Here is a 115,343-nt window from a genome sequence, read left to right on the forward strand (position 1 = left end):
TATGCCCGTACATGTCCACCACGCCCCCGCGGTGGCCGAAGATGAACTCCCCGGACACTTGGTTTTCCCCGGCAAGGCGCACCATTACTCCGCCCCCGTTCAGCTTCACGTTACGGGCCGCATAGCCGTCCCGGTCCAGGACCAGCAGGCCGCCGCCCCCTACGTTGATGTCCGCCGCGTTATTCCCGTGGCCGCTGACGATCAAATCGCCTTCCCCAATCTTCCTCCACTCGTCCCCGGAGGCTCCGGTCAGCAAGGTGGTGACCGTAGCTCCCTTGTTCACCACAAAGCCAGCCGTGTTCAGGCGGCGGGAAGAATCGCCCCCGTCGCTCAGCACGTAATCACGGTTGAAGGTGAGGGAGCCCGCTCCGGTATCCACGGACCCCTGGAGCACGATCGTGCCGCCGGAGCCGTCAAAAACCAGGTTGGAACACGCGCCTATCTGCGCGTCTGTGGCCCGCGTCCCCTGAGTGGAGGTATCCCCGCGTACTCCGGAAGCCAGGCCTATGTAATCCGTGGAGATGTCTCCCTGCACGAAGGTTCCGTTCCCTTCGGCATCCGTCACGTTCCACAGAAGGTCCCCGCCCCCTTCCGACACGCTGACGGTGCGGTTGAAGCTGTCCACGTAATCGCTGGCCCACTGGTTGCCGGAACGCATCTGGCTGAACTCGCCGTAGCCGCTGCCCCCCTGGGATTGGCCAGCCCCCACCCATTCCCATTGCCCGGAATTCTCATTGAATACATAGCTGGGACTTCCACTGTCCCCGGCCAATACTCCAGTAGGCAATGGGTTGGATTCCGTGGGTTTCTTAAAATTGTACCAGAAACGGTAGGCCGGGTAGGTCTTGGCATTCTCCGGGTCCGGCTCTCCTGTTCCCGGAGCGCTGGCCTGCCCCTCAAAAACAAGGGTTCCCCCGGTCAAATAGGAATAGGCTCCGTTGACCGTGTCCTGTTTGCCGTTGCCCGTGGCAATAGCCTGGGTTCCGGACCCGGCCCGCAGCACCAGGCGCCCCTTCATGTTATCCAGGTATTCCGGATCCGTCAGGTAGGGTGCGTACTCCGCTTCCGTAACGATTTTGCTTAGCCGCTGCACACGGTAGTCATACGTGTAATTCGTCTGGTTTCCCCAGGCATTCTTGATCACCACACTGCGGTAGGCGTCATAAAACGGCGTCCCCTGCGTGGCGCCGAAGCGCTTGGTAAATGTGATGGTCTGGTTATTGTAATCATGTGATACGGTGGCGATGAAGCCGGGACCGCCCACCAGGGCGGCTTCCCCGGCATGGGCATCCGCCACGCCGTCAAAATTCATCATTTTGGGGATAGTCCCCACGTAATTGCCATCCTTGTCGTAAATGGCGACGTCTTTGGCATTCACGTCAAAAATGCCCCGGTTTTCCGCGAAATCACGGTAGGTCTGAACATCAAACGAGTCAGACATCAACCCGCCATAGGCGGGAGTGAGGAGGCAGGCCGCCCCCAACAGGCTGGAGTGATACAAATAATGTAAATGCATGGCAGAACGAGCTTGAGGTTTGAATAATTCAAATCACAAAAAACACAGGTATTCAAAATGTATTTTAAAAGTTCCTGCCGGAATTCAAAAAGGAATCACATTCCTTAAAATTTTAATTATTCTTTATTTTGTTAGAGTTCTAAAACGCTCTTTGTTTTCAACAAACAACTTTACATTCCATTTACAAGAAGAATGGGAATGCCCCACTCTTTTTGTATGACACAGAACATTTCTTCTTTTTCCTTGATTCAAATCAACAAACCTGAAATTCCCGGCTTTCCGCCCTCCCGGTTCACTCCTTCAACATACCGCAGAACTGGTAATCTGTTTAGTATTGTGAAATACCCCCGGCCTCCTATAATTAAAGGCAACCCATTTCAATATGGCAAACCACACTACCACTCAAAAACTCTGCAACTGGTTCATTCAGCAGTCAACTACAAAAGGGCGCCTGCTCACGCCCGTCAAACTGAACCACCTGGTGATTCTGGCGGACTGGTGGCACCTGCACCGGAACGGCGGCTTCCTGATCAATGAAAGGGCGGAAGCATGGACTTCAGGCCCCGTGCTCCCCTCCATCTATCACGAATACAAGGACCAGCCGCCCTACTCCGCCATTGAACATCCCAGCCGCCGCCAGCCTCCCCTGGAAGAGGAAACAGACATCATCCCTTTCCTGGAACACATCTGGAACGTGTACGGCAAATACACGGCCCAGCAGCTTGGCCGCATCAACACCGCGCCGGACTCTCCCTGGCACCAAGTGCAGGGAAGGCACGGAGAAGCGGAGCACCAGCAGATCACCAGGGAGCATGTGGAAGCCTACTTCCAGTCCCTAACCGACTGACCCGGCGGAAAAGCCGGGCAGTTCCTTTTCCCCCGCATCATTTTTTCCGCACAACCGTACATTTGAGTGAAAAAAAACTTGCAAAGAATGGCCGCTTCCGCTTTAATTCGCCCGCACCGCAAAGGTGCCCGTTACATAGCCCTATAGTGTAATCGGTAACACAGCGGATTCTGGTTCCGTATTTTGGGGTTCGAGTCCTCATAGGGCTACCATTTTAATAAAAATCCCGTCTCCAATGAGGCGGGATTTTTTCTTCTTTTGTCCTGGGCAGGAACAGTCTAGAGGGCTTATTCCCCCTACCCATCACACTCTGGTAATATTTGCAATAAACGCGCAAATGGCATCCTTGCCATCCGTCACGATAAGACGCAGCAAGGAATCCTCCCCCCTTCCGGAAACGGCAAATGGAGCGGCAAGACGCACTGTAGTAATACCCGGCTGCCCGCTGGCGGGAGTAACCGTGAATCCCGGCATGGCGCCAGGCAGCAGGTACCACTCATGATCACACTTGATTTCCAGCTCACGCTCACCGCCTTCCCGGGGGACCTTGATTGTAGCCGGAGTAATGGAGCCACTGACCCCCTTCCCATGCTGGTGCCAGGTTACTTTACCCAGGCTGCAATACTGCTCCGCATCAGGCTCGCACGCATAAAGTTCAAGATTGAGCCAGACCCGTTCAATGGAGGGATTGGGCTCCACGGAAAAAACAAGGCGGTCCGGCTTTTCTTCCGTCAGAGCGGCATAGGGAGGGATGCACACGTCCGTGGGGTCAAAACCTTCCCGCACAAGCCTGCGGCCGGATAAGGAAACGTTGGTATCAATGGCAAGCTCCACCCTGCCTCCCTCAGCCGGAATGTCCACAGCCTCCGGAGAAATGCGTTTGATCATGATGCCTGCATCATATAGCCTTTTGTCAACGACGGCTTGAACTTCACCTTCCGTCAGCTCTCCGGACGGCCCGACCTGTACCAGTCCGGCATCCCATCGTTCACGTTCCTCTTGCGTAATATGAACCGTTGCATTCCCGGTGTGCCCGGTTAATTCATTTCGGGATGCCGCAAGACTCCCGTTGATGATATTAATTTTATTCATGTTTTTTAAATCATGCGGCAGCTCCGGAAAAAATCATTCATTCCAGGACGTTGAAAACCGGGTAATTCCTCCGCAATATGGAAAGACTCGTTCCCGCACATAGGGCTATGCCAGGCCATTCCCGCGAGGCCGCGGCAACTCATGGGTTCTCCACTCCTCCGGCAATTTTTCTTTCCATCGGAAATTCCCGGAAAATCCAGAGCTGCCGCCTGGTATGGACGGCACAGGCGATATTTCTTGATAGATTTTTACCCGTCAGGGCGTTATATATAAAATATGACAAGGCTCTTTTCCCTGCTGGCCGGAATACTTCTGTTTCCCTCCCTTGCTGCGGCTGCCGCGGATAAATACAGCATCATCCCTGAACCGGCCCGGACGGAACTAAAGCAGAATACCACCAAAACGCTCAAGCTCCTTTCCGACAAGGCCGCTCCTTCCCTGGGCAGGGACGCCTACCAGCTCACCGTCACCCCGCAGGGCGTGCACCTCTCTTCCGGCGGGAAAGAGGGGCGAATCTATGGACTGGTAACCCTCCAGCAGCTCCAGGACCAGCTGGCGGCACATCCGGAGGGCATTCCCTGCGGCGTCATCAAAGACAAGCCCCGCTACCCGTGGCGCGGCCTGATGGTGGACCCCGCCCGCCACTTCATCCCTATGAAGGACCTGAAGAAATTCGTGGACATGATGGCCTACTACAAATTCAACAAGCTCCAGCTCCACCTGACGGACAACCAGGGCTGGCGCCTGCCCGTGCCCGGCTACCCCAAATTGAAAAGCATCTCTTCCAAACGGGCGGAAAGCTTTGGAGACGGCCATCCCCATGAAGGAATGTACACCAGGCAGGAGCTGAAAGACCTGGTGGCGTATTGTGCGGAGCGCGGCATCCAAGTCTTTCCTGAAATAGACGTGCCGGGCCACAACCAGGCCCTGCACGCCGCCTATCCTGAATTCTTCTGTTTCCCCCAGAAAGACATGAAAGTGCGCACAATAGCCGGCAACACCAAGGAACTGGTCTGTCCGCAAAAGCCGGAAGTGTGGAAATTCTATGCCGCCGTCTTCAAGGAGCTCAAGGACATCTTCCCCTCCGGCATTGTTCATCTGGGCGGTGACGAAGCCCCCACGGAACTCTGGAAAAAATGCCCCTTGTGCCGGGAAGCCCGCGCCAAGGCAGGCCTGAAGGACGAACAGGAGCAAATGAAGGCTTTCTTTGCAAAAATGACCTCCCTTCTCGCCAAAAACGGGCAGACGCCTCAATTCTGGTATGAAGGCAATGCCGGCATCTACCACCCGGGGGAAACGGTTTATGCATGGAGGGCGGACCAGGCGCGCAAATCCGTGGAAAAAACGAAACAGGCCGGGCTGAAGCTGATTATGGCCTCCAACGAATACTGCTACCTGGACTTTCCGCAGTTCCAGGGTCAATACAACTGGGGCTGGATGAAAACAACCACGCTGAAAAAAAGCTATGAGCTGGACCCCGCCTTCGGCAAAACCGGACGGGAAGCCGATCACATCCAGGGCGTGCACGGCGCGATATGGGGAGAGCATCTGCCCAGCCTGAAACACATCCTTTACCGTACTTACCCGCGTGCAATGGCCCTTGCGGAAGCAGGATGGTCCCCCATGGAGGCCCGCTCCTGGGAAAACTTCCAGCAAAAGGTGAAAGACCACGGCGCCTTTGTCCTCAAACGCTTCAATTACGACCTGGAGCGCACGAAGGAAAACGAACCGCCCTTCCCCTGGGAAAACAAAAAGTAATTCCGCTGTTTTTCCTTACCACATGAACCTTGCCATGATAAACTGTTTTCCGAAAAGACGTCCCGATGCTTAAACTGCTCAACATTCTGGCCTGTGCCGCGCTCTCCGTACACCTGGCGGCCGCCCAGCAGGCGGCTTACAGCGTGATTCCGGAGCCCGCCAAAACCAACCTCACCCAGGGAACGGCCAGGACGCTCAAGCTCCTTTCCGATAAAGCTTCCCCTGCCCTGGGCAAGGACGCCTACCAGCTCACTGTCACCCCGCAGGGCGTGCACCTCTCTTCCGGCGGGAAAGAGGGGCGAATCTACGGGCTCGTCACCCTCCAGCAGCTCCAGGACCAGCTGGCGGCGCATCCGGAAGGCATTCCCTGCGGAGTCATCAAGGACAAGCCGCGCTACCCGTGGCGCGGCATGATGGTGGACCCCGCCCGCCACTTCATCCCCATGAAGGACCTGAAGAAATTCGTGGATATGATGGCCTACTACAAATTCAACAAGCTCCAGCTCCACCTGACGGACGACCAGGGCTGGCGCCTGCCTGTGCCGGGCTACCCCAAACTGAAAAGCATCTCTTCCAAACGGGCGGAAAGCTTCGGTAACGGCACTCCCCACGAAGGAATGTACACCAGGCAGGAACTGAAAGACCTGGTGGCGTACTGCGCCGCGCGCGGCATTGAGGTCATCCCGGAAATAGACATGCCGGGCCACAACCAGGCGTTGGCCGCCGCCTATCCGGAATTCTTCTGCTTTCCAGACCACAACACGAAAGTCAGCACGACCGGCGGCGTAGGCTTGTACCTGGTATGCCCCCACAAACCGGAAATATGGAAATTCTATGCCGCCGTCTTTGACGAGCTCAGGGACATCTTTCCGTCCACCATGGTCCACCTGGGCGGCGACGAAGCCCCGCTGGAAAAAACCTGGGAAAAATGCCCTCTCAGCGTCAAATACCGCCAGCAGAAGGGAATGAAGGACGTCCACGAGGAACTGAAGGAATTTGAAGCGAAAATGGCCTCCATGCTCGCCGCCCGCGGCAAAAAGCCCATCTTCTGGTATGAAAAGCCGTGGGCCCAGGCCAGCGTTTACCGCAAGGGAGACACCGTCTTCACCTGGCGCATGGGCCTGACGCCCTCCACCATCACGGAAACAAAAAAGCAGGGCCTTCCCCTCATCATCGCCGCCGGGGAACACTGCTATCTGGACTACCCGCAGATTCCCGGCCAGGACAACCGGGGATGGATGCCCACCACCACGCTGGAACAAAGCTACAAGCTGGACCCCGCCTACGGCAGGCCGGAGCAGGAAACAGACCATATCATCGGCGTTCAGGCCACCATGTGGGCGGAACAGCTCTCCACCCTGAACCACCTGCTTTACCGCACCTACCCGCGCGCCTGCGCCATTGCGGAAGCGGGCTGGTCACCAATGAACGTGCGTTCCTGGGAAAACTTCCAGCGCAAGCTGGCCGATCAGCGCCAATTTGTCCTCAAGCGTTTCAACTACGATATGGAGCGCACCAAGGAAAACGAACCCCCTTTCAAATAATCCGCATTCTCTATCCATGAGCAGCACTAAATTTGTACGTCCGCACCGCCCCTCCGTAGAAGAACTGGCCCAGGGAGTCCTGGCCGGGAACCGCGCCCTGCTGGGGAGGGCCATCACCCTGATAGAAAGCAACGCCGCTAAAGACCAGGAAGCTTCCCGTGCGCTCATCTCCAAGCTCCTGCCCCATTCGGGCAACGCTGTCCGCATCGGCATCACGGGCGTTCCCGGCGCGGGCAAATCCTCCTTCATTGAAGCCTTCGGCACCTACCTGTGCAAAAAAGGCTTCAAGGTGGCCGTGCTGGCCATTGACCCGTCCTCTTCCGTTTCCCGCGGTTCCATCATGGGGGACAAAACCCGCATGGAAGAACTCTCCGGGGAGGAAAACGCCTTCATCCGCCCTTCCCCCTCCGGCGGTTCCCTGGGCGGCGTAGCCCGGAAAACGCGTGAAACCATGATCGCGTGCGAGGCCGCGGGCTTTGACATCATCCTCATTGAAACCGTCGGCGTCGGCCAGTCGGAAACCACGGTCCGTTCCATGGTGGACATCTTCATGCTCCTGCTCATCACCGGAGCCGGGGACGACCTCCAGGGCATCAAGCGCGGCATCATGGAGCTGGCGGACATCCTGGTAGTCACCAAGGACGACGGCGACAACCGCCAGCGGGCGGCGGCCCACTGCCAGGAACTGAAAATGGTGCTCCACTACCTGCAAAGCCCCACCCCCGGCTGGACGCCCTCCGTCCTCACCTGTTCCTCCCTGGAAGGGCGCGGACTGGACACCATTGAAGAAACGCTCTTTCGCTTCCGGGACAGCATGAAGGAATCCGGCTTCTGGTACAACCGCCGCCGGAACCAGTCCCTCTCATGGGTTCAGGCCCTGGTGCATGAAGCCCTGCTCACCGCCTTTGAACAGCATCCCGCCGTGGCGTCCCGCATGCCTGTTCTGGAAAACATGGTGGCGGGGGACAAGATGGACCCCGTCTCCGCCGCGCACGACCTGCTGAGCCACTTCACTTATCCCGTGCCCGGACATTGAAAAAATCCGCCAGCACCCTGGCGTACACCTCCTTCTTGAACTCCGGCAGCCACTCCAGCCTGAACTCGGAGGGGGCTATCCATTTGCAGGCGCAGAACTCCCGGTGGTCCAGGCTGGGCTCCGGGGCGTCCGCACGCAGCCGGCACAGGAAATACTCCTGTTCCTGCCCCACAAAAGGCTGCTGCCGCTTCTCGCGGACGTAATCCAGCACCTCCGGCGGATAATCGTAACGGTACCCGCCCCGGGACTCCACAAGATCATACTGGGACGGCAGGAACCCCACTTCCTCCCGAACTTCCCGCTTCACTGCCTCCGTGGCTGTTTCCCCCGGATCAATCCCCCCCTGAGGGAACTGCCAGGCCCCTTTCTGCCTAGAACGTTCGCAAACCAGCAGCTTTCCGTCCTCCCGGACCAACAGCCCCGCCACATTGGGACGATACAATCTTTCCATGCCCTCTTACCTAGCACAACGTCCCCTGCATTTCCAGCCATGTTCTTCCACAAATTTGCTACAGACATGTAAAAATGACTCGGATACAGACACTTTATTCTCCCCTCCAAACAACTCCGGATGTAAACCACCACCCCTAAGCAGGATAAAACAAAAGACACCCTCCCTGATGAATGGAATTTCCTGTTACCCGCCCGGAAAACTCTGGTAATCAAACACTAACATGCTTCCATTTTCCGAACATTGTTCTTTAGCCGCAAGTCTATTTCCTGCAAGGTGAAAACTGGCTGACTGGCCGCTCTTTTACTTTTCACGTCCCGTTAATAAAAACTGATCATGAAAACAAAAATCAATTATTTCGCTGCCATGTTGCTGGCAATGTTCGCAGGGGGAGGCATAGGTGCCCAGGGCGCGGAGCAGCCCAAAAAGGCGACAAGCCATACTATTGAATACAACCAAAAATTTCTCGGCGCTCATGGCCTGGACGAGAACGACAAGCAAGACTTTCAGGATGCTGAAAAGGGATTCATGGCAACCCTAAAGGACCCGAACATTAAAAACAAGGAGGGACGGACGGTCTTTGACATCTCTGCCTTCGACTTTACCAAGGACAAACCGGCTCCTGATACCGTGAACCCGAGTTTATGGCGCGTCTCCCAGCTTAATGCCAAAAGCGGGCTGTTCAAGGTCATGGACGGCATTTACCAAATTCGCGGGTTTGATCTTTCGAACATGACTATTATTGAAGGAAAGGAAGGCCTCATCATCATTGACCCCCTCATCTCGGAAGAAACCGCAAAAGCGGGGCTTGACCTCTACTATCGGGAAGTGGAACAGCCGGAGACGGGGAAACGTCCGGTCAAGGCAGTTGTATACACGCACTCCCATGTCGACCACTTTGGAGGGGTCAAGGGAGTAGCAACGGAGCAAGACGTCAAATCCGGTAAAACGCAGATACTGGCGCCGGAGGGATTCCTGAAAGAAGCCGTTTCCGAAAACGTCTATGCCGGCAATGCCATGGGGAGGCGCTCCACGTACATGTATGCGGCGCCCTTTAACAAGGGGCCGGAGGGTACCGTAGGCTCCGGCCTGGGAACCGCTAGCTCCAGCGGAACCATTACAGTCATTCCGCCTACTGATACAATCACCAAAACGGGTGAAACAAGAACGATAGACGGAGTGGAGATGGAATTCATGATGGCTCCCGGAACAGAAGCCCCTTCTGAAATGCTGATGTATCTCCCTCAATTCAAGGCGCTTTGCAGTGCGGAGGACGCGACCCATACCATGCATAACCTTTATACCCTGAGAGGAGCCAAGGTTCGGGACGCAAGCAACTGGTGGAAGGCTCTTGATGAAGCCATTCAGCGTTATGGAGACAAAACGGAAGTCTTATTCGCACAGCACCACTGGCCGAGATGGGGGAAAGAACGCATCAGCCAGTTCCTGGCCAAGGAACGCAACGGCTACAAATACATGCACGACCGGACGTTGAACCTGATTAACAAAGGGTATACTCCTGTAGAAATTGCGGAAATGATCAAGCTGCCGCCGGAAATAGACAAGCAATGGTACTTCCGGGGCTATTACGGTACGCTGAACCACAACGCCAAAGCCATCTATCAACGGTACATGGGCTGGTATGACGGCAACCCGGCCAACCTGTATGCCCTGCCGCCCGTGGAAGCGGCCAGGCGCTATGTGGAACTGGCGGGAGGGGCCGACAAGATGATAGACAACGCCCAAAAGGCCTTTGACAAGGGAGACTACCGCTGGACTGCCGAAGTATTAAAGCACGTGGTTTTTGCCGATCCCCAAAACAGCAAGGCAAGAAATCTGGCGTCGGACGCTCTTGAACAGCTCGGCTACCAGGCGGAATCCGGCCCCTGGCGCAATGAATTTCTCGTCGGCGCCTACGAACTGAGAAACGGCCTGCTTCAGAACCCTCTGGATCTTGTATCCAGGGATATTCTGTCCAACCTCACGCCGAAAATGCTCTTTGACTACATGGGCATCAGTCTCAATGCCGAGAAATCCAAAGGGAAAAAGCTCGCTTTCAACTGGATAGACCAAAATGGAAAACCATACGGCTTCTGGGTTGAGGACGAAGTACTGATGTACCGCGAAGGAAAACCGGTCGATCATCCTGATGCAGTAATTACCGGAGACAAGCTCAACTTCACCCTTATTGCCATGCAGGCCATGCCCTTGAAGGAAGCCCTGGACAAGAGCATGATCAAGATCGAAGGCAATACGGACAAATTCAAGGAACTGATCGGATGCATGGACAAGTTCAATGGAAACTTCAACATCATAGAACCCTGACCTTTCATTGTCTTTTTAAAAAACCGCTTTTCCCAGAATTAGGGAAAAGCGGTTTTTTGTGTATGTTCCAGAACAGGGTAAAACACGCTCTTCTGCGTTTTAGTTCCAGCTCGCCAGGACGTAGATACTCCTTTCTTGCACTTCAAGCAACCTATTTCAACCTAACTCGTTTAAAACTCACCTCCTATAGACGTAAAATCCCAATAGCCCAAACTTGATTCCGGAGCATCCGCATGCAGCCGGCACAGGAAATACTCCTGCTCCTGCCCCACAAAAGGCTGCTGCCGCTTCTCGCGGACGTAATTAATCGTAATGGTACCCGCCCCGGGACTCCACAACATCATACTAGGACGGCAGGAACTCCGCTTCCTCCCGGACTTCCCGCTTCACGGCCTCCAGAGCCGTCTCCCTTGGATCAATCCCCCCCTGGGGAAACTGCCAGGCCCCTTTTTGCCTGGAACGTTCGCAAACCAGCAGCTTTCCGTCCTCCCAGACCAACAGCCCCGCCACATTGGGACGATACACTCTTTCCATGCCTTCTTACCTAACACAGCATCCCCGGCATTTCCAGCCATGTTTCACAAAGTTAAGCATTCCCGCCAACAAGAAAAGCATCTAAAACTCATTAGAATGGATGGTGAAGAAATTATGAAAAATACGAACATTCTTTAAATCAGTCCATTTTTTACTTTAAAAGGAAGCTCATCCATGTCATACACTTTAACGCCTTTCACGGCCAAAAGGAAAGGTGAGTGGGTGGATATAGTAAACTGGCACTTGTAGAACCTGTAGAAATCTTCCAAAAAGCACGCCAACTTCTGTTGATTCTCCGCGGACAGGCTGTTCTCCGGTTCATCCAGTAAATACAAGGAATCCTCCGTAATCTTGTGGGAAAAATAATTAAGAGCGGTCTCTCCAGAGACAACCCATGAATATTATCGTTCAACTTACTGGGGACATACTGCGACTTGCTTACCTTCTTGCAAAGATTATTCTCTCTCAACTGTTCAAAATCCTCCAGAGAATTAAGCCGAAACTTTTTCTCCTGTTATCTGAATAACGTTCAAAAAGCACCTCTCTAGTATTATCAATTTCTCCGTTAATCTTGCGAACACTCAGGATATGAGCAAAAATATCGTCACTCGTGATAATACGGCTCTTGCCGGACAGGGAAGCCTTCAATTCATAATCGCAATAATCCAGATAGTCCCCCAGGAAACTAGTTTTATTGAAAAGGGACTCACATCTGAGACGAAGCTTTTCAGCAATGATATTCAAAATCGTTGTTTTCCCGCAACCATTGCCACCATAAAGAATGGTAAAGGGGGAAAATTCGATTTCCTAAACCCTTTTCAGGTAGAACCTTGAAAGGATAACAAGTGTTGAAACACGTCAATTTGATACTATCAAGATAAGACTCTCCTTCGCAACGGGTTGGAAACGAAAATGAACTTAGATACAGCATCGCATTCCTATATATGCAAAAGAGATTTCCTGTCAAACCGGTTTCCAGCAAGAAACATCCTATTCCTGTCTGATCTCAACAATATATAGAGACTCCCATATGAAGGGGATATTTCTCTAAATGCTTCAAAGATGTTTTTCCAAAAAATGATTTTTTTATAAATTAGGGAATAGATGAAACGGAAAAAGAGGAAAGTTCATCTAGACATTTGTAAGGCAAAAATAATGTTAACAGTAATTTTTTAGATTTACGTAGGGCAATATCTATTATTCCTCAAGAATCCTTACAAATGATTCTGGCAATATTCAAAATAAACAACTCCCCATGCCAAGAATAACAGCGCACAATTGAGCGGAAACTCAACACAATTCCTCCATGAAGGTTTTGTACGAAGGCATTTTCTATAAAAATAATTGGAATTAATTAATAATACGCTTTTCGTAGAACTGAGTCGCTAAGAAGATTAACTATAATATAAAAATAAATGTAATTTTATTCAATCGTTTCTATAAAAAAACTATCTCCATCTCTTTGGCTTATTATCTCATTTTTTAATTTTAAAATATCTGATTCTATATCAGTCAAAAACTTTTTGAAAAAACTGATTAAGTATTTACTAGCAACTTCTTCAATCACCTTTTCTTGCTCCTTCTTAGATTTAAAATATCTACCTTTAATTTCTTTATCATTTACATATCTACAACACTTTTCATATATTCTAGATATTTTGTCTGTCGAAAATGCCTGAGAAAAAGATCCATAAAATAATTTTGTATCAAAAAACATATCATTAATATCCAATAATGACATGTTATTAATATCAATAATTTTAGATTTAATATTTTCCAAAAACGGAATTAAACAATAATCAAAAAGAGCAATTCTATCCATTTCTAAGAGAAGTACACATATATTTCCTATTTCTCTTGATCTAACAATCCCTCTCCCAGAAATCGACTTTAATAATCTACCATAACATTTATTCTTTAATGATTCAGATAATTGTGTCATATAGAGCGCACAAAAATATTCTTGAAGTGACCTATGGGGAAATGTATATTCTACTCCATCTTTTGTTAAAACATTGATGGCAATTGTTAAGTCATTTATTACTTTATCATTTTCAAAAATTATTCCTTTAAATTTTCCCTTTATTGAGTTTAGCTTATCTTCTAATTCTGTTTGTGTAAACGAGAATTTTTCTTCAAAATAAGATACAAATGAAAAAATTTTCAAAATATAGATAAATTCATCTTTTCCTAAGCCACTTTGTTTTTCTCTAACGTATGCCATTTTAGAAATGCTATCATGGTAGGAATACAAAGCTTCAAATACTTGTCTATAAAACTCACTCCTTTTCTCTGGTATATTTGAATAAGATTGAAAAGTTAAAATATACATTGAAAGTAGCAATGGATTGCTTAAAAATGATTTATATGATTTATTTTCATCATTATGTACGGATTCAATTATTTTATCAACCAATTCTTTTTCACTAATTTGTTTCTTTATAAATTCGTCAATATCTTTATCATCTAATTTGCAAACTTCATAAACTTTAAATTTGGATAATCCTTCAATTTCAGTAAACGGTCTAGATGTTATGATATAAGAATTTAGTTTATATTTTTTAGATATATCATCTATCTCTTTCGTAATTATATCTTTTTTCATTGACGATATTTCGTCATATCCATCAAAAAACATTACGAAAATACCTTTTTTCAATAACTTTTCTATTATTTCATCATTTTTTGAAATATTCTCTGATTTAAATATTTCATTTTTAATATATGTCATTATAATATTTTTACCATTTGCATCATAATTATTGATATATCTCAATTCTATTTTTAATGGAATCTTATATTTTGATACTATTGAATCCATAAATAAATGCTTTAAAATGGTGCTTTTCCCACAGCCGGCCTGCCCTACTATTATTAATTTATCTATTTTCTCAAATAATTTTTCAATATAACGAGTTGATTCCTTATCACGAAAAGAAGATTTTTGATATAAATACGAACATGGTTTTATGAATAATGGCTGATATATTTCATAAAAATCAACAGGTTCGGATCTATGTATTAATGTCTTTGTTTTGCTATTTTTTTCATATTCATTTAACAAATAATTATATATAGTATCTGATAAAATAAATTTTACGTGTTCAATCATCTTATCTAATGTTTTTCCCACCCCTGTGGTGAGTTTTTCTCCTAAGATGCCTTTTATGAGTTGTGTAATTTCTTTCTCTTGTTCCATATGTTTTTATATTATCAAATACAGAGTTCAAATATCAATGCTATATTTCCAGTTTCCCCCATTTCTTCCTCGTGCTCCTAAAAACAACACACTTATTACAAACATGTTGAACCAAAAATCAATAACGAAACCCTTCCTACAAAGGATTCATATGACAGAAAATAAGAAAAACTTATTATATCTCCAAAATCAAAGAAGCATTAATCCATATGGAATGACGTAGGACGTAAGAAGCATCCCAGTAGATTTTCCTTCACACAGACTGATGGCTGATATTAAATAGGGCTATGAAATGTTTTCTCCTTTCCGCTGTAGCACTCTGTATTTGTGCTACGGCTCCCCTTTCCGCCCAGTCCAAGACGGGGGCTCCTGCTCAGTCTACGGATGATTACAATCAGAGCCAGTTCTGGATCGGCAATTTTCCGGAGGGGCAGTATGTGGTGCATCTCAGCCGGATTGTGGCGGTGGCGCAGCACAAGTACATTCTGGACAATGCGTGCATGGTGTATGAGGTGACGCTGGTCACCATGGGGAATACGCCCACCAAGTTTTATTATCTGGAGACGCTGGGGCAGAATTCCGGCATCAATGCCATTAAGAATGTGACCGACCGGGCAAAGGAACTCGGTTCCGGAGCCGTCAACCGGGCGACGGGAGGAAGCATTGATCCGGATACTACCGTCGCCAAGGCTTACCCGAACACGAATACCGTCGAGTTCCGCGTAGCCACTCTGGAACAACTCAACAAGATGTACGCCTCCCTGCTCAAGGCATGGCAGGACGGGAAAGGGAGGACCTTCAAGCCTTGAAGGTAGTGATGAGAGTTTAGAGAGTAGTGATTAGATTTAAAATTCGCGGACTGCAAGTCCGGATTTTTTACACTAAACTCTAATCTCTCATCACTGTTAAATGTATTTCCTCTCCATCATGTGGGCCTTCAAAGGATCCGCGGCGAAGAGGTGGGTGAGGCCGATCGCCAGGGCGTCCGCGGCATCGGATTCCGGCGTTTCTCGAAGTTCCAGCAGAGCGCGCACCATGAAGGCGACCTGCGCTTTTTGAGCGGCCCCCCGCCCCACGACGGAGAGTTTCACGCTTTTGGGAGAGTATTCCATGATCCGCAGCCCGGCTTCCGCCGCGGCGATGACCACCGCCGCCTTGGCCGCCCCCATCGTGATGGCCGTCTGGTGGGATTGGACGTAGATGATGCGTTCCACCGCCATTTCATCCGGCTCCCATTTATCAATGAGGTTGCCCAGGTGCTGCTTGATGGCAAGCAGGCAGCCGGATTGGGACACGCTGCGCGGAATGGAGAGCGTGCCGTAGTCCAGCGCACACGCCCGGCGGTGGTCGCCCTCCACCACGGCATAGCCCGTGTTGCGGATGGCCGGGTCTATGGCAAGGATGCGCATGGGATGATTGTCATTCCCGCATGGAGAACCGCCGCGCTTTTAGCGCCTGCGGCGCTTGGGTCCGACGGGTTTGGACTTGCGGACGGATTTAACGGGCTTGTCTTCCAGCAGGGCGGTGTACGTGTAGTCAAAGCCGTCCAGCTTTTTGCGTTCAATGGGTTTCCCGATGAAGTTTTCCACAGCCGTGGCAAAGTCCACTTCATCCGCCGTCATGATGGTGAAGGCGTCACCCGTAGCTTCGGCACGGCCGGTACGGCCGATGCGGTGCACGTAGTCTTCCGCATTTTCCGGAACGCGGTAGTTGATGACGTGGGTCACGCCGCTGATGTCAATGCCGCGCGCCGCGACGTCCGTAGCCACCAGGATGTCATATTTGCCGCCCTTGAAGCCTTTGAGGGCTTCCATGCGTTCCTTCTGGGGAATGTCGGAGTGCATGACAGCCACTTCTCCGCGGTAGCCGTTGGTTTTCAGCATGCCGCATACGGAGTCCGCTTCCTTGCGGGTGCGGGTGAAGATCATGACGGAATGGAAGTCCGTTCCCTTGAGGAGGCCCAGCAGCAGTTCGTCCCGCTGGTCCAGGGCCACCGGATAGATGGCGTGGTTGATGGTGGCGGCCACTTCGCGGCGTGCGATGGCCACTTCAGCCGGGTCCGTGAGGCACCATTTGGCAAATCCGGCGATGACCGGAGGCATGGTGGCGGAGAAGAAGAGGGTCTGCCTGCCTTCCCACGGGCAGAGGTTGATGATTTTACGGACAATAGGGAGGAAGCCCATGTCCAGCATGCGGTCCACTTCATCCAGCACCAGGGCCTTGACTTCTCCGAAGCGCATGGTGCCGCGGTAGAAGTGGTCCACCAGGCGTCCGGGTGTAGCCACCACGATGTCCGCCCCGTTTTTCAGGTCTTCCGTCTGCTTCCCGTAACCCACGCCGCCATACAGCAAGGCCACTTTCAGCCCGGTGAATTCACCGTATTCCGCAAAGGCTTCCGCCACCTGGTCCGCCAGTTCGCGGGTAGGTTCCAGCACCAGAATCTGGGGCTGCCCCATGGGCTTCAGCTTGGTCAGCAGGGGGAGCGCAAAGGCGGCGGTTTTTCCCGTCCCCGTCTGGGAGGCCCCAATGAGGTCCCGGCCTTCCAGAATGAGGGGAATGGCCTGCTCCTGAATGGGGGTGGGATGTTCATAACCGCATTTCTCCACCGCCTTCAAGACGGGTTCCGATAAACCTAATTCTGAAAATAACATTGATCTTGTATGCTTGCTAAAAAATAAAGCACGACCACCGCGCGACGGGCGCAGAAGCCGTGGTCAGGAGATGAACGGATTGGTCAGCAGTTCATTCTTCACGGTGGTGTATGGTCCGTGCCCCGGGAAAATCCTGGTGGTGGCGGGCTGGTTGAGCACTTTCGTTTCAATGCCCTGCTTCAGCAGCCGCAGGTTTCCGCCCGGAAGGTCCGTACGCCCGATGGAACCGGCAAAGATGACGTCCCCCGCGAACATGATTCCTTCATCCGGGAGGTCGTAAACGATGCTGTCCGGAGAGTGCCCCGGCACCTGGTGCAGATGCCATAGCAAGCCGCCCCAGTCCGCCGTGTGAATGTTCTGCGTAAGCACTTCATCCACTACAAACGGCTGGACGTTGAGGGGGAGCCCCCAGGCGTCCCGCGCCATTTTTTCCAGCGTCAGGTCTTCACTGTAAGGCTGGCCGGCATGAATGCGGCAGCCGAAGATCTGGCGCATGCGGCAGGCGTCCTCCACATGGTCAAAGTGCTGGTGGGTGATGAGCAGATCCGTAATGATGATATCGGGTTTCTTGGAGTATATCCAGTCCGCGAAGCCGGACGGAGCGTCCACCGCCACGTAAGTGTTATCCTTCGTCTTGAAGAGATAACCATTACAGGAAGCTACTCCACCCGTATAAACGCGAATCCGATCCATGAGCAGGGATTGTAGCCGGATTGTCCGGAATATCCAGTATAAAGACGGTTTCCTGAAAATGCGTTCTGTCATCTTTCCCCGGAGGAGCCCGTCACATCAGGCTCCAGGGAATGACTTCTCCGGCATCCATGGGCACCACTTTCTGGCCGTGCCCTTCATAGGCGTCCGGCACCAGCATTTCCCTCCGCTGCAGGCGCACTGTTCTGGCAGGCGGCGTCAGTCCGTAGGCGGCGCAGGCATGGCCTGAAACGAAGCCCTGAAGCTTGTCCAGGGCACCGTGCTTTTCAAAGAGGGCCGCCAGCTGCGGCAGGGCAATGGGGGCGGTAAATACGCCCGCGGCGCAGCCGCACGCTTCCTTGGCATGGATGGGATGGGGGGCGGAATCACTGCCGAACATGAGGCGCGGGTGCCCGGAAAGAGCCGCCTGCAGCAGGGCTTCCCGGTCTTCCGGCCTTTTGGCGATGGGCTTGCAGAAGAGATGCGGCCGGAGCATGCCGCCGGCCACATCGTCCAGCGTGATGAGCAGGTGCTGGAGGGTCACCGTGGCCGTCAGGTTTTCAAATTCATCCAGCAGATGCACGGCGGACGCGGTGGTGATGTGCTCCATGCAGATGGTCAGCCTGGGAAAGCGCGTGGCCAGGTCCCGGTAAACGTCCAGGAATTCGGCTTCCCGGTCCATCACGAATCCGTGGCTTTCACCGTGCACCAGCAGCGGAATGCCCATTTCCTGCATGATGGACATGGTGGCTTCCGCGTCTTTCATGGCTTTTACGCCTCCTTCGCTGTTGGTGGTGGCTCCCGCCGGGTACAGCTTGATGCCGAATACCAGTTCCCTGAGCCGGGCCAGTTCCTTTTCCGTGTAGGAGCGGAAGAAGGCCGTCATGTACGGGTGGAAAACGTCTCCTTCGCAGGCGTCCAGCACACGCCGGCGGTAGGCCTGCACCGCATCCGCATCCGCCACGGGGGGCACCAGGTTGGGCATAATGACCGCCCCGGCAAAGGAAGCGGAACTCAGGGGGGCAACCAGTTTCAGCATATCGCCGTCCCTCAGGTGAAGGTGCATGTCCAGCGGGGAGTGCAGTTCCAAAATCATGCGGACATCATGCAGGAAGGGGGGTGTGAAATCAAGCATGGTCCCCTGCTCCGCGGGAAGGAGTAATTTTCAGGAGGAATAACAACCTCCGCCCCTGCCGGAATACGCCCTGGAGAAATGGAGTAAACGGACGGGGTCCGGAGAACCGGACAGTCCCGGCGCACAAAAAAAGCCGCCCGGAGGCGGCGATTCTCTTGAACAAGGTGGCGAAGCGGACGGGGCTCGAACCCGCGACCTCCAGCGTGACAGGCTGGCGCTCTAACCGAACTGAGCTACCGCTCCCTGACCTTGGTTGCCGTCCATGCCTTATGGCGAGGACGGGGATGCTTATACATGCCTTTACTCCCAGTGACAAGAGAAAAAGACTTTTTTTGCAACTTTCGCACCCCCCGGCGGTTTGTATGGTAATGGAACAGGAGCTTTCACTTTCCCGATTATTAAAAAACAGTAACAAATCCTCAACATTATTTGTTTTAGTTTGACAACAATTAACAAGTTTTGACATAACAGCCGCATGCTTCAACCTGCCGTGGATATCACCACTTCCGTTCATAAATTTGAAACCATTCTCTATCAGTTTAAAAGAGATAATTTGAATGAAGTGGACCAGAATCACTTCCAGAAGATCATGGGGCTTTCCGTCCGCCAGATGGAAGCTCTGGCAGCCCTGAACCGCCTGATGACGGACCGCCATGAAGGCATCCCCCTGAAAACGCTGGCCCACCACCTCCGCATGAGCGTGCCCTCCACCTCCCTTCTGGTGGACGGCATGGTGAAGAAAGGCCTGTTTGACCGCAAGGAGAATCCGCGGGACAGGCGCTCCCTGTGCATCCGCCTTTCCGAGGAAGGGGAATCCAAATTCCACCAACTCCACAACGGCATGAAAAAACGGCTGGAGTCCCTGTTCAGCATCCTGCCGGAAGAGGACACGGAGAATTTCTGCCGCACGGTGAACACCCTTTACAACCACGTTTACAATAAATAACGCCATATGAAAAAACATACGCACGAACGGAAGGTTCCCCTCCGCCTGCTGGCCGCCTCCGGCCTGCTTTTCTCTCTCCTGACGCCGGGTTATTCCCAGGGCGCTCCGGGAAAAGCCGCCAAGCCCAGCACCGTACTTGTTGAAAAAGCGACCGCCATTGACAGCGCGGTGAACAAGAAATACATCGGCCAGGTGGAGTCCATTGACCGGGTGACCGTACAGCCCCGCGTTTCCGGCAACATCGTCGCCACCCGCTTCCGGGAAGGAAAGGTGGTGAAGAAGGGAGACCTCCTTTTCGAGATAGAGGACACGCGCTACAAGGCGGCCGTGGAGGAAGCGGTAGCCAAGAAGGCTCAGCTGGAAGCCAAGCTGCTTTACGCGAAGAACAGCTTTGAACGCTACAACAGGCTGCTGGCCTCCAAGTCCGTCTCCATGGATACGGTGGAAAACGCCAAGAGCACCATGCACGCCCTGGAAGCGGAAATCCAGTCCGCGGACGCCGCCATCACGGTAGCGAAGGACGACCTCAATTACACCAAACTCACGGCTCCCATCACGGGCCGCACGGGCCGCGTCACTTTCTCCACGGGCAATTACATCACGCCCACCTCCGGTTCCCTGGTGACCATCACGGGCATTGACGAGGTGTACGTGAAGTTCCCCATCAGCGAACGCGATTTCCTTTCCCTGTTCGGCACCCAGGAGAAGATGAAGAAGGAGGCCCTCGTGTCCGTCAACCTCGCCAACGGCAAGGCGTACGACCAGCCGGGTAAAATTTTCATGACGGACAATACTGTCCAGCCGACCACGGACACCCTGAACGTCTGGGCCAGGTTTCCCAATCCGGAAGACGTGCTGACGCCCGGCGGCGTGGTCACGGTGAATCTTTCCAAGAAGAACGTGGACCGCTTCCCGGCGGCCAATATTTCCTCCGTGATGCACGATGCCTACAAGAGCTATGTTTATATAGTGAACGACCAGGGCGTGGTGGAGCGCCGCGACGTCACGCTGGGCAATACGGTCAATAATGAACAGTGCTTCAGCTCCGGCGTGAAGGAAGGGGAAGTCATCATCATTGACGGCATGCACAAGGTGCGTCCCGGCGCCAAGGTGAATCCGGTGTATTCCGCTCAAAACTGATCATCCCATGATTGCGGACCTGTTTATCAAACGCCCCAAATTCGCCATCGTCATCGCCATCCTGATGGTATTGGCGGGCGGCATCTGCCTGAACCAGCTGCCCATTGCGGAGTATCCGGAAATCGCCCCCACCAGCATCAACGTGCAGGCCACCTACACGGGGGCGAGCGCCCAGGTGGTGATGGAGACGCTGGCCTCCCCCATTGAGGAGGAACTCAACGGTCTGGAAAACCTGCTTTATTTCTCCTCCAAGTCTGACAACACCGGCGGTTATTCCCTTTCCCTGACGTTCAAGAGCGGCACGGATTCGGACATCAACATGGTGAACGTCCAGAATGCCTTGAAGCGGGTGGAATACAAACTGCCCAAGGAGGTGACGGACCAGGGCATCAAGATACGTAAGCGCTCCTCGGACATCCTGGGGTTCTTCGCCTTCCGGTCCACCAGCATGAGCTCCCTGGAGCTGAACAACTTCGTCAAGTCCAGGGTGAAGGATGAGATCGCCCGCGTGCCGGGCATCTCCGCCGTCAACCTGATGCCGGAAAAGAATTACAGCATGCGCATCTGGCTGGACGCCCTGCGCATGTCCGCCCTGAACATCACTCCGGATGACGTCTCCAACGCCATTAAGGCGCAGAACGTGCAGGCCGCCGCCGGGTCCATCGGTTCGGAAGGGGAAAACAATTTCATCCAGTACAAGGTGAACGTCACCGGGCGGCTTCAAACCGTGGAGGAGTTCAGCAAGATTATCGTCCGCACCGGACAGGACGGCCATGTCACCCGTCTGGACGACATCGCCCGCATTGAGCTGGGCGCGGAAACCTACACAGGCAGCAGCCGCAACAACGGGGAGGATTCCGTGAACATGGCCGTGTACCGCCTGGACGACGCCAATGCCCTGGAAGCCATGAACGGCGTGAAGGATACGCTGGTGAATTTGAAGGACCGCTTCCCGGACGGCGTGAGCTACGTCGTCAGCTACGACCCCACGCAGTATATTTCCGCCACCATGGCGGAAATCGTGGAAACGCTGATCATCGCCCTGATCCTGGTGGTGGGCATCACGTACGTGTTCCTCCAGGACTGGCGCGCCACCCTCATTCCGGCGCTGGCCATTCCCGTTTCCCTGATCGGCACCTTCGCCATCCTGCTGCCGCTGGGCTTTTCCATCAACGTGCTGACCATGTTCGGCCTGATTCTGGTGATCGGCTCCCTGGTGGACGACGGCATCATCGTGGTGGAGAATACCATGCGCATTCTGGAAACGGAGGACCTGACCCCGGAAGAAGCCACCAAGAAGAGCATGCACCAGATTACGGGGGCCATCATCGCCACCACGCTGGTGACGGTGGCCATTTACGTGCCCATCGCCTTTTTCGGCGGCATGGTGGGGAACATTTACATGCAGTTCTCCGTGACCATGTGCGTGGCCCTCTGCCTTTCCGCCATCAATTCCCTGACGCTCAGCCCTGCCCTGTGCGTGCTGCTGCTGAAGAAGAAGAAAAAGAAGCAGAGCAGGTTCAGCCCCTTCCGCCCCTTCAATGCCACGCTGGAATGGGCGCGCAAGAGCTATATCAAATGCGCCGGCATCATGGTGCGCCGCGCCTGGCTCACGCTGATTCTGCTGGCCGCCGTGCTGGTCGGCAACTGGAAGCTGTTTGAAACCGTTCCCAAGTCCTTCCTCCCCCCGGAAGACAAGGGCACCGTCTTCTGTGACATCCAGCTGGCGCCGGGCGCCACGCTGGGCCGTACGGAACAGGCCATGCGCAGCGCGGAGCAGAAGCTCATGAGCATTCCCGGCGTGCGCCAGGTTTCCTCCACCTCCGGGTTCAGCTTCATGGGCGGCAACGGGGAAAACCTGGGCATGTGCATCGCCCAGCTTGACCCCTGGGACAAGCGCAAGACTCCGGAGCTTTCCCTGGATTCCATCATGCAGAAGGCTTCCATCCTGTGCGACGAGATTCCGGCGGCCAAGGCCACCGTGTTCAGCCCACCCGCCATCATGGGCCTGGGCCTGACGGGCGGCGTCTCCTTCATGCTCCAGGCCAGCGGGGAAGAAACTCCCAAGGACCTGGAACGCGTGACGAACGAACTGCTGGACAAGATCAACAAGCTGCCGGGGGCCATGTACGCCCGCAGCGCGTATGAAGCGAACACGCCCCAGCTTTTCCTGAACATCGACCGTGAAAAGGCGCAGAGCATGCACGTGCCCGTGAACCGCATTTTCACGACGCTCCAGAGCAAGCTGGCCTCCATGTACATCAATGATTTCAACCTGATCGGCTACACGTTCAAGGTGAAGATGCAGTCCGCGGCGGAAGACCGCACCAGCATCAACGACATCATGAACACCTACATCCAGAATGACCAGGGCCAGATGGTGCCGCTCAGCTCCGTAGCCACCCTGTCCTACATGGTCGGGCCGCGGCAGATATCCCGCTTCAACCAGCTCATGTCCGCGGAAGTGACCGCCCAGGCCAGGCCAGGCGTCAGCAGCGGCGAGCTGATGAACCAGATTGAGGCCCTTCCGCTGCCGGAAAATTATTCCATCACCTGGACGGACATGAGCTACCAGGAACGGCAGAATGACGGCAAGATCGTCCTGCTGATGGGCATGGCCCTGCTCTTCGGCTACCTGTTCCTGGTGGCGCAGTATGAGAGCTGGACGGTGCCCATCTCCGTCATCGTCTCCGTCTCCGTGGCCCTGCTGGGCGCCCTGCTGGGCCTGATCATCTGCAACACGCCCCTGAGCATTTACGCCCAGCTCGGGCTGGTGATGCTGGTGGGCCTGGCCGGGAAGAACGCCATCCTGATGGTGGAGTTCTCCAAGATGGAGCGGGAGCGCGGCGTGCCTATCCAGGAGGCGGCCCTGGAAGGGGCCCGGCAGCGGTTCCGCGCCGTGATGATGACGGCCATTTCCTTCATCATCGGTGTGTTCCCCATGGTCATCGCCTCCGGCGCGGGCGCGGCAAGCCGCAAGGCCATCGGCATCTCCACCTTCTACGGCATGATTCTTGCCACGCTGGTGGGAATCCTGTTCATTCCGGCGCTGTACGCCATGTTCCAGCGCTACCGTGAATGGGTGAAGGCCCTGTTTACCGGAAAGGCGCAATAACGGGAGAAAAAATCCCTATTTGGAAGACGGGGCGGCTCTGCCGCTCCGTCTTTTTTGCGCTTCATCCCATATCCGCGGAGAATGCGGAAAAGAAGACGTCCCTTCCCCTATTCGTACAAATACAGGTCAAAGCCTTCAAACCGTTCCTTCAGGGAGGCATGCTCCAGCTTGTCCTCAAACGGCGGGAGGAACGTATCCGCCGGGTATTCATCCTTCACTTTGGAGACCCACATGCGGGACATGAACGGCATCATGAGGGAAAAGATTTCCGCCCCGCCGATGACCATGACCTCCGGGTCCATCAGTTCCAACTGTTCCAGTTCCTCCACGGAATGGATCACCTGCACCCCTTGCGCCGTCCAGGCGGGGTCACGGGTGAGCACAATGTTCTGCCTGTCGGGGAGCGGCTTCCCGATGCTCTCATAAGTCTTGCGGCCCATCAGCACGGGATGTCCCGTCGTGATGCGCTTGAAGATCTTGAGGTCGTCCGGCAGTCGCCAGGGCAACGCTCCCCGGTAGCCAATGCCGCGGCCGGGGGCCATGGCGACTACTCCTGTGTAAGTAACGGGCTGTGACATGATGGATCAAGGGGTGGAATTCTAGACGGAAATGGGCGCCTTGATGTGCGGCAGGGGATCATACCCCACGAGTTCAAAGTCTTCATACCGGAACCCGTCAATGGTTTTCACCTCCGGGTTGAGCTTCATGACCGGCAGAGGGCGGGGCGTGCGGGAGAGCTGTTCCCGCGCCTGGTCCAGATGGTTCCGGTACAGGTGCAGGTCCCCGAAGGTATGGATGAATTCCCGCGCCTCATACCCGCATACCTGCGCCACCATGAGCAAAAGCAAAGCGTAGGAGGCTATATTGAAGGGAACTCCCAGGAACAGGTCCGCGCTGCGCTGGTAAAGCTGGAGGGAAAGCCCGTGCTTCCCTTCCCCCGGCTGGGCCGGAATCACGCAGAACTGGAACAGGGAATGACACGGAGGAAGCGCCATGTCATCCACCAGGGCCACGTTCCACGCGCTGACGATGTGGCGCCGGGACCATGGATTGTTTTTAAGGCCGTCAATCAGTCTGGCAATCTGGTCAATGGGCTTGCCGTCGTTCCCCGGCCAGCAGCGCCATTGCGCGCCGTATACGGGGCCCAGTTCCCCGTTCCCGTCAGCCCATTCATCCCAGATGGTAACGCCGTTGTCTTTCAGGAACTTGATGTTGGTCTCCCCTTTCAGGAACCAGAGCAGTTCGTAAATGATGGAGCGCAGATGGAGCTTCTTGGTGGTCAGGCACGGAAAACCGTCGCGCAGGTCATACCTGCTCTGCCGCCCGAACACGCCGATGGTGCCCGTTCCGGTACGGTCTTCCCTCCCCACCCCGTTGGTCAGGACATCCTCCAAAAGTGCCAAATACTGTTTCATTCCCTTAATTTACGCTTTTCTAATCCCTGGACCCGTGATAATACGAGCATGCGCCACTTTAGTACCATCTCCAGCCTCAAAAGCCAGCCTTTTCACCGCTTCCCGCCGTTTTCCCCCCTCCGCATCTTTTCCGGTTTCCGTTCCATGATCATCCCTGAAGAGCCATACTTGGGATTTGCCGCCCTCTGCCACATTGCAGGCGCCTTCTGCCTCATTCCGGCCCTGCTCCACACGCGTACGCCGCAGGGAACCATCGCGTGGCTGATTTCCCTGCTGGCCTTTCCATATATAGCGGTTCCCTTTTACCTGATTCTGGGGCGGCGCAGGTTCAGCGGGTATGTGGAAACGCGGCGGAAGCAGACGGACCCCGAATCCTCCTGGGGGGAACTGACGGATAAAATCACGAACTGCATGACCCCGTATGCCGTCCAGGCCGCCGATGCGCCCGGAAAAATCATGCACACCCTTTCCGACATCGTGCGGCTGCCCGTATGCCGCGGCAATTCCTGCCGCCTGCTCATTGACGCGGACCACGCCTTCCCGCGCATTTACGACGCCATCATGAACGCGGAGCATTACATCCTGATTGAGTTCTTCATTATCAAGAACGATTCCGTGGGCCAGAACCTGAAAGACCTGCTGATTGAACGGGCCAGGGCCGGCATCCGCATCTACATGCTTTATGATGAAATCGGCTCCCACAAGCTCCCTCCCGGCTACATTTCCGCCCTGAGGAAGGAGGGCGTGAACATTGAGCCTTTCAACGGAAAACGCCACTTCCTGAGCAACATCCTGCGGCTGAACTTCCGCAACCACCGGAAACTGGTGGTGGTGGACGGGGCCACCGCCTTCATCGGCGGCATGAACATCGGGCGGGAGTACCTGGGCAAGGGATCCCTGGGCTACTGGCGGGACACGTTTGTGCAGCTGGAAGGCCCCTCCGTCCAGCAGACGCAGATCAGCTTCCTGGAAGACTGGAACTGGGCCATGCTGAAATCCGGCCCCTCCTCCCTGCCCTGCCTGTGCTGGGAAATTACGCCCCAGCGGGAGGATGAGACCGTGCTGATGCTTCCTTCCGGCCCGGCGGACGTCATCCCCGCCTGGAAAACCGCGATCATCGCCCTGGCGAACAGAGCACGGGAAAGGCTCTGGATAGCCACCCCCTACTTCGTCCCGGACGAAGGGGTCATGGCCGCCCTCCAGGCCGCTGCCCTGCGTAATGTGGACGTGCGCATCCTGCGCCCGGAACGGGCGGACCATATTCTGGTAAAGCTCTCCTCCTTCACCTTCCTGCGGGACCTGGATACGTACGGCATCCAGGTCTGGGCCTATCAGAAAGGGTTCCTGCACCAGAAGGTGATCCTGATGGATGACGACATCGCCACCGTGGGCACCGCCAACCTGGACAACCGCTCCCTGGCGCTGAACTTTGAAATCACCGCCGTCATCCACTCCCCCGCCGTCTGCGCGGAGGTGAAGGAGATGCTGGAGAAGGATTTTGCCTCCTCCAAAAAGGAATCCCTGGAGGATTACAACAACAAATCCCTGGGGTTCAAGATGCTCTGCAACCTGGCCCGGCTGATGGCTCCCGTGCAGTAGTTCTTACGGTGAATCCGCTGTTGTACGCTTGACCTGAAAGGGAGGCTGTGAGAAAATCATCCTCAAGAAGCCACCTCTTCAATTTTTAACAATAGTTAACTAAATAATGAATCCTGTTACATTCAATTGTACCGTTCTGCGCGACGGGCACCAGTCCCTGGCAGCTACCCGCATGAAGACGGAAGACATGCTGCCCATCGCCCCCATTCTGGACTCCATGGGCTTCAGCGCCCTGGAAACCTGGGGCGGCGCCACCATCGACGCCGGACTGCGCTTTTTGAAGGAGTGGCCCTTTGACCGCCTGGACGCCCTGAAGAAGGCCGCCCCCAAGACGCCGCACATGATGCTCCTGCGCGGCCAGAACATCGTGGGCTACACCAACTACGCGGACGACGTGGTGGAAGCCTTCGTGGCCATGAGCGCCAAGCACGGCATGAACATCTTCCGCATTTTCGACTGCGTGAACGATCCGCGCAACATGGAAACCTCCATCCGCGCCGCCAAGAAGGCCGGAGCCCAGGCCCACGGCACCATCTGTTACACCACCTCCCCCGTGCACACCACGCAGAGCTTCGTGGACATGGGCCGGGAACTGGCGGACATGGGCGCGGACGCCATCGTCATCAAGGACATGGCCGGCCTCATCCCCCCCTACGTGACCAATGAACTGGTCACCGCCCTGAAGAAGGACCTGAACATCCCCGTCTGGATCCACACGCATGACACCGCGGGCCTCGGCGCCTCCACCTACCTCAGCGCCATTGACGCCGGGGTGGACGCGTGCGACGTCTCCATCTCCCCCTTCGCCAACGGCACGGGCCAGCCGGACTGCCTGCGCATGCTCGCCCTGCTGAACGGCAATCCCCGCAAGCCGGATTACGACACGGACAAGCTCATTGAGGTGTCCGAAATGCTCAAGCCCGTTTACGACAGCCTGGGCAAGTTCACCTCCCACCGCAACGAAGTGGTGGACTCCGACACGCTCCGCTACCAGGTGCCCGGCGGCATGCTCTCCAACTTCCGCACCCAGCTCAAGGAACAGGGCATGGAAGACAAGTTTGAAGAAGTGTTCGCGGAAATCCCCGTGGTCCGCAAGGCCCTGGGCTGGATTCCTCTGGTCACCCCTACCTCCCAGATTGTGGGCGTGCAGTCCATGCTGAACGTAAAGTTCGGCCGCTGGAAGAACATCACTCCCCAGGCGGCGGACATTGCCCTGGGCTACTACGGCCGCACCCCGGCCCCAGTGGACCCGGAAGTGCAGAAGCTCTGCGCGGAAAAGATGGGCAAGGAACCGATCACCTGCCGTCCGGCGGACCTGATCAAGCCCGGCATGGAAGACCTACGCAAGAAGCTCGCGGAAAAGGGACTGCCTACGGACGACGAACACTGCGTCATTTACGCCATGTTCCCGCAGCAGGTGGAAGACTTCTACAAGAAGCCGGAACCGAAGGAAGAAGCCCCCGTGCAGGTGAACACCGCTCCTGCCGCAGCTCCCGCAGCCGCTGCGCCGTCCATGACCGTCATCGACAACGGCATCACCGCCCAGGTGAGCGGTCCCTCCAGTTCCCGTGACCTGACCATCGTCATCAACGGCCAGTCCCACTCCGTGAAGGTGGAACGCATCGGCTAAAAATCTCCGGCATACCGGATAAAATTACTTGCGGGCTGTCCCATCCATGGAAGGGACAGCCCGCTTTGCGTTTACACCCCCCTGCTCCTTATTTACCCATTCTGCTCTCTCTTGGAGGGAATCACGCCGCCAACCAGAAGGCATGGGCATCTTGTTGTCCAATTTCATCCATATTCAGATATCTGGTTTTTAATAGATTGTCGCTTTGGTACCCCATCTCCCATTGCAGGGTCCATATTCCCGGAATTCCAGCGCGTGGTAACTGGCAAAGGTGTGCCTTAACACGTCCTGTACCCATGGTCGGCATTTATTCCAACCCGCACGGGCACGCACCAGCCGCCACTTGCGTTCCCACCCTGCCGGGCACAACGGTTGTTCCCCGGGACGGGTTCGGAAAGCGCGCAAATACCGCAACGCCGCAGGCCGAAGAGTCACCCGTCGCGCTCCGCCCATCTTGGAATGCTGCGCTGGTATCAACAGAGCTTTTTCTTCCAGCCGGATGTGCTGGAATTGCAGCCTTCTAGCCTCTTGGGGCCCTACCTCGGCATACAACATCAGCGTAGCTGACGGCAGACACTCACCGTCGCACACCTCACATGCGGCCTTCATCAGCCGTCGCTTGTACTCGTCCTTTACGCATCCAGCAAATGAGCAAGGCTTCTTCTGCCGTTAATTCTTGTTTAGTCATGAAGCGAAGATAGGCAACCGGATAGGCTATCCGCAAGATTCGTGTGGGTTGATTTTCTTCAGGGAAAGAGTAACGGGACAAATATTTGCGTGCTTGATCAATGAATGAATATTGCCATTATGCCCTTGTTTCCTTATCGTTTTTTATTGCTCCGACCGTTTTATGCTTGATGCGGATAGCCTATCCGTGCAAAAAGAGGGGACGCAATGTCTCCCTCCACCCAAACTTCTTTTCAGATCAAATCCCGTGAACGGGTAGCGGATCACGGGGAAGTATTTACCCCTGACTGGCTGGTGAATGACATGCTCAAATTGGTGGATCGAGAAGTGGAACGCATTGACAGCCGCTTTCTGGAACCGGCATGCGGAGAGGGCAGCTTCCTGGCTCCCATCCTGTTGAGGAAACTGGCAACCGTCCGCCGGCAATACAGTAAATCCCCGGCAGATTATGAGTTCCGTGCCGTTCTGGCTCTCATGTCTATCTACGGGGTGGAACTGCTGGTGGATAACGTCTGCGCCTGCCGGGAACGCCTGCTGACCTTGTGGCTGGCAGAATATGAACAGCGCTTAAAACGTCCACCCTCTGCGGAATGCCTGGCAACCGTCCACTTTGTTCTGGAACGCAATATTCTTAACGGCAACGCCCTGAGCATGAAAAAAGTGGATGCATCCGCTCAGGATACTCAGGAGCCTATCATCTTTTCCGAATGGTCTGCCGTTACGGGCCCCCTCATCAAACGCCGGGATTTCCGCCAGGATGAACTCCTGCGTGATCAAGACGCCCGGAATTCCCTGGAACAGGCAAAAGGTGAACTTTCCCTGGAATACGTTCCCAAATCCCCGGTAAGAGAATTTCCCCCGACGGATTATCGCAAACTCCCGGAAGCAGAGTCATGAACGACGGCACCCATAACCCCGACGTGTTGAGCTGTCTGGTCAATCTTTCCAATGATGAGGTGCTTACGCCACCGGAGATTGCCAACGCCATGCTGGATCTGCTGCCACAGGAGCTTTTTTCTGACCCATCCGTCACTTTTCTGGACCCCTGCTGTAAGAGCGGCGTCTTTCTGCGGGAGATCGCCAAACGGCTCAACAAGGGACTGGAAGCCAAAATCCCGGATCGTGAAGAACGTCTGGCACATATTTTCAAAAAACAGATCTTCGGCATCGCCATTACGGAGCTGACGTCCCTCCTCGCCCGCCGTGGCGTGTATTGCTCCAAATTCCCCAACGGCCCCTATTCCGTCGTTCATTTCGACAATGCCGAGGGCAACATCCGTTACAAACACCTCCCCCACTCCTGGAGCGGTAGAAAATGTGTCTTTTGCGGTGCCTCCTCGGCCGCCTATGGAGAACAAGCCCGAAAGAAGGGAACGGAAAGCCACGCTTACGAATTCATCCACACAAACCATCCGAGCACCCTGTTTCACATGAACTTTGATGTCATCATCGGCAATCCTCCTTATCAGCTCAGCGACGGTGGCGATACGGAGGAACGACGCAGAGGCGGAGCTATTCCCCTTTATCATCTATTTATTCAACAAGCCAAAAAGCTCAATCCCTGTTATTTGATAATGATTGTTCCATCCCGCTGGTTTTCCGGAGGGAGAGGACTTGATCAATTCCGGAATGAAATGCTGAGTGATAAGCGGCTTGTGCAAATCGTGGATTATTCGGACTCTTCCGAATGTTTTCCTGGGGTAGAAATCAAGGGTGGTATTTCCTATTTCCTTTGGAATCGGGCTCATCAAGGTGATTGTCTAGTTAAAAACATCAGACATGGAGCAATTCAGACCATGCGTCGACCGTTGTTGGAAAAAGACTGTGAAACATTTATTCGCTATAATGAGGCCATTCCGATTTTGAGAAAGGTTCTTCAGGTTAGTCAAAAAAGCATCAAATCTCTTATCAGCAGTCAAAAGCCTTTTGGGTTCAGAACTTATGTGAAAGGCTCCAAAGAAAGGATGCCTGATTCCGTTATTCTTTATGCTAATAACCATGTGGGATTTGTGAACAGGGATGAGATATCTCAAAATACGGCATGGGTTGATAAATATAAAGTTTTCATTTCTAGTGCGTATGGAGCAGGTGAAGATTTTCCTCATCAGATTCTGAACAAGCCCTTTTTGGGGGAACCGGGCAGTTGCTGCACAGAAACCTATCTGGTCATTGGCCCTTTTAACAATAAGGAAGAAGCTGAGCATGTAATGAGCTACATCAGAACAAAATTCTTCCGTTTTATAGTACTCCTAAAAAAGAATACCCAGCACGCTGCTGCTCGGGTCTATTCCTTCGTGCCGATGCAGGACTTCAGCAAGGCGTGGACGGATGAAGAACTCTATGCCAAGTATAGCTTAACAGAAGAAGAAATAAGCTTCATCGAAAGCATGATCCGCCCGATGGAAGGAGACTGAGCCGGATGAATCCTGTAGCCATGGAAAATACTGCCGCGTTTTTTGAACAAAAAACGAATGCGCGTCCGATGATTTATGCCTATGAGGACGCCAACTACCCCGGTTGCCTGAAAGTGGGTTACACTACAGTGGACGTAGCGACACGGGTGGCTCAACAGTATCCCACGCTGAGGCCGGAGGGCGACAAACCCTACCGGATTGTCTTTGCAGAACCTGCGCTGTATGAAGACGGGGGGAGCTTTACGGACCACGATATTCACCGAATGCTGAAAAAAAAGCAGGTGGAACACGTGGGAGGAGAATGGTTCCGTTGTAAGGAAAAAGATGTAAGAGCAGCATGGCTGGCGGTGCGGACCCGGACAGCCAATACGGAAAACCGCACCCGGGATTTTGCCATGAGGCCAGAGCAGGCGGAAGCCGTGGAGAGAACCCGAAGTTATTTTATGGCAGAACGGGCGGACGGACGCACCCCGCGCTTTCTTTGGAATGCAAAAATGCGCTTTGGCAAGACCTTTGCCGCCTACCATCTGGCACGGCAATTAAACGTTAGGCGTGTGCTCATCCTGACCTTTAAGCCCGCGGTGCAGACCGCCTGGAAGGAAGACCTGGAAACGCACCGGGATTTTGAAGGCTGGCAGTTCATCTTCCGTGAAAAAGGGCCGGATGCCCTTCCCATTGACGCACAATACCGAAAGGCGGACGCTGGACGGCCCATCGTTTGCTTTGGCTCCTTTCAGGATTTTCTGGGGGTGAATAAAGAGACGGGCGGCATCAAGCCCCAGCATGAATGGGTGAGGGAAATCAACTGGGATCTGGTCATCTTTGATGAATATCACTTTGGAGCGTGGAAGGAGAACGCCAGAGCCCTGTTTCTGATGGAAGATGAGGAAGAAGAGTACACTGCTGCGCTGAGCGACAACAGCGGCAATACCTGTAATGAACAGGATCTGCCAATCACGGCAGATGGGTACCTTTACCTCTCTGGCACACCGTTCCGGGCCCTGAACTCCGGGGAGTTTATTGAAGAACAAATCTACAACTGGACTTATTCTGACGAACAACGTGCCAAGGACGCTTGGCAGGGAGAAGAGAACCCGTACGCCGCCTTGCCGCGCATGGTACTGCTCACCTACCGCATACCGGATGACATCAGGCAGATCGCCCTAGAAGGAGAGTTTAATGAGTTTGACCTGAACAGCTTTTTCCAGGCAAAAGGCAAAGGGCGTGAAGCCCGCTTTACCCATGAAGAACACGTGCAGAAGTGGCTCAACCTGATCCGCGGCGCCCATCATGCCACGGCGACGGATGAACTGAAGCTGGGCGGCAAAAAGCCCCCGATGCCCTACTCAGACACCCGGCTGATGGGGTTGCTTAACCATACCCTGTGGTTCCTGCCGGACGTGGCAGCCTGCCACGCCATGAACAACCTGCTGCAACAACGTCAAAATACCTTTTACCATGACTATACCGTCATTGTCTGCGCCGGGATGGAGGCCGGAACGGGTGCGGACGCCCTACAGCCCGTACTGGAGGCCATGGGCGGCAATCCGCTGGAAAGTAAAACCATTACGCTCTCTTGCGGTAAACTGACCACGGGCGTTACCGTAAAGCCATGGGCAGGCATCTTCATGCTGCGCAACCTCTCCAGCCCGGAAACTTACTTCCAGGCCGCCTTCCGGGTGCAAAGCCCGTGGACGGTGGACGGTGAACAGAGTAAGAAAGAAATCGTTAAGAAGAACTGTTACGTCTTTGACTTTGCTCTGAACCGTGCCCTCAAACAAATCTCTGACTACAGCTGCCGCCTGAATACAAACCCGGGTAATCCGGAAACCAAGGTGAAGGAGTTCATCAACTTCCTTCCCGTGCTGGCCTACGACGGCAGCGCCATGAAAAAGGTGGAGGCCGCGGAAATACTAGATATGGCCATGGCAGGCACCAGCGCCACTCTGCTGGCCAGACGTTGGGAAAGCGCCCTGCTGGTCAATGTGGATAACGCTACTCTGCAACGTTTGCTTGCCAGCCGGGAAGCTATGGATGCCCTAATGAGCATTGAAGGCTTCCGCAACCTGAACAGCGACATTAAAACCATTATTAACAAATCCGACGCCGTCAAAGGAACACGTAGAGAAAAAGACAAGCTGACGCCGAAGGAAAAGAAAGACCTCTCGCAGGAAGAAAAGGAAATCAAATCCCTGCGCAAGCAGGTACAGCAAAAGCTGATCAAGTTTGCCGCCAGAATTCCCATCTTCATGTATTTGTCAGACTTCCGGGAATACTGCCTGAAGGATGTGATCACCCAACTGGAACCACACCTGTTCCGGAAGGTAACCGGGCTGACGGAAAAAGATTTTGAACTGCTCGTCAGCCTGAACCTCTTTAATGAAGCTTTAATGAATGATGCTGTGTACAAGTTCAAACGGTATGAAGACGCCAGTCTGGTTTATACGGGCATCAATCGTCATGCGGATGAAAACGTGGGTCTGTACGCCACCATCCTGACCCGGGAAGACTATGAATTGATGGCTGGTGTTCAGCAAGATTCCATGACCGGCACCGCGGCGGAAGAAGCCCCTTTTGCTCCAACGGCAGACAACCTCGACGCCTGCCAGGCAGAAGAGGATGACGAGGAAGCGGAAGCCCCGCTCACACCACGCCCGAGCATCCGCAAAGGCATGGCCGTTACCCACCGGGAATACGGCACAGGTACCGTGGTAAAGTTGGATGAAGCCGCTGGTCGAATTACCATAAAGTTTGGAGGAGAAAAAAAACTCTTCCCCTACCCGCGCAGCCTGGAACAAGGCAAACTAACCCCGGTTGAGAGGTAAGCCCGGTAAGGGCTTGGTATTGGCATCACTCCGTAAAAAATAGAAGGCGTGCGCCTTACGGCTCACGGTGGCGGATCATGGCAAACTCCCACCGTGCGGGGCGAGTCACGCGCCAGAGCAGCAAGAGGGCAACGACGGCCAAGCCGATAATGAATCCCGTCCAAATGCCGCGCGTACCAATGGGCGTGAATCCCGGAATTACCGGGGTTGCCTCCAGCATCCACGCAGGTCGGTCCCCTCTGAGACTTGAATTCAATCTTGCCGCCTGCCGGATTAGTAACTGTAATAGACATAATTCAATAATGATAGCGTGGGGATTCATTTCCCTCACGCCGCCATTACAATTCCGAAACGCCGCGGGCGCACCTTCCGCCATGCCTCCGGGCATCTTTACTTTCCGGGACGCCGTATCAACCCGTGGAAAGGAAATGCTCCGGAAGATCAGTTTTCCCGGGGAGACACCATTTTAATATTGGGAATGATCAGGGTAAAGATGACGAAGGCCGCCAGGTAGGCGCTTCCACAGACCATGAAGATGATGTCGTACCCATGGGAGGCATTTCCCTGGGCGGCAAACCAGGACAGGGTCAGGCCCACCGCCGTCTGGAACAGCACGCTGCCGATCTGCCCCGCCATGCCGGAAAGGCCGGTAATGGAGGCCACGTCCGACTTCGGGAACATGTCGGAACCCAGCGTGTACACGCTGGCGGACCACGCTTGGTGCGCGCCTCCCGCCAGCCCCAGCACCGCCACGATGGTCCACATGTCAAAGTACTGGACGAAGATCACCGGAACCACGCAGCAGGCAAAGATGAGCATGGAGATTTTCCTGACCTTGTTCAGGCTCCATCCACGGTTTGCCAGGAATTTGGTCAGGGTGCCGCCCAAAATGCTCAGTACGGTTACCAGGGCGTAAATGACGATCAGCGGCAGGGCGGATTCCTTGATGTTATAGCCAAAGTGCTTGCTGAAGAAATCCGGCAGCCAGAAGAGGAAGAACCACCAGATGGGATCCGTCAGGAAGCGCACGAGGATGAGGCTCCAGGACTGCCTGTAAGCCAGCAATTTCCTCCACGGAATGGAGGCCCTGGCTTCCTCCTTTTCCGCCTGCGCCAGGGCGGCGGATTCCTCCGCCAGCTTCACGCGCGGGTTCTTCGGCATCCGGAGCCAGAATATCACCCAGATAAAGCCGAGAACGCCCGCGGCAATAAAGGCGGACTGCCACCCCCACGCGGCGGCAATGAACGGGATGGTGGCCGGAGCCACCAGCGCTCCCACGTTCGCGCCGGAATTGAACAGGGTGGTGGCGAACACGCGCTCCCCGGAGGAGAACCAGTTGGTCACCGTCTTGATGCTCGCCGGGAAGTTGCCGCCTTCCCCCAGCCCCAGGATAACGCGGCTGAGGCCCATGGATTTGACGCCTACGGCAAAGGCATGGGAAAGCGCGCCCACGCTCCACCAGATGATGGAAATGGCAAAGCCCATCCGCGCGCCGTATTTGTCGATAATCCACCCGAACATGGTCAGGCCCACCGCGTAGGAAGCCTGGAAGATGGACATGATCATGCCGTACTGGGCGTCCGTCCAGCCCAGTTCTTGGTCCAGAATGGGTTTCAGGATGGAAAGAATCTGGCGGTCCAGGTAGTTGATCGTCGTCGCCGCAAAGAGCATGAAGAGAATCATCCACCGGAAGGAGTCCTGCCTTGGTTGTTCCTGGAGCATGGGTAAAATGCAGTTGGTTGTTAAAGGGCGTCTGCCTTCAAGGCTTTCAGGGCTTCCCGCGTGCGCCTGCCTATTTCCTCCCAGTCTCCGGCCTCAATGAGGGGAGATTCGCAAATCCAGGAACCGCCGCAGGCGGCCACTTCCGGGATTTCCAGCCAGGAGCCGATGTTGCCCGCGTTGATGCCGCCCGTGGGCATGATGCGCACGCCCGTATGGCGGAACGCGGCCAGCAGGGATTTAAGCATCCTGACGCCGCCCGCGGCCTCCGCCGGGAAAAACTTCTGGAACAGGCAGCCCAGGGAAAGGGCTTGGCTCATTTCCGAGGCGGTGGAGACGCCCGGCACAAACAGGAAATCCATCTCCGCGGCGGCTTTCACCACCTGCGGGTCAAAGCCGGGAGCCACGCCGAACGAGGCTCCCGCCCGGCAGGCGGCCTGCGCCTGTTCCGGCGTCAGGAGGGTTCCCGCGCCCACCAGCATTCCGGGGACTTCCCGGGAAATGCGGGCAATGGCTTCCGCGGCGGCAGGCGTTCTGAACGTGATTTCCATGCAGGCGCAGCCGTTGTCCAGCAGCGCTTTGGCAAGGGGTACGGCCTTGTCCGCGTCATGGATGACGACGACGGGGACAAGCCTGATGGCGGATAATTTTTCCAGCAGTGTCTTCATGGTTTAAAAGTTGAAATATTGTTTGGCGTTCCTGTAGGAGATGTCCGCCGCCATGGAGCCTACCATCTCCATGTCGTCCGGAACCAGGCCCTGCGCCATGTCACGCCCCAGGACACGGCACAGGATGCGGCGGAAGTATTCATGCCGCGTGTAGCTCAGCAAGCTGCGGCTGTCCGTCAGCATGCCCACGAAGCGGGATAGCATGCCGAGCTGGCTGAGGGTTTCCAGATGGCGGGTCATGCCGTCCATCTGGTCCAGGAACCACCAGGCGGCCCCGTACTGCATTTTTCCGGCCGTGACGCCGTCCTGGAAACTGCCGCAGAGCACGGCCAGGGCGGCGTTGTCCCGCGGATTAAGGTTGTACAGGATGGTGCGCGGCAATGTTCCCTGTTGAGCGGAACGGTCCAGCAGGCGGCCCAGGGGGGAGATGTAGGTGAAATCCGCAATGGCGTCAAAACCCGTATCCGGCCCCAGGTCCCGCAGGGCGGCTCCGTTCGGATTCCTGAGCGCGCCCACATGAAGCTGGCGCACCCAGTTTTTCGCGGAATCCAGCTCCGCGAAGTAACCCATCAGGTAGTTGGAGAAACGGGCCGCATCCCCGGAGGCGATGTCACCGCCCCGGAGAGCGGAGGCGAACAGGGCGGCGGCTTCCTCTCCGGACAGGCTTTCCCCGTCAAACGCTTCAAGTGAGTGGTCCGAGAGCTTGCAGCCGTGACGGGCAAAAAAGTCATGCCTGGAGGCGAGCGCTTCCCTGAAAGCGGCCAAATCACGGATTTCCATGCCGGATGCCTGTTCCAGGCGCGCCACCCACTCCCGCCACGCACTGCCCTGGTGGACGGCGCGCGCCTTGTCCGGGCGGAAGGTGGGGAGCAGTTTGACGGAATCCCCGGAAGAGGCATGCCTCCGGTGGGCGGACAGGTCGTCGCAGGGGTCGTCCGTGGTGCAGACGGTCTCCACATTCATCCTTTTCAGGATATCCAGCGCGCCCATTCCTCCGGACTGAAGCATGGAGGAGGTTTTTTTCCAGACCTCGTCCGCCGTTTCCGGACTGAACAGAATGCCGGAAATGCCGAAGGGGCGGCGCAGTTCCAGATGCGTCCAGTGGTACAAGGGATTGCGCAGCAGGCGCGGCACCGTAGCCGCCCAGGCGTCATATTTCTCCCGGTCCGGAGCGTCTCCGGAACAGAGGCGTTCCGGAATGCCGTTCGTCCTCATGGCGCGCCATTTGTAATGGTCCCCGTCCAGCCAGAGCTGGGCGATGTTGGAGAACTGGCGGTTGTCCGCAATGGCGGCGGGGTCCAGGTGGGAATGGTAGTCGATGATCGGCTGTCCTTCCGCGTACTCATGAAAAAGCGTCCTGGCCTGGGGAGTGTCCAGCAGGAAATCGTCGTTGATAAACATGGCGGCAAACGTTGGCGGTTATACTCCGGAATAGGCCAGAAAGCCCCCGTCCACGGGAATGATGACGCCCGTGACGAAGGAAGCGGAAGGAGAGACCAGGAAGCGGAGCGCCCCGCAGAGGTCCTCCGGCTCACCGAAACGGTGCATGGGCGTCTTGGCAAGCACCTTGCGGCCGCGCGGCGTGGGGGTTGCCCCGTCCTTTTCCATCATCAGGAAGCGGTTCTGCTCCGTGATGAAGAACCCGGGGGCAATCGCGTTCACGCGGACGCCCAGCGGGGCCAGATGCGTGGCGAGCCACTTGGTAAAATTGTCCACCGCGGCCTTGGCGGCTCCGTACGCGCCCACCTTGGTCAGGGGCTGGAAGGCAGCCATGGAGGAGATGTTGACGATGCACCCGCCGGAGGCGGCCAGCAGTTCCCCGAACACCTGGGAAGGCAGGATGGTGCCGATCATGTTGAGGCGGTTCACGTACTCAAAGCCCTCCATGTCCATGCCGAAGAAGCCTTGATCCGCCGGAGTGTCCGGCATGCATTGCTCCGCCGGGCTGGTTCCGCGCGGGTCATTGCCGCCCGCGCCGTTCACCAGGATGTCCAGCCTTCCCCATTCTTCCTTCACGCGGGAACAGGCCTGTTCCAGAGCGGCCTTGTCCAGCACGTCCGCAGCCAGCACCAGCGTCCGGCCCAGACCTTCCTCCGCCAGCTTCCGCTGGAGGTCTTCCAGCTTGGAGCGGGTACGGCCCAGGAGGGCCACACTGGCCCCGGCCTTCAGCAGGTCACGGGCCATCACGGAACAGAGCACGCCCGCGGCCCCGGTCACGACAGCGGTTTTTCCCGCCAGCGGACGGAAGGACTGGAGCCCCATCGCCAGGCCGCGCAGTTCCGCCAGGCCGATCACGCGGCCGCCGTAGGAATACCCGGCATAGCAGTGCTTCTCCAGGTCAATGTCCATCAGCTTCCCGTGGTCCGGGCGCACCGGAATGCGCCAGTCCGGCCATCCCGCGGCCTTGCGGCGGGCTTCCTCGTCCAGCAGGCACTGCATGGCATAGGCCATGTCCGTATGGCCGCAAAGGTGGGAACCGGATTCCCGGAAGCTTTCATGATCCGCGTCAAACACCGTATTGCGGAAATGGGCGAAATACACCCTGTCCGCAAACTCCTCCATCAGCAGGTGCGGCGCATTGGAATAAAGGCCGCCCAGGGAGCCGGTGCAGAGCGTGAAGCCGGAATGCATGGAGGGAACCTCCCGCACCAGTTGGCGCATGTCCTCCTCATCACTCATGATACGGGGAAGGCCGAAGATGGGCCGGGGAGGATCATCCGGATGAATGGCCATGCGGATGCCCGTTTCCTCGCACACGGGCATGATTTCATTCAGAAAGTCATACAGGTTCCGGCGCAATTGCGCATCGTCAATGCCCTCGTAGCGTTTGAGCATCTCCCTGAACTGTTCCGGCGTCAGGTCATCCACCGTGCCGGGCAGGCCCAGCAGGATGGAATCCGCCAGCGCCTTGCGGGCGTCTCCGTCCATGGACTGGAAAAGTTCGCGGGCGCGCGCAACCGTTTCCGGCGCGTAATCATCCGCAGCCCCCGCCCTCTCCAGAACAAACAGGTCAAACGCGGCCACGCGGACGGCGTCATACTTTAAAACGCTGCTGCCGTCCTCCAGCGGAAAAGCCAGGTCGGAACGCGTCCAGTCCAGCACGGGCATGAAATTGTAGCACACCACTTTCACGCCTCCTGCGGCCAGGTTGCGGAGGCTCTGCTTGTAAACCTCCAGATAATGCTTCCAGTTTCCCGAACGCGTCTTGATGTCTTCATGGACGGCAATGCTTTCCGCCACCACCCATTTCATCCCGGCGTCTTCAACCATCCGCGCGCGTTCGGCCACGGCCTCCCGCGTCCAGAGTTCCCCGCACTTCACTTCATGCAGGGCCGTCACAATGCCCGCGGCTCCGGCCTGGCGGATGTCCCTCAACGTCACAGGATCACTTGGACCGTACCATCTCCAGCTTTCAATCATGTCAGGAAGAATTAAAGGGTTAGCGGTCCACGCGGGCGGTTCCGCCTTTCATCACTTTTTCCACTTCCGCCAGCGTGGCCGTGGAGGTATCCCCCGGAGTGGTCATGGCCAGCGCGCCGTGGGCGCAGCCGCAGTTCACGGCGTACTGGGGTCCCTTGCCGGACAGCAGGCCGTAAATCAGGCCGGAGGCAAAGGAATCCCCGCCGCCCACGCGGTCCAGGATTTCCAGGTTCGGGAAGGAAATGGAATCATAAAATTCGCCGTCGTAATACAGCATGGCCGCCCAGTCGTTCAGCGTGGCCGTTCGGGCCACGCGCAGCGTAGTGGCCGCGGCCTTGAAGCCGAACTCCTTGACGGCGCGGCGGATCATCCGGCGGTAGGAGTCATGGTCAATGCGGGAAAAATCTTCCGTGCTCCCTTCAATGGAAAGTCCCAGGGACGCCTGGAAATCCTCTTCATTGCCGATCATCACGTCCACAAAGGGGGCGATGGCCCGGTTCACCTCCTGCGCACGGGCCTGCCCCCCGATGCTCTTCCAGAGGGAGGGGCGGTAATTCAAGTCATAGGAAACGATGGTCCCGTGCCTGCGGGCGGCCTGCACGGCTTCCAGCACCACGGCGCTGGTCGTTTCCGAAAGGCCCGCGTAAATGCCGCCTGTATGGAACCAGCGCACGCCGTGCCTGCCGAACAGGGCGTCCCAGTCCACCTCCCCGGGCTTCATCTGGCAGGCGGCGCTCAGGCCGCGGTCTGAGCAGCCCACGGCGGCGCGCACGCCATAGCCGCGCTCCGTAAAGTTCAGGCCCACGCGGCAATCGCGGCCAATGCCGTCAAACGGCTTCCACGCCACGTAATCCATGTCCAGGCCGCCCTGGAGCATGCAGTCTTCCAGCAAGCGTCCCACGGGATTGTCGCAAATGGCGGTGACGATGGCTCCGCGCATCCTGAAGCAGCGCCGGAGTCCGCGGGCTACGTTGTATTCCCCTCCGCCCTCGCACACGCGGAAGGAACGGGTGGTATGGATGCGCCCTTCTCCGGGGTCCAGCCTCAGCATCACTTCACCCAGGGAGGCAATGTCCCAGCGGCATTCCTGTTCTGATTTAATAGTTAAAGACATATAAAAGCATCAAATGGTACGGTTCTGCTTAGTATAAAAGAACTGTTTTTCTCCACAAGGGAAAACGAAGAAAAAAGACCAGATATAATGTAAAGTTTTGATGTTAAAAAATTTAACTATAAATTTTACCACGGAAGAAACAGCATTGCCTGAAAGTTCCCGAATTTATTCCAACTTAAAAGTCATGTACCCTGACTCAACATTTTTTACAAGTAATTGACGCAGATAATCTTAACCTATATATCAATATCACGATGAAACGGAGCGAGTGTAAACAGACCCCGGAAGAACTGCTGGCCAGCAGGCTCAAACCCGGAGAGCGGATTTTATGGAAAGGCCGGCCTGTGGAACGGAGCTGGACTGGTGGGGATACGGGAAAACTTCTGTTCGGAAGCGCGCTGTTCAGCCTGTGCACAGCCTTCTTCCTGGTGCTGCCGACATTCCTGAATTTGTGTTTTGATGCCAGGATGAGATACTATCGCTTCCCTTCCATATTCGGCATCCTCCTTGCCGTCCTTATCATCACTCCCCTGCTGGTTTCTTCCCTGTATTTGCTGACATCCCCGTGGCGAAAACGAAAAACCAGGCGCAACACCCGCTACGTTTTCACAGGCCAGCGCCTGATAACCATCATTCGGGAAACTCCTTTATTTTTCCCCTCCTCACAAGAGTTCCGCTTCCACTCTTATCCCATTCCCAGGCGAAGGCTCATCCGGACATATTCATGCAAGGATGGTACCGGGAATGTTATTCTGGAGTACCGGAAAGGAGGTTATTTTGTGATGGAAGACATGGAACATCCCCGGAAAGCGGCGGATGTTCTGAAAAAACTGGTGAACCAGCATAACGCCTCTGCTTCAGCAGCATTGACTACATCAGCTGACAGAGATCAATCTGCCATGTCCCGGAGAAGTCCCGATGGAATTGATGCTTCTGAAGAAATTTGGAGCAGAAAACTCAAGCCCGGAGAACAGGTGCTGTGGAAAAGCCATCCCGTGGAACGGTGCTGGACCTTCGTAGTCACAAGGCAATTCCTGTACGGAATCTTCCTGTTTATCTTGCCACTGGCGCTTACTCTAGGGGGCTGGCAACGTGTAACCAGTTTTCCGGCGGACGGCAGGTTCACTCCCGTTTTTTACTTTTTTATTCCGGGATGGATTTGTATCGTCCTTGGAGCCATCTATTATCCCCTGAATGCATTTGCAGCTCCATGGAAGGAACGGAAACGCCACCGCAATACCCTTTACATACTGACGGAACACCGCCTGATGACGATCATCGACCACAGCATCCGGACCTATTCCGTTCACAAAATCAAGGGGATCCGGCACCGTCTGCGCAAAAACGGATCCGGAGACATCATGCTGAAATACGGAAAGAAAAGAGTCTTCAAATTCAAGGACATCATGAATGCCCGTGAAGCAGTCGATATCCTGAAAAGTCTCCGGACGACTCAACCTACTCCGGAACGGGAAAGGTGAATCATTCCCGCTCCGGAGAAAAAGTTATTCTCCGTTTAAGCGCATCCGGGCGAACTCCCGCCTGGTGGTGCGCCTTACCCGCCAGAGCAGGAGCACAGCAGCCACGGACAAGCCGATGATAAACCCTATCCAGATGCCGCGCGCGCCCATGGCCGGAACAATCCAGTTGGTACGGGCCAGGATGTAGCACACCGGGAACCCGACGATCCAGTAGGAAAAGAAGGTGATGACGGTGATGGAAGCCGTGTCCCGGAAGCCTCTCAGCACCCCGACGGAGAGCACCTGCAGGCAGTCCGGAAGCTGGTAGGCCGCCGCCAGAATCAGCAGGACGGAAGCCGTGCTGACAATCATCTCCGAGTCATTGTACAAGTGCACGATCTGCTCCCGGAACAGGGTGATGCCGCCAAAGGTGCACAGGCAGATGGTGAGCACCAGCACATAGGAGGACAGGACGGCGGACTTGGTGCCCGCCAGGTCCTTCCTGCCGTGGTGGTACGCCACGCGGATGGAGGCCGCCAGACCTACGGAGAGCGGAAGCATGAAGACCAGGCCACCCACGTTCCCGGCAATCTGGTGGCTGGCCACCTGCGTTTCTCCCAGCGGGGCCAGTACCAGCGCGGCCGCGCAGAAGAGCATCACCTCGCACAACTGGGAAACGCCGATCGGTACGCCGAGCCGCATGAGGTGGGTGATGACGGAAGGCGTGGGACGCCGCCAGGAAACGATGTGCCTGCGGTACGGCCTGTGCTTGGGATTCAGGTAGACCAGCAGGAACATCAGCAGGAATTCAATGTAGAAGATGACCGCCGTGGCCGCTCCGCATCCCGCTCCGCCCATGCGGGGAAAACCGTACAGGCCGAAGACGAAGATGTAGTTCAGCGGGATGTTGAGCAGCAGGCCGCACAGCCCCACGTACATGGCGGGCCGGGTCATGTTGGACCCCTCGTTCAAGCTCTTGAGGGCCACGAATCCCAGGTTGGCGGGCAGGCCCCACATGATGGCGAACATGTAGGCGGAAGCCATCTGGCACATGGCGACGTCATCGGAAATCCAGCCGAACACGTTTCTCAGCACATAAATGACCGGCATGGAAACCAGGCTGAGCATCAGCGCCAGCCACAAGCCGTGGTTGGTCATGTAACCCACGCGGCTTTCATGGCTTTTCCCCCGCATGTTGGCAATCACGGGGCCGATGATCATCAGCACGCCGCAAGCGAACAGCGCTACAGGCAGGTACACGGAAGACCCCAGCGCCACGGCGGCCATGTCCGTCACTCCGGCGCGCCCGGCCACAATGGCGTCCACCGCTCCCATGCCCACAATGGAGAGGTTGACCACCAGCACCGGGAGGGCCAGCGGTATCAGTTTTTTCATCTCCTTCAAATTCCACGTCTTATTCATTTCTTTCTTTCCTTCCATGCATTCCTCCTTCAAGGAGCCGGAACATGCCGGCAAACAAGCCGGACCGGAGCGGCAAGCTCCAACCCGGCTTCAGGTTAAGGGTATCAACCGGACCGGGGCCTCCTGCCCCGTCCGGACATTCAGCGGTCAAGCACCACACGGGCGCATTGTTCAGCCACCTGGCGGAACGCGGCGGAAACCGGGTTCTGCTCAGGGTCTTCCAGGGCCACGGGGCGGCCTTCGTCCCCGCCGGAGCGGGTGGCGATGTCCAGCGGAATCTTGCCGAGAAGGGGCACGCCCAGCTTGGCCGCTTCCCGTTCGCCGCCGCCTTCGCCAAAGATGTGGTAAATCTTGCCGTCGGAGGGGCACTGGAAATAGCTCATGTTCTCTATGACGCCCAGAATGGGAGTCTTTACTCGTTCAAAGAGGCCGATGGCCTTGCGGGCGTCAATCAGCGCGACCTCCTGCGGGGTGGTGACCACCACCACACCGTCCAGTTCAGCTGTCTGCACAATGGTCAGCTGGATGTCCCCCGTGCCGGGAGGCAGGTCCAGAATCAGGAAATCCACGTCCCCCCACGCCACGTTGCGCAGGAACTGCTGCACGTAGCGGGTAGCCAGGGGGCCGCGCACGGCCACAGGGTCAGCCTCATTGATCAGCAGCCCCATGGAAAGCAGCTTTACGCCATGGGCCGTTACCGGAAGAAATTCGTCATTCTCATTGGCGCCGGGCCGTTCCTTGGTGCCGAACATCAGGGACATGGAGGGGCCGTAAATGTCCAGGTCCACCAGGCCCACGGAATAGCCCAGCTTGCTCAGGGCTACCGCCAGGTTGGCGGAAACGGTGGATTTGCCCACCCCGCCCTTGCCGGAGGCAACGGCGATCACGTGCCTGGCGCCGGGGACGGAGGATTTCCAGGTGGAGGGGTCGTCATTGACTCCCTTCCTGGCTTCCGGAGCCTTGTGTTCGATATTGACGTCACAATGCTTTACGCCGGGAAGATGCTTCATCACGCCATGGACGCCTTCAAAAATGTAACGGGGAATATCCGCATTCTTGCTCTCAATCACCAAATCAATCGTGACGTTGTTTTCAGCGTCAATGTCGATCTTCTTCACCAGCCCGAAGGATACGATGTCGCGGCTGAAACCCGGGAATTTAACCGTGGTCAGCGCGGCCCGTATCAGCTCCGGAGTCAATTCCTGTTGTGTCGTCATGTGTCTGAAATACTAGTGGTTGCCATAAACATTCCGCCCCCGTGCCTCCGGAACGCAGCATGCGCCGGAATACAGAGATAAGGGGACGGCAAAACCGGGAAGCAAAAATACTCCCTTTTTTATTTTTGACAACGCCTAATTCAGACAAAACAACTTTTTGCCTGCCGGATATCCACCCTTCCGGATACCCGGAAAAAGCGGAACAGCCACAGCCCCGCCAGCGTTAAAAAGAAGAAAAAGACAGGGGGACTTATTCCCCCTGCTGCTTCAGCGTTTCCCGGATATCCTGGAGAGCGGCGATGAAATCATCCAGAATTTCCGCGGGAACCATGATCCGGTCCCGGTTGGAACTCACCTTTTCCGTAATACGCACCACTTTGCCGCGCGCATTCTGTTTGAGATCAAGAAAGAACGTCTTGCGTTCCGCAATGATTTTTTCTGTACAAATAATATCGTCCTCCACGGCTGTAATCTTCCTCCGGTTGAATGAGGATTTCAGGATAGAGTTTCCTTTCAAGCGGGTCAATGATTTATTTGCAGGGGAGTGTGCCCCGGAACCTCCGGGCGGGGATAGCCGGAGCGGCATTGCCCGTGCCGCACGCCATCCTCCGTCAACCCGGAAAAAACTCCAAAGAATTAACAGCAACGGCTTAAACCTCCGCTTCCGGACGGACTCCAGCAAATAAAGAACGCCGGGAAAAACACATGAACCCGGTGCTCCATACCCGCCAGGCATTCCCGGAAAATTTGCGGAATCCGGCCCGGTTTCTCTTTTTCTTCCGGAAAACCGTCAAGTTTCCCATTGATTTTCCCCGGATTGGGCAGAGGACGGTTCCCTCCCTTCAGCATAAGATGGCCGTAAGGTATTGTACAAAAACACCAGCACCAAACGGCTTTCAGCTCCTTTGGAGGCGCCGTTCATCAGCATTCTGCGCGCCATCTGGCCTGCTCCGTCTTGTAGAGCTTGTACGTGACGGCGTCCGCCAGGGCTTCCAGGCTGGCCTCAATGATGTTGTAGGAGACGCCCACCGTGGTCCAGGTGGCGACGCCGTCCGAGGATTCAATGAGCACGCGCACATTGGAGCCGGTGCCGTTTTCCTCCGCCGCGTCCGGAATGTTCGTCCGGGTGGGGGAGAGCACGCGCACCTTGTAGTCAATCAGGTGCATCTGCTCCAGTTCCGGATACCAGCGCGTCAGGGCGCGGCGCAGGGCGCGGTCCAGCGCATGCACGGGGCCGAAGCCGCCGGCGGCGGTGTGCTCCACGTTGCCGTGGACGTCCAGCTTGAGGGAGGCTTCCACCATCATGTCCGGGTCCATTTCATGGCGGGAGGTAAGCACCACGGTGCGCAGGATGTTGAAGTACGGCTTCAGCGCGCTGTCCGGCATGTGCCGCAGGAAGAGCAGTTCCGCGCTGGCCGGAGCGGCCACGTAGTCATACCCCAGCGCGGCGTTTTTTTTCACGGCGGCGGAGAGCACGTCCAGAAGCGGGTCCCCTTTTTCCAATTCAAAGCCCAGGGTGCGGGACAGGGAAAGAATATTGCTTTTACCCCCCTGCTCCGTCATCAGCACGCGCTGGGCGTTCCCCACCAGGGAGGGGTCAATGTGCTCGTACAGGGCGGAGTCCTTCATGATGGCGCTCACATGCACGCCCCCCTTGTGGGCGAAGGCGGCGTTCCCCACGAAGGGCTGCCGCCGGAAGGGGGCCAGGTTGGACACTTCCGAAACGAAGGCGGCGGTGGATTTGAGCCGCGTCAGGGAGGCGTCACTGAGGCAGGAAAAGCCCTCCATCTTCAACTGAAGGTTGGGAATGACGGAACACAGGTTGGCGTTTCCGCAGCGTTCCCCGATGCCGTTCACGGTGCCCTGCACCTGGACGGCCCCGCTGTTCACGGCGGCCAGGCTGTTGGCGACGGCCAGTTCGCAGTCATTGTGGGCGTGGATGCCCAGGGGAGCATGCGGCAGGCGCTCCCGGACCGTCCGGATGATGGCGCCGATTTCCTCCGGCATGGTGCCTCCGTTGGTATCACACAGGACCAGGCAGTCCGCCCCGTGCTCATGGGCGGCGCGGAGCACGGCCAGGGCGTATTCCGGGTCCCGCTTGAACCCGTCAAAAAAATGTTCCGCGTCAAAAAAAGCTTCTTCCAGATTCCTTTTAAGGTAGGCAATGGAATTGCCGATGATTTCCAGATTCCGCTCCCGGGAGATGCCCAGCGCCACTTCCACATGGCGGGGGCAGGATTTGCCGAAGATGGCGGCCACCCGCGCGCCGCTGGAAACCAGGGCGTTCAGCGTGGGGTCCGTCTCCGGAGTGTTGGAAGGATGGTGCGTGCTGCCGAAGGCGGCCAGCTTGGCATTCCTGAGTTCCACGTTCCTCATGGCCTTGAAAAATTCCGTCTCCACCGGGTTGGCGCCGGGCCAGCCGCCCTCAATATAGTCCATGCCCAGATAATCCAGCTGCCGGGCGATGCGGACCTTGTCCGTCGCGCTCAAATTGACGTCTTCACTCTGTGCGCCGTCGCGCAGCGTGGTATCGTAGAGAAAGATTTTGGTGGACATCGCCTTTGTTCATACATGCAAATACGGTTCCGTTCAAGACCGGGGCCCGGTTTTTCCCCGGATGCAGACACGAAAAGCATGAAGCTTGAAGGAGTGCGGCCCTTCCGTTAGGATAGCCGCCATGCGGTCTCTGCGGCATTATTTTCTTCTCCTGGTCCTTTTTCTTTCCTGCTCCCTGCCCTCCCCGGCGGATTCCTCCGGCCACCCCTTTCTGGACAATTCCCGCCCTATCCGCTGGAGCCTTCTGACGCCTGACCGGCTGGAACCGGATATCCGGGAAGCCATGCGCCTCACGCAAGCAGCCCTAGACCGGATCAGCCGTCTCCAGCCGGAAGAGATGACGTATGAAAATACCTTCCGGGCGCTGGAAAACAGCAATGCCCCCTTGTTGGAAGGCATGCGCAAGGCCTACGTCCTGAAAAGCCTGTGCGACAGCGGGGAACTCCGCAAGACCATGGATTCCACCGCTCCCCGCGTTTCCGCCTTCCTTTCCTCCGTCACCAAGAACCAGGCCCTCTGGAATGTGCTGAAAACAGCGGAATCCCGGCTGCGGGCGGCAAACCTGAATCCTGAACAAAAACGGTACATGGAGCTCACCATGCAGAGTTTCCGGGACAACGGGGCGGACCTTCCCCCGGACCAGCGTGCGCGGCTTGAAGCTATTGACCGGGAACTTGCCCTCGCTACACAGCGTTTCAATAATTTGTACATGGACGCGCGGAAAGCGTGGTCATGGACGGTGCAGGACGCCTCCCTGCTGGAAGGGATAAGCCGGGCAGCTCTTCAACAGGCGCAGGATGAGTTTAAAAGACGGAATCCCGGCCACTCCGGCCCCGGCTGGACCTTTACCCTGGATTCCGCAACGGCGGCCCGTGTGATGGAGAAGGCGCGCCGTGAGGAATGCCGGAAGGAGCTGTGGGAGCATCTCCAGACCGTCGCCACGGGGGCCTGTGACACGGAGCCGGTCATCCGCGGCATTCTTGCCCTGCGCGCTGAAAAGGCTCATTTGTGCGGGTATGGAACGTATCCGGCCTACGCCCTGCGGGAGAGCATGGCGGGAAACGGAGAGAACGCCATGAAGTTTATCAATGAACTGCTGGACAAGGTGAAAGCCCCTTTTTTCCGTGAAATGGAAAATCTGCGCCAGCTCAAGGGGCGCCTCACGGGCCGGAAAAACGCCCGCCTGCATCCCTGGGACGTGGCGTATTACGCCAGTCTTCAGGCAAAGGAACAGTTCCGGCTGGACCCGGAGGAACTGCGCCGCTACTTCCCCCTCCCCCGTGTCATGAACGGCCTGTTTTCCCTGGCGGAACAGTTGTACGGCATCCGGGTGGCGGAGGTTCCCGCCGGGAAGGGCTCCGGAGCCGTGGAGCTCTGGAATCCGGACGTCCGTTTCTTCACTATTGACGATGAAAAGGGCAACCGCCTGGGTTCCTTTTACCTGGATCTCTTTTCCCGCGGCAATAAAAGGGCCGGAGCGTGGATGAACGCCCTGGATACGGGAAGCCCGGCCACGCAGGAGAGCCCGGGCAAGCCCCGCCTGGGCATGGTCTGCCTCAATATCCAGCCTCCCGCTGGAGATGCCGAGCCTCTTCTTTCCCATCAGGAAGCCAGGATTTTGTTCCATGAATTCGGCCATTTGCTGCACCTGATGTTCACCAGGGTTTCCATCCCCTCCCTGGCCGGCACCAGCGTGCCGAGGGATTTTGTGGAAGTCCCCTCCCAGTTCATGGAGAACTGGTGCTGGCATCCGGACGTGCTGAAAAACTTCGCGCGCCATGAAAAAACGGGGCTCCCCATTCCGGAGGAGATGCTGCGCGCCCTGGAGGCTTCCCGCGGCAACACGCCCGCCATCAGCCTGGCGGGACAGCTCCTGTACGCTAAAACGGACCTGGCCGTGCATCTGGAGCCGGAACGCTTCACCTCCGGCCCCCTCGACGACGTGGACGCCGCCGTAGCCGGAGACATGGATTATTTCAAGGATTTCAAACGTACCGGCAAGCTGCGCACGGCCCGTCATTTGTTTTCCTCCCCCGCGGGCTATGCCTCCTTTTATTTTGCGTACCGCTGGGCGGAGGTGCTGGACAAGGACATTTTTGAAGCCTTTGAACGCGCGGGAGGGCCGGACAGGAAAACCGCGGAAAAATTCCGGAAAGCCATTCTGGAAAAGGGCTATACCGTTCCGCCCATGCAGCAATTCATGGAGTTCATGGGCAGAAAACCGTCCATGGAAGCCATGCTCCGCAAAAGGAGGCTGTCCACCTGACCGCAGGTACGCGGGCGGCAGGAGAGCGGCTTCCGGGGCAGGCAGATTCCATAGTCAACATATTATACATTTGTTCAATTAAATTATCCGTTCAATATGCACATGTTACGGATATTTCACGGATAGCAGAACACATCTTTGCGTTGACTTTATGAGAAAAAGAAGCAAAATTCGCCTGCTCTGCCGCATCTTCCGGCACCAGTTGCAACCAACCGCATTTCATTTATGTACAACAAGCCTTTGACGATTGCCGCCACAACCCTGCTCCTGTGCTCTCCGGTGATGATTTTAACGTCCTGTGAAGGAAAAAAGGACGCCGCAGGCCAGATGCCGTCGCTCGTTCCCGAAGTGCAGGTAACCAAGCTGGTGACCAGGGACGTTCCCATCAGGCAGGAATGGGTGGGCACCCTGCGCGGTACGGAAGATGCTGAAATCCGCTCCCAGGTGACGGGATACCTTCTTTCCAAGGATTACAAGGACGGCGCCTACGTCAAGAAAGGCCAGGTGCTTTTCCAGATTGACCCCCGCCCGTTCCAGGCAACGCTGGACCAGGCCCAGGGGCGCCTGGAGCAGTATGAAGCCACGCTGAAGAAGTACAAGCTGGACGTGGACCGCTACACGCCGCTGGTGAAGACCGGCTCCGTCAGCCGCAAGCAGCTGGATGACGCCCTGCAGCAGGTTCAGGAGACGGAAGCCGCCATCGCCACGGCGAAGGCCCAGGTGGATGAAGCGAAAATCAATCTTAAATTCACCACCATCACGGCCCCCATTTCCGGCCTGGCGGGCCTGGCTACCCCTTCCATCGGCAACCTGCTGACGCCCTCCAGCCCCAATCCGCTGACCACCATTTCCGCCATTGACCCCATCCGCGTGGACTTCTCCGTGAGTGAACAGGACTTCCTGAACTCCATGGACAGCAACCTGACCAAGCAGAAGCACCTCAAGTTTGACGTGATCCTGGCCAACGGCACGGAATTCCCCATGCAGGGCGAACCCGTAGCCATTGACAGAAACGTGGACGCCCAGACCGGCACGATCAACATCGTGGGGCACATCCCCAACCCGAACCTGACGCTGCGGCCCGGCATGTTCGTCCGCGTCCGCGCCACGGTGAAGACCCTGGAAAACGCCACGCTGGTGCCCCCGCGCGCCATCCTGGCCGCCCAGAGCGCCAAGTTCATCATTTACCTGGATGACAAGAATATTCCCCACATGCAGGTGGTGAACCTCGGCCCCGTCGTTGACGGCATGCAGGTGATCAACGTCATTCCCATGCCTCACTCCACCTTCACGAAGGACAGCCCCATCGTAGTGGAGGGAATCATGCAGGCGGCCAAGCTCCAGGGACAGGACCCCGTGAAGCCCCTGCCCTACAAGCCCGTAGTCTCCCAGCCCGTCATGCCTTCCGTAGGGGCCCAGTCCTTTGAAAAGGCCAGGACGCCCGAAGGCATGAAGCATGACGAAGCCCAGCCGGCCGCCAAATAACCGCCTCTCTCCGGGGAAACCCGTACTTCTTCCCCGCCCTTCCCGCGCACTTTCATGATTTAACGCCATGTCCAGCTTCTTCATCAAACACCCGACCATCGCCATCGTCATCTCGATCGTGATGATCCTGCTCGGCGGCCTGTCCCTCATGGGGCTCCCCATTGAGCAGTACCCGAACATCGTCCCGCCCACCATCAAGATGCAGGCGACCTACCCGGGCGCCAACGCGGAGACGGTGGCCAACTCCGTAGCCTCGCCCATTGAGCAGTCCATTTCCGGCGTCGTAGGGATGGACTACATGACTTCCACCAACGCCAATAACGGCATCTGCTCCCTGAGCATCGTCTTTGAAGTGGGTACGGACCCCAACATGGACCAGACGCTGGCCTACATGCGCTACGGGCAGGCCACCGCTCAGATTCCCGCGGAAGTCTCCCAGATGGGCATCACCATCACCCAGTCCACGGGCAGCCCGCTGGCCGTGATCAACCTGTATTCCCCGGATGACAGCCTGAACGCCATCTTCCTGAGCAACTATGCGTACGTGAGCCTGGTGGACCCCGTGAAGCGCGTTCCCGGCGTGGGCGACGTGCAGGTGTTCGGCGCGGGACGCTACGCCATGCGCATCTGGCTGGACACCACCAAGATGGCCGCCCAGAACATCTCCGTGGGAGAAGTCCAGTCCGCCATCCGGGCGCAGAATACCGTGATTCCCGGCGGCCAGATCGGCGCGGAACCGGCCCCTCCCGGAACGGAATTCACGTACAGCATCCAGACCAAGGGCCGTCTCCAGACTGCGGAGGAATTCGGCAACATCATCATCCGTGCGGACGGGAACAAGCTCCTTTACCTGAAAGACATCGCCAAGGTGGAACTGGGTTCCCAGACCTACAACGTATCCAGTAAATACAACGGCAGGGATTCAGGCGCCATCGCCGTGTACGCGGCCCCCGGCTCCAACGCCATCAATACGGTGGACGCCCTGGTCAAGCTTTTTGAAGACCGCGCCCGCAGCTTCCCCGCCGGGATGGAGTACAACGTGACGCTGGACACCACGCTGGCCGTGCGCGCCTCCATTGAGGAAATTGAGCACACGCTGGTGGAAGCCCTCCTGCTGGTGGTGCTGGTGGTGTTCGTCTTCCTCCAGGGCTGGCGCGCCACGCTGATTCCGGCCATTGCCGTGCCGGTCTCCATCATCGCCACCTTCGCGCTGTTCCCGCTCCTGGGCTTCACCCTGAATACCATCTGTTTGATGGGCATGGTGCTGGCCATCGGCCTGGTGGTGGATGACGCCATCGTGGTGGTGGAAGCTGTGGAATCCCACATGGAACGCGGGCTGACTCCGCGCCAGGCGGCCTTCGCCGCCATGGAGGAAGTGTCCGGCCCCGTCATCGCTATCGCCCTGGTGCTGGCGGCGGTGTTCCTTCCCTCCCTGCTGCTGCCGGGCATTACGGGCACGCTGTTCCAGCAGTTTGCCGTGACCATCGCCATTTCCATGCTGATTTCCGCGTTCAACGCGCTAACGCTTTCCCCGGCCCTCTCCGCCATCCTGCTCAAGCCCAAGGACCCGAACAAGGGCGGCCCGCTGAAATTCTTCTACCGCATTTTCAACCGCGGTTATGACGCCACGGCCAGCGGCTACACCAAGGTGTGCCACTTCCTGACCCGCAAGCTCATCATCTCCATTCCCCTGCTGGCCCTGATCGCGTACGCCATCCTGCCCGTAGCCAAGCAGATTCCCAACGGCTTCCTGCCGGACGAAGACCAGGGTTACCTGTTCTCCGCCCTGATCATGCCGGAAGCCCGCTCCCTCCAGCTGACGACGGCCGCCGCGGACAAGGTGTCCAACCTCATCCGCCAGAACCCGAACGTGAAGGACGTGATCGCCATTTCCGGCTTCAGCCTGCTGACCGGGGTGCAGAGCACGAACAACGCCTTCTTCTTCGTCATGCTGAAGCCGTGGGAGGAACGCCCCAACCCTGACCAGAGCGCCAAGGCGGTCACCGCCCAGCTCAACGCCCTGCTGAGCACCAAGGTTCCGGAAGGCATCACCATGTGCTTCCAGCCCCCGGCCATTGCAGGGGTGGGCTCCGCCAACGGCGTCACCTTCATGCTGGAAGACCGCGACGGCAAGGGCACGGAATACCTGGCGGAACAAACGGACATCTTTGTCAAGGAAGCAAGCAAGCTCCCGATATTCGACCCGCAGAAGAACGGCGGCGTGCGCAGCGTGATGTCCTTTGCCGTGGAGCAGAAGGACGTGCGGCTGGATGAAGAAAAGTGCGCCACGCTGGGCGTCAGCATCAGTGAGGCCAACAGCCTGCTCCAGGCCTACATGGGCTCCCTGTTCATCAACTACATCACCCTGTACGGCCAGCAATGGCAGGTGTACATCCAGGCGCAGGGCAGCGACCGCACCGGAACGGACATGCTCAAGAACTTCTATGTGAAGAACGACTCGGGCAGCTCCGTCCCCCTCTCCACCCTCGTGAAGATCACGGACATCAAGGGTCCGGAATTCCTGCTGCGCCAGAACCTGTACAACTCCTCCAAGCTCATGGTGACCCCGGCCCAGGGCTACTCCAACTCCCAGGCCATGGAAGCGCTGGAACAGACCTTTGAGGCCAGCATGCCCACGGACATGGGCTACAGCTACGCGGACATGAGCTACCAGGAACAGAAGATCCAGAACGGCATCGGCATCGTGCAGATCTTCCTGCTTTCCTCCATCTTCGTCTTCCTGATCCTGGCGGCCCTGTATGAACGGTGGTCCCTGCCGCTCAGTATCTTCATGACGGTTCCCATTGCGGCCCTGGGGGCGTTCCTGGGCTTGTACTGGTTCGGTTATGAACTGAACCTGTACGCTCAGATCGGCCTGGTGATGCTCATCGGCCTGGCGGCCAAGAACGCCATTCTGATCGTGGAATTCGCCGTCATTGAAATGGAACGCGGCAAGACGCTGATGGAAGCTACGCTTTCCGCAGCCAGAATCCGTCTGCGCCCCATTCTGATGACCTCCTTCGCCTTCATCCTGGGCTGCGTTCCGCTGGCCCTGGCCTCCGGTTCCGGCGCCTATTCCCGCAATATCATCGGAATCGTGGTGATTGCCGGGATGACCATGGCGACGGTCGTGGGCGTCTTCCTGATTCCGTGCTCCTTCTACTTCATCATGAAGCTATTCCGCGTCCGCATCGCCCGGAAGACCGTGGAAACGGAAGATCCGGATGAAATCATTGCCCGCAAGCACCTGTTCCATGAGGCCCACGAATCCCTGAAAGGATAAAAACAGCCCTGAAACCATTTAAAAACAGACAAAACGCCATTATGCGACCGAATCAATACATCACGCGCGCCATTCTGCTGGGGACGGCCATCACGGCTTCCTCCTGCATGATGGGCCCCGACTTCAAGCCGGTGGACATGCCCATGCCCACGGCCTTCAGAGGAGCCCCCGCGGCTACGGAGTCCATTGCAGACCTGCCCTGGTGGAAAGTCTTCAAGAACAAGGACCTCCAGGACCTCCTGACAGATACCTACAACAACAACCGCGACCTGAAGGCCACCATGGCCCGCGTGGAAAAGGCCCGCCAGTACATCACCATTACGGAAGCCCCGCTCTTCCCGTGGGCGGATTATTCCGGCTCCCTGAGCAAGGGGGCCAATTACACCAACGGCAACGTCATCCAGACCGGCGGCAATACGCTGACGCCCGGCACGATTGACGGCGGCATCTCCTGGGAACTGGACATCTGGGGCAAGACGCGCCGGATGACGGAAGCGGCCCGTGCGGATTACCTGGCTTCCGAAGAGGGACAGCGCGCCCTCATGCTTTCCCTCCTGCGCCAGGTGGCGGATTCCTACCTTCAGCTTCTCCAGCTGGACGAGCAGCTTGCCATCGTGCAAAAATCCGTGGAATCCTATTCCGAATCCCTCCGTCTGTTTGACGAACAGCTGGAAGGCCAGGTTGGGGACAGGCTCCAGGTAGCTTCCGCCAAGGCGGCACTCTCCTCCTCCCAGGCGCAGATTCCCGCCATCCAGGCACAGATTGCCAACCTGGAAAACACCGTTTCCGTCCTGGCCGGGCGTACTCCCGGCCATATCCGCCGTTCCGGCAGCCTGCGGGACATTGCCTATAACATCCAGGTTCCCGCCGGCATTCCCGCCTACATCCTGTCCAGAAGGCCGGACGTGCGCCAGAAGGAATACCAGTTGCGCGCAGCCAATGCGGAAGTGGGCGTAGCCATTGCCAACTACTTCCCCACCATCTCCCTGACGGCGGCGGGCGGCCTCGCCTCCGCGGACCTGAGCCACGTGCAGGGACGCCGCAGCGGCTGGGGTATCGGAGCCAACCTGACCGGGCCCCTCTTCCAGGCGGGCAGGCTGACGGCCTCCGAGAAGGCGGCCAAGGCCGAATTCCTGGCTGCCAGCAATGATTATGAGCAGACGGTGCTGAACGCCCTGGCGGAAGTCTCCAGCACGCTGATCCAGCGGGCCAAGCTCCGCGTGATCACGTCCACCCAGTCCGAAGCCGTGGAGGCCTACCATACGGCCGTGACGCTCTCCTTTGAACGCTACCGCACCGGTCTGTCCAACTACATTGAAGTGCTGTACGCCCAGCAGAACCTGTACCCGGCACAGATCCAGCTCTCCCAGTACTATTACCAGCACGCCAGCACGCTGGTTTCCCTGTACACGGCCCTGGGCGGCGGCTGGAACATGAGTCACAAGGCTATCATGGACGGCCCGCCCAAGCGATAAAAAACCCTCCCCTTTCAAATCGGGAGTTTCCTTGATTGTTTTTTTCATTCCCCGGCAAGTACAGCTTGCCGGGGAATTTGCTTTCCGGTGAAGCGGGAAACGGACGGCCTTCAATCCAATCCCAGGCCACCCGCTTCTCCTGTCCCGGCAGAAGGGATTCATGAGCCTGGGACAGAAGTCTCAATGGATTATCCTCTTACCTGAGCCGCTTCATGGCTTGGGAAACATGGCGCCTCTGCCCGGCTTCTCTTTTCCCTTTCCCTGCTCCGGATTCCAGAGGCCGGAAGCAATTTTGGAGTTGATTCCAATCCAATTCATTCACCATCAAAATTCCGGGGAAGAATTCCGCCGTGTTTTTCAGGAATTAATTATCTCTGATTTTTCTATTCCATCATTACCAACAAGCCAATGCTGTTCCTACATTTACGACTGATTTTCAACGCCCTGCCGGATTCCTAATCCGCCAACAATTAAAAATATTAACGGTAAATGCATTGTTTATCATAAAATATTGATTTTCATCAGGATTTCAAAGAACTGGTCTTTTCATAACCATTCATTTTACTATGACTCTCTAGCATTTATCCATGTTTGCACGGAGTGGCGTTACAAGCGGATTAGGAATTCGATAAAAAAACGAATGTTCTCTTGCGGGAGAATATTTCCCTAACCTGCTACAGCAATCAATATGAAGACCAAATACCTGTCCCTCCTGCTCGCCGTACTGGGAGGCGGCCTGTCCTCCGGGGCTTCCATCAACGGCCTGGATCCAGTTTATTCAAAGGATTACACCATCTATGACGGGAGCAACGGAGATACGCTGAACGTTTCCTCCCCCACTACGGTGCCCGTGCATACCGGCAGCGGAGCCACCCCATGGACGATGGCGCTGACCGTTTCCAACCTGTCCGTCACTCCGGGAACGGATACAGGCCTGCTGTTTACCTATAATACCACCTCCAATTACAAGAATCTGGAAGGGATAGGCTTTCAGCTCACAGATTCCGGAGACCTCACCCTGTGCGCGGGAGGCTTTAACTATAATGGGGGGACTGCCGCCTCCTCCCCCTGGAAAACGCAGACGCTTTCCGGTTATTCCTCTGACCAGCCCCTCACCCTGTTTTATACTTACAATGACGGAAATGTCACCATTTCCGCCATGCTGGGCAATGATACCTCCACCCTGACCACCCTTGCCTCCCTCAGCGGCTCCGGCGTCAAATTCGGCAGCGTCTCCATGAACCAGATCAATTTCTCCGCCAAGGACGCTTCCGGAAGCACCTGGAGCGTCCCGGACAGCGTCACGGGGAAATATACCCTGGACAACTTTGACCTGTATATGGGGGCGTTGACAGAAGACCAGATGAAAGAGTATGCCCTGAGCGCCGTTCCGGAACCGGCCGCCGCCTCTCTCGGGATGCTGGGCCTGGGCATGCTGATGATCCGCCGCCGCAGGGCCTAGCCCCTTCCCGTCCACGGCCATCCCGCCCCATTCAGGGATGGCCGTTTTCATTTGCCCTTTTTCAAACATCCGTTTACTTTTCTTTATTTGCCTTCATGAAAACCAGGCTTCCTCTCTCCCTGCTTGCCTTCCTGCTGGCGGCCATCCCCTCCGCCACCGCCGCTCCCGCCGGAACGGACCTGGGAAACGTCATGTACGTGGGGGATTCCATCACCCACGGCGTTAATGGCGGCTCCTACCGTTGGGCCCTTCACAAGATATTTGCGGACAACGGCATTTCCTACAACGCGGAAGGCGTGAAAACCGGAAATTATTCCGGAGGAGTTACACCCGGAACGTCCTATGGCGGACAGTCCTTCAATAACGAACATTCTTCCCAGGCGAGCGCAAGAGCCTGGGAAATATCCGGCAGGAAAAACGGGAGCAGGTTTGACGGTTCCAACATCTCCAACTGGCTGGGGCTTTCAGATACCAAGGCAAACGGAGCCACCTACCAGGGCCAGACCTTCACGGGAACAGCCGCTCCGGATACTTTCTTCCTGATGATCGGCACCAATGATCTCCTGTCCGACGGGAACAACGCCACCCTGGGCGACCGTCTTGATTCAGTGACCCAGAACCTTCTGGAGGACATGGACGCCATCGTGGACACCATGCACGCCTCCAACAGCAGCGCGAACGTGATCGTTCTCACCATTCCCTGCTGGACCCAGCATTCCAACGGTAATTCGGACGCCACCCACCGGGCGGTGGAGGCTTACAATTCCTCCCTGAATTCCTGGGGACAGTCCAAACCGGGCGTCACGGTCATTGACGTCAACAAGGGCATCATTGACGTGGCCTCCTCCACGCCGTTCTACGGCGTGCGGTCCATGTTCAACAATCCCACAGCGGACGGACTCCATCCCAACGCCCAGGGAGACCTGCTCATGGCGGGCAACATCGCCAAAGCCCTGGGCTATGCGGGCCGCTCCGCCGGACAGGTGCGCCGGGACGCCGGGGAAATGGCCGTCAATTTCCACCAGGGTGGAGAAACGCCCGCATGGTCCGGAGTGCAGGACCTGGCAAATGCGGGGTTTTCCGCCTCCAACGTTGCCGTGAGCGCGGAAGGCATCAGCCTGGGCCAGGCGGGGATAAGCTCCATTTCCCGGACATGGACGGAGGGGACGAGTCTGAAAAACGGCTTTACCTTTGATTTCAAACTGGTTCTGGGGGATGGTGGATCAAACGGCTGGAATATCACGGACCAGTTCAGCGTGAGCCTGGGGAACGGCTCCTTTTACGGCACGCTCAACATTAATGAGGCCTATATCAAATGGGGGGATACCATCCTGTATTCCCTGGACATGTCCGCCAATACGGAAAACCTGCGCCTGGCGTACGTCACGGGTAATGAACAGGAAGGCTTGAAAGGCGGCTATTACGTCTGGCTGGGGGATATGCTGATCGGGGAAGCGCTTTCCGTCACTTCCGGTTCCGGCTGCAACGGCGTCATCATCCAATATGACGGCCGCGGCAACGCCATTCTGAAGGACCTGTCCATGGACGGAACGGGGTCGTATGCCCCAACCACTTCCGGGCTGGTCAATGAAAACAACGCCTTTGTTTCCGCCGGAGCGGATGCCGGGGGCTCCTCGAGCACTCCGGAAGGCAATATCGCCTGGCCGGAAACGGGCTTCACCCATACTGCCGCCAACCAGAACTGTTCCGGCGCCTTCAATGCGCGCGCCGCGGCGGATTCCTCCGCCGGTACCGCCGGAAACTCCGTGGGCGTTACCATCGCCTCCGGAAACGCCGCGTATATTTATGCCAACAGCGGCAATTATACGGGAGACGTCTGGCTGACCATCGCCCATGAAGGGCAGGCTTCCTCCTGGTACGCGGCCCATGGAGCCTCCGGCACGCTTGACGGAAATGCCGGCCTTCGCTTCACGGATACCGCCTCAGGCGGGGGCACCGTCTTCGGCGCCGTGAACAGCGGCAGCGTTACGGGAAACGTCTATCTGGAATTCTCCGCGGAAAACGCCGCCTTCGGCACCTTCACCAGCACGAATGCCTCCTCCGTGGTAGGTTCCTATGCCACGGACATCATGGGGAATGTGGATATTGTGGTTAACTCCGGCACCTTCTCCAGCCAGATCATGGGCGGTATCTACACCAATGCGCAAAATGCCACCACAACCATTGGCGGGGCCACCAGCGTTTACATTAACGGAGGGACCGTCAGCGGGGACGTGGTGGGCGGCGGCCTGGCAGGAGCCATTTCCGGCGGCTCCAACGCCACCGTTACAGGCGGCGTCATCAGCGGTTCCGTTTACGGCGCAGGCAAGGGAGGCGCCATCTTGCAGGGAAGCAATGTGCGCGTTACGGGCGGTACGGTCAGGGGGAACATTTACGCCGGGGGGTCCGGCGGGAGCGTGCAGGGGGATACGTCCGTCACCGTGTCAGGAAACTCCGCCACGCTCCGCAACGGGGACGCCTGGGGAAGCATTTCCGGAGGCGGTTCCGGCGGTACGGTTACGGGAAACTCCGTCGTGCACATCCAGGATCTTTCTTCCGGCACCTCCGCGTACGGTTTTGACAAGTATGCCGGAACCATCAGCGGCGGCACGAATGTGAGCGGTACCAGAACCCTGGTGCTGGACCACGTGACCGTAGGGCATTTCCAGGCCTCCCTGGCTGATTTCACGCATGTCTCCGTGGTCAACCATACCAATACCGCGCTGGATTCCCTGGGCGGAGCGCTCACCGTGACCATGGAGGCCGGAAGCAGCCTGGTCGTAAACGGAGTTTCCGGCCTGACCACGCTCATCCTGGGGGAACATGCCTCCCTGACGCTTCAGGGGCTTACCGCGGACATGGTCATCGTGGACATCACGGGAACCAGCAACTACACGCTTTCCCTGACGGAAATTCCCGCCAATCCGGACAACATTAAATTCCTGAATGACGGCGTTCTGTATGATGCGGTCATGTCCACGGACCCCCAAGCCAATTCCGCCATGGTCTTCGCCCAGGTTCCGGAACCGGGCAGCGCCTCCCTGGGACTGGCCGGGCTGGCCTTCCTCCTGTGGCGGCGGCGCAGAAAAATGTTCCATTAACGGCCCTTTGTTTTCTTCAGGCCCTGATGGAAAAAAGAAGCCCCCGCGGCACAACGCCCGCGGGGGCTTCCCATTGATCGTTATGTCCGGCCTGGAAGAGGGGTATTGCGGCCCTCTCCGGTGCTCCATGGACGGAGCCCCTCAGGACTCCCTGTTTTTAAACAATTCCAGCGCAAGCTGGGACCAGGTTTCCAGCTTGTCAAACAGCTCCCCGGACAACTCCTCCGGCGCCGCAAAGCGGAGATTGGCCAGCGCGGCTTCATTCGCGCGCACCCGGTCCGTATCCAGCTCAAACAGGTGGACGATGCCCAGATGCACGGCGCCCACGTCATTGGAATCATCATTAATCACGCCAAGCACCCGCTGGGTGCAGCCACCGTCAATGACCAGTTCCTCCCGGATTTCACGCTCCACTCCGGCCAGGTAGGTTGAAACGTCGTCATGGCCGGACTGGCGGTCTACCGGATTGATATGGCCGCCGATGCCGATGGAGCCCTTGTCATGCAGGCGGGCCTCCCCGCCGGAGCCGCCGCGCGTGTAATGCAGAATGCGGCCCTGGTGGCAGAAAATGGCGTAGGCGATGATCTGCTTGTGGGAAGAGTCGTTTTCCGCCGCTTCCCGGTCCATGAAGGAGGACACTCCCGGCTTCATGAATGCATTCAGATACTTTTCTCCGCCTTCCCGGTAGCCCTGGAAATACCCTGCCTCCTCAAAGGCGGCGCGGGGGACCACCAGAACCTGTTCTCCATGGTAACGTGACATGGAAGTACCCTACCCGTTTTGCCCCCGCGCTCAATAAAAAAGGCGCGGAAACGGCAAATTTGCGGCCGTTCCGGAGCGGCCATGAACGGCTTTCCACCTCAGGAAATATCCCGTACTTCCACGCCGTGGTTTCGGAACCTGCTCAGGATGCTTGCCAGCTCCTCCTTGCTCATGAGCTGAATCGGCAGCCACAGCACCAGCTTTTTCCCAAACAGGAACAGCAGGGCGTGGCGCGTCCTGCACAGGGTGGTGAAGCGGTCATAGGGAATGTTCATGGGCTCAACGCCCTTGCTGGAAAAAGTCATGTAATCCTCGTGAAAAACGTAATCCTTCTCCTGGTGGTACATGGGCACCTTCTTGTTGGCGGCCAGAGCGGCCTTCGCCAGGAAGGGGACGTAGAACCAGGACAGGATGATCGCCATCAGCGCCCCGGCAAGGGAGAGCCATGCAAAGATGGGCAGCGGACGCAGGGAAAAGGAGTACAGCGTCATCAGTACAAAGAAGGCGGTAATGGATAAATCCAGGGGCTTCTTCCACTTGGGGCGCACCGTATTGTACCACATCACCAGCACCTGGGTGGCCAGGCGGTCGGACGGAACGGGCTTGACGAGTTTGATGACCTCTGAATCCTGCATCATGGCGGCAGGGTAGCTTCATTCCCGCGGAAGAGAAAGCCTAAAAACAGGCCGTTCCGCCACGTTTGCGGCAAAACGGCCACGCCTGGAAGGGCCTTCCCCCATTTTCCCCGCCCCAATTCTCCGGGAAAGCGTCCTTCCCCGTCCGCAGACCAGAATTTCCTTGATAATCAGGGCTCCCTTCATAGAATTAAAAGCCAAAAGCCTTTAGCAGATCCGGTGGCAGACAATCTTCAAATTCACGTACGCACGTTCCAGCCCTCAACCACTCAGGAACAGGCTCTGGAAACCTTGACGGATTCCATGGCGGAAGTCCTTGACGAACGCCAGCTAAGGCATATCAAGAATGCCGTCCTCCTGCGCGAGGAAACGCAAACCACCTACCTGGACCACGGTCTGGCCGTACCCCACGGACGCACCAGCGCCCTGGATTCCATGCAGGTTACCGTGGGCCTCAGCCCGGAAGGCATCCTCTGGCCGGACGATGCCCGCCACGCCCACCTCATCGTCATGCTGGGCGTTCCCACCGCCATGGTGACCGGCTACCTGACCACCATGCAGAAGCTGCTGCGGTGGCATAAAAACGCTCCTCTGGGCCCCAACGGGGAATGGACGGGAGATGAAGCCAGCCTGCTGGCGTCCCTTCAACAAGCCCTGCAATGACGGATAAGAAGAACGAGCCTGCGGCAAAAACGCACATCTCCTGGTCATGGCTCCGCATGGCGCTGAGCCTGCGTGAAAAAGTCAAGCTGGGAGACAAGCAGGTCATCTTCATCTGGGCGGTCGTCGTAGGCGCGCTGGGCGCACTGACGGCCCTTGTCTTTGAATGGGGGGTGGAGCTGGTCCAGGACCTCCTGACGGGCCGTACCAGCTACAAGCAAATCCAGGTCTTTCAGGAAATGGCCAGGCAGGACTGGGCCTGGTGCATCTTCGTCCCGGCGGCGGGCGGCCTGCTGGCCGGCCTCACCCTTCTCTTCACGCACCGCTTCGTCCCGGCCAAGGCCACGGAATACATGGAAGCCGTGGCACTGGGCAATGGCTATGTGCCCCCCAAGCCCAGCCTGCTGCGCTCCCTGTCCGCCGTTTTCTCCGTAGGCTCCGGCGCCTCCATCGGCCGGGAAGGCCCTCTGGTGCAGGCCGCCGCCGTGGTGGGGTCCGCCCTGGGTCGCTTCTTCCATCTCTCCGCGCCGCGCCTGCGCCTGGTCGTAGCCTGCGCCGCGGCTTCCGGCATGTCCTCCGCCTTCCACACGCCCCTGGCCGGCGGCCTGTTCGTGAGTGAAATCGTATTGGGCGCGCTGACCATTGACTTCCTGGCGCCCCTGCTGGTGGCCAGCTGCGCGGGGTACTTTACGATGGGGCTGTTCCATGAACCGGCCCCCATCTACCAGCTCCAGCAGGAGGTTTCCCTGACGGGCAACCAGCATGTGCTCTGGTGCGTGCTGCTGGGCGCGCTGGCCTCCCTGGTAGCCAGTTTCTGGCTCCTGATCCTTAAAAAATCCCGCCAGTACCTGAACGGGAAACGCCAGTGGCTGCCCGTGCGCCTGATGGCCGCAGGCATGCTGGTGGGCGTCATCGCCATCTTCTACCCGGAAATCGTGGGCAACGGTAAAAACATCATCACCTCCCTCATTCATTATGAATTTGACGCCACGAGGGCGGGCATCCTGCTGTTCCTGAAAATCTTCACCGTCGCCATCGTCTTCGGCGTGGGTACGGTGGGGGGCGCGCTGACGCCCAGCCTCACCATCGGCAGCGTGTGCGGCTTCCTGTTCAGCGCGGCGCTCACCCAGCTGGGCGTGCCGGGAGACCATGCCATCGCCTATTCCCTGGTGGGCATGGCCGCCTTCTTCACCACGGCGGCCAACGCCCCCATCACCTCCCTGGTGCTGGTGGTGGAATTCACCATGGCAGGGCACATGATGTTCCCCCTGATCATCGGCGTTCTGGTCTCCTACGGCATGGCGAGGCTGACCAGGGCCCAGTCCATGTACCATGACTCCCTGGCCTTTGGCCCCAGAAGCACCTTTGACAAGCCCCTGGCCCAGGTGCAGCTTCAGGACGTGGCCCGCAAGGACCCGCCCGTGGTCCATCCCCTGGACAAATTCGGCACCATCGCCTCCATGCTCATTAAAAACCCGGCCCAGCCCATCTTTGTCACTTCCCCCGCAGGCAAATACCTGGGCAGCGTAGTGGCGGAGGACGTGGCGGCCTTTGCCCGCAACAAGGAGCTGGCCCAGGCCGTCCTGGCCATGGACGTGCTGCGCAGCGACATGCCCACCCTGCCCGCGGACATGCACCTTCCGGAAGCCCTGGGCATCTTCTCCCGCCCCCACTGCGCGGAGTCCCTGGCGCTGGTGAACCCGAACAACGACCTGCTTCTGGGCGTCGTCAACAAGACGGACCTTTACCTGGTGCTCTCCGAAATCATGCGGCGGGAGAAACTGCAATAGGAACGGCGTTTTTTCCGGACCACATCCTGTTCCGGAAAAAACTTGTAAGGAGCGCTGCAGACCTCTCCGGCATTATCCTGCCCGGCACCCCGGCGGCGGCAGGTCCTCCCTTCCCGGAGACACGGGGCCGCTTAAAAACGCAATTTTTGCATCCTCTTTTTTCACAACAGGGGTCAGGTTAAAAATAACAACAAACTTGCATTTTTGACCTCATCCGGTACGCTTCCGGCATTATGAGCCGTACGCTGAGAATAGAATACCCCGGAGCGGTCTATCACGTGCAGAGCGAAGGCAACCGCGGAGACGCCATTTACCTGGATGACGAGGACCGGGAAATCTTTCTGCGCACTTTTCATGAGGCGGCCCGCAGAAGCGGCTGGACCGTGTATGCCTATGCGCTGATGGCCAACCATTACCATATTCTTTTCCAGACGGCCCGCGCCAATCTGGTGGACGGCATGAAATGGCTCCAGACTGCCTACACGCAGCGCTTCAATGCGCGCCACCGCATGCGCGGCCACCTGTTCGCAGGCAGATACCACGCCATGGTGGTGGAAGCGGAGAACGCCCACTATTTTTCCACCATCATTGATTACATTCACCTGAATCCGGCACGGTCCGGACTGGCACGGCGTCACACGTTCCTTTCCGGATGCAAGTGGACCAGCCTCCCGGCGTGGCTGGATGCGCCCGCAAAAAGGCCCAAGTGGATTCACCCGGAGCGCGGCCTGGTGTGCTTTGGCTGTGACGATACGGATGACGGGCGCCAGAAGTACCTCAACCACCTGATGGGCCGCTTTGAGGCGGAGCGCATGGATGAACGCTCCCTGCTCCCTGCGGGGCACGTGGGCCCGGGCACCGTACAGCGGGGCTGGTGCTACGGCTCCAGCGCCTTCCGCGCCAGGCTGGTGGGGGAACTGCCCCGGCTGGCGCGCAGAAAGCCCGTTACTACGGGCATGCGCGCCTCGGAAATAGGGGAATACCAGGCGGAAATCATTGTGAAAAACGGCCTGAAGGCATTCGGCCTGTCAGAGGAGGACTTGCTTGTCACGCCCTACAGCCATTCCTCCAAGCTCATCATTGCCCTGGCGGTCCGGCAAAGCACGCTGGTTCCGTACGCATGGATCAGCAACCGCCTGCACATGGGCATTCCCAAATCCATGGGAACCCTGCTCCACCGGGCCAAGAAGATGGCGGAAACGGACCTGAAAACGCGGGCATGGATTGAACGCCTGACAGCCTGATTTTTCCCTGCGGGAGTATCCAAAGAGACCTTTCCCATCCGCCACGCAGAAAAATCCGGAGAACGGATACCATTCATCCGCCTCCGGATATCCTTCCGTGCAGGGTAAATGCTGCCGGAGCGGACGGGATCATGCCCTACGCCGGCGCACCATCATAACAGCCAGCCCAAGCAACCCCATGGATGCCGCAGCCGGTTCCGGAACAACTGAAAACGCCATGGCCGCAACTCCGGCCTTCTGCCCCCCGATGCGGAAATCAAGAGTATCCGACGTCGCCTCCCCCGTCCATTTGACCAGGGTCAGCTTGCCGTTGGAGAAGGAAGGAGTGGATGAAAAGCCGGTCCCACCCGCTGCCGCATATTCAAAGAAGCCGGTTCCTCCCGTCACGGTAGTGGCCCCCGGAGCCACGGCGGCACTGGAAATAAACATGTAAAACGTTACCGTATCGCCCACGGTCAGGCCCCCCAATTGAATGGAGGACGTAGTGGAGCCTCCGGCGCCGGGAGCCATGTAAGATGATAGTGCGCCGTAATCAAAAGAACCGAGGGTATTGACCAGATCCTCCATCGCCGCCTTGTTCTGGTAATAGGCGTAATAACCAGGGTCATCCTCCCCGGGAGTTACGGCGGCAAGCGTCGTGTTAAAGAAATTCCCGGCGCTTTTAACGATTTTAAGCGTGTAGGGAGTATCGCCGCCGGAGGCGTCCACCAGGGAGAGAACAGCCGCAGCATTGGAAGTGTACTGGTTCATGCCGTCCCTTCCCTCGCCATCCCTGTATACATCCACAAAAACGGATGCCGCCTGGGCAATGGAAAAAGCCCCTCCGATCATAAGCAGAAATAATGTTTTCTTCATGGTTTTTGACTATTCTGACAATGAAAGCCAGTTTAAGGATTTTGAATCCGGAAAATCACGCAAGACGCAGAAAACATAATGCTTATAAAAAATACCCCGTCCATTCGTCACAGGCGAATTCCGTCTCTGGCACAACGGCATTTCCTGATAACGTTTTCTTTTTCATTTATTCTTTGTTGACACCGGATTCAAAATCCGCCTCCAGAGAAAAACAAGCCGGATTTACAGATATGGCCTCCGGTTTCCTCCTCCCGGAAAACGTTGTGCAAACAAACCTCAATCACCAACAGGGGTCAGTTTACAAATTACAACACGTAAAGATATTTTCTATTTTCTTGCTGACCCCTTATGCTTTCCAGGGAAAAAAATGATTGCCAGTGCGCGCCGTGGAATGATAAACGAAGGGCGCGTGCGAAAAACCGCGCGTGAAGCGTCAACCCAAATACAACAACAGAGAAGATGGCACAGACATATTCCCAGCGCGTGCTCGACTTGGTGAAAGCCAAGAACAGCCACGAAAAAGAATTCATCCAGGCCGTTCAGGAAGTGCTCAACACGATTGAGCCGGTTCTGGCCGCGAATTCCAAGTATGAAGACCACGCGATTCTGGAACGGATCGTGGAACCGGAAAGAACCATCCTGTTCCGCGTGCCGTGGATCGACGACCAGGGCAAGGTTCAGGTGAACCGCGGGTACCGTGTGGAATTCAACAGCGCCATCGGGCCGTACAAGGGCGGCCTCCGCTTCCACCCCAGCGTGAACCTCGGCATCCTGAAGTTCCTGGGTTTTGAACAGGTTTTCAAAAACTCCCTCACCACCCTGCCCATGGGCGGCGGCAAGGGCGGCTCCGACTTTGATCCCAAGGGCAAGAGCGACAATGAAGTGATGCGCTTCTGCCAGAGCTTCATGACGGAGCTTCAACGCCACATCGGCGCCAATACGGACGTTCCCGCCGGGGACATTGGCGTAGGTGGCCGAGAAATCGGCTACCTGTTCGGCCAGTACAAGAGAATCCGCAATGAATTCACCGGAGTTCTCACCGGCAAGAGCCTGAACTGGGGCGGCTCCCTCATCCGTCCGGAAGCCACCGGCTACGGCTGCGTGTACTTCGCCCAGAACATGCTGGCTACCCGCAATGACGACTTGCAGGGCAAAATCTGCCTGGTATCCGGCTCCGGCAACGTGGCCCAGTACACCGTGGAAAAACTGAATGAACTGGGCGCGAAGCCCGTCACGATGTCCGACTCCAACGGCTTTATCTACGATCCGGACGGCATTTCTCCGGAAAAACTGGCCTGGGTCATGGAACTCAAGAACAAGCGCCGCGGCCGCATTGCGGAATACGTGAAGCAGTTCCCGAAGGCACAGTACTTTGAAGGCCAGCGTCCCTGGAGCGTCCCGTGCGATTGCGCCTTCCCCTCTGCCACGCAGAATGAAATCAACGGGGAAGACGCCCGCACCCTGATCAAGAACGGCTGTACCCTGGTGGCGGAAGGCGCCAACATGCCCACGGACCTGGAAGGCATTGAAACCTACCTGGCCGCCAAAATCCTGTACGGCCCGGCCAAGGCCGCCAACGCCGGCGGCGTGGCTACCTCCGGTCTGGAAATGTCCCAGAACAGCCAGCGCCTCTCCTGGACGCGCGAGGAAGTGGACCACAAGCTGAAGAGCATCATGGCCAACATCCACGCGAACGCCCTGGCCCATGCCGAGGAATATTCCTCAGACAAATCCTTCACCAACTACGTCACCGGCGCCAACATTGCCGGCTTCGTGAAGGTGGCGGATTCCATGATCGATCAAGGGGTGGTTTGAGCCTGCCTTCTTTCAACGTAAAACACACCATGAAGCGCCGGGTTCGCCCGGCGCTTTTTTATTCTTCCGTAGACCTTGATTCTCCGGAAAACCTCCACGGCCAAAGCAGGAGCACAGAAACCACGCTCCATCAAACGGCAGCCCGGATACCCCGGCCCCATATCCCAGGAAAAACCTTCCCGCCTACTCCTCCAACAGATGGCACACGGCCTGCGCCGCATGTTCCGCGGCTCCCCCCTGCCCCAGCTTGTCAGAGGCGTCTTTCATTTCCGCCAGCAGGGCATCCCTGTTTTCCGGGACCAGCAGGCGTTCTATCTCTTCAATCACCTTGTCCGGCGTAAAATCAAACTGGACCAGCTCCTTTACCACGGGCTTCTGCGCCAGGATATTTACCATGCCGATGAAGCGTATTTTAATAAGCATGCGCGCCATCCAGTACGTCAACAGGGGAACCTTGTACACCAGCATGTACGGGAGCCGGTGCAAGGCGGCCTCCATCGTGGCGGTGCCGGAAGCCACCACCCCCACGGCGGCGCGATCCATCAGTTCATGATAGCCACCCACCGTAATGTGGAACAGTTCCGGCGGCATGCCGGCCTTCCGCGCCATGCCGCGCATTCTTTCCGCAAGCGCCTCCGTGGAGGCGGCGGTTTCAAAGGCCAGTTCCGGCCGTTCCCGGGAAAGGCGGCGGACCACCTCTATAAACACCGGGAAATGCCTGTCAATTTCACGGTTGCGGCTGCCGGGAAAGAGACCTATCAGGGACGTCTCCCGGACATCCTCCTTACGGATGGAAACAATCTCATCCACCAGGGGATGCCCCACGAATTCCGTTTTCAGCCCGGCCTCCTGGAACAGGGGGGCCTCAAAGGGGAAGATGCACATCATCAGGTCCAGCATGCGCACCATCTTGGGAATGCGCCCGCGGTGCCAGGCCCACACCTGCGGGGAGATAAAATAAACGATTTTGGTATGGGGGCAGCACTTGCGGACTTTTTCCGCCAGGCGCAGGTTGAATCCCGGATAGTCAATCAGGATGAGGCAGTCCGGCTGGTCCTGCCGTATACGCTCCAGAATGGAGAGAAAACGTTTCCTGAACCAGCCGTATTTCTTAAGCACCTCCACCACGCCGATGACGGCGGCTTCATCCGCCCAGTCTTCCACGCCGGGGCACAGCGCATGCATGCCGTGGCCGCCCAGCCCCTGGACGTCCGTCCCGGGCATCAGGCGCAGCAGATTCTTCAACAGCAGGGCTCCGTGAATATCCCCGCTCTTCTCTCCCGCTATAATATAAAGCTTCATCACTCTCTGCTGCGGCGCGCGCCGTATGCCTTTTTACCTTACCAGCCCCGTTTCAGCGGCGCAATAAAAGACTTTCCTTTCAAGGATTTTAATGCAAGATACGCGCCGTATGCATGAATTGGTCTCGCTTTGGATGTCCTGGGTGCAGGACTGGGGTTATGTGGGCGTCATCGTCCTGATGGCCATGGAAAGTTCCATCTTTCCCGTCCCCAGTGAGGTAGTCATTCCGCCCGCGGCCATCCTGTCCGCCCAGGACGGAGCGAGCATGAGCTTCTGGGGAGTGGTTATTGCCGGAACGTTCGGTTCCTGGCTGGGGTCCGCCATCACGTACGCCGTAGCCCGCATCGTAGGGCGTCCGGTTATCATGCGCTGGGGCAAATTCTTTTTCATGCCGCCCAACAAGGTGGAGAAGGCGGAAGTCTTCCTCCAGCGGTATGAGGTCTCCGGCGTTTTCTTCGCCCGCCTCCTGCCCGTCATACGCCACTTGATCTCCATTCCCGCGGGGATTGTCCGCATGGGGTTTGGGATTTTCTCCCTGGTTACGGTGCTGGGAGCGTTCGCCTGGTGCACGGTGCTCGCCTGGTACGGTCACCGCATTGGGGAACGGCATCCGGAACTGCTCAAATCTCCGGACGAACTGATCCTCACCGTAAAGAGTGAAAGCCTTCCCCTCATTCTGGCCGTGCTGGTGCTGGCCGTCTGCTACATCATCATGCTGAGGCTGACGGACCGTAAGAAGGCGCAGGATGCCGCCGCAGAGGCCACCCCTGAAAAGGAGCAGTAACCTTCATACTTTTTCCATGAGCGCTTCCAAGGAAGACCGGGCAGCCCGGGCGCTGGACTATTTCCACCAGGGGTACAACTGTTCCCAGTCCGTCTTTGCCGCCTTTGCGGACGTCTGCGGCCTGACTGAAGAAACGGCCCTGAAACTTTCCTCCCCGCTGGGAGCGGGCATAGGCCGCATGCGGGAGGTGTGCGGCGCTTTTTGCGGACTGAGCATGCTGGCCGGCAGCCTGTACGGAAACAGTTCTCCGGAAACCGGGGAAAAGGAAAAAATCTTTTCCCTGGTGCAGTCCCTGGCGGCCTCCTTCAAACAGGAATTCGGCACGCTTTACTGCCGGGAACTGCTGGGCCTGTCTCCGGAACGGCTGGCTGCGGAAACGGCGCGCCCCGGTGAACGGACCGCGGCCTACTACGCCTCACGCCCCTGTGAACGCTGCATTGCCTTCTGCGCCCACCAGGCAGCCGCACTGGAAGCAAGGGCGCAGCATTGAAATGCCCGGTCTCCCCACGCAGGAAAACCGGGCATTTCAATCAGACGGAAAGTACCGTCAATGAGCGCTGCATTTGCCGTCCGGGCAGGAGGCTTTCAGCTTGTCAATTTTTTCATTGGTTTCACCCATCCCTTCGTCGTAGAAGCCCTGTTCATCCGGGGCCAGAACCTGAAGGAGGCGGAGAAATTCGCCCGCGTGCTCCTTTTCTTCATTGGAAATATCCAAAAGAACTTCCTGAGCCAGTTTGTTGTCGATGGATTCGGCAAGCTGGGTATAGAGCTGGATGGCCTCATACTCCGCTGCGATCATGAACCGGATGGCTCTCACCAATTCGTCATGGGTGAGCATCCGGTCTTCCTTCAATCCGCTAAATGCATTTGTAAATTCAGGCATGCAGGTATGACTCAAATCACCACTAATGTATTCAAAATGTTTTTGTCATACATTTTTTGCGACATTCTTTGAACTTTTTTCATAGAAAACGGTCTAATGGGGCAACTCCGCTCTCCGGCAGTTTTAATATGGGGAAACAGCAGTTTTCCGCCCCCTCCGGCCCGGCCTGCCTTCCCCCTGCTGATGTGAAATGAGAGAGACAAGACAGGCCCGCACAATCCGGCAACAGAAAACGCCCACCCCTTCCCTGAAGGAAAAAGCGGGCGTTTTACAGGAGGAGAACGGAAAATCCGTCAATGGGCAGGGGAATTGCTGCATTTGCCGTCCGGGCAGGATGCCTTTAACTTGTCAATTTTTTCATTGGTTTCACCCATCCCTTCGTCGTAGAAGCCCTGTTCATCCGGGGCCAGAACCTGAAGAAGGCGGAGAAATTCGCCCGCGTGCTCCTTTTCTTCATCGGAAATATCCCAAAGAACTTCCTGGGCCAGTTTATTGTCAATGGAGGCGGCAAGCTGGGTATAGAGCTGGATGGATTCATATTCCGCTGCGATCATAAACCGGATGGCTCTCACCAATTCGTCATGGGTGAGCATCCGGTCTTCCTTCAATCCGCTAAATGCATTTGTAAATTCAGGCATACCAGTAGGACCGGATAAACAAATTCTTCATTCAATATGCTTTTGTCATAAATTTCCTACGGATTCTTTTGAGCCAGCATCATGGAAAAGAGTTTCATGAAAATTCCCCTCCTTTCCTATAAAATACGGCAGGAGCCGCGGTTTCAGCACCGCAGCTCCTGCCCAGAATCCCGGTTGGGTGTAACGCCTTACCTGGCCTCCGCGGGCTTGGGAGCGTACTTCTTGAAAAACTCAACGTATTGGACAGGAGTCCGGCCGGGAACATAACCCGTGCGGCCCAGCTCCTTTCCCTTGGCGTCTACCACCACCATGGCGGGAACGCCGCGGATGCCATATTCCTTAGCTTCCTTGGATTTGCTGAAATCCGGACTGCCAAACTCAAACTTGACGCCGATGGCCACACCATCCATGCCTTGTTTGAACTCTTTCTTGGAAAGAATTTCCTTCTCCAGCTTAATGCAGTAACCGCACCAGGACGTTCCCGTGAAAAGAAGGACAATGGGAAGGCCCGTCTCCTCCGACTGCTTCTGGGCGCTCTTCATGCTCTTGCCCCACTTGAACTTTACCTTGGCGGCCTTGGCCGCTTTTGCGGCGGCTTCCTTGTCAGACGGAAGATCCTGGGCCATGGAAACGCCGGAAACACTGAATCCGAGCACGGCGCATAATGCAAAAATTAAATGTCTGTTCATCACATTTGGGAGTGGTTCCCTGCAAATTAACAGGAAATGGCAGCATAGGAAGACAAATCAGCGTCTTTCCCATATGGGAGGGAACCTATTTCCTCCTGAAATGGGCTCTCTTCTAAAAAAAGTATTGCTCTTTCCACTCCAATCGGGTAATAATCCGCCCGCACTTCCAAACGCGCGGTTAGCTCAGTGGTAGAGCAACACCTTGACATGGTGGAGGTCGTAGGTTCAAATCCTATACCGCGTACCACTTTCCTTAAAATCCCGTCCCTTTCCGGACGGGATTTTTTTATTCCGGCACGCAGCACTTCCAAATTTTCTCCTGCATCTCCGTCGGCACGGCCTGGAAAAAAAGGTTCATCCGGGGAGGCATCCCGCTCCTACAGATAGGGAAAAAGAGGCCGGGAAAAATGGCGCTTGCAGCGTCTGCGAAAGGAAAGGCAAAAAATCTTTTCCCATCTTTTTTTGAACACAACCCCACTCTCAGGACGCTAATAGTGTGAAGGCAGATGAAGGCCGCAGCCCTTAACCCTCCTTCCCTGATGAAATAATGACCATTAAAAGCCCGGCGGAGGTAACCCCTCCGCCGGGCTTTCTGTTGACAAGAGGACCGTCAGGCAATCCACGGATCACCGGGACGTCAGGCGGTCATACAATTCATTGGCGTACCTGTGGTTGGGATGGTTCACGCTCATATACGCATCATAAAGCGGGTGGGAAGGGTCTGACTCCATGCGCATGGCCTCCTCCGCAGGAGAAGGCGTACCGTTTCCCGAATGATGAAGGGGCGCTTCATCCAGCAGGCGGGAGGCCTGGAACAGCAGCCGGATGACGTCCGGATTGGAACCGAGCTCCGGATGGTCAAGCAGGGCGTCCGCATCCACGCCCGTCTCTGACGCAAGCCGCTGGAGAGCGGCAGTGGCCCGGCCCATATTACGCTCATAATTGGCGCCCCATTCCTGCTGCAGTGACTGTTCCGCCCGGGTTTCCATCTCCAGCCGGGAATCCTCCACCTGTTCCCTGGCTTCCTCATACGCCTGGGACATCGTCTCCTGAAGAGCATTCATGGCCTCCGGGGGCACGCCGTAGCGGTAGGCCGTGCGGGCCATGCGTTCCGCCAGTCCGGCGTTCCACTCGTTTTCCGGCGTGGATTCCGGACGCTCCAGGCGGTATTCCTCCTCCGACTCCGGAAGTCCGGCCATCCGCCGGAACCGTTCCATCTGCTCCTCATTCTCCACACCGGGATAATGCCGCATGCGTTCCAGCTCTGCGTAACTCTTCGCCAGAGCCTCCGGCGTCTTAAACTTGGAAAGGGACTTCTCCATCCCCTTCAGCTCATCAAAACGGGCATACCAATCCGGGACAAAACCCCCGTCCTCCCCCAGAAGGCCGGGAAGAGGCTCGGACTGTGCGGGAGCTGCGGATGAAATTTCCGCCTCCGGGGAAACTGCCCCGGAAAAATCCGCTTCCCCGGAGGGAGCGGCCGTATTGTTATCAATGGAATCAATCATTTTTTTCTTCTGCTGTGGATTCTTTAATGGCTAGTTGGAGCTGGCGGCGGATGTACAGGAATATCTCCCTGTAGGCATCCCGCCTCATGGCATCTAGGGGGTCGTAACTCCCGGGACTTCCTTGAAAAACGGGCAAATCAGTCTGGAAGCGAGCCTCCAGAAAGGTCAGCGCCTCCCGCCCGTCCGGGGTGTCAAACACCCGGAGAAGCTGGCGCCTTTTAAGACGGGCCTCCCTGAGGGAAGCCTCCTGCTGCAATGTCATATCCTGGTTCATTCCTGAATCGCGGTTAACTGGTCAAGCAAGGGATTAAGGGAAGCGTACGGATCCTCTTCCGCCGGGGCCTGCGCGGCCTCCTGCTGGCGGTCCGCACGCTCCTTCCGCATGGCCTGGACGTCAGCCCAGGGCCTCAGCATGCTCTCCGGAGCGCCGTCCACACGGGTGGACAGGCGGAAGCAATGATCCCAGTCCACATGGTCCGCCAGGTCCGGAGCGGCCTGCATCATCATATTCAGGCGTTGAAGGCTGCGGTCCATGCCTTCGCTCTGCAAACGCCTGAGAACCAGCGCTATCTTTGACTGGTACACCACTCTGGGTTCCCCAACGGTGACGGAACCGCCCCTGCCTTCCCGCAGCACGGCACGCGGAGGCCTGGGGAACCTGCCCATGCGGAACAGCAGGGAGAAAATGCGCGTCATGGTAGAATACAGGTCACTCACGAACAGCGTGAAGGATGGTGAAAACATCAGCACGCGTTCATTCTCCCGCGCCATCACCTCCGTGGCTGTCATGCTGCCGCGGTGGCCGCTCCAGAGCTCCAGCATGGGCAGGTAATAGGCACGGCGTATGGCGTCCTGCTTCTGCGCCAGGCGGTCCATGCCTATGTCATACCTGCCCTGCGTGGCCCACTCCCGGGGGAGGTGGAGGGAAGCGGCCTCCGGCGTGATGACGGTTCTGCCGCCGGCACGCAGGTCCACCTCTCCGATCTGGTTGGCCAGCTCCAGAATGCGGGGGAAGGCGGCCACCTCCCCCAAGGTGTCCAGAATGCGGTTCAGGAACTGCACCTGCTGAATGGCGGGAAACACCAGCCTGCCGGGAGCCAGGCCGTACGGGCCGCTGCCCCATTTCAGGAAACGGGTCACCAGGTACGGAAACTCCATGTATCCCCCTTCCTCCACGATCACCTGGTCATCCAGGGACAGGTAAACGCTCTCAAACGGCATGTGGGCGGCCTGTTCCCTGCGGCGGCTGCGCCGGGTGCGCGGACGCACCACATGCAGGAACCTCAGGGACGTGGCGTATGGATTGCCGCCGCGTTCCAGCGCCTCCCGCGCCCGGGGGCCCAGCGCCTTCAGGCCGAACATGGAACGCGCCTGGTGGGCGGTATAGGTAAACTCCCGCACGTAAGTATCCACCCGGCCTTCCGCATTCTCCGCACAGGCGAACTGCCCGCACGGAATATTCGTGAACAGCAATCTGCCGTCCGACGAATTCCCGGTGAACAGGCTGCCCGTTCCCAAAGCCACGCGATCCAAGAAACACTCATGGATCTCCGTATAAAAATTGGAAACGGACAGCTCCTTCAAGGCAATCTCCGAACACTGGTTATACCAGGCCTCCGCCTCATCGCCGCCGTGGTCATCCGGAGCGGACCACTTGAACCACACGTCATGGCTGGGCGTAATATAGGACATATGGCCGCTGGCCAGCTTCTGGCACGCCTCCACGGCGGTGGTATCCGTCATGCGGTCCATGGCGTCCCTGCTGGGCAGGGAAACATCCCCTTCCCGGTTCAGGCGCCGCGGCAGCACGTAATCCCTCAAACGGTCCCACCACGTCTCCCAGGGAGCGCGCTGGGCGGCCAGGGACTTGTACACGGAATTCAACTCCGCAACTCTCTCTTCCATGGCGGCGGCTATCCCAGGGTTTTCCTAAGCAGGGTACGTGGATTGGCCTCCTCCTGCCCAGCGGAAGAATGGCGGCGGGCCAGAATGGTGGAAATCATCCCCTGCCTCTGGCGCTCCCGTGCCTGGTAATCCTCTCCTACTTCCTCACCCACGCTCTCCGCCTTCACTGGAATGGTCTGCTCCGGCGCGGGAGTGGACGGTGTGGATGGTTTCATGAATCCCATAATCTCTTTTTCTTTCTATGCATGGTTTTATTAATGGCCCGTTCCGTTTACCGGAATAAATGGCTCCGTGGGGGTCCGGACGCCTGCCGCACGGACAAGCCATGCGGAGCAGGCGCCGTCTCACCGTAAAGGAAAAGGGCATGCTCTTCACCTGCCCGGAAACTTCCGGACCGGTGCATGCATCTATCAAATAGATGAATGGCAGGAAAATGCACCTGGGGAAAAAACGGCCGCATACATGCCACCGGTGGCACAAAAGAGGGCACTCCCAAACAAGATGCATTACACTGCCAAATCCGGCAAACATGTGGCGTTATGACTCATGAATCCTTACTTCAGCCGGATACCCCCTCCGCGCTGGATATTTGCAACGCGGCGCTCTCCAAAATAGGGGAAGCGCCGCTGGATGCGCTGATTGCCAATGAATCCACGGCATCCCGTCTCTGCGTTCTTCACTACCACCCGGCCCGGAGAGAAACCCTCTGCATGGCGCGCTGGACCTTCGCCACCACGCAGGCCATGCTGGACTCCGTCTCCGCCCAGGCTCCCAACTCCCTGACCCCCTACCAGTTCACGCTGCCTGCGGACTGCCTGCGCGTGCTGGATGTGGAATGTACGGAATGGAAAATGCAAGGGCGCCGCATCCATGCCTCACGCGCTCCGCTGCCTATGAGCTACATTGCGGACATTGAAGACGCAAACCAATTTGATCCCCTCTTCATGGACGCCCTGGCTACGCGCCTGGCGGAGAAACTGGCCATGCCCATGACGGGAAACCAGAGCCTGCGCCAGAACCTTCACCAGGAATTCCATAAAATCATTCTTCCGCAGGCAGCCACCGTCAACGCCGTGCAATCCTTCTCCAACGACTCCCACCCCCTGCTGGACCTGCTGAGGAAAATCAAATCCCCCACCTGCTCGGAAGAATATGAATAACAGGAGAATAACACGGGAACAACATAACGATAACTTGTGAATACACGCTGATGAAAGCACTGGACTTCATACAGATATTCGCCACTAACGTCCGCAGGATGGACTTCCGCCTCAGCAGCGCCCAGGTCATTCTGGCCGTCATCGCCGGATACAGGCGCCACAGCACCATCACGGAGGCCACCCGCCTGCACCCCAATACCGTCACCAACATCCTGCAGGACCTCATCGCTCAGGGATACGTCAACCGGTTCGGAGACTGCCGACCTTACGTGTACCGCCCCACGGCGGAAGGCGAGCAGCTGGCCGGAAACCTGCTGGACAAAAATACCCTCCCCGGCACATGAAGGACTCCCTGCTCAGCACGGAAGAAAAACGCCGCTGGCTCGCCCGGGTCTTCCGGGATACGGACGGCGAATACTCCCAGGCAGATAAATTCAAGGCCCTGGTGGAAGACACCAAGCTGGCTGCCCTCCAGCAGGAAGAAGAGGAATTCAGACGCAGGCAGGAAACGGGAGCCGCAACGCAGGACCCCATTCTGGCCCTGCTCCAGGCTATCCCGCCCGCAGAACTCAATCTGGACGACCAGGCTCCTTCCTGAAATCTAATGCTGCATCACCACAAAAAAGCTCTCCAGACCAAACAAGCCTGGAGAGCTTTTTCATTGTCAGGCAACAGTACGCACTCCATGCGGAGTGCGACTAGGTGATTGCGTTGTGTGCAATAACTGTGGATGGTTTCAATCCACGCACTCCGTGCGGAGTGCGACCCGGAACTATCAGCCTCATAAAGCGTAATCCGGAGTTTCAATCCACGCACTCCGTGCGGAGTGCGACAGATGCTCCTCAAATCGTCTTCTTCCTTACTCCGGTTTCAATCCACGCACTCCGTGCGGAGTGCGACGCTTGTCCGCAATCGGTGCCTCACTGGAGGCAAGGTTTCAATCCACGCACTCCGTGCGGAGTGCGACGCTTCCGGCGGCCATGTCATAGGACGTGACCAGGTTTCAATCCACGCACTCCGTGCGGAGTGCGACTTGTGAAGCGCGCCGGCTCGGTGGCAAAGCTGGGTTTCAATCCACGCACTCCGTGCGGAGTGCGACCTAAAAATGAATTACTTATGTACTATTTACAATGTTTCAATCCACGCACTCCGTGCGGAGTGCGACTGCCTTGCTTGGTTAAATCTGTATGACGGATTGGGTTTCAATCCACGCACTCCGTGCGGAGTGCGACAGCAGACATTCGCACCAATGGAGGACAGCGGAAAGTTTCAATCCACGCACTCCGTGTGGAGTGCGACTGCGTATGATCATATGCACTGTTACTCAACAGCGCAAACGATACTTTGCGCCAACCTCCCGGAGAAGACCGTCATTGCACGGTCTCCCTCTCTAGGCGATCATCTGTCAATATTCAATTTCCAACGCGTTACACCAATCGCCGGCCTCCCGGGAAATTTGTGTGAGCTTGGGATTGGCGCAAAGGCCGTGTTCAACAGTCTTTAAATAATCAAGGGGCCGGAAATATCATAGCTTTTTTCCTTCCCCAATTGTTCTATTTTATGATGCCAATTGGAACCCATGTGATAAATCCTCAGGCTGTCGCTTTCGTTATCAATAATTTTAAGCAGCTTGCTTCTGATGTCAACCAATTGGGCCGGAGACAGCTCACATTCAAATACGGAATTCTGCACCCTCTGCCCGATATTTTCACAGGCGCGGGCAACCTGGCGCAAGCGGCGCTGCCCTGCCTTATCCTCCGTGGAGACGTCATAAGTAATGAGAATGTACATGGTTTACTTACTGATAAAGGGAGGATAGCAATCCAAATCATCACGCAGGTGGCGTGCCATTAAAAGAGCCTGAATATGAATCAGCAATCCCAGTGTGGTCTTTTCCTGAAGGAAAGGATGGACCAGAACGGTCTTCTTCCGTTCCTGCCAGGCGTTCAATACTTTCTTACGGGAGTCTTCCTTCAGGAAAACGGCTCCGGACTCTTCCTTGTCAAAATCATCTGCGGTAATCTGCCTGCGGTTAATCAGGGTAAGCGCCAGGCGATCAGCCAGAGGAGCCCGGAACTCCTCCATCAGATCAAGGGCCATACCGGGACGCCCCGGACGGTCACGGTGCAAAAAGCCGGCGGCGGCATCAATGCCGGAGCTTTCCAGGGCGGACCGGGCATCATGGCACAACAAACTGTACAGAAAAGATAGCAGGGCATTAAAACAATCCCTGGGAGGGCGCCTGTTGCGGCCTTCAAACACCAGCTCCGGATCTTCCGTCCTCTGGCAATGGGAAAGGCAGGAAAAATATGTTTCTGCCGCAGAGCCTTCAATCCCCCGCAGGGTGTCGCCGGATTCGCAGACGCGAGCCATGCGGCAAAAGGCCGCCAGACGGTCCACCGCCTCTGACAAATCCTTCCCGTATGTTCTCTGCGCCCTTAAAAGCAGACTGCGGCAGTTCGCAATCTTGGCTGCAATCATTTCCCGTGCCACGCCAACCCACCTTGTCTCATCATCAGCCCAGCGGTACTGCTCCCGGCGCAGCAGGATATTTCCCTTCATGAAGCCTTGCACGCCGGCCAGGAATTTTCCATAAGGATTACAGAAGGAAAGGGTGACGCCGCGTTCAGCACAGGCCCCCATCAAATAAGGGGAAACTCCTATGTCCCACCCCAGCGTCACGATGCCCTCCAAATTATGCAGAGGTACCCGCAACAGGCACTGGCCTTCAGAATTCACTTTCACGGTATCGCCGTCCTTGGACAGCCAGCATCCCTCCAGTGTAACAAACAAGGTATTTAAATGCTTCTTCATAAATCATCAGCTTCACTTGCGCTAAGGCTGTCTTCAAACACATCATCCACCCGGGCCTTCATGGTCTGCCTGTGTTCCCGGCACACGGCAGGCAGGCAGTCATTGACCAGGGAACAGGACTTGCAGCCCCTGGAATAATGGGGCAGCGGCGTAACCACGCCCGTCAGTACTTTTCTGGCATCACAGATAACCTGGGCCGTCAGGGAACGCAATTCCTCGTCAAATAACACTTCAAGCCTTCTCTGGGTTTTTCCGTAAAATAGAAAGCCGGAAGTAATTACTACGCTGAACATCTCCTCCAGACACAGTGCCTGGGCGCACACCTGCACTTCATCCGCACGGTGCGGCTTGGGCTTGCCCACCTTGTACTCCACGGGAGTCATGGACACTACCTCACCGCCCTTTTTATTATAAACGGCTTCCACCACATCCGCAATACCGTGAATACCCCACTGTCCGGAAGAAACGTGCAGAGAGCGCAGCACTTTTTTCAATCCACGGTTTTCCGTTATTCCCGAATCGGCCCGTTCATGAAATACATTCCCCTCTGCCGTGAACTGGTTCTCCTCCCATGCGCATTCCAGATGAATCAGAGCGCACTGCCTGGGACAATACAGGTAATGCTGCAATGCCGCCAAGGGTACGGAATATGAGAGACGAGTACTCATAAAATAGAAACAGGCATCTGGCGAAAAAACATCTCATACTTCGGCACCGGACTCAATGTATAATGTAAAAAATATTTAAATATATATTGATTTTCCCAACATTTTCATGCCACATATACGTAATATGAATAATGAGAAATTTCATATTGCCCACCGTAAATGGTTGGACAATGAAACGTCTGTAGACGAGCCTCTTTACACATTTCCAAATGATAAGACAGATGTCCCAGGACATCTGAACATGGTACAGTATTATGTGGGTCAATTGACCAAGGAGTTACCTGAGTCCATACGTGAAGCATGGCTCCAATGGGCTGAAGCCGCCGCACTCTGGCACGATCTGGGAAAGTTTTCCGAGGAATTCCAACGGCATATATGCCTTTCTTCGTCTTCTTCAGAAACTGTGGAACAACATTCTGGCAAAAAAGTAGACCACTCCACTGCCGGAGCAAAACACGCCAGCACCCATTGGGGCACCTCCAAAATACCCTATGGAGATATGCTGGCTTACGTCATTGCAGGCCATCATGCAGGACTTCCCAACGGCGCCGACCTTTTCCTTGAACGGTTTTACAAGGATATCCCCGAGTGGGAATCCTACGCTCCTGCCGAAGTATGTTCCTTCATAGAGCCTTCGCCTCCGCTTCTCTGGCACAAAAAATCGCAAACCTCAAACCGCAATTTCGGATTTGGTGTAGCCATGCAAATACGCATGCTTTTCTCCTTTCTGACCGACAGTGATTTTCTGGGAACTGAACACTTCATGTCCCGGGAGAAACGAAGCATGAGACCATCCTGGCCCGAAGATATCCTGGAACAAATGAGCCGCAGGGTTGAAACACATTTGAGCAATATGGAGGATGCTCCGGATCCTGCTCCTATTCAACATCTGCGGCACAGGATACATCATCAATGTTTCACCCGGGCGCAGGTTCCTCAGGGAATCTACCAACTCAATGTTCCTACGGGCGGGGGGAAAACCCTTTCTTCCCTCAGTTTTGCGCTTGCCCATGCCAGACACCGCCACATGAGACGCGTAATCTACGTGATCCCCTTTACGAGCATTATTGACCAGACATCGCGCACCTTTAGAGAGGTCATGGCTCCCTTGGAAGAACAATTCGGAATGGAATGCGTATTGGAACATCACTCCAATCTAGCGGCGGATAAAGACACGGAGAGAGTCAGGCTGATGTCGGAAAACTGGGATGCACCCTTGATTGTTACCACCAGTGTCCAATTTTTCGAATCCCTGTTTTCCAACAAGCCGTCCACTTGCAGAAAACTGCATAGCATCGCCAATTCCGTTATTATTTTTGATGAAGCCCAAAGCCTGCCTTCACACTTGCTGGCACCGTGCCTGGAAGCCATGAAAACCCTTGAAAAGGATTATGACTGTACCCTGGTACTTTGCACGGCAACCCAGCCAGCTCTTGCTCTCAAGGAGGAATTTCCCATTGGCTGGCCTGCCGAAGAATTAACCAGCCTGCTTGGGACCGACTTCGAACGCCAGCTGGAGCTCTCCATGCAGCGTGTAACCATACAGCACCTGGGAAAGATGGATCAGTGCTCTCTTATCAAACATTGGAAAACGCTCCCGGATGAATCCGCCTTGTTTATTGTCAACACTACCAAGGAAGCCCAATACCTGTTTGACACCTTTTCCTCCCAGACCTCCACACATATTCTCCACCTTTCCGCCAGAATGTACCCCAGCCACCGGGAGAAGGTCATTAAAACCGTCAAGAGGGAGCTGGAGCAGGGAAAAAATCTTATTCTTATTGCTACCAGGGTTATTGAAGCGGGTATAGATATTTCCTTCCCCGTAGTTTACAGAGCCTGTGCCGGAATTGATTCCATCGCCCAGGCGGCCGGCCGCTGCAACCGCCATGGCGAGAGGGAGGGAAAAGGTCTCGTTTTCATTTATGAATCCACGGATTTTCCTATTCCTGGAATCCTGGACGACCTCCGGGCAGCTGCTTCCGCCACCCGGGAGGTCCTGGCCAAAGTCCCGGATGCAGACCTTCTTGCTCCTGAAATTTCCAATCTGTTTTTCAGGACCTATTACAATAACCGTAAAGACCAGACAAACCATTGGGACAGCAAGAATATTATGGAAATGACCTTATGCACCCCCATCCCGGAAAAAGTATTCAAGTCTTTTAAATTCAAAGATATTGATAAAAGTTTCAAAATGATTCCTGATACATCCCGCTCAATAATGGTCGCCATAGAAGAGGAAGCGTGTAACATCCGGAAACGCCTGAAGATTCTGGATTCCCAGGGACTCTACCCGGACAAAAACCTGCGGCGTAAAATTCAGCGGTACAGCGTACAAGTATATGATAACGAATGGCCTGTTTTACAAGATCATGGCATCGACTCATACATTGACGATACCATTCACGTTCTTCAGCCCTCCCAGGATGTTTACGATGAGCACAAAGGGATTTTATCCTTGCGGCAAAGCGATCCAGCGTATATAGGTTTTATCTGTTAGCCATGACTGAGACTGGAATTTTTCTACATGTTTGGGGAGAATGGGCCTGTTTTACAAGACCGGAATTAAAGGCAGAGAGGTACTCCTATGAAGTCATGACCCCGTCCGCAGCCATAGGAATTTTAAGCGCCATTTATTGGAAACCTGAAATTCGCTGGCACATTGATAAAATTCATGTGCTAAAACCGATCAAGCTTGTTTCCATCCGGAGAAACGAAGTTTCGGCCAAAGCAACGGCGCCTAAATCCGATGTCATCAAAAATGGAGGGGAAGCCCGCCTGGGACTTCTGGTTGAAGATACCCGCCAGCAACGTTCCTCCACCATCCTTCAAGATGTAGATTACCTCATCGAAGCTCATTTTTCCGTCCTTAAGGCACAGGGAAACATCAATGACCAGGCAAAGCATCATGAAATGTTCAAACGCAGGGCCATGAAGGGGCAGGCATTCTATCAACCTTATTTTGGAACAAGGGAATTTCCCGTTTCTTTCGAATGGTGGAATCAGCAAACGCCTCCGCCTTCTTCATTGCCTCCGGACCAACAAAACCGGAATCTGGGCATGATGCTGCATGAAATAGAATTCGTGCCTGACAGAAAAGGAAAAATCATCAGCTCCCATGATGGGAAGAAGCTTTCTGCGGTGCCCCATTTCTTTCCGGCTGAACTGAACTCCGGCATCCTTCATGTTCCACCCCTGAACCGTACCAATTCCTGATATGATCATTCCGGCATTAAGCAAGCTTTACGACAGACTGTCCCAGGATCCGGACGTCACGGCGAAAGGGGATTTACCTACCATCGGGAAAAGCCGCCAGAAAATTTCTTTCCGTATTATTCTGAAACCTGACGGAACCCTTGTAGGTATGGATGACATCCGGGCCATGGACGCCCCGGAGGGGAAAAAGGCGGCAAAACTTCATTCCATTCCTATTTTGGTCCTGGGCTCCAGCAAACCTTCCGGTTCAGGCTTGAACCCCTGTTTCCTATGGGATAACTGCGGGTACCTGCTGGGCTACAAGGGAGAAACAGAGGAAAAAGAGCGGAAGCGCATCCGGGAGGCATTTTCCAGTTTCAGAGACAAGCATCTTTCCGTGGAAAGCTCCGTCAACCATCCCCATTTCTCTGCGGTATGCCGTTTTCTGGAGCAATGGGATCCCGGCCAAACACCTTCCCATCTGGCATCTCCCGATTTGTGGATATCCAATGGCATTTTCCGTATTGCGGGAGAAATGAAACATGTTCATGAAACTCCGGAAATTCAGGACTGGTGGTTCCATGGAGGCGAGGAGCAATGGCAGGGCAGCAAAAAGGAAAAGGAGAAAGGGATTTGTCTTGTTTCCGGAAAGGAAGAACCGCTGGCCCTTTTACATGAACCCGCCATTAAAGGGGTTCTGGGAGCTCAGGTTTCAGGGGCCAAGATAGTATCATTCAACTGCTCCTCTTTCACATCATACGGCAAAGACCAGAGCCTCAACGCTCCCGTAGGTGAAAACACCGCCTTTGCGTATTGCAATGCCCTCAATTACCTGCTCTCCCATTCCCAATATAACACGCGCATAGGAGATGCCAGCGTGGTCTTCTGGGCAGACGCCCCCAAGGAAACCATGGACATGGAGGCCTTCCTCTTTGGCGCTGTAACGACAGGCAAAACGTTGCCTCCTGCCATGGATCACGCAGCAGTGGATCAACTCTCCAAGATCACAGGGTTACTGCGGAACGGGGAGCTTTCCAAAGGCAAACTGGACCATGCAGACGTACCCTTCTTCATCCTGGGAATTTCACCGAATGCCTCCCGCCTTTCCATCCGTTTCTGGTATCAATCGACCTTTGGAGAATTAATGGAAAATATCCAGACCCATTACCGGGATATCTCGCTTGCCCGTCAATGGACGGAAAAAAACAGTAACTATCCTGATCCGGAATTGCCAAAGCCCTTTGATATTTTAAAAGAAACCGTCCGGGACATGAAAGAGCTTCCTTCCCTGTACAGTGGGGTTCTGATGAAGTCCATTCTCTTCCATTTACCCTATCCGGACATCATTGCCCAAGCTATTATCAGGCGCATTAGAATTGACAAAAAAGTCAACTACATCCGTTGTTCCCTGCTCAAGGGATGGCTTTACAGAAAAACCAACAACCATGATCTTACGACCATGCAAACAATCAATCCAGACAATCACAACATCGGTTACCTGCTGGGCAGGCTCTTTGCCGTCTATGTAAAAACCCAGGAAGACGCCTTAGGGAAGGACCTCAACCGTACCGTCCGTGACTCCTATTTCTCCAGTATGTGCGCACACCCCCGCTCCGTCTATTCCACTGTTAATAAACTATACCAGTATCATTTAAAACAGCTTGTCAAGCAAAAGCATGGAGAAGGAACTAAAATTAACAGAGAAAAGTTGGTTCAGGAAATCAAATCCCACATTCCGGACAATGTTCCGGCCCATATGGGACTGGAACAACAAGCTTATTTCGACCTGGGTTTTTATCATCAAATGAACGACTTTTTCACAGAAAAAGAGATTTCTCAAACAACTAAAACACAAACCACTGACAATAATGAACAAAATTGACTTTCTCATTCTGTTTGACGTCACAGACGCCAACCCGAACGGTGATCCGGATGCGGGAAACCTGCCGCGCATGGATGCTGAATCCGGCCATGGCTTGATTACAGACGTATGCCTGAAACGCAAGGTCCGCAATTTCATTCAATTGACCAAGGACGGCGAACCCGGCTACGAAATTTATGTTAAGGAAAAAGCCATCCTGAACAACCAGCAGAACCGGGCCTACGTGGCTTTGGAGATCAACCAGAAGGATGCCAAACAGGCGGATTACGATAAGGCAAAATCCTGGATGTGCCAGACATTCTTTGACATACGCACCTTTGGTGCCGTAATGACTACGGGCGTCAATTGCGGACAAGTGCGCGGCCCCATCCAGATATCCTTTGCCCGCACCATTGATCCCGTTTCCACCTCGGAATTTGCCGTCACCCGGTGTGCCGTAACAACGGAAGCGGAATCCATTAAGCAAAAAGGAGACAACCGTACCATGGGAAGAAAATTCACCCTTCCCTACGCTTTATACAAAACGCAGGGATGTTTAAACCCTTTCCTCGCTAAACAGACCGGATTTTCAGAAAATGACTGGAAGGTTTTTCAGAATGCCTTAGTCCACCTTTTTGATTTTGATGCGTCTGCCGCTCGTCCTTCCGGCTCCATGGCTATTCGTAAAATTGTTCTGTTCAAGCATGACAGCGAGCTGGGGAATGCTCCTGCCCACAAATTATTTGATGCCGTTTCCGTCGTCAAACATGAGAATGTGGAATTTCCTCGGTCTATCCAAGACTATGATATCACCATCCATCACGACTTAATTCCGGCTGGAGTCACCGTTGAAGAAATTGATTGCTGAGAAATCAGCAAGAATTCATTCATAGTTGAATTCAAAAGGCAGCTTCCATTATCCATGGAAGCTGCCTTTTGCTTTACCTCTAAATCTCATTCAACTAAACCACGCTGAGACCGGATATATTTTTCATCTGCAAGTATTACGGACGTTTCTATCTGTCTTTCCGGAACCGTCCAATACTTCTTTAACAGCAGCTTCCGTTCTTCAGGCCCTACCAGATGAAACCCGTTTTTCTGGTAGAAGTCGATCGCCCAGATCGCATCCGCCCACGTGCCTATTAAAACAGGTTTCTCCTGATCTTTTCGTAAATAGTTAAGAAGCTGGACTCCGATTCCTCCCCGACGGACGCACGTCCTGACATAGGCGTGACGTATGAGCTTAACGTCCTCCCGGTCCTGAATCCCCATGACGCCAAGAAGGCGTCCCTTATCTTCAAAACAATAGAACACCACGCCATCTCTGATCTGCTCCTTTAATTCATCCACGGGCATGTAAGGTTCCCTCCATCTGTCGGCAGGAATCCTGTCTTTATAAGCCACGGCTGAATCATTGATAATTTCATAGATTGTTTCCAGTTCCGACTCCAAACACTTTCTAATCATTTCGTCTAACCCTCTCTTGATGCAAAATGCAATGGAAACCTAACATTTTATTGCCATACTTCAACAACAAATTCTTCTTGAAGAGAAGGTTTATTTATATCACAAACTACCTTTTTAAAGATGCAAGCTTCACTATTATTTTTCTTTATTACTCCAAGAAAGTCGGCTCCAAGTCCATTCTCCCTCAGCAACCTATACTTAATGAAATGCCATTTAGTAAGGCTGGTGTTTGATGTTCACATCTACATTTCCATGCAAGTGTGACAACCTTCCAAAACGTGTCCCTTGGCACATCCACGCACCCGTGAGGGTGCGACTGAGCCAGCGGGGGAGCAATGATCAGCATCCGTTGTTTCAATTCACGCACCTGTGAAGGTGCGACCCCGATACCAAGCAATTACCGTGGCAATGCATCGTTTCAATTCACGCACCTGTGAAGGTGCGACTATGAGTTAATAGTTAACAGGGATTGGGGTTAGGTTTCAATTCACGCACCTGTGAAGGTGCGACGGCGGAAGGGGATATGCGTTGAAAGTTAGTGGTACAAATCGCTTTTTGCGCCAACCTCTTTCAGGATGCATATTCCTTACGCCTTATATTTTATTGGAGGGAATGTCAATCTGCTGATTTCAAGGACTTACAGAAATTGCCGATCTCCCGGGGAATTTCTGTGAGCTTGGGGTTGGCGCAAACAGATCAGCGGTTCAGCATTCATTTTGGAATTGCTGATTCCCATCTGGTTCACCAACCTGTTTTTAATGCTAGATGGTCAACGGCCTATCGTCCAGCAACTTTTTCCTTCTCTGCCATTCCGAAAACAAAAAGCCGCTCCATTCAATATGGAGCGGCCTTGAAGTGTTTTGCGGCATCAGCAGCCGCCAAAGGCGCCGTTAACGCACACGGGCAATGAGCCAGTGCAGCAAGTCCTTGATGGCGACGCGTTCCTGTTCCATGGAGTCGCGGTGGCGGATGGTCACCGTGTCCTTGAGGGAGGCATCGTTTTCTCCGAGGGTTTCAAAGTCCACCGTGATGCAGAAGGGGGTGCCCACTTCATCCTGGCGACGGTAGCGGCGGCCAACAGCTCCCGTTTCATCATAGAAGACGGGCATCCATGGCTGGAGCGTTTTTTCAATTTCCCGGGCGATGCGCACCTGTTCCTCGTTTTTCTTGAGCAGCGGGAAAATGGCGGCCTTGATGGGAGCCATCCGAGGCACAAAGCGGAGCACGGTACGAACGTCTTTCTTGCCCTTGTCATCCACCAGTTCTTCTTCATCAAAGGCTTCACAGATGATGGCCAGAATGGTGCGGTCACACCCGGCGGAGGGTTCCACCACATGGGGAATGAATTTTTCCCGAGTTTCTTCGTCAAAGTATTCCAGCGGACGGCCGGAACCTTTCTGGTGGCAGCTCAAGTCATAGTCCGTGCGGTAGGCAATGCCTTCCAGTTCCTGAATGCCGAACGGGAATTCATATTCCAGGTCGTAGGTTTTCTTGGAGTAGAAGGCGCGTTCACCATCCGGAACATCCAGCAGATGAATGTGTTCACGCGGCACGCCTACTTCATCATAGAAGCTGAGGCGGTGTTCCAGCCATTCATCCACCAGGCGCAGGCCGTCTTCCGGACGGCAGAAGTATTCGATTTCCATTTGTTCGAATTCGCGGGAACGGAAGGTGAAGTTGCGCGGGTTGATTTCGTTGCGGAAGGATTTGCCTATCTGTGCAATCCCGAAGGGGAGCTTCACGCGGGAGCTGTCCAGAATGTTCTTGTACTGGCAGAAGATGGACTGGGCCGTTTCCGGGCGCAGCCAGCCGGTAGCATTGGGATCATTTTCATCGGAGGTGGCCCCGATGGTCGTCTTGAACATGAGGTTGAATTCGCGGGCTTCCGTCACCAGGGAACCGTTGGCGGGGTTGTACATGGTGGAGTCCGTGATGGTTTCCATGCGTTCTCCTTTAAGTTCCATTTCCTTGTGGGAGACGTCCTTGCCGACCAGCTGGGCATAGTACTGGGCCGCAGTCTTGCGGGCCTTGTCCGCCTGTTTTTCTGAGTCCACCAGCACGGAGTATTCCTTTTCCACGCTCCAGGAGCCGTCTTTTCTGGCGGCTCCGGTGTAGAAGAAGCCCGTGCCGCTCTGCGCCGGGATCTGGTCCGCGCGCAGGCGTTCCTTGGTCAGCAGGCAGTCGCACATCGGGTCAGAGAAGCCGCCCACGTGGCCGGAGGCGACCAGCACGGAGTTATGCGTCAGAATGGAGCCGTCCATCCCCACCATGTCGTCGCGTTCCTGCACGTTTTTACGCCACCAGTATTCCTTGAGGTTGCGCTTGAGTTCCACGCCCATGGGACCGTAGTCCCAGCAACCATTCAGTCCGCCATAGATTTCAGCTGCCTGGAAGATGAAGCCTCGCCTTTTGCAGAGGCTCACGATTTTCTCCATTCGGGCGGGATCTGTATTGGTTCTGTCTGCCATGATAAGATATATAGATTGGGTTGGCTATGCGGGTTGTATTGATGACCGCAATCAGCGGCCAGTGAAAGCAAAAAGCGTGTCTTCTCAAGAATTCGAGGGGAGGGGAACCCCCTTGAGCAGCTGGGAGTCATATCCGGCTTCCACCAGCGTGCGGAAGGCTTCCATCGCCTCCGGAGTTACGGGCTGTTCCGTGGAAAATCCCTGTGCTGGGTATTCCAGTATCCGCTGAAAGTCCCCCACCATGGCGGAGACAACCAGCTCCCGAGGCAGTTCCGGGGTCAAGTATTCCCGGAAGCTTACGGGAGGGGAACTGACTGCCACCCCGGGTTCCGGCCACTGGGCCTGGAGCGTAGCCAAGGTACGCCGCTCCATGTACGGTTTTTGCAGGGCAATGAGGGTGGCGGGCTCCGGAATGCCGGCCTTTTTCAGTATTTCCCGGGAAAAACGGACATTTTCCCCGGTGTTGGTGGATTTATTTTCAATGAGTATCCTGTCTTCCGGCACTCCCGCCTTCATGGCTGCCGCCGCAAAGAGTTCCGCCTCCGTCACGGCCCATTCCCCGGTGAACCGCCCCATCCCGCCGGAAAACAGGAGAAGAGGGGCCAGCTTCCGCTCATAGAGTTCCGCCGCATATTCCGCCACCCGCACGTCATTGCTGCCAAGGATAAAGATGAGGTCCGCCGGGCACAGCTCCTGCTTCACATGGTGGTAGTCCCATAAAATTTCTATCGCTTCCTCCGGAGTCATCGGCCCTATGTACCCAAGAAGTTCCTTCCTGTAAACGCCGGATTCACCACAGGCCGTATTTGCCCCATTCCAGGGCGGCCCATCCCAGCAGCGCATTCGCCACCGCGTGCATGATGATGACGGCGCACAGGTTTTTCTGCCACACGGCAAGGAGGTACGCCAGAGAGCCGTAGATGAAGGCGCCGCAGTAGTCCACAGGCTGGTGCACGGCCATGAAGCAGAGGGTGGTCACCCAGTACGCTTTCCAGGTGTTGGTGCCGAAGGGCACTTTCCACGGGTGGTCCAGGTTTACCATCAGGCGCATCAGGTACCCGCGCCAGAAGAGTTCCTCCACCAGCGCCACTACCACCACGGCCCGGAAAAAGCGCAGGGCCAGCGCCGCCAGCCAGCTCCAGGAGTCCGGGGAAAAGACAACGCCGGGATTAAATCCTTCCGGGCGCGCGTCAATTCCCAGCAGGTACCGGTACCATGGCCAGGAGGGGTGGCCAAACCATGCATCCGGACCGCCCGGCAGGCGGTCCGCCGCCATCGTGGGGGCCAGCCAGCACAGGATGCCCAGCACGCCGAATAGGACGCCCCACGCAGCGGGTTTCCATTTCCAGTCCCAGTCAATGGCCTTTCTCCACCAGATGACCAGGGCAAAGCAGACGATGGCCTGCACGGGGTACAGCCATTGTTCCGGCGCCCTTCTCCACCAGGCGGCGGCTGGGTGGTCCCATTCCAGGAACGGGGTGCCAAACTGCCACAGAAGGGTAAAGCCCATGAACACCGCAAACGGCGCTACGTACGCCCTTGTTTTCAGGGCCTCCGGGACGGAGTTCATGGACGCGGAGGGGTCAGGAGAGAGTTTTCACGAAACGCTCCATGCGGTTGCAGGCTTCCTTGATTTGGCCAAAGGCGGTCGCATAGCAGCAGCGCAGGAAGCCTTCCCCGCTTGCACCGAAAGCGGTACCGGGCACAGCGGCCACCTGCTCTTCCATCAGCAGGCGCGTGGCGAATTCCTTGCTGGAAAGGCCGAATTTGGAGATGTCCGGGAAGGCGTAGAATGCGCCGCCGGGCAAATGGCAGTCCATGCCGATTTCATTGAACCGCTTCACCAGGAAGTCCCGGCGCTGACGGTAGCTTTCCCGCATTTTCAGCATGGCGGAGGTTCCGTTTTCCAGTGCTTCAATAGCCGCCTCCTGGGAAGTGATGGGCGCGCAGAGCATGGAGTACTGGTGAATTTTCATCATGGCGGAGATGAGCGGTTCCGGTCCGCAGGCATAACCCAGGCGGAAGCCCGTCATGGCAAATGCCTTGGAAAAACCGTGCAGCAGCAGCGTGCGTTCCTTCATGCCCGGCAGGGAGGCGATGGAAACATGCGGCTTGCCGTCGTAACGCAGCTCACTGTAAATTTCATCCGTCAGTACAATGAGGTCGTTCTTGATGCAGAGGCGGGCTATTTCCTTGAGCGTTTCCAGGGGAGCCACCGCTCCGGTGGGATTGGTGGGGAAGTTGAGCATCAGCACCTTGGTCCGGGGCGTAATGGAGGCTTCCAGCACGGCCGGATTCAGGGCAAACATATCCTGCTTGCTCGTAGGCACGGCAGTAGCCACGCCATAGGCCATGTTCACGCTGGGAGCGTAGGAGACGTAGCAAGGTTCGTGGTAAAGCACCTCGTCCCCAGGATTCAGCACGGCGCGCAGAGCCAGGTCAATGGCTTCGCTGACGCCCACCGTCACCAGCACTTCATGCAGGGGGTCGTATTTTACATGGAAGAAGCCTTCCACATATTTGACGATGGAACGGCGCAGGGATTCCAGCCCGTAGTTGGAGGTGTAGGAGGTATGCCCTTTTTCCAGGGAGTAGATGGCCGCCTCGCGGATGTTCCACGGCGTGACGAAGTCCGGTTCCCCCACGCCCAGGGAGATGATGTCCGTCCGGCCTGTGACCAGGTCAAAGAATTCCCGGATGCCGGAACGGGGAATGGAGCCTACCTGCTCCGCTATTTTGTTCTGCCAGTTCATTAATGGTTCCTTTCCGACGGCAGGGGATTACGGAGCAACAACCAGGCGTTCGGCCTGCACGGGGGCCTCGAACACACAGCCGTTTTTCTTGTAGGTTTTCAGGTGGAAGTGCGTGGAAGTGGACAGAACCCCTTCCAGCGTGGACAGTTTTTCCGCCACAAACCGGGCGATGTCCCGCATGCTTTTTCCTTCCACCAGCACCAGCAGGTCAAAGCCGCCGCTTGCCAGATAGCAGGAAGAGACTTCGTCAAAGCGGGAGATGCGCATCGCCAGGCGGTCAAAGCCGCCGTCGCGTTCGGGCGTCATCTTCACCTCAATGAAGGCCGCCACCCGGCTGTCGTGTTCATATTCTTCATTCACCACCGCCTGGTAGCCCAGGATCACGCCTTCCTTTTCCCATTGCTCCCGCTGGGCCCGCACGGCTTCTTCAGTCATGTCAAGACGTTCGGCCAATTCGCCATCGCTCAAGCGGGCTTGAGTCGCCAGTAACTGTAGAAGTGTTGCGGAGGACATAAAATTTCAGGCATAAAAGACCCTTTTATATCGAACGTGTCAAGAACACATATTACGCAAGGCTGACATTCGTTCTTTCCAACATGATAAAATACGTTCTTTTTCTTCAAAAAACGTCCCTCGGCGCGAAAACATAATATTATTGAATTCAGTAATTTAAGCATTATTTTAAACATTCGTTGGAATTATTTTCAGAGAATAGTTGCTCTAATCCGCCCTTTGTGCCATAGTAAAGTGCATAGACCTGTAGCGTCCTTTCTTCAAGGAACGCTTGTTTCCAATTTTTATATGACAGTCTGATATTATGAGCATGGCACTTAACCCGGATAGGGCTACCCTGAACTTTCTCAACGCCTTTCCGGAAGAAATCCGGCTGCGCGGCGAGAAGCTCCAAAAGGATGGGGCAGTTACACAGATCTTTGGCAATCATTTGTATATTCAGGGCCGTGTGGAAGACGCCCACGGCGTACACCGCGTGAACCTGCGCCTTCAGGGCAACAGGTGGTTCGGGGCATGCTCCACGGAGGATGAGGATCTGGCCGGTGCGGCCATGTACGCCGCCATGCTGGAACGCATGTACCGCGGCCAGGATCTGCCGGAATCCCCCAATGAATTGAATGACGTCCCCCTGCTGGATATTCTGGAAGAGAAGCTGGGCCGTGAACTGGATGACAAGGAGGCGGACTACGTCAGCAAGCTGGAAAAGCGCTACCGCCGTTTCGCCATTGAGCAGGAAATCCATGATCATGACATGGTGCGCCTGAACCCCCGGTGGGAGATCGTCAGCTATGACCCGCTGGAGCTGTGGCCCGTGCCCCCCACGAACATTCTTGAATTCTGGAATTACATCGCCTACGCCTTTAACAAGAGGCGCCTGCCCTACCCGGAATTCATGGAATCCATTACGGACCTGGAAAAAATCCAGCGCAAGATTCATGAGTGGGAGCGTTCCCGTGAAGTGGGCACCTGGTATGACCGCATCCAGTCCGTGAATGAGCGCCCACCGCAGCCGCCCCGCGGGGAGCTGTTCATGAGGCTCGTCTCCACCATTAACGAAGGCCATTTTGAATACCGCCATTCCCTGAAGCAGGACTGGATACCCGTCCGGGAAAAACAGGACCTGGACCATCTGGAAAACCTGCATGAACGTGCAGCCGTGCGCATGGACGCCCAGACGGAAATTCTCCTCGTGGCCCTGTCCGACTACGCCCGGGCTGAAGACGCCCTGACCCTGGACCTGGACCAGGAAGCCGCGTGCGCCCTGATGAACAAGCTTTTCCACCAGCCCGCCCTGAAAGGCTACCTGGTGAACCTGGATGAAAATTACTTCAAGGTGGTGGATGAACCGCTCAAGTGGATTTGCCAGGATGACCCCATTGAGCCGGATTGCTACGCCCTCCAGCTCGCCACGTCCACCGGCATCAACGTTTCCCACTCCGTCCGCCAGCTTCCGGGCCAGCAGGAACTTTACCAGTCTGACGAAACCGTGTTTCCCGGCCCTCCCCGCTGGCTGGAGAGCACGGAAGTGGAACCCCGCTATTCCATTCCCAAGCAGGTCATTGACAGCCTTGAAGGGGTGGAATTCCTGCGCAAGATCGGCGCTTCCCTTCCCCCCAGCATGGAAGACCGCGTGGTGGACATTGACCTCCGCGGCACCTTTGACATGAAGATTGTCCGCGGCCTCACCTCCGCGGAAACGGAGCACGTCCTGTGTGAAGTAAGCGCCAAGGACGCTTCCGGCTACCGCACGGAAAAACTCGGCAAGGACGGCTGGGACGTGGCCCACCAGGAGCCCATGAAGAACAAGGCCCTGCTGCGCTTCATCCGTGAACATCTTTACCCCATTCCCGGCCTGCTGGAAGAGATGGGCTTCTCCTATGATCCCCAGGTAGGCGCCTTCAAGGCCCGCGTTACCAGGCAGTTCCCTGAAAAATTTGCGGAATGGGCCAAGCAGCTCCCGGAAGAGCTGACCGTCAACATGGATGACAAGCTCAAAACGCTGCTGGCAGACCCAGTGGCCGCCGCCGTACGGTTTGAAGTGGTCAACCAGGAAATTGACTGGTTTGACCTCCGCATTGTCATTGACGTGGAGGGCGTCCAACTTTCCAAGGAACAAATCCGTGCCCTGGTGGCCGCCAGAGGCGGCTACGTCCGCATGGACGACGGAGGCTGGATGCGCCTGGAGATCAAGCTGGACAACGACCAGCGCGACGCCGTCACCCGCCTGGGCCTGGACCCCTTCGACCTTTCCGGGGAAACCCACCGCATGCACGCCATGCAGCTGGCGGACCCGAAGGCCGCGGAAGTGTTCGACCCGAAGGCATGGAAGCGCATCAAGGACCGCACCGCGGAAATCAAGATCGACGTCAAGCCGGACGTCCCCTCCCAGCTCCAGGCCACCCTGCGCCCGTACCAGGTGGACGGCTTCCACTTCCTGGCTTATCTGGCCACGAACGGCTTCGGCGGCATTCTGGCGGACGACATGGGTTTGGGCAAAACCATCCAGTCCATCACGTACGTGCTCTGGCTGCGTGAGGAATTCGCGCGCAAAAACAAATCCAAGAAGAAAATCGCCGTTCCTCCGGTACTTATCGTCTGCCCCAAGTCCGTGCTGGACGTCTGGGCCGGGGAAACGGAGAAATTCGCTCCCGGCGTGCGCGTGCTCGTCATCCGCAGCAAGGATCAGGCCAATCTGGACGACATCCGGAAGAATTACGATATGGTCGTGGTCAACTACGCCCAGCTCCGCGTCTGCGGTGAAACCCTGAACCAGATCAAGTGGCTCACGGTCATCCTGGACGAAGGCCAGCAGATCAAGAACCCGGATTCCAAGGCCGCCAAGGCCGCCCGTGAAATCGTCTCCTACAACCGCCTGGTGCTTTCCGGCACGCCCATTGAAAACCGCCTGCTGGACATGTGGTCCCTCATGGCCTTCTCCATGCCCGGCGTCCTCGGCTCCCGCTCCTACTTCAAGAAACGCTTTGACAAGCGCAAGGACCCGCAGAGCCAGAACCGCCTGGCCGCGCGCCTGAAACCCTTCCTGCTGCGCCGTACCAAATCCCAGGTGGCGAAGGATCTGCCGCCCAGGACGGAAGAAGAGGTGTACGCCAAGATGGAAGGTATCCAGAGCCAGCTGTATAAGGCGGAACTCCGCCGCATCCAGCAGGCCCTCCTTGGCCTGGATTCTGATGAATCCGTCAAGAAGAACAGCTTTGCCATTCTGCAAGGGCTCATGCGCCTGCGTCAGATCTGCTGCCACCCCGGCCTGGTGGACCCGAAGTACGCCAAGGAAGACAGCGCCAAGATGACCGCCCTGTTCTACCTGCTGGACCAGCTCCGGGAAGAAGGGCACAAGGTGCTCGTCTTCTCCCAGTTCGTCTCCATGCTGGAAATCATCAAGAACCGGCTGGAAGCGGAAAACAGGCCGCTTAACTACCTTACCGGCCAGACCAAGGACCGCCGCGGGGAAATTGAAAAATTCCAGACTACCAAGGACCCGTCCGTCTTCCTGCTCTCCCTGAAAGCGGGGGGCGCCGGCCTCAACCTTACTTCCGCCTCCTACGTGGTCCTGTATGACCCGTGGTGGAACCCGGCCGTGGAAAGCCAGGCTATTGACCGTACGCACCGCATCGGCCAGAAGAACAAGGTGATCGCCTACCGCCTGCTGACGAAGGACTCCGTGGAAGAAAAAATCCGCATCCTCCAGCACCAGAAAAACCAGCTCGTCGCCAACGTGCTGGGCGACGAAGGCTTCACCTCCAGCCTGGGCATTGACGACCTCAACTTCATCCTCAACCACGGGGACGACGAAGAAGGCTAAGCCGATGGCGGTGATTAGAGAGTAGTGATTAAAGAATAGTTATAACCCCCGGGCATTTGTCCGCTAATTCTTTCTCTGTTCCCTCTTATCCCTAACCATTACCTATAAAAAAGCCCCGCAATCAGTTGCGGGGCTTTTTTATTTCACCATTTAAGGCTGACGGGGTCCGTATGGTAAAGAATGCCGGCCTCATCCCGGACCAGAAGAGTCAACTGGATGCGCGCCGGAAGACGCAGCATCTGGAGGCCATTAAACGCAAAAATCTGTCCCTGGCACAGCAGCGGACGGGAACCGAACAGTTCATCCCCTTCTATCACTTGCGTGCCGTCTTCATGGGAACGAACAGTCCACTTCTTGCCGATGATGCGCACAGCGCCGTCCCCCGTGTTGCGGATGCTCACATTGTAGGGCACGGGAATGCGCCCGTCCTCCCTCACCATCCGCTCCAGCTTTTCATCCCGGGAATACAGGCTGCGCGGCGTAAGGCGCACTTCCAGGCTGGTCAGGAGGGGAAGAACCATACGGAACATGCGAGACTATGATTCCACGGGGGCCAGAGCCGCTTTCATCAGCTCCAGCGTCGTCTTGCGGATGGCTTCCACACCCTCCCTGGTGGGCTTGGCTTCCGGGGCCAGCGTCATCTGTTCCTGCAATGTCGTGAGCAGGCTCATGATTTTCGCAATATCCCGGCGTTCCTTCATTTCCGGTTCCACGCCGTCCAGAATATAATGGAAGTATTCCGGCACGTCCGGCTGGAAAATGACCTTCGCCTTGTCCTCCGCAAACTTGTTGTCCAGCGCGGCGGTGGCGGCGTCCAGCGCGCGAATCCACCCGCCCAGGCCGATCAGGTTCGCCATGTCGGAATCCCGCAGGGAGGCAAGCTCCTGCTCCACGTCGGACTGGATAAGGGCCAGGTTATTCTTGAAGCTGCTCAAATCCCCGTCTTCCGCGTTTTTCAGCAGGCTGGCGGCGTGGCGGTTCACCCGCTCCCCGGCGCCGATGGCCTTTGCGTAGCTGGAGAGGTCCAGCGCAATGGGCTTCACCTCGTTCATCTTGCCGCACTGCACGATCACGAATCCGTCCGCCATCATGCCGCCCAGCTGAAGGGCCAGGGAGCAGCGGTCCATGGGCGGCCGTTCCGGGCGGGCGCGCAGAGCCACATCCTCCGGAATTTCCGGAAGGCCTTCCAGGTCCTCAAAAATCTTGCGGATGGAAGGCGCGGTAAATTCATTAATGCCCAGCTCCTCGTTCATGTGGGAATCATCCAGCAGGCGTTCCGGAATGGCCGGCTGGCACTCCTTGCCGGACGGCGGCGTCTGAACGTCCAGCACGGCATCCACCTTCTCCGGGGCTTCCTGCTTTGGAGCGGCAAATGCCATTCCTCCCGTGACGGATACGGCCGCGGCCATCAGATACAATCTCTTCATAACAAAACTCAAAAAGGTTAAGCAAAACGGAATATGTCTTGACTCTCGCCCTATGGTGTCTTATACGGGCGTCACGTCAAGGAAATCCCCAGCCCCTGACGCAGAAAGATACCAAACACCCTTGTCCGTCCCAGCATGTCTTTAAATTACAACTTTATCTGGCTCTTGTGCTATCTTCTGGTTCTCGTCGGTCTGGCCGGATACGGCTTCCACCGTTTAAGCATCGTTTACCTGTACTGGAAGAACCGCAACAACAAGCCCCAGCCCAAGTCCCATTTCCAGGAACTGCCCGTCGTTACGGTCCAGCTTCCCATGTTCAATGAAAAATTCGTCGTGGACCGCCTTCTGGAATCCGTAGCGGCCCTTGACTACCCACAGGACAAGCTGGAAATCCAGATTCTGGACGATTCCACGGATGACACTACGGAACAGTGCTACCGCAAGGTGGAGGAACTGAAGGCCCGCGGCTTTGACGCCGTGTGCATCCACCGCACGGACCGCACGGGCTTCAAGGCCGGCGCGCTGGAAGCGGCTACCAAGGTGGCCAAAGGGGAGTTCCTGCTGATTCTGGACGCCGACTTCGTTCCGGAACCGGACCTCCTGCAGAAGACCATCCACTTCTTTACGGATGAAGGCGTGGGCCTCGTCCAGACCCGCTGGGGCCACATCAACCGGGAATACAACCTTCTCACCCGCGTTCAGGGCATGTACCTGGACGGCCACTTTGCCATGGAACAGACGGCGCGCAACCGCTCCGGCCGTTTCTTCACCTTCAACGGCACCGCCGGCATGTGGCGCAAGTGCGTAATCGGGGACGCAGGCGGCTGGTCCCATGACACCCTGACGGAAGACATGGACCTTTCCTACCGCGTCCAGCTCAAGGGATGGCGCTTCATCTACCTGAACGACGTCGTCACCCCGGCGGAACTTCCCGTGGACATGGACGGCTTCAAGTCCCAGCAGCACCGCTGGACCAAAGGCTCCATCCAGGTCTGCCAGAAAATCCTGCTGGACATCTGGCGTTCCAAGGCCCCCCTCAAGGCCAAGGTGGAAGCCACCACGCACCTTACCTGCAATTACTCCTACCTCCTTCTCGCCCTGCTCTGCTTCCTGGTGTACCCCATCTGCACCCAGCGCATCCCGGAAAATGAAACGGTGTTCATGTGGTTCGTCAACGTGGCCCTGTTCTTCATGACCAGCGTGGCCGTCTGCATCTTCTACATGAGCGCCCAGATCGTGGTGCGTCCCAAATCCTGGTGGAAGGAATTGCCGTACCTGCCGCTCCTCCTCACGCTGAGCGTAGGCATGGCGGTGAACAACGCCAAGGCCGTTCTGGAAGCCATTTTCGGCCATCAGTCCGCCTTCGTCCGCACGCCCAAATACGGCGTGGACCAGAAGGAAGACAGGCAGCACGTCTCCCAGCTCAAGCGCAATGGTTATAAAGCCATCAAGTCCGTCGTCATTCCCGTGCTGGAAATCGCCTGCGGCACCTTCTTCCTGAACCTGATCATCATCATGATCCGCCAGGGCCATTATCTTTCCCCCATCCTGATGATTCCCTTCCTGGGCTTCTACTACACGGGATTCTGTTCCCTGGGCCGCATGATCTCCAACCTGCTGCCCGCCAGACAAACTGCCAAAGCCAAAAACTGACACCTTCCCCATGCCTGCGCCTCTCTCGCAAGCAGCACGCCTGATTCAACTCGCCGGCGCCGCCTTCGCGGTGCTCGGCGCCCTGGTTTCCTGCTCCCGTCCGGATTACCAGCCCACCGCCATCGTCAAGGATGGCGCGGTCGTTAGCGTCAGGGACCAGAAAATGGCCGTCATGCGCAACGGCCGCGTTATAAAAACCTATCCCGTCAGCACCTCCAAATTCGGTCTGGGAGACAAGAAAGGGAGTTGCCGCACTCCTCTGGGCGCCCACCGCATCGCGTCCAAGATAGGCACCGGACAACCCAAGGGCATGGTGTTTAAAAGCCGCAAACCCACCGGGGAATGCGTGGCGCCCAATTCTCCGGGGCGCGACCCCATCGTCACCCGCATCATGTGGCTGGCGGGCATGGAAGCCCGGAACCGGAACGCCCACTCCCGCCTGATTTACATCCATGGCACGGCGGAGGAACGCACCATCGGCACGCCCGCCTCCTACGGCTGCGTCCGGATGAAGAGCAATGACGTGTATGAGGCCTTCAACCTGCTTCAGACCGGAGACCCCGTCGTGATCGAACGCTGCTCCATTGACGCCTCCCTGAAAGCCCTGGCCCAGTCTGAGAAAACGCAGGATTCCTCCCTGCTGGTCATGGCGCCGGCTCCCGTGGAAGAAATCAATACGGCTTCCATCATTTCCCACCGCCGCCGCGCCTCCCGCCCGCCTGCCGTAGCGCTTTCCCGCAAACATCCGGCCTCCGCCGGGAAAAAGGCCGCGTCCTCCAAACGGGCGGCGGTCCGCAAGACGGCCAGGAGTCCCAGGCCCGCCAGGGGAACCCGCTACAGCTTGCGCTGAACCTCCTTTTCCGCCATTCTTCCGGCGTTCATGTTTCCATCCCCTCCTGACATGGCTGTTTGAACGCATGGTTGCCTGCATCCGTCACATTTGTTAACGTACACTTATGGCGATGATGGAACATGAAGATATCAGCAATGAAAACCTGGCGGGCCACCTTCTGGTCTCCGCCCCCTACCTGGAAGGCGGCGGTTTCTACCACTCCGTGATCTTTCTGAGCCGGGTGGAGGAGGAATTCGTCATCGGCCACATCCTGAACCATCCCGCCGGCATGAACGTGGGGGAAGTGGCGCGCCATACGGACATTCCGGAATGCCTTTACACCGTTCCCATTTTCAAGGGAGGGCCCGTGGAGCGCAACCAGCTCATTTTCGCTGCCTTCGCCCGTACGGATGATAAACTGCGCGTCCAGTTCCATCTTCAGGAAGAACAGGCCCTGGAATATGCAGAGGACCCCCATGTGGCGCTGCGCGCGTATGTGGGCCACAGCGGGTGGACGCCGTCCCAGCTCCGCCGGGAACTGAACGACCGGGCCTGGTACGTGTCCCCCATGGTGCCGGATATCTGCCTGGAACCGGATTCCTCCAAGGTCTGGGCCATGGCCATGCGCCGCCTCTCCCCGCTGCACCACATCATGAGCCATGCCCCCGCACAGCCTTCCCTGAATTGAACCATCCATCATGAGCATCCAACAGAATCTGGAACACATTCTCTCCCGCATCCGCTCCGCGGAACGCCGCGCCGGGCGTCCGGAAGGGTCCGCCCGCCTGGTCGCCGTCAGCAAGACATTCCCGGCTGAAGACGTCAGGACCTGCCATGATGCGGGCCAGCGCGTTTTTGGAGAAAACAGGGTTCAGGAGGCCCTGGGAAAAATCCCCTCCCTTCCCCCGGATACGGAATGGCATCTCATCGGCCCCCTGCAGCGCAACAAGGTGCGCAAGGCCATGGAGCATTTCACGCTGATCCACGCAGTGGATTCCCTGCGCCTGGCGCAGTTCATGAATACCGTGGCGCAGGAGACGGGCAAACGCCCCCGCATCCTGCTGGAGGTGAACGTAGGGGATGAAAACAGCAAATTCGGCTTTTCCCCGGAGGCCCTGGAGCGGGAATGGCCGGAGCTGGCCGCCCTGGACCACCTTGAAATCGCAGGCCTCATGTGCATCCCTCCCCCGGTGGAAAATCCGGAGGAAGCGCGCCCCTATTTCCGCCGCCTGAGGGAGCTGAAGGAGACTCTTTCCCGCAAGGGGGGAGCCCCGCTGACGGAGCTTTCCATGGGCATGAGCCATGACTTTGAAACAGCCGTGGAAGAGGGCGCCACCCTCGTCCGTGTGGGCACCGCCATTTTCGGCGGGCGCTCCTATGCTCCGGCTCCGTGATTTAGTTGGACAGAAGGAAAGGCGGCGTGTAGGTTTGTTCCGGAAGAACGGGAGGTTCCCGGACGGTTCATTGATCTCATCACCCCATGCTGACAGGAGGAAAAAACGTAATTCCGCATGCGGTGCGGGACGTAGCGGATGCCGCCGCGGCATTTTCCGCCCGCATTGGCCCGGACCGCCATTTTGATTCCCAGGAAGCCGTGGAGGAAGCCCTGGCGGAATGCTGCTCTCCGCAGAACGTCGCCGTCATCGGCATGACGGGTTCCGGAAAATCCTCCACGCTGGACGCCCTGGCCGGGGAACGCTTCTGTTCCCGCGTTTCCAGTGAGGCCACGCTGGTGCGCTGGCAGTACAGGCCCCACCCGGCCCCACATACCCATGAATGGGTTCTGGACCTTTTTTACCCGTCGGATGCCCTGCTGAATCTTGAGTTCTGGGACACCATCGGCCTGGAGCAGGAGGACGCCCCCCGGAAGCTGAAGCACATCGTCCCCAAATCAGACGCCATCCTCGTGGTCATTTCCGCCCGGGAAGGCAGCCAGGCCGTCCTTTGGGATTATCTCCAGACGCTGGAGAAACGGCTCCGTTCCCGCATGGTACTTGTCATCACCCATGCGGAACTGCTTTCCTTTGACCAGCTCCAGTCCCTGAAGGAAGAGCTGCGCGCCACCTCCCGTGAACGCCTGGGCGTGCAGCTCCCCCTGTACCCCGTCACTACCGCCGGAGACCAGGCGGGGGAAGGAGTGGAAGCGCTGAGAACCTGCGTTCAGGAGGTCCTGAAACGCAGCCCGCTGACGGACAAGCGTGTGGAGCGCCTCCTGCTGGCCACGGACAGCCTTCTGGAAGAACAGGGGAAGGTGCTTAATGAACTGCACCGTCTTTCCAAGATGGATTCCGGCTTCCTGACCGCCATTGACCGGGAGATCGACCGCATCCAGCTTCAGATGGAGGATGAAATGCCTGCCAGGCTCAAGGCATACGCCCAGTACGTGCAGGACTGCGTGCCGCGGCTGGGGAAAAAGTCAGCCCGGCAGATGGGGCGCTTCCTTTCCATACGGCGCACGATGATCCTGCACAAGCTCCCTCCCGTCATTGATGAATGGTTTTATGAACTGGTCAAGTCCGGCATTGAGGAGCGGCACGCGTATTACAACAAGGAGTTTCTCAACATCTGCCAGACCCATTGGAACCATGTGCGCCCCCGTGTGAAGGAGCAGTGGGACTGCGACATAGGCGATTTCCCCACCGCCAGACTCCAGGCGGACCTGGAGGTGTACAAGGAACGCCTGGGCCGTTCCATTTACATGCCCCTGAAGGATTTCGGCATCAAGCCGTGCCTCAGCAAGCTGTTTCTGGACCAGGAGGATGTGATGAGAACGGAACTCAAGCTGATGCTCGTCATGGTGATTCTAGGGGCCCTGCTGGGCTGCTTTGGAGAGCATGCGGCGGGGTTCGCCTGCCTGGCCGCGGCGCTGGCCGTCTGGGTGGGCGGCAACGTGGGGCTGGCCTGGATGCAGTTCCGCCTGTCACGCCAGATCGTGGCCGCGGCGGCGGAAATGCACGTTGCCGTGGAATGCGGATTGCGCACGCCCCTGTATGAAGCCATGATCAGCGGCCTTTCCGACTACCGCAAACTGTACGCGGACATTCGCGGGCAGGTTGCCGGCGGCGTGGAGCACCTCCAGCCCCTGCTGAACGCCCGCTACGATTTGTTCTACAAGCTGACGGTCCAGAAGCACCGCTTCCGCATTTAGCCCTTCTTCCCCTTCGTGAAGACGCAGGCCTGCATTATTCCGCATCCGGCGTGATCACCATGTCCACATGCCTGTCATGAGCTTCCATGGGCAGGTCATCCAGGAGCTGGCAGGGAAAGCAGACTCCCGCCAGCGGCACTCCCGCAGCCGGACCGACCAGCAGGGTATCATAAAATCCGCCGCCATATCCCAGCCGCTTGCCGTCCCGCGTGAAAGCGGCGCCCGGCAGCACGATTAAATCCATTTCCCCGGGGTGCAGTTCCGGGCACGCCGGACCCGGCTCGCGAATGTCCCAGCACCCCGCCACAAACTCCCCGCAGTGGCACACGCGGTGAAAACTCAACGTCCTGCCCTCATGCACCAGCGGGAAATACCATTCCCGGTCCGGCAGCATGTCCAGCAGGGGCAGCAGGTCCACCTCCCCCGGCCTGGCGGCAAAAATGGCGATGCGGTAAAAATCCCTCTCCTGCGCCAGGGCCGCCACCCGGCGGCAGATGGAGCGGGACATGGCTTCCAGGGAAGCGGCGTCCAACGCTCCTATTCTGGCGCGTATCATGCGGCGCACTTCCCGCTTGGCAGCCGCTTGGCCGCCTATTGTTCCGGGTTGGGGTGTTTTTCCTTCCATTCCAGCAGGCTCTTTAAAAATACGCTTTCCAGGGAATTGCGCGGGTGGCCGGATTCCAGCCATGCGGCACCGTTCTCCCGCACGGTCTCCTTAAGCCGTTCCAGCAGTTCCGGAGAGGCGTGTTCCAGCAGGATTTCCTGCTTGTCGGAATCACGCGTCAGCTCATTCATGGAGCCCTCCGCAATGAGCAGCCCCTTGAAGATGACGCCCACCCGGTCGCACACCTCCTGGACCTGTTCCAGCAGGTGGGAGCACAGGAAAACGGTCATGCCGCGCCCTTTCAGGTTTTCTATAATGTTCCGGATGTCCCGGGAACCCAGGGGGTCCACGCCTGCGGTCGGTTCATCCAGCACCAGCAGGCGGGGAGACTGGACCAGGGCCTGCGCCATGCCGATGCGCTGGAGCATTCCCTTGGAGTACCCGCCCAGGCGCCGGTCCGCGGCATCCGCCAGCCCCACCAGGTCCAGCAGGTCCCGGACTTTCTCCTTCAGGGCCTTTCCGCTGAGGCCGCAGAGCTTCCCGTAAAAGGAGACGGTTTCCGCTCCGGTCAGGAACTTGTAAAAGTAAGGGTTTTCCGGCAGAAAGCCCACCTCTTCCTTGCTGTCCGGGGACAGGCTGGACTTGCCGAAGATGGTGCAGAGCCCCTCCGTGGGCCGCACCAGTCCCAGCAGGGCCTTCATCAGGGTGGACTTTCCGGAGCCGTTCGGGCCAATGAGGCCGTACACCTCCCCCTGCCGGATGCTCATGCTTATTCCCCGCACGGCATGTACCACGGGCTTGCCAAGACCCGTCTTGAAGGTCTTGTGCAGGTTGACTATTTCTGCGGCGGCGGGCTGGTCCATAAAAACGCGGTCAATGCTTGATCTGCCCCAGGCGGCGCAGAAGAATCTGGCTCATGTCTATTCCCTTGGAGAAGAGGTCCACCGGGAAGTTTTCATTGGGGGAGTGGATGCGCGCATCCGGCAGGCACATGCCCAGCATCAGGGCGTCCGCCCCCAGCACGCGTTTCATTTCCTCAATGATCGGGATGCTTCCTCCTTCCCTCACCAGCACGGGCTTGCTTCCAAAGGCCTCTTCCAGCGCCTGCTGGGCAGCCAGACCGTACTCGGAATTCGGGTCGCACACGTAGGCGTTTCCGCCGTGGCCCCGCTTGAATTCCACCGTGACGCCCTTGGGGGCATGGCTCTTCACATGTTCTTCCAGCAGGGTTTCAATTTTATCCGGATGCTGGCCCGGAACCAGGCGGCAGGAAATTTTGGCGAAGGCGTGGCTGGGGATGATGGTTTTGCTCCCCTCTCCCTGGTAACCGCCGCCAATGCCGTTCAGTTCCAGCGTGGGGCGGGCAAAAATGCATTCAGCTCCGGTAAATCCGGATTCCGTCACCACGGCATCCACCCCCGTCAACGCCGCCAGTTCCTCATTGCTCATGCCGGGCACCGTGGCCCACATGCTGCGTTCCCAGGTGGCGATGGGTTCTACGCCGTCGTAAAAACCTCTCACGGCCACGCGGCCGTCCTCGTCATGAAAGGAGGTGATGATCTCCGCAAGGGCCGTAATGGGGTTGGCCACCGCGCCGCCGAAGACGCCGGAATGAAGGTCAGCGGAAGGGCCCTTCACGATAATCTCCGCCCCGGCCAGGCCGCGCAGGCCATAGGAAAACGTGGGGGCGTCCGGAGCGGCCATGCCGGTATCGGAAACCACAATCACATCACAGGCCAGTTCATCCCTGTGGTCCTTGATGAATTGGGAAAGACTGCCGCTGCCCACTTCCTCCTCCCCTTCCAGCAGGAAGATCACGTTCACCGGAAGGTGGCCGCCGTTCTGGCGGAGCAATTCCTCCACCCCCAGGATATGGGCGAACAACTGGCCCTTGTTGTCCGTGGCGCCGCGGGCGTAAATCTTCCCGTTCCTCACCTCCGGTTCAAACGGGTCGGATTCCCACAGCTCAATGGGGTCCACGGGCTGCACGTCGTAGTGGCCGTAAATCAGCACGGTGGGCTTGCCTTCCTCCCGCGGGCTGCGCGCCATCACAATGGGGTGAAGGTGCGTCTTGTGGGCCGCGGCTTCCAGCCCCATGCCGGACAGCTTGTCCACCAGCCAGTCCGCGCAGTCGCTCACGTCCTGGGCGTGCTCCTTCTGGGCGGAAATGCTGGGGAATCTCAACAAGGTGGCCAATTGATCCAGTCTGTTCATGGCGTCATCAGACCATGCCTGCGGCTTCAAATCAACCGGTAAAGTGTGGCATTCCGTGCCGGAACGGGGCTTTTTTCAAGAAAATGAGGCCTGCGCACGGGTCCGGGAACAATATTTGATTGCTCTCAAGCGGGATTTGTTCCTTTATATAGGATTATGTTCAGCAAATCCAAAGTGAAGAAAGTGGATTTCGTCACCCTGTCCAAATTTTACGGCAAATACAAGGAAGCCCTCCAACTGGAGCTGATCAACAGCCCCGCCGGCCTCAGCCGCCACATTTGCGAACCCGCCCTCAACCGCCCCGGGCTGGCGATTGCCGGGTTCTACTCCTACTTTGCCAACAAGCGCATCCAGGTCTTCGGCTCCGCGGAACTGGCCTATCTTCAAAAACTGCCGGAAGGCATGCGCAAATCCCGCATCCAGCGCATGTTCCGGTGCGAGGTGCCGGGCATCGTCTTCTCCCGGGACCAGGACCCGCCCCAGGAAATCGTGGAGCTGGCGGACGAGGCCGGGGTCTGCGTCTTCCGCACCAGCCTGGTCACCATGAAATTCGTCAATTCCGCCACCATCATTCTGGAAAACGAATTCGCGGAAAGCCTCACCCTGCACGGGTGCATGGTGGACGTGCGCGGCGTGGGCGTACTCATCCGCGGGAAAAGCGGGGTGGGCAAGAGTGAAACGGCCCTGGGCCTGATTGAACGCGGTGCGGCCCTGGTGGCGGATGACATGGTGTACGTGCGCAACGTAGGCGGGGAGCTGGTGGCCAGCGCCCCGGAAATGAGCCGCGGCTTCATGGAGGTGCGCGGCCTGGGCATTGTGAACATCACCACCCTCTTCGGCCTCAAATCCATCCGCCACAACAAGCGTCTGGACCTCATCGTGACCCTCATTCCCGCCAAGGACCAGGAGGCCCTGGACAGGCTGGGGCTGGAACGGGAGGGCCTGGACGTTCTCGGGGAAAAAGTGCTCCACGTACAGCTCTCCGTGGCTCCCGGCAGGGACATTGCCCGCCTGGTGGAAGTGGCCGCCATGGACTACCATCTCAAGGACATGGGCATTGACATGGCCGGGGAGTTCAACCGCCGCCTCATGTCAAACTTCCAGCCGCCTGAAAACCAGGACTGACAAAAAACTCTTGGAAAAAAACTTCAATTAGTGTACTTACGGTTCTAGCAACCGTTATCACCCCTTACTTCAAATTCCATGGTTACCAAGGAACTCACTATCATCAACAAACTCGGCATTCACGCGCGTCCGGCTGCTCAATTCGTCAAACTGGCCAGTAAATTTGATGCAGACATTGTCGTGGAGAAGGATGGCGAAGAAGTTGATGGAAAGAGTATTCTGGGACTGATGATGCTGGCGGTAGGCCACGGCTCCAAGGTCACCATCACGGCGGAAGGGAAAGATGAACAGGAAGCGTTGAACGCGCTGGAAGACCTGATTTCCCGCAAGTTTGAAGAAGATTGAACAACTCCGGCTCACAGCCATATGAGACCGGGCCATTAGCCCGCAGATGATTCAGGACCCCATTTCCACGGAAGAAACCTGGCTTCAGGGCATCCCCGTTTCCCCCGGCATCGCCCTCGGCAAGATCAAAATTCAGATCAGCGGGTCCAAGGAACCCGTGGCTTATGAAATTTCTCCGGAGGAAGTAGACGCGGAACTGGTGCGTTTCCACCAGGCATTGCAGGCCACCGCGGAGCAGATCCGGGCCCTGCGCGAGCGCATGATCCAGATATCCGGGGAAAAGGACGCCTCCATTTTTGACGCCCATATTCTTCTTCTCCAGGACAAGGTCATTCTCCAGCAGGTACAGACGGAGCTGCTCAGGCGCCACCAGAATGTGGAGCACATCTTTTATGTGGTCATGCAGAACTACATGGAAGTGCTGCGCCGCGTGGACGATCCCTACCTGCGCGCCAAGACCGCGGACATGGAGGACGTCATGCAGCGGGTCATCAACAACCTCCGCAGCACGGAACCGCAGGAAGACGAGGAAGAGGAGGAAGAGGCCCAGGTGCTGGTGGCCTACGACCTGACCCCGTCGGACACGGCGGCGATGGACGCCAACCTGATTCACGGGTTTGCCACGGAAATAGGCTCCTCCGTTTCCCACACCGCCATTCTCGCCCGCTCCATGGGCATTCCCGCCGTGGTGGGACTGGACCAGGCCCTTCTGAAGGTGGAAAGCCACGCCCCCGCCATCCTGGACGGGTACAAGGGCGTTCTCATCCTGAAACCCACGCAGGAGACGGTGGAATACTACAACCGCCTCCAGGTGGAAAAGGAAAAGGCCTACAAGGCGCTGGAAGCCCTGCGGGACCTCCCCACCATCACCAGGGACGGCCGCAACATCCGCCTTTCCGTCAATGTGGAATTCCCGCATGAATACTCCGGCATCAAGGAAGTGGGAGCGGAAGGCGTGGGCCTGTTCCGGACGGAATTCTTCCTGCTGGGAAATCCCGCGGGCATGCCGGATGAAGAGGAACAGACGCGCTATTATAAAAAACTGGCGGAAGGCTGCGCCCCCCACGGCGTCATCTTCCGCACGCTGGACGCCGGCGGGGACAAGCTGCCGTGCGAACGGCTCTGCACGCCGGAACCGAATCCTTTCCTGGGCTGGCGCGGCATCCGCGTCTCCCTCAGCCGTCCGGAACTCTTCAAGCAGCAGCTCCGCGCCATCCTCCGCGCCTGCGCGGACACGCCCGGCTGCGGCATCATGTTCCCGATGATCTCCGGCTATACGGAGGTAATCACGGCCAAGCATCTTCTTCAGGAATGCCGGGAGGAACTGGAGGAAAAAAACATCCCCTATGCGCGTGACCTGAAAGTGGGCATCATGATTGAAGTGCCCAGCGCGGCCATCATGACGGACGTGCTCGCCAGGGAAGTGGACTTCTTCTCCGTGGGCACCAATGACCTGACGCAGTACACCATTGCCGTGGACAGGGTGAACAACCGCGTAGCCAACATGTTCCGTCCCACGCACCCCGCCGTGGTGCGCATCATCGGCATGACGATCACCGCCGGGGAAAAAGCCTGCGTCCCCACGGCCATTTGCGGGGAAATGGCGGGGGACATCACCCTGCTGCCCCTGCTGATAGGGCTGGGCGCCACCTCCATCTCCGTGGGCGTCCACCTGGTGCCCATCATCCGGTACGCCATCCGCAATCTGGACTACGGGAAATGCCGGGAAATGGCCCAACTGGCCCTGAACGCCCCCAACAGCAGAACCATCGTGGACCTGAGCACGGCCCTTGCCAGGCAATCCTATCCGGCCCTGTTTGAATAAGGGGAGCCTTCCCGGAGGGCCGTACTAAAAAACGGGAGGCTCATTCCGGGCAAATTGCCGCGAAAACACGAATCCTTGACAGAATCCGGCATTTGGTGCGTTATATTAACGTTAACCTTTACGCCATGCAAATTTCCAAAACAGCCATCTTTCTTGCCCTGTTCCTCTCGGGAAGCGCCTTCTTCGCTTCCGCAGCTCCTTCACCTGCGTCCCGCGCGGCAGCCCAGAAGCGCCCCAACATCATCTTTTTCCTGGTGGACGACATGGGCTGGCAGGACACCTCCCTGCCCTTCTGGCGGGAAGCGGACGGCACGCCCAAGCCCACCTTCCTCAACAAGCGCTACCGCACGCCCAACATGGAGGCCCTGGGCAAGCAGGGCATGGTCTTCACAAATGCCTACGCGCAGCCCATCTGCTCCCCCAGCCGGTGCAGCCTCATCTCCGGCATGAACTCCGCCCGCCACCGCGTCACCAACTGGACGCTCCTGCGGGACCAGACCACGGACGCCGGCCACAAGGCGCTCAAGGCCCCTGCGGACTGGAGCATCAACGGCGTCCAGCCGCTGGGCACCAAGTCTTCCGGCACCACCTTCCTCCCCCTGACGGAAGAGAAAATCCAGTACAAGATGGAGAAGCCCTTTACCCCGGTGCTGGGCCTGCCCGCACTGCTCAAAAAACAGGGATACACCACCGTTCACTGCGGAAAGGCCCACTTCGGCTCCAAAAACACCCCGGGGGCCAATCCCAAACTCTTCGGCTTTGACTACAACATTGCCGGCACGGAAATAGGCGGTCCGGCGGACTACCGGGGCTCCCAGAAATACGGCACGGGGAATTTCCACGTCCGCGGCCTGGACGAGAACAATTATTATGAAAATGACGTGTTCCTGACAGAAGCCCTGACGCAGGAAGCGCTGAAACGCCTGGACGCCATCCGGAAGGACCCCAAGGAGGCGGACAAGCCCTTCTACCTGTACATGTCCCATTACGCCATCCACGCCCCCTTTGACGCGCGCGGGTATGACAAGCGCTTTGCGGAAGATTACTCGAACCCGAACGACGGCCACAAATGGTCCGACAACGAGAAGAGGTACTCCGCCCTGATCCAGGGGATGGACAAGAGCCTGGGAGACATCCGGGAATACCTGGAAAAGAACAATCTGGATAAAAACACCGTCATCATCTTCATGGCGGACAACGGCGGCCTGGCCATCAGCGGCCGCATGGGCAACAAGGAATCCAACTACCCGCTGAGCTTCGGCAAGGGGTCCAACCGGGAAGGCGGCATCCGGGAGCCGATGATCGTTTACTGGCCCGGCGTCACCAAGCCGGAAACCGTCTGCACCACTCCCGTGATCGTTGAAGACTTCTTCCCGACCATCCTGGAAATAGCGGGAGCCAAAAAGATACAGGCTCCCCAGGTCATTGACGGCAAAAGCTTCGTCACCCTGCTGAAAGGCGGCAAAATGAACCCCAACCGCCCCCTGCTCTTCCATACGCCCAACGTGTGGGGGGAAGGGAACGGAAACAACTCCCTTTACTCCCCCAGCACGGCCATGCGCCAGGGGGACTGGAAACTGATCTACTGGCATCCCAACCAGAAGTTTGAGCTCTTCAACATCAAGGAAGACATCAGCGAGGAGCACAATCTGGCGGAACAGCATCCGGAACGCGTGAAAGCCATGGCGAAGACCATGACCGCCCTGCTCAAGGACCGCAAGGCCCAGATGCCCACGTACAAGAAGGACAACCCTACCGGAGCCCGGGAAGGCTCCCCCGTGCCGTGGCCGGACCAGGCGGCGGCCAGGCTGTAAAGGCATCTCCACCCCTCCCCGGAAAGCCGCATTATTCCCTTTTCTTTTAAGGAAACAGGGAGTATGGTGCGGCTTTCCTGTTTTTATTCCTTTTCTCTATTCTCTTTACAACGCCATGAAGAATCTTCTTTCCATAGAACAGCTTACCGGAGACGAAATCAAGGACCTGCTCGCGCTGGGCCACAAGCTCAAGGCGGAACGCGGCCATCACGAGCACCTGCCCCTGAAAGGCAAGACCTGGGCGCTCATTTTCTCCAAATCCTCCACCCGCACCCGCGTTTCCTTTGAAGTGGGCATCAGTGAACTGGGCGGCCGCCCCATGTTCCTTTCCGTCCATGACATCCAGCTGGGGCGCGGAGAACCCATCAAGGACACGGCCCGCGTACTGGGCCGCATGATCCACGGCGCAGCCATCCGGACCTACGGCCAGCAGGAAGTGGAGGAATTCGCCAGCTTCTCCGGTATTCCCACCATCAACGCCCTGACGGATGAGGAACACCCCTGCCAGATTCTGGCGGACCTGCTCACCATTGAGGAAATCTACGGTCCCGGCTCCTGGAAGGACATGAAAATCGCCTTCGTGGGGGACGGGGACAACAACATGTCCCGTTCCTGGATGTGGGCGGCCAAGCGGCTGGGCTTCACCCTCGCCATCGGCGCGCCGACCAACTACCTGCCGCTGGAAGACTTCCGCAAGCACCTGGACTGCGAGAACGTCATCTTCACCACGGACCCCGTAGAGGCCGTCAAGGGAGCTTCCGTCATCAACACGGACGTGTGGCTCTCCATGGGCCAAGAAGCGGAAGGCCTGTCCAAGGAAAAGCACTTCTACCCCTACCAGGTGAACAGGGAGCTTCTGGCGCATGCCGCGCCCAACCACTCCGCCTTCCACTGCCTGCCCGCCTACCGCGGCAAGGAAATCACGGAAGACGTGCTGGAACGCTTCGCTCCCGTCATCTTCCGGGAAGCGGAAAACCGTGTCCACGCCCAGAAAGCCGTTCTTGCCACGCTGGCGGACGCAAACCGGGCATAACCAGCCTTCCACGCCATGAACTACGAAGAACGCCTGCAAGACCTTCTGGATGAACTGGACCTGTTCCAGGACTGGACGGAACGGTATGAATACATCATCAGCCTGGGCAAGAAGCTCCCGAAGCTGGACGAATCCCAGAAGACGGACGAATCCCTCATCAAGGGCTGCCAGTCCCGCGTGTGGCTACACACGGAGCCGGACAAGGGCGTGCTGAAACTCGCCGCGGACAGCGATTCCCTCATCACCAAGGGGCTCATTGCCGTATTCGTCCGGCTGCTCTCCGGACTGCCGCCGGAAGAAATCCTGAAAGCGGACATGTCCAAGCTGGACAAGACCGGACTGAAGGACCATCTGGCACCCACCAGGGCGAACGCCCTCAACTCCATGGCCGCCCAGATCAAGCAGGCCGCCATGAACATGGTGGAACACCCCTGATTCCCGTCACGATGACCCAAGGACTGCTCCCCTCCCTCCTTCTCCTTTCCGCGGCGTGCTGCGCATGCATCTCATGCAGCAGCCCTCCCAGGGACATGACCATCCGCAGCGTCCCTTCCGGAGCCAGCCTGCGCGTAAACGGGGATTATGTGGGGCAGGCCCCCGTCACCCTCTCCCTGAACAGGCACAAGCCCATTCACGTGGCGGCGGACAAGCCCGGCTGCCTTTCCACGGAAAAAACGTTCTATCCGGAAATGACCACGAAAGGGGCCATCCTGTGGGGCGGCAATAACGAGAAGTCAAAGGACTTTAAAACGGACACCCTGACCATCCGCCTGAAAAAGGCGGAATCCGGAGCGCCGCCCCTGCGGGAACTGCCCGCTCAGTGGTAAAGGCTACCCGGCCCGCGCACCACGCGCGGACCTTGCGCCCCTTTTCAATCCGCTGGAATTTCCCCGGGCCTGACGGACTGGCCCGACGCAGTCCCTGTCACCCTTCCTCCTGCCCGGCGTGCCGGGTCATGACGGCGGAGCCCACCCTTTTCAGGACCAGGGCCGTGCGCGGCAGCAGGTACAGGGAAAGGTTTCCGGCTTCATCCGTGAAATGCGGCATGGAGCCGTCCTGCCGGCCAAAGCCGCCGAAGCGGGCGCCGTCCGTATCCAGCGCCACCCTCCATTCCCCCTTCTGGGGCGCGGGCAGCACGTAATCCATGATCGCGCGGTCCCCCGACCAGTTAAACACAAACAGCAGGCCGCCGCGGTGGAACGCCATAACCTGGTTGCCCTCATCAATATTCAGCGGGAACGGCGGGGGATTATTCAGCAGGCGGGCATCCAGGGCCATGCGGACCATCGCCTGGTCAAAGGCATTCAGGAACTTGAACCTGAGGGCGGGATTATCCACCAGGGACCACTGGCGGCGGCAGTGCTCATAGGACCAGCCGTTGCCTTCACGCGGAAAATCAATCCATTCCGGATGGCCGAACTCATTGCCCATGAAATTCAGCCACCCTTCCCCGCCGGTAGCCATCGTCACCAGGCGGATCATCTTGTGCAGCGCCATGCCCCGGTCAATGACCACACTCTGCTGGTCCACGGCCATTTTCCAGTACATCTCCGCATCCATCAGGCGGAACGCCAGCGTCTTGTCCCCCACCAGGGCCTGGTCATGGCTCTCGCAATAAGCCACGTGCGGCTCTCCATAGCGCCGGTTGGTCAGCGTATGCCACATGTCGCCCATGCTCCATTCCTCGTCCTTCTTCTCCTTGAGGAGCTTGATCCAGTAATCGGGAATGCCCATGGCCAGCCTGTGGGAAAAGCCCAGTCCCCCTTCATCCACCGGACGGCACAGCCCCGGCATGCCGGACATATCCTCCGCAATGGCGATCGCGCCCGGCCTTACCCGCTGAATCAGCGTGGAGGCCAGCTGCAAATAAGCCACGGCGTCCAGGTCCACGGACGGACCAAAGTACGCGCCCAAATCCCCGAAGGGTTCATGCCCGC

General features: G+C 56.7%; 98 protein-coding genes, 3 tRNA genes, 1 pseudogene and 1 CRISPR repeat array (1 of these 103 running past the window's edge). Of the genes and pseudogenes, 51 read left to right on the plus strand and 51 right to left on the minus strand.

The features are described from left to right. A partial coding sequence (locus CXU21_RS09895; RefSeq protein WP_275539847.1) for a S6 family peptidase occupies positions 1-1,516 on the minus strand: 1,516 nt, incomplete at its 3' end. A 382-nt stretch (positions 1,517-1,898) separates the two neighbouring features. On the opposite strand from CXU21_RS09895, the gene CXU21_RS09900 reads away from it, so the two are divergent. Then, entirely contained in the window at positions 1,899-2,363 is a 465-nt protein-coding gene (locus CXU21_RS09900; protein ID WP_102715863.1) for a Panacea domain-containing protein, read from the plus strand. A 137-nt stretch (positions 2,364-2,500) separates the two neighbouring features. Beyond that, positions 2,501-2,575, plus strand: a tRNA-Gln gene (locus CXU21_RS09905). A gap of 91 nt (positions 2,576-2,666) precedes the next feature. On the opposite strand, the gene CXU21_RS09910 is transcribed toward CXU21_RS09905, so the two are convergent. Further along, positions 2,667-3,251, minus strand: a complete 585-nt coding sequence (locus CXU21_RS09910) for a hypothetical protein (RefSeq protein ID WP_146017048.1) — start codon at positions 3,249-3,251, stop codon at positions 2,667-2,669. A 480-nt stretch (positions 3,252-3,731) separates the two neighbouring features. Between CXU21_RS09910 and CXU21_RS09915 the strand changes: the two genes are divergently transcribed. The 3 genes from CXU21_RS09915 to meaB all read left to right on the plus strand — a co-directional run bounded on the left by CXU21_RS09915 (position 3,732) and on the right by meaB (position 7,793). Beyond that, a complete protein-coding gene (locus tag CXU21_RS09915; RefSeq protein ID WP_102725927.1) occupies positions 3,732-5,213 on the plus strand; it encodes a beta-N-acetylhexosaminidase in 1,482 nt (493 codons plus the stop codon). A 65-nt stretch (positions 5,214-5,278) separates the two neighbouring features. Further along, positions 5,279-6,757 carry a beta-N-acetylhexosaminidase gene (locus CXU21_RS09920; RefSeq protein WP_102725928.1) on the plus strand — a complete coding sequence of 493 codons (1,479 nt, stop codon included), beginning with the start codon at positions 5,279-5,281 and terminating at the stop codon, positions 6,755-6,757. 16 nt (positions 6,758-6,773) lie between these two features. After that, the gene (gene meaB, locus CXU21_RS09925; protein WP_102715764.1) at positions 6,774-7,793 is read left to right on the plus strand and encodes a methylmalonyl Co-A mutase-associated GTPase MeaB; all 1,020 of its coding nucleotides are present in this window, start codon (positions 6,774-6,776) and stop codon (positions 7,791-7,793) included. Here the strand turns inward: meaB and CXU21_RS09930 are convergent. After that, positions 7,768-8,244 (minus strand): NUDIX domain-containing protein, encoded by a 477-nt coding sequence (locus CXU21_RS09930; RefSeq protein ID WP_102715762.1) that lies wholly within the window; start codon positions 8,242-8,244, stop codon positions 7,768-7,770. The genes meaB and CXU21_RS09930 overlap by 26 nt on opposite strands. Positions 8,245-8,547: 303 nt before the next feature. Continuing rightward, positions 8,548-8,721, minus strand: coding sequence for a hypothetical protein (locus CXU21_RS12510; protein WP_219723179.1), 174 nt, complete (start codon positions 8,719-8,721; stop codon positions 8,548-8,550). Positions 8,722-8,772: 51 nt separating this feature from the next. On the opposite strand from CXU21_RS12510, the gene CXU21_RS09935 reads away from it, so the two are divergent. Then, entirely contained in the window at positions 8,773-10,569 is a 1,797-nt protein-coding gene (locus CXU21_RS09935) for an alkyl/aryl-sulfatase (protein WP_219723180.1), read from the plus strand. Between the two features lie 345 nt (positions 10,570-10,914). Here CXU21_RS09935 and CXU21_RS09940 read toward each other — a convergent pair whose 3' ends face one another. The 4 genes from CXU21_RS09940 to CXU21_RS09950 all read right to left on the minus strand — a co-directional run bounded on the left by CXU21_RS09940 (position 10,915) and on the right by CXU21_RS09950 (position 14,302). Beyond that, complete coding sequence (locus CXU21_RS09940; RefSeq protein ID WP_102725930.1) at positions 10,915-11,103, minus strand: NUDIX domain-containing protein; 189 nt, start codon at positions 11,101-11,103, stop codon at positions 10,915-10,917. Positions 11,104-11,237: 134 nt separating this feature from the next. After that, the gene (locus CXU21_RS12645) at positions 11,238-11,438 is read right to left on the minus strand and encodes an AAA family ATPase (protein WP_219723181.1); all 201 of its coding nucleotides are present in this window, start codon (positions 11,436-11,438) and stop codon (positions 11,238-11,240) included. A gap of 130 nt (positions 11,439-11,568) precedes the next feature. Further along, positions 11,569-11,847 carry a hypothetical protein gene (locus tag CXU21_RS12675; protein ID WP_428992371.1) on the minus strand — a complete coding sequence of 93 codons (279 nt, stop codon included), beginning with the start codon at positions 11,845-11,847 and terminating at the stop codon, positions 11,569-11,571. Positions 11,848-12,526: 679 nt separating this feature from the next. Beyond that, the gene (locus CXU21_RS09950; protein WP_102725931.1) at positions 12,527-14,302 is read right to left on the minus strand and encodes an NACHT domain-containing protein; all 1,776 of its coding nucleotides are present in this window, start codon (positions 14,300-14,302) and stop codon (positions 12,527-12,529) included. A 287-nt stretch (positions 14,303-14,589) separates the two neighbouring features. Here CXU21_RS09950 and CXU21_RS09955 point away from each other — a divergent pair, with 287 nt between their 5' ends. Continuing rightward, positions 14,590-15,111, plus strand: a complete 522-nt coding sequence (locus tag CXU21_RS09955) for a hypothetical protein (RefSeq protein WP_102725932.1) — start codon at positions 14,590-14,592, stop codon at positions 15,109-15,111. A gap of 96 nt (positions 15,112-15,207) precedes the next feature. Here CXU21_RS09955 and ruvC read toward each other — a convergent pair whose 3' ends face one another. The 5 genes from ruvC to CXU21_RS09980 form a co-directional block, all read right to left on the minus strand. Then, entirely contained in the window at positions 15,208-15,711 is a 504-nt protein-coding gene (ruvC, locus tag CXU21_RS09960; protein WP_022397966.1) for a crossover junction endodeoxyribonuclease RuvC, read from the minus strand. A 39-nt stretch (positions 15,712-15,750) separates the two neighbouring features. Then, positions 15,751-16,953: a DEAD/DEAH box helicase gene (locus CXU21_RS09965; protein ID WP_102725933.1), complete on the minus strand. Its 1,203-nt coding sequence runs from the start codon at positions 16,951-16,953 to the stop codon at positions 15,751-15,753. Positions 16,954-17,016: 63 nt separating this feature from the next. Continuing rightward, on the minus strand, positions 17,017-17,646 hold the full coding sequence (locus tag CXU21_RS09970; protein WP_180972535.1) for an MBL fold metallo-hydrolase: 630 nt from the start codon (positions 17,644-17,646) through the stop codon (positions 17,017-17,019). A 91-nt stretch (positions 17,647-17,737) separates the two neighbouring features. Continuing rightward, the gene (pyrC, locus tag CXU21_RS09975; RefSeq protein ID WP_102726178.1) at positions 17,738-18,739 is read right to left on the minus strand and encodes a dihydroorotase; all 1,002 of its coding nucleotides are present in this window, start codon (positions 18,737-18,739) and stop codon (positions 17,738-17,740) included. Between the two features lie 204 nt (positions 18,740-18,943). Continuing rightward, positions 18,944-19,021, minus strand: a tRNA-Asp gene (locus CXU21_RS09980). Between the two features lie 232 nt (positions 19,022-19,253). Here CXU21_RS09980 and CXU21_RS09985 point away from each other — a divergent pair. From CXU21_RS09985 to CXU21_RS09995, 3 genes are read left to right on the plus strand one after another with little or no spacing between them, the layout of a single operon-like run. Beyond that, complete coding sequence (locus CXU21_RS09985; RefSeq protein ID WP_102715750.1) at positions 19,254-19,724, plus strand: MarR family winged helix-turn-helix transcriptional regulator; 471 nt, start codon at positions 19,254-19,256, stop codon at positions 19,722-19,724. Between the two features lie 6 nt (positions 19,725-19,730). Continuing rightward, entirely contained in the window at positions 19,731-20,864 is a 1,134-nt protein-coding gene (locus tag CXU21_RS09990) for an efflux RND transporter periplasmic adaptor subunit (protein ID WP_102715748.1), read from the plus strand. A gap of 7 nt (positions 20,865-20,871) precedes the next feature. Then, on the plus strand, positions 20,872-23,979 hold the full coding sequence (locus CXU21_RS09995; protein WP_102725934.1) for an efflux RND transporter permease subunit: 3,108 nt from the start codon (positions 20,872-20,874) through the stop codon (positions 23,977-23,979). A 107-nt stretch (positions 23,980-24,086) separates the two neighbouring features. On the opposite strand, the gene CXU21_RS10000 is transcribed toward CXU21_RS09995, so the two are convergent. Further along, positions 24,087-24,557 (minus strand): dihydrofolate reductase, encoded by a 471-nt coding sequence (locus CXU21_RS10000; RefSeq protein WP_102715744.1) that lies wholly within the window; start codon positions 24,555-24,557, stop codon positions 24,087-24,089. A gap of 21 nt (positions 24,558-24,578) precedes the next feature. After that, complete coding sequence (locus tag CXU21_RS10005) at positions 24,579-25,394, minus strand: thymidylate synthase (RefSeq protein WP_102725935.1); 816 nt, start codon at positions 25,392-25,394, stop codon at positions 24,579-24,581. Between the two features lie 48 nt (positions 25,395-25,442). On the opposite strand from CXU21_RS10005, the gene cls reads away from it, so the two are divergent. The 5 genes from cls to CXU21_RS10030 all read left to right on the plus strand — a co-directional run bounded on the left by cls (position 25,443) and on the right by CXU21_RS10030 (position 34,549). Next, on the plus strand, positions 25,443-26,993 hold the full coding sequence (gene cls, locus CXU21_RS10010) for a cardiolipin synthase (RefSeq protein ID WP_102715740.1): 1,551 nt from the start codon (positions 25,443-25,445) through the stop codon (positions 26,991-26,993). 106 nt (positions 26,994-27,099) lie between these two features. Next, the gene (locus CXU21_RS10015; RefSeq protein WP_102725936.1) at positions 27,100-28,623 is read left to right on the plus strand and encodes a pyruvate carboxylase subunit B; all 1,524 of its coding nucleotides are present in this window, start codon (positions 27,100-27,102) and stop codon (positions 28,621-28,623) included. Positions 28,624-29,517: 894 nt separating this feature from the next. Continuing rightward, entirely contained in the window at positions 29,518-30,207 is a 690-nt protein-coding gene (locus tag CXU21_RS10020; RefSeq protein ID WP_102725937.1) for a restriction endonuclease subunit M, read from the plus strand. Further along, positions 30,204-31,724, plus strand: a complete 1,521-nt coding sequence (locus tag CXU21_RS10025) for an Eco57I restriction-modification methylase domain-containing protein (protein ID WP_102725938.1) — start codon at positions 30,204-30,206, stop codon at positions 31,722-31,724. The genes CXU21_RS10020 and CXU21_RS10025 overlap by 4 nt, the downstream gene beginning before the upstream one ends. A 20-nt stretch (positions 31,725-31,744) precedes the next feature. Then, complete coding sequence (locus CXU21_RS10030; protein WP_102726179.1) at positions 31,745-34,549, plus strand: DEAD/DEAH box helicase; 2,805 nt, start codon at positions 31,745-31,747, stop codon at positions 34,547-34,549. Between the two features lie 441 nt (positions 34,550-34,990). On the opposite strand, the gene CXU21_RS10040 is transcribed toward CXU21_RS10030, so the two are convergent. The 6 genes and pseudogenes from CXU21_RS10040 to CXU21_RS10060 all read right to left on the minus strand — a co-directional run bounded on the left by CXU21_RS10040 (position 34,991) and on the right by CXU21_RS10060 (position 41,470). Then, on the minus strand, positions 34,991-36,271 hold the full coding sequence (locus tag CXU21_RS10040) for an MFS transporter (protein ID WP_102715734.1): 1,281 nt from the start codon (positions 36,269-36,271) through the stop codon (positions 34,991-34,993). A gap of 20 nt (positions 36,272-36,291) precedes the next feature. Continuing rightward, on the minus strand, positions 36,292-36,936 hold the full coding sequence (gene eda / locus CXU21_RS10045) for a bifunctional 4-hydroxy-2-oxoglutarate aldolase/2-dehydro-3-deoxy-phosphogluconate aldolase (RefSeq protein WP_102725940.1): 645 nt from the start codon (positions 36,934-36,936) through the stop codon (positions 36,292-36,294). Positions 36,937-36,939: 3 nt separating this feature from the next. After that, positions 36,940-38,337: a glucuronate isomerase gene (gene uxaC, locus CXU21_RS10050; RefSeq protein ID WP_102725941.1), complete on the minus strand. Its 1,398-nt coding sequence runs from the start codon at positions 38,335-38,337 to the stop codon at positions 36,940-36,942. Positions 38,338-38,355: 18 nt separating this feature from the next. After that, positions 38,356-39,198, minus strand: coding sequence for an SDR family oxidoreductase (locus tag CXU21_RS12650; RefSeq protein WP_343125744.1), 843 nt, complete (start codon positions 39,196-39,198; stop codon positions 38,356-38,358). Further along, positions 39,187-40,356 (minus strand): annotated as a pseudogene (gene uxuA, locus CXU21_RS12655) (mannonate dehydratase); the annotation flags it as partial. The pseudogene uxuA and the gene CXU21_RS12650, both read right to left, overlap by 12 nt. Positions 40,357-40,375: 19 nt before the next feature. After that, positions 40,376-41,470: a sugar kinase gene (locus CXU21_RS10060; protein WP_102725943.1), complete on the minus strand. Its 1,095-nt coding sequence runs from the start codon at positions 41,468-41,470 to the stop codon at positions 40,376-40,378. Between the two features lie 899 nt (positions 41,471-42,369). Between CXU21_RS10060 and CXU21_RS12215 the strand changes: the two genes are divergently transcribed. Continuing rightward, complete coding sequence (locus tag CXU21_RS12215; RefSeq protein WP_146017049.1) at positions 42,370-42,951, plus strand: hypothetical protein; 582 nt, start codon at positions 42,370-42,372, stop codon at positions 42,949-42,951. Positions 42,952-42,975: 24 nt separating this feature from the next. On the opposite strand, the gene CXU21_RS10070 is transcribed toward CXU21_RS12215, so the two are convergent. The 4 genes from CXU21_RS10070 to cimA all read right to left on the minus strand — a co-directional run bounded on the left by CXU21_RS10070 (position 42,976) and on the right by cimA (position 48,125). Next, positions 42,976-44,352: an MATE family efflux transporter gene (locus CXU21_RS10070; protein ID WP_180972774.1), complete on the minus strand. Its 1,377-nt coding sequence runs from the start codon at positions 44,350-44,352 to the stop codon at positions 42,976-42,978. Positions 44,353-44,492: 140 nt separating this feature from the next. Further along, positions 44,493-45,569 carry a P-loop NTPase gene (locus CXU21_RS10075; RefSeq protein ID WP_102715723.1) on the minus strand — a complete coding sequence of 359 codons (1,077 nt, stop codon included), beginning with the start codon at positions 45,567-45,569 and terminating at the stop codon, positions 44,493-44,495. 250 nt (positions 45,570-45,819) lie between these two features. Then, positions 45,820-46,086: an RNA-binding protein gene (locus tag CXU21_RS10080; RefSeq protein WP_257997388.1), complete on the minus strand. Its 267-nt coding sequence runs from the start codon at positions 46,084-46,086 to the stop codon at positions 45,820-45,822. 404 nt (positions 46,087-46,490) lie between these two features. Next, complete coding sequence (gene cimA, locus CXU21_RS10085; protein ID WP_102725947.1) at positions 46,491-48,125, minus strand: citramalate synthase; 1,635 nt, start codon at positions 48,123-48,125, stop codon at positions 46,491-46,493. Positions 48,126-48,246: 121 nt separating this feature from the next. Between cimA and CXU21_RS10090 the strand changes: the two genes are divergently transcribed. The 6 genes from CXU21_RS10090 (at position 48,247) to CXU21_RS10115 (ending at position 61,197) form a co-directional block, all read left to right on the plus strand. Then, complete coding sequence (locus CXU21_RS10090) at positions 48,247-50,391, plus strand: M3 family metallopeptidase (protein ID WP_102725948.1); 2,145 nt, start codon at positions 48,247-48,249, stop codon at positions 50,389-50,391. A gap of 225 nt (positions 50,392-50,616) precedes the next feature. Continuing rightward, a complete protein-coding gene (locus tag CXU21_RS10095) occupies positions 50,617-51,876 on the plus strand; it encodes an efflux RND transporter periplasmic adaptor subunit (RefSeq protein ID WP_102725949.1) in 1,260 nt (419 codons plus the stop codon). 67 nt (positions 51,877-51,943) lie between these two features. Further along, the gene (locus CXU21_RS10100; RefSeq protein ID WP_102725950.1) at positions 51,944-55,159 is read left to right on the plus strand and encodes an efflux RND transporter permease subunit; all 3,216 of its coding nucleotides are present in this window, start codon (positions 51,944-51,946) and stop codon (positions 55,157-55,159) included. A 41-nt stretch (positions 55,160-55,200) separates the two neighbouring features. Beyond that, positions 55,201-56,634: an efflux transporter outer membrane subunit gene (locus CXU21_RS10105; protein ID WP_102715713.1), complete on the plus strand. Its 1,434-nt coding sequence runs from the start codon at positions 55,201-55,203 to the stop codon at positions 56,632-56,634. 688 nt (positions 56,635-57,322) lie between these two features. Beyond that, the gene (locus tag CXU21_RS10110) at positions 57,323-58,096 is read left to right on the plus strand and encodes a hypothetical protein (RefSeq protein WP_102725951.1); all 774 of its coding nucleotides are present in this window, start codon (positions 57,323-57,325) and stop codon (positions 58,094-58,096) included. A 95-nt stretch (positions 58,097-58,191) separates the two neighbouring features. Further along, positions 58,192-61,197, plus strand: a complete 3,006-nt coding sequence (locus CXU21_RS10115; protein ID WP_102725952.1) for a GDSL-type esterase/lipase family protein — start codon at positions 58,192-58,194, stop codon at positions 61,195-61,197. Between the two features lie 141 nt (positions 61,198-61,338). On the opposite strand, the gene CXU21_RS10120 is transcribed toward CXU21_RS10115, so the two are convergent. Both CXU21_RS10120 and CXU21_RS10125 read right to left on the minus strand, forming a co-directional pair. Continuing rightward, on the minus strand, positions 61,339-61,959 hold the full coding sequence (locus CXU21_RS10120; protein ID WP_102725953.1) for a hypothetical protein: 621 nt from the start codon (positions 61,957-61,959) through the stop codon (positions 61,339-61,341). A 98-nt stretch (positions 61,960-62,057) separates the two neighbouring features. Beyond that, positions 62,058-62,597: a YcxB family protein gene (locus CXU21_RS10125; protein ID WP_102725954.1), complete on the minus strand. Its 540-nt coding sequence runs from the start codon at positions 62,595-62,597 to the stop codon at positions 62,058-62,060. A 216-nt stretch (positions 62,598-62,813) separates the two neighbouring features. Between CXU21_RS10125 and CXU21_RS10130 the strand changes: the two genes are divergently transcribed. The 3 genes from CXU21_RS10130 to CXU21_RS10140 all read left to right on the plus strand — a co-directional run bounded on the left by CXU21_RS10130 (position 62,814) and on the right by CXU21_RS10140 (position 66,288). Beyond that, positions 62,814-63,257: a PTS sugar transporter subunit IIA gene (locus CXU21_RS10130; RefSeq protein WP_180972531.1), complete on the plus strand. Its 444-nt coding sequence runs from the start codon at positions 62,814-62,816 to the stop codon at positions 63,255-63,257. Continuing rightward, positions 63,254-65,044 carry a chloride channel protein gene (locus CXU21_RS10135; RefSeq protein WP_102715697.1) on the plus strand — a complete coding sequence of 597 codons (1,791 nt, stop codon included), beginning with the start codon at positions 63,254-63,256 and terminating at the stop codon, positions 65,042-65,044. Before CXU21_RS10130 ends, CXU21_RS10135 begins: the two co-directional genes overlap by 4 nt. A gap of 233 nt (positions 65,045-65,277) precedes the next feature. Beyond that, positions 65,278-66,288 carry a transposase gene (locus CXU21_RS10140; RefSeq protein WP_102715693.1) on the plus strand — a complete coding sequence of 337 codons (1,011 nt, stop codon included), beginning with the start codon at positions 65,278-65,280 and terminating at the stop codon, positions 66,286-66,288. Positions 66,289-66,417: 129 nt separating this feature from the next. On the opposite strand, the gene CXU21_RS10145 is transcribed toward CXU21_RS10140, so the two are convergent. Then, positions 66,418-67,143, minus strand: coding sequence for a hypothetical protein (locus CXU21_RS10145; RefSeq protein WP_102725956.1), 726 nt, complete (start codon positions 67,141-67,143; stop codon positions 66,418-66,420). A gap of 20 nt (positions 67,144-67,163) precedes the next feature. On the opposite strand from CXU21_RS10145, the gene CXU21_RS12225 reads away from it, so the two are divergent. Both CXU21_RS12225 and gdhA read left to right on the plus strand, forming a co-directional pair. Then, positions 67,164-67,514, plus strand: a complete 351-nt coding sequence (locus CXU21_RS12225) for a hypothetical protein (protein ID WP_146017052.1) — start codon at positions 67,164-67,166, stop codon at positions 67,512-67,514. A gap of 88 nt (positions 67,515-67,602) precedes the next feature. Next, complete coding sequence (gdhA, locus tag CXU21_RS10150) at positions 67,603-68,958, plus strand: NADP-specific glutamate dehydrogenase (protein WP_102715689.1); 1,356 nt, start codon at positions 67,603-67,605, stop codon at positions 68,956-68,958. Positions 68,959-69,141: 183 nt separating this feature from the next. Here the strand turns inward: gdhA and lpxB are convergent, their stop codons facing one another. Then, positions 69,142-70,260 (minus strand): lipid-A-disaccharide synthase, encoded by a 1,119-nt coding sequence (gene lpxB / locus CXU21_RS10155; protein ID WP_102725957.1) that lies wholly within the window; start codon positions 70,258-70,260, stop codon positions 69,142-69,144. 109 nt (positions 70,261-70,369) lie between these two features. Between lpxB and CXU21_RS10160 the strand changes: the two genes are divergently transcribed. Both CXU21_RS10160 and CXU21_RS10165 read left to right on the plus strand, forming a co-directional pair. Next, the gene (locus tag CXU21_RS10160; protein WP_257997389.1) at positions 70,370-71,044 is read left to right on the plus strand and encodes a DedA family protein; all 675 of its coding nucleotides are present in this window, start codon (positions 70,370-70,372) and stop codon (positions 71,042-71,044) included. Between the two features lie 16 nt (positions 71,045-71,060). Further along, positions 71,061-71,534: a C-GCAxxG-C-C family protein gene (locus CXU21_RS10165; RefSeq protein ID WP_102725959.1), complete on the plus strand. Its 474-nt coding sequence runs from the start codon at positions 71,061-71,063 to the stop codon at positions 71,532-71,534. Between the two features lie 57 nt (positions 71,535-71,591). Here CXU21_RS10165 and CXU21_RS10170 read toward each other — a convergent pair whose 3' ends face one another. The 3 genes from CXU21_RS10170 to CXU21_RS10180 form a co-directional block, all read right to left on the minus strand. Then, positions 71,592-71,927: a ferritin family protein gene (locus tag CXU21_RS10170; protein WP_102715681.1), complete on the minus strand. Its 336-nt coding sequence runs from the start codon at positions 71,925-71,927 to the stop codon at positions 71,592-71,594. A gap of 293 nt (positions 71,928-72,220) precedes the next feature. Continuing rightward, positions 72,221-72,565: a ferritin family protein gene (locus CXU21_RS10175; protein WP_102715679.1), complete on the minus strand. Its 345-nt coding sequence runs from the start codon at positions 72,563-72,565 to the stop codon at positions 72,221-72,223. Positions 72,566-72,753: 188 nt separating this feature from the next. After that, complete coding sequence (locus tag CXU21_RS10180; protein ID WP_102725960.1) at positions 72,754-73,254, minus strand: thioredoxin family protein; 501 nt, start codon at positions 73,252-73,254, stop codon at positions 72,754-72,756. Positions 73,255-73,426: 172 nt separating this feature from the next. Between CXU21_RS10180 and CXU21_RS10185 the strand changes: the two genes are divergently transcribed. After that, positions 73,427-73,501: transfer RNA gene (locus tag CXU21_RS10185), tRNA-Val, on the plus strand. 379 nt (positions 73,502-73,880) lie between these two features. On the opposite strand, the gene CXU21_RS10190 is transcribed toward CXU21_RS10185, so the two are convergent. From CXU21_RS10190 to CXU21_RS10205, 4 genes are read right to left on the minus strand one after another with little or no spacing between them, the layout of a single operon-like run. Further along, a complete protein-coding gene (locus CXU21_RS10190) occupies positions 73,881-74,762 on the minus strand; it encodes a hypothetical protein (RefSeq protein ID WP_102725961.1) in 882 nt (293 codons plus the stop codon). After that, positions 74,755-75,036 carry a hypothetical protein gene (locus tag CXU21_RS10195; RefSeq protein ID WP_102715673.1) on the minus strand — a complete coding sequence of 94 codons (282 nt, stop codon included), beginning with the start codon at positions 75,034-75,036 and terminating at the stop codon, positions 74,755-74,757. Before CXU21_RS10195 ends, CXU21_RS10190 begins: the two co-directional genes overlap by 8 nt. Beyond that, the gene (locus CXU21_RS10200) at positions 75,033-76,667 is read right to left on the minus strand and encodes a portal protein (protein ID WP_102725962.1); all 1,635 of its coding nucleotides are present in this window, start codon (positions 76,665-76,667) and stop codon (positions 75,033-75,035) included. Before CXU21_RS10200 ends, CXU21_RS10195 begins: the two co-directional genes overlap by 4 nt. An 8-nt stretch (positions 76,668-76,675) precedes the next feature. Beyond that, positions 76,676-76,882, minus strand: a complete 207-nt coding sequence (locus CXU21_RS10205; RefSeq protein ID WP_146016823.1) for a hypothetical protein — start codon at positions 76,880-76,882, stop codon at positions 76,676-76,678. Between the two features lie 324 nt (positions 76,883-77,206). On the opposite strand from CXU21_RS10205, the gene CXU21_RS10210 reads away from it, so the two are divergent. The 3 genes from CXU21_RS10210 to CXU21_RS10220 are packed head-to-tail and all read left to right on the plus strand — an operon-like array spanning position 77,207 to position 78,425. Beyond that, positions 77,207-77,827, plus strand: coding sequence for a hypothetical protein (locus CXU21_RS10210; protein ID WP_180972775.1), 621 nt, complete (start codon positions 77,207-77,209; stop codon positions 77,825-77,827). 50 nt (positions 77,828-77,877) lie between these two features. Next, positions 77,878-78,171, plus strand: coding sequence for a MarR family winged helix-turn-helix transcriptional regulator (locus CXU21_RS10215; protein ID WP_102715665.1), 294 nt, complete (start codon positions 77,878-77,880; stop codon positions 78,169-78,171). After that, positions 78,168-78,425 (plus strand): hypothetical protein, encoded by a 258-nt coding sequence (locus CXU21_RS10220; protein ID WP_102715663.1) that lies wholly within the window; start codon positions 78,168-78,170, stop codon positions 78,423-78,425. Before CXU21_RS10215 ends, CXU21_RS10220 begins: the two co-directional genes overlap by 4 nt. Positions 78,426-78,560: 135 nt before the next feature. Next, positions 78,561-79,126: direct repeats of the CRISPR family, unit length 33 nt; unit sequence GTTTCAATCCACGCACTCCGTGCGGAGTGCGAC. A 201-nt stretch (positions 79,127-79,327) separates the two neighbouring features. Here the strand turns inward: CXU21_RS10220 and cas2 are convergent. The 3 genes from cas2 to cas4 are packed head-to-tail and all read right to left on the minus strand — an operon-like array spanning position 79,328 to position 81,309. Continuing rightward, complete coding sequence (gene cas2, locus CXU21_RS10225; RefSeq protein ID WP_102715661.1) at positions 79,328-79,618, minus strand: CRISPR-associated endonuclease Cas2; 291 nt, start codon at positions 79,616-79,618, stop codon at positions 79,328-79,330. 3 nt (positions 79,619-79,621) lie between these two features. Further along, entirely contained in the window at positions 79,622-80,641 is a 1,020-nt protein-coding gene (cas1c, locus tag CXU21_RS10230; RefSeq protein ID WP_102725964.1) for a type I-C CRISPR-associated endonuclease Cas1c, read from the minus strand. Next, entirely contained in the window at positions 80,638-81,309 is a 672-nt protein-coding gene (gene cas4, locus CXU21_RS10235) for a CRISPR-associated protein Cas4 (RefSeq protein WP_102725965.1), read from the minus strand. Before cas4 ends, cas1c begins: the two co-directional genes overlap by 4 nt. 124 nt (positions 81,310-81,433) lie before the next feature. On the opposite strand from cas4, the gene cas3 reads away from it, so the two are divergent. From cas3 to cas7c, 4 genes are read left to right on the plus strand one after another with little or no spacing between them, the layout of a single operon-like run. Then, entirely contained in the window at positions 81,434-83,809 is a 2,376-nt protein-coding gene (gene cas3, locus CXU21_RS10240; protein WP_180972776.1) for a CRISPR-associated helicase Cas3', read from the plus strand. 2 nt (positions 83,810-83,811) lie between these two features. Beyond that, positions 83,812-84,525: a type I-C CRISPR-associated protein Cas5c gene (gene cas5c / locus CXU21_RS10245; RefSeq protein ID WP_102725967.1), complete on the plus strand. Its 714-nt coding sequence runs from the start codon at positions 83,812-83,814 to the stop codon at positions 84,523-84,525. A 1-nt stretch (position 84,526) separates the two neighbouring features. Beyond that, entirely contained in the window at positions 84,527-86,386 is a 1,860-nt protein-coding gene (gene cas8c, locus CXU21_RS10250) for a type I-C CRISPR-associated protein Cas8c/Csd1 (RefSeq protein ID WP_102725968.1), read from the plus strand. After that, complete coding sequence (gene cas7c, locus CXU21_RS10255) at positions 86,373-87,233, plus strand: type I-C CRISPR-associated protein Cas7/Csd2 (protein ID WP_102722931.1); 861 nt, start codon at positions 86,373-86,375, stop codon at positions 87,231-87,233. The genes cas8c and cas7c overlap by 14 nt, the downstream gene beginning before the upstream one ends. A gap of 86 nt (positions 87,234-87,319) precedes the next feature. On the opposite strand, the gene CXU21_RS10260 is transcribed toward cas7c, so the two are convergent. Next, entirely contained in the window at positions 87,320-87,832 is a 513-nt protein-coding gene (locus CXU21_RS10260; RefSeq protein ID WP_102725969.1) for a GNAT family N-acetyltransferase, read from the minus strand. A gap of 538 nt (positions 87,833-88,370) precedes the next feature. Between CXU21_RS10260 and CXU21_RS12230 the strand changes: the two genes are divergently transcribed. After that, positions 88,371-88,742: a hypothetical protein gene (locus tag CXU21_RS12230; protein WP_146017054.1), complete on the plus strand. Its 372-nt coding sequence runs from the start codon at positions 88,371-88,373 to the stop codon at positions 88,740-88,742. Here the strand turns inward: CXU21_RS12230 and CXU21_RS10270 are convergent. From CXU21_RS10270 to CXU21_RS10290, 5 genes are all read right to left on the minus strand, one after another. Beyond that, a complete protein-coding gene (locus CXU21_RS10270; RefSeq protein WP_102725971.1) occupies positions 88,723-90,300 on the minus strand; it encodes a glycine--tRNA ligase in 1,578 nt (525 codons plus the stop codon). The genes CXU21_RS12230 and CXU21_RS10270 overlap by 20 nt on opposite strands. A gap of 84 nt (positions 90,301-90,384) precedes the next feature. Then, on the minus strand, positions 90,385-91,047 hold the full coding sequence (locus CXU21_RS10275) for a YdcF family protein (protein ID WP_102725972.1): 663 nt from the start codon (positions 91,045-91,047) through the stop codon (positions 90,385-90,387). A gap of 43 nt (positions 91,048-91,090) precedes the next feature. Continuing rightward, positions 91,091-91,870, minus strand: a complete 780-nt coding sequence (locus CXU21_RS10280; RefSeq protein ID WP_102725973.1) for a CPBP family glutamic-type intramembrane protease — start codon at positions 91,868-91,870, stop codon at positions 91,091-91,093. A 13-nt stretch (positions 91,871-91,883) separates the two neighbouring features. Next, on the minus strand, positions 91,884-93,053 hold the full coding sequence (locus CXU21_RS10285) for an aminotransferase class I/II-fold pyridoxal phosphate-dependent enzyme (protein WP_102725974.1): 1,170 nt from the start codon (positions 93,051-93,053) through the stop codon (positions 91,884-91,886). Between the two features lie 27 nt (positions 93,054-93,080). Continuing rightward, positions 93,081-93,566 carry an Lrp/AsnC family transcriptional regulator gene (locus CXU21_RS10290; protein ID WP_102715641.1) on the minus strand — a complete coding sequence of 162 codons (486 nt, stop codon included), beginning with the start codon at positions 93,564-93,566 and terminating at the stop codon, positions 93,081-93,083. Between the two features lie 304 nt (positions 93,567-93,870). On the opposite strand from CXU21_RS10290, the gene CXU21_RS10295 reads away from it, so the two are divergent. Further along, a complete protein-coding gene (locus CXU21_RS10295) occupies positions 93,871-97,386 on the plus strand; it encodes a DEAD/DEAH box helicase (RefSeq protein WP_102725975.1) in 3,516 nt (1,171 codons plus the stop codon). A gap of 143 nt (positions 97,387-97,529) precedes the next feature. On the opposite strand, the gene CXU21_RS10300 is transcribed toward CXU21_RS10295, so the two are convergent. Together CXU21_RS10300 and CXU21_RS10305 are read right to left on the minus strand one after the other, a co-directional pair. After that, the gene (locus tag CXU21_RS10300) at positions 97,530-97,916 is read right to left on the minus strand and encodes an ApaG domain (RefSeq protein ID WP_102715637.1); all 387 of its coding nucleotides are present in this window, start codon (positions 97,914-97,916) and stop codon (positions 97,530-97,532) included. A 6-nt stretch (positions 97,917-97,922) separates the two neighbouring features. Continuing rightward, on the minus strand, positions 97,923-98,813 hold the full coding sequence (locus CXU21_RS10305; RefSeq protein WP_146017055.1) for a hypothetical protein: 891 nt from the start codon (positions 98,811-98,813) through the stop codon (positions 97,923-97,925). 135 nt (positions 98,814-98,948) lie between these two features. On the opposite strand from CXU21_RS10305, the gene CXU21_RS10310 reads away from it, so the two are divergent. The 5 genes from CXU21_RS10310 (at position 98,949) to CXU21_RS10330 (ending at position 104,446) form a co-directional block, all read left to right on the plus strand. Continuing rightward, positions 98,949-100,466, plus strand: a complete 1,518-nt coding sequence (locus tag CXU21_RS10310; protein ID WP_102715633.1) for a cellulose synthase family protein — start codon at positions 98,949-98,951, stop codon at positions 100,464-100,466. Between the two features lie 10 nt (positions 100,467-100,476). Next, positions 100,477-101,316, plus strand: coding sequence for a L,D-transpeptidase (locus CXU21_RS10315; protein WP_102725977.1), 840 nt, complete (start codon positions 100,477-100,479; stop codon positions 101,314-101,316). Between the two features lie 106 nt (positions 101,317-101,422). Then, positions 101,423-101,986 (plus strand): YqgE/AlgH family protein, encoded by a 564-nt coding sequence (locus tag CXU21_RS10320; protein WP_102715629.1) that lies wholly within the window; start codon positions 101,423-101,425, stop codon positions 101,984-101,986. A gap of 10 nt (positions 101,987-101,996) precedes the next feature. Beyond that, positions 101,997-102,692 carry a YggS family pyridoxal phosphate-dependent enzyme gene (locus CXU21_RS10325; RefSeq protein ID WP_102725978.1) on the plus strand — a complete coding sequence of 232 codons (696 nt, stop codon included), beginning with the start codon at positions 101,997-101,999 and terminating at the stop codon, positions 102,690-102,692. A gap of 86 nt (positions 102,693-102,778) precedes the next feature. Continuing rightward, entirely contained in the window at positions 102,779-104,446 is a 1,668-nt protein-coding gene (locus CXU21_RS10330; RefSeq protein ID WP_102725979.1) for a GTPase family protein, read from the plus strand. A 34-nt stretch (positions 104,447-104,480) separates the two neighbouring features. On the opposite strand, the gene CXU21_RS10335 is transcribed toward CXU21_RS10330, so the two are convergent. Genes CXU21_RS10335 through CXU21_RS10345 form a run of 3 tightly spaced genes read right to left on the minus strand, consistent with a single transcriptional unit; the run spans position 104,481 to position 107,264 of the window. Then, on the minus strand, positions 104,481-105,134 hold the full coding sequence (locus CXU21_RS10335; RefSeq protein WP_102725980.1) for a 5-formyltetrahydrofolate cyclo-ligase: 654 nt from the start codon (positions 105,132-105,134) through the stop codon (positions 104,481-104,483). Further along, positions 105,038-105,913: an ABC transporter ATP-binding protein gene (locus CXU21_RS10340; RefSeq protein ID WP_102725981.1), complete on the minus strand. Its 876-nt coding sequence runs from the start codon at positions 105,911-105,913 to the stop codon at positions 105,038-105,040. The genes CXU21_RS10335 and CXU21_RS10340 overlap by 97 nt, the downstream gene beginning before the upstream one ends. A gap of 10 nt (positions 105,914-105,923) precedes the next feature. Continuing rightward, positions 105,924-107,264, minus strand: coding sequence for a dipeptidase (locus tag CXU21_RS10345; RefSeq protein WP_102725982.1), 1,341 nt, complete (start codon positions 107,262-107,264; stop codon positions 105,924-105,926). Positions 107,265-107,420: 156 nt separating this feature from the next. Between CXU21_RS10345 and hprK the strand changes: the two genes are divergently transcribed. The 7 genes from hprK (at position 107,421) to CXU21_RS10380 (ending at position 114,233) form a co-directional block, all read left to right on the plus strand. Next, entirely contained in the window at positions 107,421-108,389 is a 969-nt protein-coding gene (gene hprK / locus CXU21_RS10350; RefSeq protein ID WP_022398068.1) for an HPr(Ser) kinase/phosphatase, read from the plus strand. 78 nt (positions 108,390-108,467) lie between these two features. Beyond that, positions 108,468-108,734 (plus strand): HPr family phosphocarrier protein, encoded by a 267-nt coding sequence (locus tag CXU21_RS10355; protein ID WP_102715619.1) that lies wholly within the window; start codon positions 108,468-108,470, stop codon positions 108,732-108,734. Between the two features lie 46 nt (positions 108,735-108,780). Beyond that, a complete protein-coding gene (gene ptsP, locus CXU21_RS10360) occupies positions 108,781-110,559 on the plus strand; it encodes a phosphoenolpyruvate--protein phosphotransferase (protein WP_102725983.1) in 1,779 nt (592 codons plus the stop codon). Between the two features lie 125 nt (positions 110,560-110,684). Further along, positions 110,685-112,373, plus strand: coding sequence for a sulfatase (locus CXU21_RS10365; RefSeq protein WP_102715615.1), 1,689 nt, complete (start codon positions 110,685-110,687; stop codon positions 112,371-112,373). 115 nt (positions 112,374-112,488) lie between these two features. Then, entirely contained in the window at positions 112,489-113,406 is a 918-nt protein-coding gene (argF, locus tag CXU21_RS10370) for an ornithine carbamoyltransferase (protein ID WP_102725984.1), read from the plus strand. Positions 113,407-113,421: 15 nt separating this feature from the next. Beyond that, positions 113,422-113,841, plus strand: coding sequence for a SufE family protein (locus tag CXU21_RS10375; protein ID WP_102715611.1), 420 nt, complete (start codon positions 113,422-113,424; stop codon positions 113,839-113,841). Positions 113,842-113,852: 11 nt separating this feature from the next. Beyond that, positions 113,853-114,233: a PEGA domain-containing protein gene (locus CXU21_RS10380; protein ID WP_102715609.1), complete on the plus strand. Its 381-nt coding sequence runs from the start codon at positions 113,853-113,855 to the stop codon at positions 114,231-114,233. 97 nt (positions 114,234-114,330) lie between these two features. Here CXU21_RS10380 and CXU21_RS10385 read toward each other — a convergent pair whose 3' ends face one another. Continuing rightward, on the minus strand, positions 114,331-115,343 hold the 3' portion of the coding sequence (locus CXU21_RS10385) for an alpha amylase C-terminal domain-containing protein (protein ID WP_102725985.1). 1,027 nt of this gene lie beyond the right edge of the window; 1,013 of the gene's 2,040 nt are visible here — the last part of the coding sequence; its start codon lies off the right edge, out of view; its stop codon occupies positions 114,331-114,333.

This window comes from Akkermansia muciniphila (genome assembly GCF_002884975.1).
GTDB lineage: Bacteria > Verrucomicrobiota > Verrucomicrobiia > Verrucomicrobiales > Akkermansiaceae > Akkermansia > Akkermansia muciniphila_C.

Bases quoted from the DNA above. Each gene is read 5' to 3' on its own strand.
- CXU21_RS10100 (WP_102725950.1), top strand. From the start codon at position 51,944: ATGTCCAGCTTCTTCATCAAACACCCGACCATCGCCATCGTCATCTCG.
- CXU21_RS10020 (WP_102725937.1), top strand. From the start codon at position 29,518: ATGTCTCCCTCCACCCAAACTTCTTTTCAGATCAAATCCCGTGAACGG.
- CXU21_RS10140 (WP_102715693.1), top strand. From the start codon at position 65,278: ATGAGCCGTACGCTGAGAATAGAATACCCCGGAGCGGTCTATCACGTG.
- cas8c (WP_102725968.1), top strand. From the start codon at position 84,527: ATGATCATTCCGGCATTAAGCAAGCTTTACGACAGACTGTCCCAGGAT.
- ptsP (WP_102725983.1), top strand. From the start codon at position 108,781: ATGATTCAGGACCCCATTTCCACGGAAGAAACCTGGCTTCAGGGCATC.
- CXU21_RS10115 (WP_102725952.1), top strand. From the start codon at position 58,192: ATGAAAACCAGGCTTCCTCTCTCCCTGCTTGCCTTCCTGCTGGCGGCC.
- CXU21_RS10215 (WP_102715665.1), top strand. From the start codon at position 77,878: ATGAAAGCACTGGACTTCATACAGATATTCGCCACTAACGTCCGCAGG.
- eda (WP_102725940.1), bottom strand. From the start codon at position 36,936: ATGAAGACACTGCTGGAAAAATTATCCGCCATCAGGCTTGTCCCCGTC.
- CXU21_RS10075 (WP_102715723.1), bottom strand. From the start codon at position 45,569: ATGACGACACAACAGGAATTGACTCCGGAGCTGATACGGGCCGCGCTG.
- cls (WP_102715740.1), top strand. From the start codon at position 25,443: ATGCGCCACTTTAGTACCATCTCCAGCCTCAAAAGCCAGCCTTTTCAC.
- CXU21_RS10290 (WP_102715641.1), bottom strand. From the start codon at position 93,566: ATGTCCTCCGCAACACTTCTACAGTTACTGGCGACTCAAGCCCGCTTG.
- CXU21_RS09920 (WP_102725928.1), top strand. From the start codon at position 5,279: ATGCTTAAACTGCTCAACATTCTGGCCTGTGCCGCGCTCTCCGTACAC.
- CXU21_RS12510 (WP_219723179.1), bottom strand. From the start codon at position 8,721: ATGAGCGCCGAGAAATTTTTGGTTGTATTCAATAGTATGGCTTGTCGC.
- CXU21_RS10125 (WP_102725954.1), bottom strand. From the start codon at position 62,597: ATGATGCAGGATTCAGAGGTCATCAAACTCGTCAAGCCCGTTCCGTCC.
- CXU21_RS10270 (WP_102725971.1), bottom strand. From the start codon at position 90,300: ATGGCAGACAGAACCAATACAGATCCCGCCCGAATGGAGAAAATCGTG.
- cas4 (WP_102725965.1), bottom strand. From the start codon at position 81,309: ATGAGTACTCGTCTCTCATATTCCGTACCCTTGGCGGCATTGCAGCAT.
- CXU21_RS09900 (WP_102715863.1), top strand. From the start codon at position 1,899: ATGGCAAACCACACTACCACTCAAAAACTCTGCAACTGGTTCATTCAG.
- cas2 (WP_102715661.1), bottom strand. From the start codon at position 79,618: ATGTACATTCTCATTACTTATGACGTCTCCACGGAGGATAAGGCAGGG.
- CXU21_RS10375 (WP_102715611.1), top strand. From the start codon at position 113,422: ATGAACTACGAAGAACGCCTGCAAGACCTTCTGGATGAACTGGACCTG.
- CXU21_RS10380 (WP_102715609.1), top strand. From the start codon at position 113,853: ATGACCCAAGGACTGCTCCCCTCCCTCCTTCTCCTTTCCGCGGCGTGC.
- CXU21_RS09990 (WP_102715748.1), top strand. From the start codon at position 19,731: ATGAAAAAACATACGCACGAACGGAAGGTTCCCCTCCGCCTGCTGGCC.
- CXU21_RS10315 (WP_102725977.1), top strand. From the start codon at position 100,477: ATGCCTGCGCCTCTCTCGCAAGCAGCACGCCTGATTCAACTCGCCGGC.
- CXU21_RS10220 (WP_102715663.1), top strand. From the start codon at position 78,168: ATGAAGGACTCCCTGCTCAGCACGGAAGAAAAACGCCGCTGGCTCGCC.
- CXU21_RS10195 (WP_102715673.1), bottom strand. From the start codon at position 75,036: ATGAACCAGGATATGACATTGCAGCAGGAGGCTTCCCTCAGGGAGGCC.
- CXU21_RS09910 (WP_146017048.1), bottom strand. From the start codon at position 3,251: ATGATCAAACGCATTTCTCCGGAGGCTGTGGACATTCCGGCTGAGGGA.
- CXU21_RS10340 (WP_102725981.1), bottom strand. From the start codon at position 105,913: ATGGACCAGCCCGCCGCCGCAGAAATAGTCAACCTGCACAAGACCTTC.
- CXU21_RS09930 (WP_102715762.1), bottom strand. From the start codon at position 8,244: ATGGAAAGATTGTATCGTCCCAATGTGGCGGGGCTGTTGGTCCGGGAG.
- cas1c (WP_102725964.1), bottom strand. From the start codon at position 80,641: ATGAAGAAGCATTTAAATACCTTGTTTGTTACACTGGAGGGATGCTGG.
- CXU21_RS09950 (WP_102725931.1), bottom strand. From the start codon at position 14,302: ATGGAACAAGAGAAAGAAATTACACAACTCATAAAAGGCATCTTAGGA.
- CXU21_RS09970 (WP_180972535.1), bottom strand. From the start codon at position 17,646: ATGGATCGGATTCGCGTTTATACGGGTGGAGTAGCTTCCTGTAATGGT.
- CXU21_RS10095 (WP_102725949.1), top strand. From the start codon at position 50,617: ATGTACAACAAGCCTTTGACGATTGCCGCCACAACCCTGCTCCTGTGC.
- CXU21_RS10300 (WP_102715637.1), bottom strand. From the start codon at position 97,916: ATGTTCCGTATGGTTCTTCCCCTCCTGACCAGCCTGGAAGTGCGCCTT.
- CXU21_RS12215 (WP_146017049.1), top strand. From the start codon at position 42,370: ATGTCCCGGAGAAGTCCCGATGGAATTGATGCTTCTGAAGAAATTTGG.
- CXU21_RS10170 (WP_102715681.1), bottom strand. From the start codon at position 71,927: ATGCCTGAATTTACAAATGCATTTAGCGGATTGAAGGAAGACCGGATG.
- CXU21_RS10015 (WP_102725936.1), top strand. From the start codon at position 27,100: ATGAATCCTGTTACATTCAATTGTACCGTTCTGCGCGACGGGCACCAG.
- CXU21_RS10335 (WP_102725980.1), bottom strand. From the start codon at position 105,134: ATGGCTGGAATCCGGCCACCCGCGCAATTCCCTGGAAAGCGTATTTTT.
- CXU21_RS10285 (WP_102725974.1), bottom strand. From the start codon at position 93,053: ATGAACTGGCAGAACAAAATAGCGGAGCAGGTAGGCTCCATTCCCCGT.
- CXU21_RS12650 (WP_343125744.1), bottom strand. From the start codon at position 39,198: ATGGGGCTCCAGTCCTTCCGTCCGCTGGCGGGAAAAACCGCTGTCGTG.
- CXU21_RS10205 (WP_146016823.1), bottom strand. From the start codon at position 76,882: ATGAAACCATCCACACCGTCCACTCCCGCGCCGGAGCAGACCATTCCA.
- CXU21_RS10110 (WP_102725951.1), top strand. From the start codon at position 57,323: ATGAAGACCAAATACCTGTCCCTCCTGCTCGCCGTACTGGGAGGCGGC.
- CXU21_RS09935 (WP_219723180.1), top strand. From the start codon at position 8,773: ATGGCAACCCTAAAGGACCCGAACATTAAAAACAAGGAGGGACGGACG.
- CXU21_RS12225 (WP_146017052.1), top strand. From the start codon at position 67,164: ATGAAAGCCAGTTTAAGGATTTTGAATCCGGAAAATCACGCAAGACGC.
- argF (WP_102725984.1), top strand. From the start codon at position 112,489: ATGAAGAATCTTCTTTCCATAGAACAGCTTACCGGAGACGAAATCAAG.
- gdhA (WP_102715689.1), top strand. From the start codon at position 67,603: ATGGCACAGACATATTCCCAGCGCGTGCTCGACTTGGTGAAAGCCAAG.
- CXU21_RS10025 (WP_102725938.1), top strand. From the start codon at position 30,204: ATGAACGACGGCACCCATAACCCCGACGTGTTGAGCTGTCTGGTCAAT.
- CXU21_RS10145 (WP_102725956.1), bottom strand. From the start codon at position 67,143: ATGAAGAAAACATTATTTCTGCTTATGATCGGAGGGGCTTTTTCCATT.
- CXU21_RS10175 (WP_102715679.1), bottom strand. From the start codon at position 72,565: ATGCCTGAATTTACAAATGCATTTAGCGGATTGAAGGAAGACCGGATG.
- CXU21_RS10135 (WP_102715697.1), top strand. From the start codon at position 63,254: ATGACGGATAAGAAGAACGAGCCTGCGGCAAAAACGCACATCTCCTGG.
- pyrC (WP_102726178.1), bottom strand. From the start codon at position 18,739: ATGATTTTGGAACTGCACTCCCCGCTGGACATGCACCTTCACCTGAGG.
- CXU21_RS10200 (WP_102725962.1), bottom strand. From the start codon at position 76,667: ATGGAAGAGAGAGTTGCGGAGTTGAATTCCGTGTACAAGTCCCTGGCC.
- meaB (WP_102715764.1), top strand. From the start codon at position 6,774: ATGAGCAGCACTAAATTTGTACGTCCGCACCGCCCCTCCGTAGAAGAA.
- hprK (WP_022398068.1), top strand. From the start codon at position 107,421: ATGTTCAGCAAATCCAAAGTGAAGAAAGTGGATTTCGTCACCCTGTCC.
- ruvC (WP_022397966.1), bottom strand. From the start codon at position 15,711: ATGCGCATCCTTGCCATAGACCCGGCCATCCGCAACACGGGCTATGCC.
- cas7c (WP_102722931.1), top strand. From the start codon at position 86,373: ATGAACAAAATTGACTTTCTCATTCTGTTTGACGTCACAGACGCCAAC.
- uxaC (WP_102725941.1), bottom strand. From the start codon at position 38,337: ATGTTTATCAACGACGATTTCCTGCTGGACACTCCCCAGGCCAGGACG.
- CXU21_RS10040 (WP_102715734.1), bottom strand. From the start codon at position 36,271: ATGCTCCAGGAACAACCAAGGCAGGACTCCTTCCGGTGGATGATTCTC.
- CXU21_RS09915 (WP_102725927.1), top strand. From the start codon at position 3,732: ATGACAAGGCTCTTTTCCCTGCTGGCCGGAATACTTCTGTTTCCCTCC.
- CXU21_RS10180 (WP_102725960.1), bottom strand. From the start codon at position 73,254: ATGAACAGACATTTAATTTTTGCATTATGCGCCGTGCTCGGATTCAGT.
- CXU21_RS10330 (WP_102725979.1), top strand. From the start codon at position 102,779: ATGCTGACAGGAGGAAAAAACGTAATTCCGCATGCGGTGCGGGACGTA.
- cas5c (WP_102725967.1), top strand. From the start codon at position 83,812: ATGACTGAGACTGGAATTTTTCTACATGTTTGGGGAGAATGGGCCTGT.
- CXU21_RS10105 (WP_102715713.1), top strand. From the start codon at position 55,201: ATGCGACCGAATCAATACATCACGCGCGCCATTCTGCTGGGGACGGCC.
- CXU21_RS10345 (WP_102725982.1), bottom strand. From the start codon at position 107,264: ATGAACAGACTGGATCAATTGGCCACCTTGTTGAGATTCCCCAGCATT.
- CXU21_RS10365 (WP_102715615.1), top strand. From the start codon at position 110,685: ATGCAAATTTCCAAAACAGCCATCTTTCTTGCCCTGTTCCTCTCGGGA.
- cas3 (WP_180972776.1), top strand. From the start codon at position 81,434: ATGAATAATGAGAAATTTCATATTGCCCACCGTAAATGGTTGGACAAT.
- CXU21_RS09940 (WP_102725930.1), bottom strand. From the start codon at position 11,103: ATGGAAAGAGTGTATCGTCCCAATGTGGCGGGGCTGTTGGTCTGGGAG.
- CXU21_RS10320 (WP_102715629.1), top strand. From the start codon at position 101,423: ATGGCGATGATGGAACATGAAGATATCAGCAATGAAAACCTGGCGGGC.
- CXU21_RS10210 (WP_180972775.1), top strand. From the start codon at position 77,207: ATGACTCATGAATCCTTACTTCAGCCGGATACCCCCTCCGCGCTGGAT.
- CXU21_RS10005 (WP_102725935.1), bottom strand. From the start codon at position 25,394: ATGAAACAGTATTTGGCACTTTTGGAGGATGTCCTGACCAACGGGGTG.
- CXU21_RS10310 (WP_102715633.1), top strand. From the start codon at position 98,949: ATGTCTTTAAATTACAACTTTATCTGGCTCTTGTGCTATCTTCTGGTT.
- cimA (WP_102725947.1), bottom strand. From the start codon at position 48,125: ATGTCCACCAAAATCTTTCTCTACGATACCACGCTGCGCGACGGCGCA.
- CXU21_RS09965 (WP_102725933.1), bottom strand. From the start codon at position 16,953: ATGTTATTTTCAGAATTAGGTTTATCGGAACCCGTCTTGAAGGCGGTG.
- CXU21_RS10325 (WP_102725978.1), top strand. From the start codon at position 101,997: ATGAGCATCCAACAGAATCTGGAACACATTCTCTCCCGCATCCGCTCC.
- CXU21_RS10275 (WP_102725972.1), bottom strand. From the start codon at position 91,047: ATGACTCCGGAGGAAGCGATAGAAATTTTATGGGACTACCACCATGTG.
- CXU21_RS10120 (WP_102725953.1), bottom strand. From the start codon at position 61,959: ATGTCACGTTACCATGGAGAACAGGTTCTGGTGGTCCCCCGCGCCGCC.
- CXU21_RS10000 (WP_102715744.1), bottom strand. From the start codon at position 24,557: ATGTCACAGCCCGTTACTTACACAGGAGTAGTCGCCATGGCCCCCGGC.
- CXU21_RS09955 (WP_102725932.1), top strand. From the start codon at position 14,590: ATGAAATGTTTTCTCCTTTCCGCTGTAGCACTCTGTATTTGTGCTACG.
- CXU21_RS10090 (WP_102725948.1), top strand. From the start codon at position 48,247: ATGCGGTCTCTGCGGCATTATTTTCTTCTCCTGGTCCTTTTTCTTTCC.
- CXU21_RS10190 (WP_102725961.1), bottom strand. From the start codon at position 74,762: ATGATTGATTCCATTGATAACAATACGGCCGCTCCCTCCGGGGAAGCG.
- CXU21_RS10355 (WP_102715619.1), top strand. From the start codon at position 108,468: ATGGTTACCAAGGAACTCACTATCATCAACAAACTCGGCATTCACGCG.
- CXU21_RS09995 (WP_102725934.1), top strand. From the start codon at position 20,872: ATGATTGCGGACCTGTTTATCAAACGCCCCAAATTCGCCATCGTCATC.
- CXU21_RS10280 (WP_102725973.1), bottom strand. From the start codon at position 91,870: ATGAACTCCGTCCCGGAGGCCCTGAAAACAAGGGCGTACGTAGCGCCG.
- CXU21_RS10160 (WP_257997389.1), top strand. From the start codon at position 70,370: ATGCATGAATTGGTCTCGCTTTGGATGTCCTGGGTGCAGGACTGGGGT.
- CXU21_RS10070 (WP_180972774.1), bottom strand. From the start codon at position 44,352: ATGAATAAGACGTGGAATTTGAAGGAGATGAAAAAACTGATACCGCTG.
- CXU21_RS09985 (WP_102715750.1), top strand. From the start codon at position 19,254: ATGCTTCAACCTGCCGTGGATATCACCACTTCCGTTCATAAATTTGAA.
- CXU21_RS10060 (WP_102725943.1), bottom strand. From the start codon at position 41,470: ATGTCTTTAACTATTAAATCAGAACAGGAATGCCGCTGGGACATTGCC.
- CXU21_RS10295 (WP_102725975.1), top strand. From the start codon at position 93,871: ATGAGCATGGCACTTAACCCGGATAGGGCTACCCTGAACTTTCTCAAC.
- CXU21_RS10260 (WP_102725969.1), bottom strand. From the start codon at position 87,832: ATGATTAGAAAGTGTTTGGAGTCGGAACTGGAAACAATCTATGAAATT.
- lpxB (WP_102725957.1), bottom strand. From the start codon at position 70,260: ATGAAGCTTTATATTATAGCGGGAGAGAAGAGCGGGGATATTCACGGA.
- CXU21_RS10165 (WP_102725959.1), top strand. From the start codon at position 71,061: ATGAGCGCTTCCAAGGAAGACCGGGCAGCCCGGGCGCTGGACTATTTC.
- CXU21_RS10030 (WP_102726179.1), top strand. From the start codon at position 31,745: ATGGAAAATACTGCCGCGTTTTTTGAACAAAAAACGAATGCGCGTCCG.
- CXU21_RS10305 (WP_146017055.1), bottom strand. From the start codon at position 98,813: ATGAAGAGATTGTATCTGATGGCCGCGGCCGTATCCGTCACGGGAGGA.